The organism is Mesorhizobium sp. LNHC221B00 (assembly GCF_000502935.1).
GTDB classification, from domain to species: Bacteria; Pseudomonadota; Alphaproteobacteria; order Rhizobiales; family Rhizobiaceae; genus Mesorhizobium; species Mesorhizobium opportunistum.
In genome coordinates, this window is record NZ_AYWR01000002.1 from 1 (window position 1) to 112,451 (window position 112,451).

A 112,451-nucleotide genomic window follows, 5' to 3' on the forward strand; every position below is an offset into this window, starting at 1 on the left:
GGCGGGTGACGTCGATCTGGTCGTCGACATAGGCGTCGAGATCGACGTCGGTGACGGGGTCGACTGCAGCGGTCGTCATGACTCGCCTCCCACGATCCTGAGATGATTTTTGCCGCGCGCCGGGGCTGCGTCTTCCATCCGACGGAGTGCTGCCCGGGCCCTGCCAATACGTGACATCAGCGTTCCCAGCGGCACGCCGATCGCGTCGGCCGCCTGTTGATAGGAAAGGCCCTCGATGGCGACCAGATGCAGCGCCGAACGCTGCTCTTCCGGCAGGCTGAAAAAGGCGTCGCGCACTTGCGCCAGGCGCACCGAATGCTCCTGCGGCGCCGGCGTGCTGCCGTCGGCCAAATATCCGGCCTGTTCGATGCGTGCAGCTTCCGAGCGGCGCGAGCGCATGCGGTCGATGAACGTGTTGTGGACGATCGACAGCAGCCAGGCGCGCAAATTGCCGCCGGAGCGAAACGTGCCGCGCCGCTCATAGGCGCGCACCAGAGCGTCATGCACCAGGTCCTCGGCGTCCGCGCCGTCGCGCGTCAGCGAACGGGCGTAGCGTCGCAGCGAGCCGAGCTGTCCTATGATGTCAAAGCGTGGCATCGACCGTTTCATGCCCTGTTTACGGAGCATGTGGGGATTTTAATCCGGTCCCTGCCAATTTTTCGTTGGGTCCGCCTGGGGGTATCGTTCTCGGCGGCCCTCGCCTCACCGGCAAAACCGGGCAACCGTCCTGTTTGTCCGATGCCGATCTCCCGGCGCAACCAGTGGCATCGCCAAATGTTACTTCTGCCTTTGTTTTTAACCGAAACCGCTGGTGAAGCGGGCTCGATTTCAGTATCAATCCGCCGCGCCAACGGAACCATAGCGATGTTCGAAGACCTGCAGCCAGCTCCCACCGACAAGATCCTTGCCCTGATCGGCCTCTATCGCGCCGATCCGCGCCCCAACAAGGTCGACCTCGGCGTTGGCGTCTACAAGGACCGCGACGGCAAGACGCCGGTGATGCGCGCCGTGCGCGAGGCCGAGAAGCGGCTGCTGCAAGGCCAGGACACCAAGACCTATCTCGGCCTTGCCGGGGATACCGGCTTCAACATGGTGATGGCCAAGCTCGCCTTCGGCCCCGGCGCGGACATGACGCGCATCCGGGCGGCACAGGCGCCGGGCGGCTCAGGCGCGCTGCGGCTGGTGGCGGAATTGCTCAAGCGGACGCGTTCGGATGCAACGGTCTGGCTGTCGGACCCGACCTGGCCAAACCATATGCCGGTGATGCGCGCCGCCGGCCTGCAGATCCGTGAATATCCCTATTTCGATGCCGCGTCGGGCGCTGTGCGCTTCGACGATATGCTGGCGGCGCTGCGGACGGCCAATAGCGGCGACGTGGTGCTGCTGCATGGCTGCTGCCACAACCCGACCGGCGCCAATCTGGACGCGGCCCAATGGGAGGCCGTCACCGGCCTGGTCGTCGAGCGCGGCCTGCTGCCGTTCGTCGACATCGCCTATCAGGGCTTTGGAGATGGCCTCGAGGCCGACGCGCTGGGCTTGCGGCTGCTGGCCGCGAAGGTTCCGGAAATGGTCGTCGCGTCGAGTTGCTCGAAGAACTTTGCCGTTTACCGCGACCGCGTCGGCGCGGCGATGGTGCTGGCCAAGGATGGCGCCCAGGCCGATGTGGCGATGAGCCAGATGCTGTCGGCAGCGCGCGCCATGTATTCGATGCCGCCGGACCATGGAGCCGCGGCGGTGCGCATCGTGCTGGAAGACGCCGATTTGCGCGCCGACTGGGAAGCCGAGCTCGAAGAGATACGCCTACGCATGCTGAGGCTGCGTGTCCAGTTCGCCGAGGCGCTGCGCCGGCAGTCCAATTCCGACCGCTTCGACTTCGTCGCCAGCCATCGCGGCATGTTCTCGCGGCTTGGCCTCACGGAGGCGCAGGTCGAGCGGCTGCGTGCCGAGCATGGCATCTACATGGTCGGCGACAGCCGCATAAATGTCGCCGGGCTGCCAGAGGACGGCATGGACGACCTCGCCAAGGCGATCGTCTCGGTCCTCGACTGATGCGGCTCAGCTGTGGAAAAGGCGCCCTCGCCGGCTGACGGCGTTGGCCGGGTGCCCGGCGGCAGGGTAGCATCCAATAGAGCGGTTCTGCGTTTTCGCGAAAACACAGAACCGTTCCAGCTCTCCGTTTTGACGCAATTCCGGACGGAAAACCGTTTCACACTCCTGGAATAGCTCTAGATGACGCCATCGAAAGACATTTCACGCCTTATCGAGATCATGGCGGCGCTGCGTGCGCCGAAGACCGGCTGTCCGTGGGACATCGAGCAGGATTTCGTGACCATCGCCCCCTATACGATCGAGGAAGCCTATGAGGTGGCGGATGCCATCGCGCGCGGCGACCTCGACGATCTGCGCGACGAGCTCGGCGATCTCCTGCTGCAGGTCGTCTACCACGCACAGATGGCCGAGGAGGCCGGCGCGTTCGCCTTTCCGGACGTCGTCCAGGCAATCACCACCAAGATGATCCGCCGCCATCCGCATGTCTTCGGCGACGAGAAGGCGCGTGGCGCCGGCATGGCCAAGGGCATGTGGGAGAAGATCAAGGCGCAGGAGAAGGCCGAGAAACGAGACGCCCGCCTGGCGCGCGGCCTCGACCCGGAAGACAATGGCAGGGGGTTCCTGGACAGCGTTCCGGTCGCCCTGCCCGCGCTGACGCGGGCGCTGAAACTTCAGGAAAAAGCCGCCCGTGTCGGCTTCGACTGGAGTGAAGCGGCACCCATCCTCGACAAGATCGAGGAAGAGATCGGTGAGCTGCGCGAAGCGCTGGCCAAGGGCGACACCGCGTCGATCAAGGACGAGTTCGGCGACATGCTGTTTGCCGTCGTCAATCTCGGCCGTCACCTCAAGCTCGATTCGGAAGCCGCGCTCAGCGGCACCAACGAAAAATTCCGGTCGCGCTTCCACTATGTCGAGCAGGCCCTGGAGAAGTCCGGCAACACGCTGGAGAAGGCGACCCTGCCCGAGATGGAAGCACTCTGGCAGGAAGCAAAAAGCGCGACATGAGCCTATAGCGGCAATTCCAGACGGAAAACCGTTCTACACTTTTCCTGGAATTACTGGGGGCTAGCCGTTGTTTTTGCGGCGCAATCGGCTTTCGATCTCTTCGCGGGCGCTGTGCGTGGCCTTGAGCGAGATGGTGGCGCTGCCGTCTTCATTGTCGGTTCGCGAAACGATATCGCCATTGCGGTAGAGCCAGTCGACAAGACCGAACTGCGCCGGCTCGATCGTCACCGTCAGATCCTCCAGCTCGCCTGCCATCCGTGTCTCGATGATCGCCTTCAGCGCATCGATACCCTCGCCGGTCACTGCCGATACGGCGATCGGTGGGCCCTTGCTGCCGGCGGCGCTATCGGCAAGCAGCCGGTTTCTGTTGCCTTCGTCGAGCCGGTCGATCTTGTTCCAGACCTCGATGACACGCTTGGCGTCACCGGCGTCGACACCGAGGTCGGCCAGGATGCGCTCGACGTCGTCGGCCTGTGCCGCCGTGTCGGGGTCGGAAATATCGCGCAGATGGATGACGAGATCGGCCTCGACCACCTCTTCCAGCGTGGCGCGGAAAGCCGCGATCAGATGCGTCGGCAGATCCGAAATAAAGCCGACCGTGTCTGAGAGGATGATTGGCGTGCCATGCGGCAGGCGCACGCGGCGAAGCGTCGGGTCGAGCGTGGCGAACAGCATGTCCTGCGCCAGCACGTCCGCTCCGGTCAGCCTGTTGAAGAGCGTCGACTTGCCGGCATTGGTGTAGCCGACGATCGCCACCACCGGGAACGGCACCTTCTTGCGCTTGGCGCGGTGCAGGTCGCGCGTGCGGCGCACGGTCTCCAGCTCGTGCTTCAGCTTGATGATCTTTTCCTGCAACTGCCGCCGGTCGGACTCGATCTGGGTTTCGCCGGGACCGCCGAGAAAGCCGGCGCCGCCGCGCTGGCGCTCAAGGTGGGTCCAGCTGCGAACGAGGCGCCCCTTCTGGTAGTTGAGATGGGCAAGCTCGACCTGCAGCGTGCCTTCCTTGGTGCGGGCACGCTCGCCGAAGATTTCGAGGATCAGCCCGGTGCGATCCAGCACCTTGGCGTTCAGCTCTTTCTCGAGGTTGCGCTGCTGTACCGGCGTCAGCGGGTGATCGACGATGACCAGCTCCGCGTGGCGCTCCCTGACGATTTCGGCGAACTCCTCGACCTTGCCGCTGCCGAGCAAGGTCGCCGGCCGCGGGTCGTTGACGGTCACGATCGCCGTATGGACCGGATCGAGGTTGATAGCGCGGGCGAGGCCGACCGCCTCGTCATGGCGCGCATCGGCCGAACGCGTCAGCCGCGGACGATTGGTCTCGTCGTCGCCGCGAGGCTGGCGGGTAAGCACCGGCACAATGACGACGGCCCGGGTCGGACCGTCGGCTTCCGTCCCGGGATGATGGGTTGGTTTTCCGCGAACCGTAGCGTCCGCGTCCTTCTCACGTGCCAATCAGGCGCCCTGGCTTTCCTCGCCATCGAACATTTGAACCGGCTGGCTCGGCATGATCGTGGAAATGGCGTGTTTGTAGACGAGCTGGGAGTGACCGTCACGGCGCAGCAGCACACAAAAATTGTCGAACGAAGTGACCACGCCGGTCAGCTTCACGCCGTTGATGAGGAAGATGGTGAGCGGGTTCTTGCTCTTGCGAACTGAATTCAGGAACAGGTCCTGAAGGTTTTGCGATCGTTCCGCCATTGTTCTTGTCTTTCGCCGATCCCCTTCGGTTTGCAGCCAATGCGCCAAATTAGCCGGCACATGTCAAGCACGCAAACACCGTCTTGCCGTCAGTAACGACAAGCAGAACGAGATATATTGATGTTCATTCCACCTGAGCGGTTATCAGGCTGGACTTTTTTCCGCAATGTCAAAAAAGGCTTGCCGCAACGAAAGTGTTATTGAGCCGGGGTGGCCGTTGGCGATCGGATCGCCGTCAATGGTCACGACAGGCATGGCAATCGTCGTCGCGGAGCTGATGAACGCCTCGCGTGCCGCCTTGGCCTCGGCGATGGAAAAACCGCGCTCCTCGATCTTCAAACCAAGCTTTGCCGCCACTTCGAACATGGTGGTGCGGGTGATGCCGCGCAGGATGCCATGGTCGGCCGGCCTGGTGACCAGGACGCCGTCCCTGGTGACGATCCAGGCGTTCGACGAGCCGCCTTCCTTGACGTTGCCGTCGGCATCCACGAACCAGGCTTCCTGCGCACCGGCCTCCTTGGCCTTCTGCTTGGCCAGCACGTTGGGCAACAGCCCGACGCTCTTGATGTCGACGCGGTCCCAGCGATTCTCCGGCACGGTGATGACGGCGATACCGCTCTCGGCCCGCTTGGCGCCGGCCGCCGGGTCCGCCTTCCTGGCGGTCACCACCAAAGCCGGTTTGGTGTCCGCCGAAGGAAAGACAAAATCTCGGCTGGCGACGCCGCGCGTCACCTGGACATAGACCAGGCCGTTGACGACATGATTGCGGTTGACCACCTCGCGCAGGATCAGCGGCAGCACGTTGCGTGTGACCGGCCAGGCGATCGACAGCTCGGCCAGCGAGCGGTTGAGCCGGGCAAGGTGGCGCGGCATGTCGACGATGAAGCCGCGCGCCACCTCGCAGACCTCGTAGACACCGTCGGCGAATTGATAGCCACGGTCCTCGATATGCACGGAAGCGTCCGCATGGGGGACGTAGCGCCCGTTGACATAGGCAATGCGCGGCATTGGCAACCCCTGGGATAACTCTCGGGCTTCTGAAAACCGTTTGGCAATTCTACTCCGGCGGCCATCTGACGGCGCCAGAGCGAATTTCGAAACGGTTTCTTATGCGATTCCGGCGTCGCCGTAACCGGCAAATGCTTGGCCCAGGCGCGGCTGAATGGACGTCGTTCGTCAGACGCCCAGCGATTTCAGCTTGCGGTGCAGAGCGGAGCGCTCCATGCCAATGAATTCGGCGGTCTTCGAGATGTTGCCGCCAAATCGGTTGATCTGCGCGATCAGATAGTCCTTCTCGAACTGTTCGCGCGCCTCGCGCAGCGGCAGCGCCATGATGTGCTGGTCGGACTGATTCGGCGTGCGCGGCATGACATCGCCGATCTCGGCGGGCAAAAGGTCAGCGGTGATCGGCGCATCGACATCGTCGCCGCGCGCCAGGATCATCAAACGCTCGACATTGTTGCGCAGCTGCCGAACGTTGCCCGGCCAGTTGTGCGCCTGGAGCACGGCCAGCGCGTCGTCGCCGATGCGGCGCGGCTTGATGCCTGCCTGGCGGGCGATCTGCTTCATGAAATTGTCGACCAGATAGGGAATATCCTCGCGCCGCTCGGCCAGCCCCGGCACCGTGACCGGAACCACCGCCAGGCGATGATAGAGATCCTCGCGGAAGCGGCCGTCGGCGATCATCGCCTCGAGGTTCTGCGAGGTCGAGGAAATGATGCGCACATCGACCTTGACCCGCTTGGTGCCCCCTACTCGCTCGAACTGCTGCTCGACCAGCACGCGCAAGATCTTGTTCTGCGTCTCGCGCGGCATGTCGGCCACTTCGTCGATATAGAGGATGCCGCGATGGGCCTCCTCGAGCGCGCCGACCTTGCGTTCGACACCGTTGGATTCGGTGCCGAACAGCTCGATCTCCATGCGCTCGGGCGTTATGTTGGCGGCGCTCAGCGTCACGAACGGTGCGCCCTTGCGTGCCGACAGCGTGTGGATGGCGCGCGCGGCCAGTTCCTTGCCCGAGCCCGAGGGGCCAATGATCATGACGCGGCTGTTGGTCGGCGCGACGCGCTCGATGGTCTGGCGCAGCTGGCTCATCGCCGACGACATGCCGATCAGGTCGAAGGTTTCGCCGCTGCGCAGCTTGAGGTCGGAAACCTCGCGCCGCAATTTCGAGGTCTCGAGCGCACGCTCGGCAATGAGGATCAGCCTGTCGGCCTTGAACGGCTTCTCGATGAAGTCATAGGCGCCGCGGCGGATGGCGGAGACCGCCGTTTCGATGTTGCCGTGGCCGGAGATCATCACCACCGGCAGGGTGGGATGCATAGTCTTTATCTCGTCGAGCAGCGCCAGCCCGTCCAGTCGCGAGCCCTGCAGCCAGATGTCGAGGAAAATCAGCCTCGGCGCGCGATCAGCTATGGCAGCCAGCGCACTGTCGGCATCGAATGCCGTACGGGTTTCGTGACCTTCGTCGCTCAGGATGCCTGCGACGAGCTCGCGGATGTCTTCCTCGTCATCGACGATGAGAATATCAGACGCCATTACCGACCTTTTCAGTTTCTCTTTCGTGTTCCGTCCTGGCTTCACCACGCGATGGTGCAGCCGCGGCAGGCGGCAGGATGATGCTGATCATCGCGCCGCGCCCACCATGGAAGTCCGCAGGCGCATCATGGAGCTCCAGCTTGCCGCCATGGTCCTCCACGATCTTCTTGACGATAGCGAGACCAAGCCCGGTGCCCTTCTCGCGTGTGGTCATATAGGGCTCGAGCAGCCGTTGGCGATTCTCGCGCGGCAGGCCTTTGCCATTGTCGATGACGTCGATTCTGATCGCGCCATTCTGACGCCCGGCTTGAATCCGGATTATGCCGTGCGAACCGTCCGTTTGTTCCGATCCGTCGATCGCCTCGGCGGCATTCTTGATCACATTGCCGAAAGCCTGCGCCATCAGCCGGCTGTCGAAAGTGCCCTTGAGCGGCTCATTGCCGAAGATCCGCTCGAAGGTGATGTCGGCGCGGCTGACTTCGACCAGGAACGAGGCCTCGCGCAGCGATTCGCGCAAATCGATGGCCTTCATCTCGGGTTTGGGCATGCGCGCGAAAGCCGAGAATTCGTCGACCATGCGGCCGATGTCCTCGACCTGCCGGATGATGGTGTCGGTGCACTGGTCGAAAACCTCGCGGTCCTCGGTGATGACCTTGCCATAGCGGCGCTTGATGCGCTCGGCGGAAAGCTGGATGGGCGTCAGCGGGTTCTTGATCTCGTGGGCGATGCGCCGCGCCACGTCGGCCCAGGCGGAAGAACGCTGCGCCTGCACCAGGTCGGTGATGTCGTCGACCGTCACCACGTAGGATTTCTCCTCCGAGCCGTCGTCGCCAGCCTCGACGGTGATCTGCACGTTGAAGGTGCGCTCGGTGCCGGCGCGGAAGAATGTCACCTGCTCGCGATAGACCGGCTTGCCCGACTGGCGGCCGATCTCGAAGACACGGCCGACATGCGGCAGAATGGCGGAAAGGTTTTGTCCCAGTGCGGCGCTGGCGGAGATCGCCAGCATCGATTCGGCCGAACGGTTGACGATGGTGACGATGCCGAAGGGATCGACGCCGATGACCCCGGCGGTGACGCCGGCCAGCACCGCTTCCGAAAAGCGCCTCCGCTCGTCGATCAGGTCCTTTGCCGACAGGATCTCGTTGCGCTGCGATTTCAATTCCAGCAGCATCTTGTTGAAGGTGTCGCCAAGCGAGGCGACGTCGCCATCCGAGGGCCTGACGGCAACCGCGACGTCGAGATTGCCGGTCGCCACCTCGTCGGCGGCACCGATGAGCTGGCGGATGGGGCGCACCAGACGGTCGGCGACGGCAATGCCGGTCCAGATCGCGGACAGGATGATGATCAGCGTCAGCGACAGATAAGGCAGCGCGAAAGCCACCTGCGAGGTGCGCCTGTTGTCTTCGAGATTGCGATACTCGTCCGTATTGGACCTGACGATCTGCCTCGCCTTGATCACCTCGGGGTCCACCAAGCGGATGGTGTAGAGGTACATGCCCTCGATCTCACGCAGCTTGACGATGGCGCCCATGATGTTGCGGGTGCGCGGCTCGATCAGCACCGGCCTGCCGTCGGTGGCGCCGCTGACGGAGCCTTCCGGCGGTTCCGGCATGGCGAAATCGGCATCGGTCTTGGCGCTCATGACGAACGAGCCGTCGGACCTGATCAGCGCCGCATGGGCCAGCGAGCGGCCCACGGCCTCCTTGCTCATGAGGTCGAGGAAGCCCGTGCGATCAAGGCCGTAGAGCGTACGCGACGCATCGAGGTCATAGGCCATCGACAGTGTCGTGCCCTGCAGATTGCGGGCATTCTCCTGAACATAGGCATCGGCGATCGACAGCGATGAATTGACGATCGTCTTGGTGCGGATCTCGAACCAGCGATCAAGGCCGATATCGAGCGTGATCGAGGCGATGATCGCCACCATGATGGCCGGAATGGCGGCGACAAGCGCGAACATGGCGACGATGCGCACATGCAGCCGCGAGGCCGCCTTGCCATGCCGACGCGCCATGACGATGCGATGCACCTCGCGTGCAACCAACGTGATGAGGAAGAGCACGAAGACCGCGTTGAGCGCGATCAGCGCCCAGGTCGTCCTGGCATCGGGTGCGATCGGCGTCGCCCCGACCAGGATGGTGAAGGAGATAGCCGCCATGATCAGCGCGCCGACGACCGCCACCACGCCAGGCAGCGCCAGCAAGCGACGTCCGTCGCGCGTGCCACGTTCGCTGAAAAGCGGCTTGTTGAGGTTCGGTGCCTGCGGAGTCATGTCGCCGTATGGAGCCAATGATTGCGTCCGATCTATGCAACGCATTGTGGCGATTATGCAACAAGTGTGACAACGACGGGAATCTTTCGCCGTTCCGTCCCCTGAAAAGACCGCGTCAGATCAGCGCTCAGCCCGGGCGCGATGATTTGTAGACATTGACGCCCAGTTCGCGAATCTTCTTGCGCAGCGTGTTGCGGTTGAGCCCCAGCAGTTCCGCTGCCTTGATCTGATTGCCGCGCGTTGCCGTCATCGAGGCCAGGACCAGCGGATATTCGACTTCGGACAGAATGCGCTGATAAAGGCCAGCGGGCGGCAATTCACCGGCAAACGAGGCGAAATAGCGCTGCAGGAAGTGCTCCACGGCCTGGCCGATCGACAGGTCGTCGGGAATGAGGTTGCCGCCATCAGGCACCACGGGGCGCTCGCCGGTCTTGAGCTCCGCCTCGATGATCTCGGCCGAAATCTCGTCTTGCGAATAGAGCGCGGCGAGCCTGCGGACGAGATTCTCCAGTTCGCGCACATTGCCCGGCCAGGGATAGCGCTTCATCAGCTCGATGCCGCCGGACGAGATTCGCTTGGTCTGCAGCCCTTCCATCTCGCCGAGCTTGAAGAAATGGCGCACGAGATCGGGCACATCCTCCGAGCGCTCGCGCAAGGCCGGCAGCCTGAGCGGCACGACGTTGAGGCGGTAGAACAGATCCTCGCGGAAAAGTCCCTGATTGATCAGCGTACGCAGATCCTTGTTGGTGGCGGCGACGATGCGCACATCGGTCTTGATCGGCGTGCGGCCGCCAACGGTCGTGTACTCGCCCTGCTGGAGGACACGGAGCAGGCGCGTCTGCGCCTCCATCGGCATGTCGCCGATCTCGTCGAGGAACAGCGTGCCGCCCTCGGCCTGCTCGAAGCGGCCGGTGGAGCGGTTCTGGGCACCAGTGAAAGCACCCTTCTCGTGCCCGAACAGTTCCGATTCGATCAGGTCGCGCGGGATCGCCGCCATGTTGATGGCAACGAACGGGCCGCCGCGACGACGGCCATATTCATGCAGCGCGCGCGCCACAAGTTCCTTGCCGGTGCCCGATTCGCCGGAGATCATCACCGTCAGGTCGGTCTGCATCATGCGCGCCAGCATGCGGTAGATGTCCTGCATGGCCGCCGAACGGCCAACCAGCGGCATCGCGTCGGGCTGTTCTTCGGGCCGCGCGTCGATCTTCGGCCGCCGCGGCTCCGACAGCGCGCGGTTGACGATGTTGAGGAGCTCGGTCAGGTCGAAGGGCTTCGGCAGATACTCGTAAGCGCCGGTTTCGGATGCGCGGATCGCCGTCATGAAGGTATTCTGGGCGCTCATGACGATGACGGGCAGTTCCGGCCGCGCCTTCTTGATGCGCGGCAGCATGTCGAAGGCGTTCTCGTCCGGCATGACCACGTCGGTGATCACCAGATCGCCCTCGCCCGCCGCCACCCAGCGCCACAAGGTCGAGGCGTTGGAGGTGACGCGCACCTCGTGGCCGACGCGGGAGAGCGCCTGGTTGAGCACGGTGCGGATCGCCGCATCGTCGTCGGCGACGAGAATATTGCCGCGAACGGTCATTTGCGGTCTCCTTCGCCGTCTTCATCGGCACCGAACTGGGTTTCCTTCCAGGCGGGCATCAAAATGCGAAACGTGGTGGCACGCGGCGTCGATTCGCATTCGATGATGCCGCCATGTTCGCCGACGATCTTGGCGACCAGTGCAAGCCCCAGCCCCGAGCCGTTCGGCTTGGTGGTGATGAAGGGGTCGAACAGGATCGGCAGGATATCTTCCGAGACGCCGGAGCCATTGTCGCGCACGCAAAACTCCAGCGGCAGCGACACGCGGTCCTGCGTGCCCGGAACCGAAACGCGAATGCCGGGCCGGAACGCCGTCGAAAGCACGATCTCGCCCTGCGGGTCGCTGCCGATCGCCTCGGCGGCATTCTTGACCAGGTTGAGGAACACCTGAATCAGTTGGTCGCGGTTGGCGAAGACCGGAGGCAATGATGGATCATAATCCTCCAATATCTTGATTCTTTTCGCAAAACCGTTCTTGGCGATAGCCTTCACGTGGTCGAGCACGACATGGATGTTGACGGGGTAACGATCGATCGGCCGCTCGTCGGAAAACACCTCCATGCGATCGACCAGGGAGACGATGCGGTCCGTCTCGTCGGTGATCAGCCGGGTCAGCGCACGATCCTCGTCGGATGCGGACAGTTCGAGCAGCTGGGCCGCGCCCCTTATGCCCGAGAGCGGGTTCTTGATCTCATGGGCAAGCATCGCCGCCAGGCCGGTCACCGAGCGCGCAGCGCCGCGATGCGTCATCTGCCGGTCGATCTTGTCGGCCATCGACCGTTCCTGGAACATCACAACCACCGAGCCAGGAAACTCGGGCACTGGCGCGACATAGAGATCGACGACCTTCTCGATGCCGAGGCGTGGCGACGACACGTCGACCCTGTACTCGTTGACCGGAGCCCGGCGCTCGCGCACCTGGTCGACCAAGGTCAGCAGCGGGCTGCCGAACGGGATGAGCTTGGACAGGGTGTTGCGTGCCAGCATGGTGGCGCTGGACCGAAAGAAGTCCTCGGCATCGGCATTGGCGAAGGTAATGAACCCTTCCTCGCTGATCATGATCACCGGACGGCGGATGGTGTTGAGCACGATCTGCGCGGCATCGGTCATTTCAATGCCCTGGCCAGCGGTGGCGTTCATGCGGCGCTCCGCAGGTTCAAGGGTTGCGGATCGCGCGAAAACACATCCCGCAGCAAGGCAATGACGCGTGGCGGTTCAAACGCGGTCAATATTGCCTTCCGGCTGTCGTCGGCGACGGCATGGCGATCGAGATACCAGCCCAGGTGCTTGCGCGCCTGCCGCAAGCCGCTCTCGACGCCATAAAGTGCCAGCATGTCTTCGTAGTGGGCGACGACATAGTCGGCCAGCGCCGTGGGATCCTGCGGCACATTGGCGGCCGTTTCGCCCCTGGCCGCGGCTGCGATGCCGCCGGCGATCCAGGGCGCGCCGTAATGTGCGCGGCCGACCATCACTGCATCGGCGCCGGACTGCTCGAGGATCGCGGCGGCCTCGGCCGGGGAACAGACATCGCCATTGGCGACCACCGGGATCGATACGGCTTCCTTGACGCGGGCAATCGCGCGCCAGTCGGCCTTGCCCTGATAGAACTGGCAGCGCGTGCGGCCATGCACGGTGACCATGCTGACGCCGGCCTGCTCGGCACGGCGTGCGAGCGTCGGCGCGTTAAGTGCGCCCTCGTCCCAGCCCAATCGCATCTTGACCGTGACCGGCACCTTGACCGCGCCGACCACGGCTTCGATCAGCGAGAGCGCATGGTCGAGGTCCAGCATCAATGCCGAGCCGGCATAACCGCCGGTGACCTTCTTGGCCGGGCAGCCCATGTTGATGTCGATGATATCGGCGCCCTCGCCCGCGGCTATACGCGCGCCTTCGGCCATATGGATCGCCTCGCGGCCGGCAAGCTGAACCATATGGACGGGCAGGCCGGAATGACGTATGCGCAGGTCGAAGCCGGCCCGGCCCTTGGCGAGTTCGCCGCTGGCCACCATTTCGGACACGACAAGGCCCGCGCCATGCGCATGGGCGCGCTGCCGGAACGGCTGGTCCGTAATGCCGGACATCGGCGCGAGGAACACGCGATTGCGGATACTCACGCCGCCGACGTCGAGCGGCGCGGCCAATTGGGTCACATTAACCATGCACAAAAACCAAGCATGTCCATTCGTTGCACATTCTCTAGCCAGAACCGCCGCAATGTGCAACGCGGAATGACGCCACATTAAGGCGCAATTGGGAAAATGCCTGCCGCCGGATTTGTGCCGCGACGAGAGCGCCGCGCATTCCTCCGGGACCCGCAAAGGACGCTTTGGATGTACATATTTGGCGCACGATCTTTTCCGAAAACCGATTACACTTTTCGGGATCGTGCGCTAAGCCAATCGGCATGACCGAGGGAAGTGAAAACTCGAGCGCGCAAAGCGGGGTTGCCGTGGTGATCGTCGCCGCCGGCCGCGGCGCTCGTGCCGGGCAGGCCAATGGGCCCAAGCAGTACCAGAGCATCGGCGGCCGCGCCGTCATTGCCCATACGCTGGAGATGTTCCTCGCCCATCCACGCACCGGCCAGATCGTCGTCGCCATCCATGCCGACGATCATGAGCTGTTCCGTCAAGCGGCGGGCCCCCACGCCCAGCGCGTCACCGCCGTCATCGGCGGCGCGACCAGGCAGGAGTCCGTCCGGCTCGGCTTGCTTGCGTTGAAAGGCCACGAACCGGCCCAGGTTCTGATTCACGATGCCGTGCGTCCGTTCCTCGACGCGGAATTGATCGACCGCACCATCGCCGCCATCGGCGAACATGAAGGGGCGTTGCCCGCTCTGCCCGTCGCCGACACGCTGAAACGCGAATCGGCCTCCGGCGTGGTCGCAGAGACGGTTTCCCGCAGCGGGCTGCACGCGGCGCAAACGCCGCAAGGTTTTCCCTACGGGCCGATCCTTGCCGCGCATGACAGGGCCCATCAGCTGGGCAGGCTGGATTTCACCGACGACGCGGCCATCGCCGAATGGGCGCATATTCCGGTCAAGATCGTTCCGGGCTCGCCGGACAATGTCAAACTCACCTGGGCACGGGACATCGCCATGGCGCACCAGCGGCTTTCCAGCGAACGGATACACTTTCCGGACATCCGCACCGGCAACGGCTACGACGTCCATGCGTTCGAGCCGGGCGACCATGTCACCCTGTGCGGCGTCGCCATTCCGCATGAGAAGAAACTGTCGGGCCATTCCGATGCCGATGTCGGTCTGCATGCCCTGACGGACGCGCTGCTGGCGACCTGCGGCGCCGGCGACATCGGCACGCATTTTCCGCCGTCCGATCCGCAGTGGAAGGGGGCTGCGTCCCGGATATTCGTCGAACATGCGGCAAGACTGGTGCGCGAGCGCGGCGGCCGCATCGCCAATGCCGATATCACGCTGATCTGCGAGGCGCCGCGCGTCGGCCCGCACCGCGAGGCGATGACATCGGCCCTTTCACGGATGCTGGGCATTTCCGCCGACCGCATCTCGATCAAGGCGACAACCAACGAGAAGCTCGGCTTTGTCGGCCGCGAGGAAGGCATTGCGGCGATCGCCACCGCCAGCGTCGTGTTTCCCGGCGAGGTCCCGGAATGAGCAACGCCGAGCTCGCAAACTCTCTGCTGCTGGCCTGCCAGCAACGTGGCATCATGCTGGCGACGGCGGAAAGCTGCACCGGCGGCCTGATCATCGCGGCGCTCACCGACATTGCCGGCTCCTCCGCTGTGGTCGACCGCGGCTTCATCACCTATTCCAACGAAGCCAAGATGGAGATGCTCGGCGTTTCCGCCGAAACGCTCGACGCGCATGGAGCTGTGTCGCGCGAAACGGTGCTGGAGATGGCGGCCGGCGCGCTGGCGCATTCACGCGCAAGCCTTTCTCTTGCCGTTACCGGCATTGCCGGTCCTGGCGGAGGTTCGGCCGACAAGCCGGTCGGTCTCGTCTGGTTCGGGCTAGCCCTGGCCGGCCACCCGGTTGTCACCGAGCGCCAGCTGTTTGGCCACAAGGGCCGCGAATTTATCCGCCACGAGACGGTGAGACACGCCCTGAGGCTGGGCCTGCAAGCGCTCAGTCAGAATTAGGCCTGCCGCGCGACACCGTAGATGACGTCGGCGCGCTTTTCGAAAGCCTCGGCGAACATGCGAAAGGCGCGGTCGAACATGGTGCCCATCAGCGCGCCCAGGATGCGGCTCTTGAACTCATAGTCGATGAAGAAGCGCACGGCGCAGCCGGCGCCATCGGGTTCGAAACGCCAGACATTGCTCAGATATTTGAACGGACCATCGATGTATTTCACGTCGATGGCGTTCTCGTCGGGCTTCAAAAGCACCTGCGTCGTGAAGGTTTCGCGGATCGCCTTGTAGCCGATGCTCATGTCGGCAAGGAGGACGGTGCGTCCGTCACGCTCCTTGCGCGAGCGCACCGTCAGCGCTTCGCACAGCGGCAGGAACTGCGGATAGGCCTCGACATCGGCGACCAGCGCGAACATCTGCTGCGGCGTGTGGGCGACGCGGCGGGTGGCTTCGAATTTCGGCATAAGACCGGCTAGAGCGACTTCTGGAGCTGCGCTTCCCGCGCTGCGCGCAGCCGGGCGAAATCGTCGCCGGCATGGTGCGACGAGCGCGTCAGCGGGCTTGATGCCACCAGCAGGAAACCCTTGGTCCGGCCGATCGTCTCGAAGGATTTGAACTCTTCCGGGGTGACGAAGCGGATCACCGGATGGTGCTTCTTGGACGGCTGCAGGTACTGGCCGATGGTCATGAAGTCGACATTGGCCGAACGCAGATCGTCCATCAGCTGCAGGATTTCATTCCGCTCCTCACCCAGACCCACCATGATGCCTGACTTGGTGAAGATCGACGCGTCGAGTTCCTTGACCCGCTGCAGCAGCCTGATCGAATGGAAATAGCGGGCGCCCGGCCGAACCTTCAGATAGTTCGACGGCACGGTTTCCAGATTGTGATTGAAGACGTCGGGCTTGGCCGCCACGACGATCTCCAGGGCGCCGTCCTTGCGCAGGAAATCGGGTGTCAGGATTTCGATCGTGGTCGAAGGCGTTGCCGCGCGGATGGCGCGAATGACTTCGGCGAAATGCTGTGCGCCGCCATCGGCAAGATCGTCGCGATCGACCGAGGTGATGACGACGTGGCTGAGGCCCATCTGCTTGACGGCATGGGCGACGCGAGCCGGCTCATCGGGGTCGAGCGCGGTCGGAATTCCGGTGGCGACGTTGCAGAACGCGCAGGCGCGCGTGCAGATTTCGCCCATGATCATGAAGGTGGCGTGCTTCTTTTCCCAACACTCGCCGATGTTGGGACAGCCGGCCTCTTCGCAGACCGTCACCAGCTTGTGGGATTTCACGATCTCGCGTGTCTCGGCGTAACCCTTGGAGACCGGCGCCTTGACGCGGATCCAGTCGGGTTTGCGCAGCACTTCCTGGTCAGGCTTGTGCGCCTTCTCGGGATGCCGCAGCCGCGGCGCGTTGGCGATCGTGTCGAGGACAGTGACCATCTGAATCCTGGCTTTTCTTGCGACCGCCCGTCGGCGATCGTCACCTTTACGTCATCTAGGACTTTTCGGCACAAAGAAAAAGGCTGCAGCGGCGCATGCCGCTACGACCGTCTTCGCATAGCCGGAACCATATCGACTAGCGGCGCACCAGGCGACCGACCCAGATCAGCAGGCAGGCGCCGATGAAGCCGGTGATCAGATAGGCGATCCAGCCGACGCCGAATGGGCCGAAATTGAGCGCCTGCAGGATGGCGTTCAGCACCACCGCGCCAACGATGCCCATGATAATGTTCATGAAAATGCCGGTGTTGCTCTTCATGAACATTTCGGCGAGCCAGCCTGCCAGGCCGCCGATGATAATGGCTGCGATCCAGCCCACGCCGTTCAAGTGCATATGCCTTCTCCTCGCGTGCGTAAAAATGCATCCGGAAACGAATTGCCTTGCCGCCGAGTTCCCGCAGCCTTCGGGGCTGAGTCTCGTGCGGCGAATCTATCATGCGTTCAGCGCGCGGCCATAGGCGTCGAGCACGCTTTCCTTCATCATCTCCGACAGCGTCGGATGCGGGAAGATGGTGTGCATCAACTCTTCCTCGGTGGTTTCGAGGTTCATCGCCACGACGAAACCCTGGATCAACTCGGTCACTTCGGCGCCGACCATGTGGGCGCCGAGCAACTGGCCGGTCTTCTTGTCGAAGATGGTCTTGATGAAGCCCTGGTCCTCGCCGAGCGCGATGGCCTTGCCGTTGGCGGCGAACTGGAAGCGGCCGACGCGGATATCCTTGCCTTCGGCCTTGGCTTTCGCTTCCGTCAGGCCGACGGAGGCAACCTGCGGATTGCAGTAGGTGCAGCCCGGAATCTTGAGCTTGTCGGTGGCGTGCGCGCCGGGGAAATTGGCGATCTTCTCGATGCACACCACGCCTTCATGCTCGGCCTTGTGGGCAAGCATCGGCGGGCCGGCGACATCGCCGATGGCATAGATGCCCGGTACATTGGTCTTGCCATAGCCATCGATGACGACGCAGCCGCGTTCGGTCTTCACGCCAAGGGCCTCCAGGCCAAGGTTCTCGATGTTGCCTTGCACGCCGACGGCCGAGATCATGCGGTCGGCGGTGATCTTCTCGACCTTGCCGTCCTTCATCTCGACATGCGCGGTGACCGAGTTGGCACCCTTCTCGACCTTGGTCACCTTGGCTTCGAGAATGATCTTCATGCCCTGCTTCTCGAACTGTTTCTGGGCGAATTTCGAGATTTCGGCGTCCTCGACCGGCATCACCGCGGGCAGAAGCTCGACCACGGTCACCTCGGCGCCCATGGTGCGGTAGAAGGACGCGAATTCGATGCCGATGGCGCCCGAGCCCATCACCAGCAGCGACTCCGGCATCTCCTTCGGCACCATGGCCTCGAAATAGGTCCAGATCAGCTTGCCGTCCGGCTCGATGCCAGGCAGCGCGCGCGGCCGGGCGCCGGTCGCCAGGATGATGTGCTTGGCGGTGTAAGTGCCCTCGCCCTTGATGCCTTTCGGCACCGGCGGCTGCGGTTCCATTGGCTTCTTGCCCGTCTTGGAGACGACGATCTCGCCCGGTTTCGAAAGCTTGGCCTCGCCCCAGATAACGTCGACCTTGTTCTTCTTCATCAGGAAGCCGACACCGCCATTGAGGCGCAGCGAAACCTTGCGGGAGCGATCGACGACAGCCGATGTGTCGACGCTGACCTTGCCGTCGAGCTTCAGCCCATAGTCCTTCAAATGATCGGAATAGTGCATGATCTCGGCCGAGCGCAGCAGCGCCTTGGTCGGGATGCAGCCCCAGTTGAGGCAGATGCCGCCGAGATGCTCGCGCTCGACGATCGCCGTCTTGAAGCCAAGCTGGGCGGAACGCACTGCCGTGACATAGCCACCGGGACCGGAGCCGATGATGATGACGTCGTAGTTCTCAGCCACGATTTTTCTCCTTATTCACAGTTCCAGCATGACGCGCACGACCGGCGCCAGGGCCTTGCCGATGTTCCGCGTGTTTTCGGCGTCGAGGTGGACGCCGTCGAGAGGGGTGGTTTGTGCGACCGTGCCGGCGTCGAAGAAGCCGCAGCCGGCATCGTCGGCGAGCCCGGCATATTGCGGCGCCAACAGCTTCGAGGCGTCGTCGCCGCCGGCAAACATTTCCTTGAAGTCGGCATTTTCGGTGCGGCTGACGAGAGGCGGCGAAACAATCAGGATCTGCGGCGCGGGCCAGTCGAATGGATAGTCGTGGCCGCGTATGATGTCGATCAGCCGCTGGATGCCTTGCTTGGCGGCAACCGGATTGCCGTGGATCCATGGCTTCATGTCGTTGGCGCCGAGCATGATGACGATCAGGTCGATCGGCGCGTGCGTCGTCAGCACCGTCGGCAGCAGCCGCGCGCCGTTACGATCGGCGCCGGCCAGGTGATCGTCGAAGGCCGTGGTGCGGCCATTGAGACCATCGGCGATGACCTGGACGCCACTGCCCAGCCCAGCCTGCAGCACGCTTGGCCAGCGGTCCTGCAGCGCATGACGGCCGCCTTCGGCCTTGTAGCCCCAGGTCAGCGAGTCGCCGTAGCAAAGCACCGTCTTCATCCGCTCAGCCCGCCTATGTCTGTCTTGCCGCGTTTCACCCGCCGGCGAATCCGGAAATGATCAGGACGAAAAGGCTGGTGAAGAATTTCCGCACCGCCCTTTTCCTTCCTAGACCAGCATGCCCATCGGATTTTCGATCAGCCGCTTGAAGGCGACGAGCAGTTCGGCGCCGAGCGCGCCATCGACGGCGCGATGATCGGTCGACAGCGTCACCGACATGNGAAGGCGACGAGCAGTTCGGCGCCGAGCGCGCCATCGACGGCGCGATGATCGGTCGACAGCGTCACCGACATGACGGTGGCGATTTTGATCTCACCATTCTTGACCACCGCCCGCTCCTCGCCGGCACCAACCGCCAGGATCGTCGCATGCGGCGGGTTGATGACGGCGGCAAAATCCTTGATGCCGAACATGCCGAGGTTGGAAACGGCGGTCGTGCCGCCCTGATACTCTTCCGGCTTCAGTTTGCGGCTGCGGGCGCGGCTCGCCAGGTCCTTCATCTCGTTGGAGATGGTGGACAGCGTCTTTTCGTCTGCTTTGCGAATAATCGGCGTGATCAGGCCGCCGGGGATCGACACGGCAACGCCGACATCGGCATGCTTGTGCTTGACCATGGCGCTTTCGGTCCATGAGGCATTGGCATCCGGCACCGCCTTCAGCGCCAGCGCCATCGCCTTGATGACCATGTCGTTGACCGACAGCTTGTAGGCGGGAGCCTCGCCTTTCTCGGTCTTCTTCACCGGAGCCGCCGCATTGATCTGCGTGCGCAATGCCAAGAGTGCATCGAGTTCACAGTCGAGCGTCAAATAGAAATGCGGGATGGTGGTCTTGGCCTCGACCAGGCGCCGCGCAATGGTCTTGCGCATATTGTCGTGCGGGACGAGTTCGTAGGAGCCTTGCTCGAACAGCTTCAGCACCTGTTCGTCCGACATCGCCTTCACCGCCGGAGCGGCTGCAGCAGGCGCGCCAGCCGGAGCCTTGGCCGCCGGTGCCGCCTTGGCACCGCCGCCGGCAATCGCGGCATCGACATCTGCTTTCACCACGCGGCCATGCGGGCCGGTGCCGGTCACAACAGACACATCGAGGCCGGCCTCCTTGGCAATGCGCCGTGCGAGCGGCGAGGCGAAGGTCCGGCCTTCGGGCGACTGGCTGATCTCCCCCCCTGTGGGGGAGATGGCCGGCAGGCCAGAGGGGGGCGCCTCGCGCAGAGAGGACGGCGGGACAGCGCCCCCCTCTGTCGGCTTCGCCGACATCTCCCCCACGGGTGGGGAGATTGGCGCCTTGTCTTCCTTGGCTTCCGCCTTGGGCGCAGCACCACCGCTTTTCGCCGCCGCCCCCGCATCCTCGCCCTCGGCGGCGAGCACGGCGATCAGCGCGTTGACCTTGACGCCTTCGGCGCCGGCTGGAACGACGAGCTTTGCAACCGTACCCTCATCGACGGCTTCGACTTCCATCGTCGCCTTGTCGGTCTCGATCTCGGCGATGACATCGCCGGGCGAAACCTTGTCGCCTTCCTTCACGAGCCACTTTGACAGATTGCCCTCTTCCATCGTGGGCGAAAGCGCCGGCATGGTGATGTTGATTGGCATTTTGTCCTCCCGCCCGGTTCAGCGATACGCGACGGCTTTGACCGCCTCGATGACGTCGCCGACATTCGGCAAGGCCAGTTTCTCGAGGTTGGCCGCATAGGGCATCGGCACATCCTTACCGGCAATGGTGATGACCGGGGCGTCGAGGAAATCGAAGGCGCGCTGCGAGACCTGGTTGGCGATATGGTCGCCGACCGAGTTCTGCGGATAGCCTTCTTCGACGACCACCAGCCGGTTGGTCTTCTTGACCGAGGCGATGATGGTGTCGAGGTCGAGCGGACGGATGGTCCTGAGGTCGATGATCTCGGCGTCGATGCCCATGCCGCGCAGTTCCGCTTCCGCCTTGACCGCATAGGTCATGCCGATGCCGAACGAGACGATGGTGACGTCCTTGCCCGTCTTGTGGATACGCGCCTTGCCGATCGGCAGCACGAAGTCATCCAGCTTCGGCACGTCGAAGGACTGGCCGTAGAGAATTTCGTTCTCCAGGAAGATGATCGGGTTCGGATCGCGGATCGCAGCCTTCAGCAAGCCCTTGGCGTCGGCGGCCGTATAGGGCATCACCACTTTCAGGCCGGGAATGTGGCTGTACCAGGCGGCGTAGCACTGCGAATGCTGGGCGGCGACGCGGGCCGCGGCACCATTCGGACCACGGAACACGATCGGCGCTCCCATCTGGCCGCCGGACATATAGAGCGTCTTGGCGGCCGAGTTGATGATCTGGTCGATCGCCTGCATGGCGAAGTTGAAGGTCATGAACTCGACGATCGGCTTCAGGCCGGCCATGGCCGCGCCAACACCGACGCCGGCAAAGCCGTGCTCGGTGATCGGCGTGTCGACGACGCGGCGTGGCCCGAATTCCTGCAGCAGCCCTTGGGTGATCTTGTAGGCGCCCTGGTATTCGGCGACCTCCTCGCCCATGACGAAGACATCGCCGTCGCGGCGCATTTCCTCGGCCATGGCGTCGCGCAAGGCTTCGCGCACCGTGGTCGACACCATTTCGGTTCCGGCCGGAATGTCGGGATCGGCGGCGATTTCCGTTTTCGGAGCGGCCGCGACAGGTGCTTGTTTACCCTTGTGGGGAGGGTCGGCCGGCTCGCCGGCCGGGGTGGNCCCTCCCGCGCCTGCGGCGCGACCTCCCCCATCAGAGGGGGAGCTAATGGAGCTGGCGCTTTCGCCGTCCTGCAGCAAAACCGCGATCGGTGTGTTGACCTTGACGCCTTCGGTGCCGGCGGCGATCAGGAGCTTTCCAATCGTGCCTTCATCGACGGCTTCGACTTCCATCGTCGCCTTGTCGGTTTCGATCTCGGCGATGACGTCGCCGGCGACGACCTTGTCGCCCTCGTTCTTCAACCATTTGGAAAGATTGCCCTCTTCCATGGTCGGCGAGAGAGCGGGCATGAGAATTTCGATCGGCATGTTCCTCGCCCTCCCTTACAGTACGATATCGGTCCAGAGCTCGGACGGATCCGGCTCTGCATCGTTCTGGGCAAACTCGGCGGCGTCGGCGACGATGTCGCGCACCTCCTTGTCGATGGCCTTCAATTCGTCCTCGGTCGCCCACTTCTTCTGCGTCAACCGCGCCTTGACCTGTTCGATCGGGTCATGGTCGGAGCGCATCTTCTGGACTTCTTCCTTGGAGCGGTATTTCGCCGGGTCGGACATCGAGTGACCGCGATAGCGATAGGTCTGCATTTCGAGAATGATCGGCCCGTTGCCGGCACGGCACCATTCGGTCGCCTGGTCGCCGGCGGACTTGACCGCACGCACATCCATGCCGTCGACCTGGATGCCCGGGATCTTGAATGAAGCGCCGCGATGCGAAAAATTGGTTTCCGCCGACGAGCGCGATACCGAGGTGCCCATGGCGTAACGGTTGTTCTCGATGATGTAGATCACCGGCAGCTTCCACAGCGAGGCCATGTTGAAGCTTTCATAGACCTGGCCCTGATTGGCCGCGCCATCACCGAAATAAGTCAGCGAGACATTGTTGTTTTCGCGATAGCGGTTGGCGAAGGCAAGGCCTGTGCCCAGAGACACCTGCGCGCCGACAATGCCGTGGCCGCCGTAAAAATGCTTCTCCTTGGAGAACATGTGCATGGAGCCGCCCTTACCCCTGGACAGGCCGCCGCGGCGTCCGGTCAGCTCGGCCATGACACCACGCGGCGAAAGCTCCATCGCCAGCATGTGGCCGTGATCGCGATAGGCGGTGATCATCTGGTCGCCGTCGATCAGGGCCATCTTCATGCCGGTGACGACGGCTTCCTGGCCGATATAGAGATGGCAGAAGCCGCCGATGAAGCCCATGCCGTAGAGCTGGCCGGCCTTTTCCTCGAAGCGGCGGATGAGCAGCATGTGCCGATAGGCGGCAAGCTCTTCGTCCTTGGTGAATTCAGCAGGCTTGGGTGCTGAAAGCCCCGATTTGCCGTCGGATTTCGATTTGGCAGGCGCTTTTCTGGCTGCGGTGGCCATGCATCACTCCCTGTTGGCGTCTCTTTGCGGACATTGGAGCTAGAGGAAATCTGCTCCCGGGGAGATCAGCCTCCCCATCGATTTATGGGAGGCTAACACGCGTTACAGCGTTGCGCCATGACGAATTTGCATAGCTGGCATGCGCCTAAGCGATTAAAATCATTGAAAATATTGCTGATTAACTGAAATTCGGTTACTTCGACGAGGCCGGCAACATGATGGTGATTTCATCAGGCTGGGACAGGTTGAGCGCTTTGCGCGCCTGCTCGTCGAGCATGTCCTTCTCCAGCGTGCCGTCGTGCATGAGCCGAACGCGCCGTTCAAGCTCCATGCGGCGCGCCTTGACGGCGTCGAGCTGCGCCTGCAGCGCGACCGTCTGGGCCTCGAGCTGATATTTCGAGTTGATGCCGAATTCACCGTGATAGGCGTGGAAGCCGAAATAGGCCAGGAATACCACGCAAAGCGAAGGGATGATCAGCCGGCCGGTGTTTCTCTGCTTGTGCTGACGCGTCCACATCGCCCGTTCCCTCGCGGCCGCGAACTCAGGCGGCTCACTGTCTTTTTCGCCCGATTGTGCTTAACGGACGGTTACGGACAGCCGCTTTAGCCCTTTGTTTTATGCATGTCGTTCTCCCAAAACCGAGTTCACTTTCGGGCAACATGCATTAGGCCGTGCCCAAATGAAAAGGGCGGGAATAATCCCGCCCTTTCCCAGATATCGCGGATCCGCGCGTTCCGGATCAGCCCTTAACGACCGACTTGCCGGCGTAGCGCGCCTGCTTGCCGAGCTCTTCCTCGATGCGGATCAGCTGGTTGTACTTGGCCATGCGGTCCGAACGTGACAGCGACCCCGTCTTGATCTGTCCGCAGTTGGTGGCGACAGCGAGATCGGCGATCGTCGAATCCTCGGTTTCGCCGGAGCGGTGCGACATGACGGCGGTATAGCCGGCCTTGTGCGCGGTCTCGACGGCGTCGAGCGTTTCCGTCAGCGAGCCGATCTGGTTGACCTTGACCAGGATCGAATTGGCAACGCCCATGCGGATGCCGTCGCGCAGCCGCGCCGTGTTGGTGACGAACAGGTCGTCGCCGACCAGTTGCGTCTGCTTGCCGATCAGATCCGTCAGGTACTTCCAGCCTTCCCAGTCGTCCTCGGCAAGGCCGTCCTCGATCGAAATGATCGGATAGTCGGCGGCGAGCTTGGCGAGATACTTGGCCTGTGCCTTGGGATCGCGCGTCTTCTTCTCGCCCTCATAGACGTAATTGCCGTCCTTGAAGAACTCGGTCGCGGCGCAGTCGAGGCCGAGCGCGATCTCCTCGCCCGGCTTGAAGCCGGCTTTCTCGATCGATTCCATGATGAAATCGAGTGCAACCGGCGCGCTCTTCAGGTTCGGGGCAAAGCCGCCCTCGTCGCCGACATTGGTGTTGTGGCCGGCGTCCTTCAGCTTCTTCCTGAGCGTGTGGAAGATTTCCGAGCCCCAGCGCACGCCTTCGCGCAGCGTCGGCGCGCCGATCGGCAGGATCATGAATTCCTGGAAATCGATCGGATTGTCGGCATGCGCGCCGCCGTTGATGATGTTCATCATCGGCACCGGCAGGATGTGCGCCTTGGTCCCGCCGACATAACGGTAGAGCGGCAGGCCGGAGGCATCGGCCGCCGCCTTCGCAACCGCCAGCGACACGCCGAGGATGGCGTTGGCGCCGAGTCGGCTCTTGTTGGGCGTGCCGTCGAGTTCGATCATGGTCTGGTCGATGTGGATCTGGTTTTCGGCTTCCATGCCGCCGATCGCTTCGAACAGCTCGCCATTGACCGCTTCCACGGCCTTGAGCACGCCCTTGCCGAGATAACGGGCGCCGCCGTCGCGCAGTTCGACGGCCTCATGGGCGCCGGTCGATGCGCCTGAGGGCACCGCGGCGCGGCCCATCGAACCGTCTTCGAGCACGACGTCGACCTCGACGGTTGGATTTCCACGGCTGTCCAGGATTTCACGCCCGACAATATCGACGATGGCGGTCATTGCGATGTCCCCGATTGATATGAAGAAAGGTCGCGCCCGTCTTAGCCAAAGCGCCGCAAAAGGCAATCGGGCCATGGCCAAATAGTGCGGCCCGCCCGATTCACGAAGCGCAAATTTCTGTCATCATAAGTCATGCTGCCAGACGCGCGTTTCGAGATATGGTTTCGAAGCGCGGGGCGAAACAGGAGGAGTTTCGCCATGTCCGAGTTGAGCGGTATCGTGAGTTTGTTCCTGATCGCGGCGGCGTTCCTGACGTCGTGCGACAACCAGCAGTCACCGCCAAAGGCAGTCGCGCCTTTGCCGGCCTTGAGCATCAACCAATAGGCCCGAAGGCCCGGTATGCCCATCGGGCATTGCGTTGAATCGAAAAAGGGCCCCGCCGAAGCGAGGCCCTTTTTGCTGCGTCAGTGCCAGTATGGCTTGACGTTGTAATACTCGTAGGATGCGTCGCGCGCGCGCTCGCCATCCTCGCCGGTCAATTCATCGATCGAATAGGCGGGCGCTGCTTTCAGCTGTTCCTTGGAAAAGGGCACGACATAGCCGCCCTTGTCCTGATCATAATCGAGACTTGCCCAAGGAATGGCATGATACTTCTCGCCCATGCCGAGAAAGCCGCCAAAACCGATGACTGCGAACATGATGCCGTTCGAGGTCTTGTCGAGCATGACGTCCTCGATGCTGCCGATGCTGTCGCCCGCGGTATTGTAAACTGTTGTGCCGATGACTCGCGAAGCGGCAATGGCTTGGGTGTGGCCTGTTTGAGTTGTCATGATGTGCTCCTCATTGTCGTCAAACTCTGCTTCGACAATGACGGAGGCGGGCGAAAGTTCCCCGGTTTTTACGGTGTCGGCCGATCACTCCGCGAGAATGAAGGTCACCTTCATGTTGACGCGATAGGCAGCAATCTTGCCACCGACGAAGCAATCTTGCCACCGACGAGAAGCGCCGCCTCAGCGACCCTTGGCGATGCGGTCGAACGCCATCAAACGCTCCAGGAGTGCCGGCATGTCCTTCAGCGGCACCATGTTGGGGCCGTCGGAAGAGGTCGAATTGTCCGGATCCTGGTGGGTCTCGATGAAGACGCCGGCAACGCCGACAGCAACCGCCGCGCGGGCCAAGGTCTCGACGAAACGCCGCTCGCCACCAGAAGACCCGCCCTGCCCGCCCGGCTGCTGCACCGAATGCGTGGCATCGAAGATCACCGGCGCGCCGATCTCGGCCATGATGGGCAGAGCGCGCATGTCGGACACCAGCGTGTTGTAGCCGAAGGAGGCGCCGCGCTCGGTGGTCAAGACATTGGGGTTGCCGGAACCGGTGATCTTGGCGACCACGTTCTTCATGTCCCAGGGCGCGAGGAACTGCCCCTTCTTGACGTTGATCACCTTGCCGGTCCTGGCGGCGGCGACCAGCATATCGGTCTGGCGCGACAGGAAGGCCGGAATCTGCAACACATCGACATGCGGCGCGACGATGGCACACTGCTCCTCGGTGTGGACATCGGTCAGCACAGGAAGCGAGAATTCCTTGCGCAGTTCGTCGAAGACAGGGAGTGCTGCCTCCATGCCGGCGCCGCGCGTCGCCGACAGCGAGGTGCGGTTGGCCTTGTCGTAACTGGTCTTGTAGACGAGGCCTATGCCGAGCTTGCCGGTCAATTCCTTGAGCGCACCGGCCATGTCGAAAGCATGCTGACGCGATTCAAACTGGCACGGTCCGGCGATCAGCGCCAAGGCCGCGTTGTTGTCGAAAACGACGTTGCCGACGGTTACCGCCGAATTGGGCGCCATCGAATTGGGGGGCTTGTTCATGGGATCTCCCGGAAGATGAAAGCCGCGCCCTGCCCTGATGCCGGCTGCACGACAATGTCATTGCCCGCTATATCGTGCGGGATGGCGTTGGCTGCAAGCAGCCTTGAAACGGCATCGGCGTCGCGGACCGCAAAGACGACCGCGGCGAACCGAAGTTCGGTGGGCATGCCGGTCGGACTGCCGAAGCGGGCCGTGAAAGACGCGGGATCGAGGATGCTCAAAACTGCATTCGGCAGCCGGAACGCACCCTCCTGCCCAATGGCGGCGGGATCGCCCACCGCCACGGAGACCAGGCGACGCTGCTCGTCAGGTCGGTCGCTGACCGCCACCACTTCGACAATGCCGGTGGCGCCATTGGGGTGGGCCTGCAAGGTTGCGCGATCCACTTTCGGTGCGTTGATCCGCTGGCAGGCAAAAAGAAAAGCGTCCGTTGCACGGCTGTTCGAAGCAAAGGCGAGCTTGAATGACGCGGTATCGCTTTTGCCCGCCGTGTCGGTGAAAGCGCGCGAAAAGCTCAGCGTGTCGCCCGCCGAGAGGCCGGTTTCCACATAGCGCGCGTGGTCGGCATCGGCATTGTCGGTGCCCAGAACCACCGCGGAAAACCCCTCGTCGCCGCGGCTGTCGCGATAGATGCGGTCGCGAGTGACGAAGGCATTGCCCTCGGCGGCCGCGTCAAATGCTATTTGTTCGCTGCCGATCGCGAGCGGCTCCAGATAGGTGCCGTCGGCGAGGAAAACGCAGCAATTCTCCGTTCCAAAGGGATGGATACCGGTGGGAGCGACGACGAAGCCCAGCGCTGTCAGCCGGGCGCGCGCCATGTCGAGGCTCTGCGTCGGCAGCACCAGATGATCGAGCGGATGAATTCCGGCGGCTGTGGAACGGGTCATGCAGGCGCGATGTGCATCATTCCGTATAACCGTTCAAGACGTGATTGCGCGCCCTGGCGCCAGAGCATGGCAAAAAAACTACCAGAAATGCTCGCCCGCTTTTCTCTTCTGCAGCGAAAGTATTTCACGTAAAGATATCCCCCGCATGGGGGATGCTGCGAATTCCGTCTTGGACGATTGTCGTGACGTCGCGATTCGACGTCGAATGGCGCCCATTGCCCTGCGTGCATGGCTGGAACGACGGATGGCGGGCAACGGCATGCTCAGGATCTTGCGGATCACGCCGCATTTCTATCGACCAGGCAACTGGCCGATCGCGTTCGATCCTGTCGGCGGATTGCAGAACCAGACATGGACGATCGCGCAAGCCATGGACAAGGCCGGCGCGACCCAGACGGTTCTGACCAGCTACATTCCAGGCAGCCCAAGGCATGTTCGGCTATCCGCGACCATGCGGGTGACATGCACAGGCTTCCGGCTGCCCGAGTTCCTGGCCGGACCGATGCTCTGCTTCAGCTGGTTTCTGGGCGCGATCCCTGAGCTTCTTCGGGCCCGACGCCACTATGATGTGGTCCACATCCATTTCAACCACTCGGTCTGGTGCAGGATCATCGCCGTCATTGTCGGCAGGCTGAAGATACCGCTCGTCGTTTCGATGAACACGCCGCTCTGGTCCGGGCTCCAGAGTGCGCTTCGGCTCAAGGGCAAATCTTACGACGTCACCCGGTGGCTCGAGCGCCTGGCTTTGAGGTCGGCCGATCGGGTCGTCGTGCTCACCGATACCTATGGCAGGAGCGCAGCCTCGGAGCTGGGGCTCGACGCCTCGCGCATCGAGGTGATCCCCGATGCGGTCGATGTCGAAGCGTTCCGCCGTCCAGTCGCACCTGGGTTGCTTCGGGGCTTTCGCCGTGAGCACGGCATCCCGGACGAACGGCCAATCGTCAGCTTTATCGGCCGCATCAGCGGTGAAAAGGGTTGGCAGGATCTGCCCGCGCTCGTCGAGCGCCTGTCAGGGAAAAATGTGTTCCTGCTGATCTGCGGAGACGGTCCCGACCGCCGCAAGCTTGAAGCGGCGCTCGCCGCGATCTCCAGGCCAGGCTGGTGGGCAATCACCGGATTCGTCTCGCCAGCCGAGGTCAAGAAGGCACTCAAGATCTCCGACGTCATGATCCTGCCCTCCCGGCGCGAAGTGTTCGGCAGCGTCCTGCTCGAAGCGATGGCGGCGGAAGTACCGGTGGTCGCCTATGGCGTCGGCGGCGTGACCGACGTCGCCGGTCGTCCAGAGGCATTGGCGCTGGTACCGGAAGGACGGCGCGAAGCGCTCGCCGACCTGACGCTTCGGTTGCTTGCCGATAGCGAGGAAAGGAACACCCTGATCGCGCGAGGGCGCCGGCGCGTGCGGGATTTCTCGCTGGATTCGGCGGTGGCGCTCAACCTTGCCCTTTATGCTTCGGTCCTCGCAGGCTCGGTGAACGGATCACGGCAGCCGGCCGGCGTTCTCACCTTGCAGGAGGACGGCGGCACGCCGGATGGCCCTTGATCAACTTCGTCACCACGCGCAGCCACGGCTATACCGTTCGCCATCTGATCCGCCAGTTGGGCAACGCACGCCACTGGAGCTACGAGCGCCTCTTTCGGCAGAAGGAGCTGCGCTCCGGCACCTGGGTCTTCACGGATCACGAGCGGCTTTCGCACTTCGAGATCGCATTGGCCGCCGGGGTCGCCAATCGGCTCGAGCGCGGCGGAGCACGCGTTCTCAATCATCCCGCCCGTGTGCTTGGCCGTCATGATCTGCTGAAAGCCCTGCACGCGGCCGGCATCAACTGCTTCTCGGCCTGGCGTTGCGAAAGCCAGCCGCGTCCGAACGCCTTTCCGGTCTTCATCCGCAACGAATTCGACCACCTTTCCGCGGACTTCGAGCTGATTGCGGACCAGCCGGCGCTCGAGGCGGCGCTGAGCCGGATGAAAGCAAACGGCATACCGTTGGCTGGCAAGCTGGTGATCGAGTATGCCGGCCAGGAGGTCAGCCCCGGCGTCTGGCAGCGCTTTGCCACCTATCGCGTCGGCGATCGGCTGATCGCCCATCACAATGTCGTCGATTTCCGCTGGGCGGCCAAGGACGTGCAGGACAAGCAGCGTCTGCTTGCCCATCCCATGTTGGCGACATTCGTCGAAAACGAGCGCCGGTTCGTCGTCGGCAACCTGTATGAAGACGTGCTTCGCAGGGCATTCGACCTCGCCGGCATCGATTACGGGCGCGCCGACTTCTCGCTGGTCGACGGGCGTCCGCAAATCTTCGAGATCAACACCAATCCGGCGCACGGCTCCCACGGCGCGATCTATCGGGAAACGCACCCCGGGCGCGTGGAAACCCAGAAGCTTTCGGAAGACAGGCTGTACGCCGCCTTGCGGGACGTGGACCTGCCGGCCGGCGGCCGCATCGGCCTCGACGACCCCGCCCTTCTCCCGCAGCAGGCGTTCAGGAGACTTTTCACGGGGCTGAAGCGTGCTTGACCGCGCCGCGCCAGGACATCCGATCTCGGATCGGCCGATCGTGATCGAGGCGGCCGACAGCTTCGATTTCGGCTCGGTGGAATACCGTCGGCTGTTCTGCGGCGCATCGGCATCGGCCTTCCAGCATCCTGACTGGCTCACGGCTTTCTATCGCAACATCGCTCCGGCGCATGGCGCCGAGCCGCTGGTGATCACCGGCCGCGACAGCGACGGCGAACTCCAACTGGTGGTTCCGTTGGTGCGGCGCGGCGATCGGGCGATCGAATATGCCTTCCTGGGCGTCACCGATTATGCCTGTCCGATCGTGGCCAGGGGCGTGACAGTCGGCGTACAAACCAGGCGGCATTTTCGCGATGTCCTTGGGCACCATGCGGATTTGAGAATTGGACCTGTTCATCACAGCCATCTGCATGAATGGCGCCAGTTGCTGGGATCCGAGCCGTCCGCGCTCGATTTCGGCGCGCATGCCGTGCGCTACGGCTTTCCCTATGCTGAATGGCGCAGGGCCAACCTTGGCTGTCGCGGCGCCGGAAGCCTCGACCGCAAGGCGCGCAGGCTTGCCGAAGCTGGCGGGCTGAAGCTGGAGCTGGTCGGCCCCGACAGTGTGCGTCAGGCCCTGGTTGCAGCGCGCGACTTCCGCGCCGGGCGCTTCCCGGATGATCCGATGCAAACGCCGCACGGCCTCGAATTCTACATCGATGTCGCTGCGAACGGCGCACGCTCCGGCCTTGCACGAACCTATCGCCTCGCTTCGAAGGATGGTCCGGTCGCTATTGTCTTCGGCTTGGTCGACGGCGACTGCTTTCGCTACATCCTGCTGGCCTGCGACTATCGCGCCCATGCGCGCCATTCTCCGGGCCGCGTGGCGCTTGACCAGGTCATGGCGGCCTGGGCCGCCGAGGGCGGCAAAGCCTTCGATTTCACCATCGGCGACGAACCTTTCAAGGCGGACTTCGGCTGCACCCGCACGACCATGCACGAGTTCCGGCCATGACAGTCCTACCGACCAATCTTGCGATGGAAGCGGGCCTTGTCGCCACGCCTCGTCTTGCCGTGGTCGTGCCTGCCCGCAATCGCCGTGAAAGCCTGCCGCGCACGCTGGCATCCGTACTTTGCACCGCGCGAACCGATATCGAACTGGTGGTGATAGATGACGGATCGACGGACAGCACCGAAAGCTATCTGGCCTCGCTCGACGATGTGCGCCTGAAATGGCGCCGCATACCGGTAGCGGCCGGTGCCAACCAAGCTCGCAACCAGGGCGCGGCATTGTCCAGCGCACCGCTCATCGCTTTTCTCGATTCGGATGACGCCTTCCGCCCCGGGCGTGTGGACAGGCTGATCACATTCTTCGACGAGAACCCGGACGTCGCCTGTACCATCGACGGCTTCAGCGACATTTCGGACCGCGGCGAGCGAATACACCGATTGCCCCGCCTTACCCCCGATAGCGAGACACTGCGGCAGCTTCTGCTCTGCCATTGCATTCCGCTGACCAACTCGACCGTCACGGTTCGCCGCGCGGCCTTTGACGCCGTGGGGGGCTACGATCCGGACCTGCGCCGCCATCAGGACCGGGAGTTGCTGCTGCGGCTGGCGAGACAGCATCGCATCGCCTTCGGCACGGCCACCGACGTCCTCAAATACCGGTCGGCGAACTCGATCTCGCGCACCCATGCCGGTTATATCAAGGGGCTGGATGATTTCGTCGGCCGCTGTCCCGATTACCGATCAAGCGGCTACGGGTCGATCCTCAGCTATCTGACGGTGCGCGGCGCGCTGAAAGCAGCCATGCAAGGCCATTTCAGCATCGTACTGGCGGAACTGCAGGCCTGGCGGAAAGCCGACAATCTGCCCGGCGGCCTTCATGTGCTACCCGGCTATTTCAGGGGGCGTCGAAAAAGGCACCAGCTGGAACAGGCCCTGGATCAGCTCCCGGCCACGACGTCGGCGGAATAGCGCAATTCGCGCAAGGGTCTGACCTTGCTGGTGGTCTGCGCGTAGAGCGGGTGCGCCTTGTAGGCGGCCAGCGCCGCGTCGTCGGCGAACTCCGCATAGACGACGACATCGATCTCGTCGGACAGCGGGTCGACCTTGGTGTTGAGGGTTACCTCGAAGAGACCGGAATGGGGAATGTTGCCCAGCGCCAGTAGCCCGGCACGCACCGCCTCCACATCCTCTTTGCGCCGCGCGCTGAAGAAAACGATATGCCGGATCAATCCCGCCTCCTCGATCTGAATGCGGGGTCTTTTGTGACGGCGGTCTCTTCGCGTCAACCGTTCACGGCGCCACGCGTCCATGCGACGCGCCTCGGCCGCCGCACACCGCGCACAAGCGCGGGCTACTGCCTCTGGAAGGTATCAGGCTTTGCCGGTGACATAGCGGACGGCATGATTGAGCTCCCTGACCGAGAGGTCGAGGTAATGGCCCTGATTATACAGGCCGTCCCAGATCAGGAAGAATGCGATGGCGGCAATGACGATTACATAACGCATGGCTAAAGCTATCGCACAAGCACGGTGTGGACCATAGGCGTTTTGATATGTTCGACATTCACCAGACGAGTGCGCACGTGGCACAGCCCAGCTCGCGGCTTGCCTCTTGAAGTTCCCAGCGATGACGTGGAAGATTGTCGCAGGGATTCACTGGGAAGCGCCGAAGCTCTGGTCGAGCGCGCACGCTTTTGTTCGGATCTGTACGTAGCCGATCCCGGATCAGGCGACGGCGTCCGAACCCGGCGATGAACCGCAAGAAACGGAACCGGCAATTGTCAGCCGGCATCGCGGAAGTCCAGGGGCGGGACATGGGTCACAAGGAACAGTCTGGCACGATGCCTGCCGAAGCGGTCAGGCTCGACGAGTTCAATTTCGCCGAGATCGTCAAGGGCCTGCCGGCCAAGGCGCGCCTGGTGCTGTCGGCGGCGATGAACCTGCCGCGCGGTTCGCTGAAGGTCAGGATGCCGGATGGGCGCTCCGTCCTGGTCGGCGGCAAAGGACCAGGTCCCGATGCCGAACTGGTGCTCAAGAACTGGCGCCTGCCGGGCCGCGCCTTTTCCGGCGGCACGATCGGCGTTGCCGAATCCTATATGGACGGCGACTGGGAAAGCCCTGATGTGACCAGTTTCCTCGAACTGTTCGTGGTCAACTCGGCCCTTGGCGAGAAGGTCGCCGGCGGCGCGAGCTGGCTGATCAATACGGTCCAGCGCATCCGCCACTGGTTCAACGAGAACACACGCACCGGTTCAAAACGCAATATCTCGGCGCATTACGACCTCGGCAACGCCTTCTACAAGGAGTGGCTCGACCCGAGCATGACCTATTCCTCGGGGCTCTATGCCAACGGCGCCAATGATTTGGAGAGCGCGCAGGCCGCCAAATATCGGGCGCTGGCCAAGGATATCGGTATCGGCCGCAAGGATCACGTGCTGGAGATCGGCTGCGGCTGGGGCGGCTTTGCCGAATTCGCCGCGCGCGAGATCGGTTGCCGGGTTACCGGGCTGACTATCAGCCGTGAGCAGCACGACTTCGCCAAGGCGCGCATCGCCAAGGCTGGACTTGCCGACAAGGTCGACATCAAATTGCAGGATTACCGCGACGAAACAGGCACTTACGACCGCATCGCGTCCATCGAGATGTTCGAGGCGGTCGGCGAGAAATATTGGCCGGTGTTCTTCGGCAAGATGAAGGCCTGCCTGAAGCCCGGCGGTACCGCGGGCCTGCAGATCATCACCATCAACGAATCCGCCTATGACACCTATCGTGCCAGGCCGGATTTCATACAGCGCTATGTGTTCCCGGGCGGCATGCTGCCGACGCCGTCGATCCTGAAAGCGCTCGGCAAGGATCATGGCCTTGCGCATCTGCGCGAGCGCGTGTTTCCCGATGACTATGCGCGCACGCTCGCCGAATGGCGGCAGCGCTTCTGGGTATCGTGGGAGAAGATCGTGCCGCTCGGCTTCGACGATCGCTTCAAGAAACTGTGGGAGTTCTACCTGCATTATTGCGAAGCCGGCTTTCGTGCCAGCTACATCGACGTGCGCCAGGTGGTCTACAAGGCTTAGAGCATTTCACCGTTTCACGGAAACGGAGACCTATCTCTTTGTTTTTACGGAATTCCCAAGGAAAAGCGCCATGCGCTTTTTCCGGCGAAGCGCTTTGAAACTTCCGTCGCCGGGCTCCAAAAGTCGCCGCGCCCATCCGAGGCCTGCAAAAACTGCTGCGATAGGTCACTTGCGACCACACTAAGCTCTCGATCCACCGTGCTCGATCTGCTGCAGCAGCGGTCATCGCCTTGACGGCTTGGGGCGCACAACAATCTATTGGAGCAGGTGAGCTTGGACCAAGGACGCGAAACCTCAGGAGACGAGAAAAAACACAGGAGATAACGATGACGATTCTTGCTGTTGGCGCTGCCGGCCGATTTGCCGGCAATGTCATCCCGGCTCTCGCCCAGCGTAACGCCCGTGTGCGCGGCCTTGTGCGAAAGCCGGAAGAAATTGCTCAAGTACGAGAGCATGGTGCCGCGGAAACGGTTGTCGGCGACCTTCGGAACCGGGCGAGCTTGGACGCAGCTCTGAAAGATATCGAAGCTGTGTTTTACATCGCGCCTGCGTTCATGGCCGATGAAGCCGAAGTCGGCAAAGGCTTGGTCAACGCCGCGATCCGCGCAGGTGTCCGTCGGCTTGTATTCTCGTCTGTCATCCACCCCGTACTTTCCGGGCTGGGCAACCACATAGCGAAAGCCCCGGTCGAGGAAGCGATTCTGACTTCGAAGCTGGAATACACCTTCCTTCACCCATCCCGCTTTTATCAGAATTATGAGGCATTCTGGCCGAAGGTCATCGAAACCGGCGTGCTGGCCGAGCCCTGGTCGGCCGAGACCCGATTCTCTCTTGTAGACTATCGTGATATCGCGGAGGTCGCCGCTATTGCCCTAACCGAGGATCGTCTGCTTTACGGCACATTCGAGCTGTGCGCGCCCGGGTGGCACAATCGTCACGATGTGGTCACTCTGTTGGGTGAGGTGCTAGGGCGGGAGATCAGGGAGCGCCGCGATCCAGGTGTGCTCGGCGAAGTTGGTCCAGGTCAAAGGACCATGTTCGAGCATTACGACCACTACAACCTGCTCGGTAATCCGCTGACTCTACGCGCGATACTCGGGCATGAACCGCGTTCGCTAAAGGTCTTTTTCGAAGAACTCGCTGCGGGTACTCGATAGCCGCCTGACGCGAGGCCCCGGACAGGCTATGGCGGCGACAAGCCGATTGCCGCGATCAAGGCGGCGCTGCCGGACATGCATACACTGAGCCGCGCGTCGCTCACGCAGTGCATCGCACGATACGCCGCATTGGGCTGGAGCGGTTATGTCCCGGATGCTTGCCGCCAGGGGACATTGCTCATCCCGATCAATATCGCGAAATGGATGTGGGGTTGGCCCAACCGGTTTCTCGACCGCATGCAGGCTGTCGATACACAGATCCACCTGCTCGGCCCTTATTCGGGCGGCGGCTTTTCGGAAGGACTGGACGACCCACAGCTCATCGACCAGTTGCCGGACGGCTATTCCGGCGGCATTTCGACGGATGCGCTGGATCTCGTCATGCCCGTGATCAAGGCGCGCTTCGGGACGCGGCCGTGAGATGGCTCCACGCCGCACATGGCGGCGTGGCCTGGAACGCCTCAAATGGCCGTATCAGAGCAGGATGCGATATCTGGCAAATCCGGCTTCGCCCTCGCCAGCCGGTTCGATCTTCAGCGATTTCACATCGGCGATGAAATCCTTGGCCTTGACGCCGGTCTCGAAGACGACGCTGGTTCCGGGCAGCGGCGCGAAAGACCAGTTGCCGTCGGCCGACGGGTTGATCGTGCCCTCGCTCACGATATAGCGGACGATGACGTCGCGATTGGTGTCCGGCGCCTCGTAGATGATCTTCGAGGCATTGATGTCGGGAAAATTGCCGCCGCCGCCGGCGCGGTAATTATTGGTGGCGACGACGAATTTCTGATTGGGATCAATTAGTTTTCCATCGAACATCAAGTCGGCGATGCGATTGGCGCCGGCATTCGCGACGCCGCCCTTGGCGTCGTATTTCGGCGGCTGCGACAGGTCGATCTTGTAGGTGACGTCGTCGATGACATCGAAATTGTAGGACGGGAAGTCGGTGTTGATGAGCGCCTGGTCGGCCTTGCCCGGCTCGATCCGGTTGAAGATGCCGGCCGACATTTCCAGCCATTCCTTGACCTCGGCGCCAGTGATTTCGACAGCCCGCACGGTGTTGGGATAGAGATAGAGGTCGGCGACGTTCTTGATGGCGATATCGCCGGCCGGCACGTCGGTATAGTAGTCGGCGCCGTTGCGCCCGCCGGCCTTGAAGGGTGCGGCGGCCGACAGCAGCGGCACATCCTTCCACTGCGTGCTCTTGAGAATGTCCCTGAGGTACCAGGTCTGCGCCTGGCTGACGACCTGCACCGACGGATCGTCGGCGACCAGCGCGAAATAGGAATAGAGCGGCGCGGACGTCTTGCCGACGGGACGGCGCACATAGGCCAGGGTCGCCTGATGGTCCTGTTCGAGTGCGGCGATGACGCGCTTGTCGTCGGAAACAGTCGGCTTGTTCTTGTTGTCGACGCGCTCGAAGATCGGCCGCGCTTCGGATGTCGCCGAAACAACCTTCCATTTCGATCCGTCGCGCTCCAGCATCAGGTCGATCAACCCCATATGCGAGCCCCAGAAACCGCCCATGACGGCGGGTTTGCCCTGCAGCGTGCCTTTTTGCGTGTCGACGCCTTCGAGCGACTGGAAATCCTTCTTGCCGGGGAACACCAGGTGCTGGTGGCCGGTGAACACCGCGTCGATGCCGTCGACGCCGGCGACGAAGAACGAGGCGTTCTCCATCATGTCGCCGTGCTGCACATCGATGCCGGAATGCGAGAGCGCGATGACGATGTCGGCGCCTTCCTCCTTCATCTGCGGCACCCAGGCCCTGGCCGTCTCGACGATGTCGCGCGTCTTGACGTTGCCTTCGAGATTCTTGAGATCCCAGACCATGATCTGCGGCGGCACGAAACCGATGATGCCGATCCTGATCGGCTGCTCGGCGCCCGAACCGTCCTTGATCTTCCTGTCGAGGATCACATAGGGCTTGAGGTAGAGCTTGTCGTCGCGTGGGTTCGCGGCAAGTTGGGTGCCCCGGATCAGGTTTGCACAGACGAAGGGAAAATTGGCCCTGGCCAGCACCTTGTCCAGGAACGACAGGCCATAGTTGAACTCGTGGTTGCCGAGCGTCGAGCACTCATAGCCGAGCAGGTTCATGCCCTTCATGATCGGATGCAGATCGCCATCCTTCAGGCCCTTCTCATAGGCGATGTAGTCGCCCATCGGGTTGCCCTGCAGCAGGTCGCCATTGTCGATCAGCATCGAGTTGACGGCTTCCTTGCGCACCGCGTCGATCAGCGATGCTGTGCGCGACAGGCCCATCGTGTCGTTGGCTTTGTCGGCGTAGTAATCATAAGGCAGCACGTTCACATGGATGTCGGTGGTTTCCATGATCCGAAGATGCGCCTGGTTGGCTTGAGCGCGGGCGGAGAAGGGATGGAGCATGATCAGCGCCCCCGTGGCGGCGGCGCCCGCGAGGAGACCACGACGAGAGACGGGATGGAGCAGCTGCGACATGTTTTCTCCTAGTTCGACCTAACAAGCCCTGCCCCGAAGCGAACTTCGCGCTGAAATCGGCTCAAGTCCATTCAAGAAGTCGCGCGCATTGGAGCGCCAGCCAATCAGCAACAGATGACGCGCGGATGAAGGGAGCAGTGAAGAAAATCAGGTCTTGTCGTCGTCGCCCTGGGTGATCAGCCGGGCGCTGCGCTGGCCTGTGGCGTAGATCCATAGCCAGCTCAGGGAAACCGCAAGCCGGTTGCGGAAACCGATCAAAAAATAGATGTGCGCAATTCCCCACACCCACCAGGCAAGCCAGCCCGTGAGCTTGACCCAGCCGAAATCGATCGCGGCGGCGCGTTTGCCGATCGTCGCCAGATCGCCGGCATGCTTGTAGTGGAAAGGACGCGCTGCCGTGTCACCACCGAGCCTGGCCTTGACGGTGGCCGCAACATGTCGGCCCTCCTGCTTGGCGGAAGGCGCCACGCCGGGTACCGGCCGTCCATCGGGCCGCAGCACAAGCGCGGCGTCGCCGATGACGAAAATCTCGGGGCCGTCGGGCACGCTGAGGTCAGGCTCGACGAGCACCCTGCCCGCGCGGTCCGCCTTCGCTCCCAGCCATTCGGCGGCTGGCGAAGCGGCAACGCCGGCTGCCCACAGGATCGTTCGGGCCGCCAGCTGCTTGTCGCCAAACACAACACCTTCGGCGTCGCAGCGCGTCACGGCCCGGCCAAGCTCGACGGTCACGCCAAGCCGTTCGAGCGCCTTGCTGGCGTAATCGGAGAGTTTTGGCGCGAAATTGGCCAGGATGCGGTCACCGGCCTCGATCAGCACCACGCGCGTTTGCCGCGTGTCGATGTTGCGGAACTCGCCCCGCAGCGTGTCGTGCGCCAGTTCGACGATGGTACCGGCCAGCTCCACGCCGGTCGGCCCACCGCCAACGATCGCGATGGTCAGCAGCGCCTGGCGTTTGGCGGGATCGGTCTCCCGCTCGGCCTGTTCGAAGGCCAGGAGAATGCGCCGCCGAATGGTGGTGGCGTCCTCCAGCGTCTTCAGGCCTGGAGCGAACGGCTCCCATTCATCGTGACCGAAATAGGCGTGGCGGGCGCCGGTGGCGAGCACCAGCGTATCGTAGGCGACGGCGCTGCCGTCATCGAGCAGCACGCGCTTGCCGGCGCGGTCGACACCAGTGACATTGGCGAGCAGCGTCGTCACGTCCTTGCGCTTGCGCAGGAGATGGCGGATCGGCCAGGCAACCTCGGAGGTCGCCAGTGCCGTCGTCGCCACCTGGTAGAGCAGCGGCTGGAACAGATGATGGTTGCGCTTGTCGATCATGGTGATGCGCACCGGGGCGCCGGCGAGCGCACGGGTGAATTCGAGGCCGCCGAAACCCGCGCCGACAACGACGACATGATGGCTGGCTTGGCTCATTTCGTTCACCCTGACAGCTAGATTACTAGCCCAGATGTAGGTATTTTTGTGCAATGCAGCAACAGAAGGACAGTGCCCGGGACTCGTCGTTCCATGTCGTGAATGCACATGTTGTATCGTGTCGCGAGGTATAGCGTCATCGAACACGCCTATGAGGTAAAGCATGGCCAACGATCATGACGACCCGGGTCCGGCGCAGTATTCCTCGCCGCCTTGCTTCATGCGCGAACTCGACCCGGAGTTCCGCGTGCCGCTATCCGACTGGACCGATGTGAGGCGCTGGCGCAAGGCCGAGCGCGAACGGCTGATCACCGCCCGGCTCGCGGTTTCGGCCGACGCGCGAACGGCCATGTCGCAACGCATTGCGGATGGGCTCGACGCGATCATCGGCGACATCACCGGGCGCATGGTCAGCCTCTACTGGCCGTTTCGCGGCGAACCGGACTTGCGGCCATGGGTGGCGTCCGTCAATGAGCGTGGCGGCCGCACCGCGCTGCCTATCGTCATCGAGAAAGGACAGCCGCTGATCTTCCGCGCCTACAAACCGGGCGACCGGCTGGAAAAGGGCGTCTGGAACATCCCGATTCCGGCCGAGGGCGATCCGGTGCTGCCCGACATCGTCATCTCACCGATCGTCGGCATCGATCCGGCAAACTATCGCCTAGGCTATGGCGGCGGCTTCTTCGACCGCACGCTGGCCGCCATGCCGTTCAAACCGCTGGTGATCGGCGTCGGCTACGAACTGCAGCGCATCGCCACCATCTATCCGCAGCCGCACGACATCCCGATGGATCGGATCGTGACGGAGGTGTAAAAACCTGTTTGGGAAATGAGACCGGTTGACGACGGTGACACGATGATCGGACGAACTGTAGCGGCTGCCNGTAAAAACCTGTTTGGGAAATGAGACCGGTTGACGACGGTGACACGATGATCGGACGAACTGTAGCGGCTGCCGTTGCAATAGCGTTTTCCGTTTCGCCCTTGCATGCGCAACCACGGCATCGTTTGCCGAGCGGTTATAAATGGGGCCGCTGCCTGCTTGCTGTTAACGGTCAGACACGCATATCCGGAAGATGCTCCTATCAAATCGAGAGGGGCGGCGGTTTTAATATCCAGGGGCCCAGGCAAGTTTTTGCAGGTATCGACTATCCCGATACGAACAGCGGGACCGGTGAAATGTCCAAGGATTACTGGGCCGTCGTATACAAGGACGGTGATCTTTGGGAAGGCTATGGGAACTCGGACATTCGCGCAACGCACGGTGAACCCGGAGATTGGGGAGACCTTCGCCGCGAAGGCGCATGCTATGTCGGCAAGGACGTCCGGGTATGCCTTTGGCGCTAGGCCATTTCCGGCTTCATGCCCATGGCCGTACGATCGACGATCTCACGCAAGGCGAATGACGAGTTGATCTTGGTCACATGCGGCATGGCCGACAGCCATTCCTTGTGGATGCGCTCATAGTCGACGAGGTCCTTCGCCGCGATGCGCAGGATGTAGTCATATTCGCCCGACATCAGGTGGCAGGACAGCACGTTGGGGCAACGCTTGATCGCCGCCTCGAAATCCGACAGCGTCTTCTCGAACTGCCCTGACAGCGATATATGCACGATCGCCGTCATCTGATGGCCGAGCGCTGCATTGGAAAGCCGGGCGTGATAGCCGCGAATGGTTCCGGACTTCTCCAGATTATCAAGCCGGCGCGAACAGGCGGATTGCGACAGGCCAACCTTTTCGGCAAGCGCCGCGTTGGGTATCCGGCCATCCTTCTGCAAACTCTCGAGAATGGCGATATCAATCCTGTCGAGCGGCATTTTTCGTGAATCCTTCGAATATCCGGCTGTTTTGCGCAACGATTATCGAAACATGCCGGTTCACGCAAGCGCATTCGCAAACACCTGCAGGCCGATTCATGGTTCACTCTGTCCATACAGGGAGTGAGCCCCTAAGGGGCCGGATCAGGAGAAGAAAAATGCGCGTCGGCTGCCCCAAGGAAATCAAGAACCACGAATACCGCGTCGGCCTCACGCCCGGAGCGGTTCGCGAATATGTCGCCCATGGCCATGAAGTGCTGGTCGAGACCGGCGCCGGTGCCGGCATCGGCGCCGACGACAACGCCTACCGCGCCGCCGGCGCCACCATCGCCAAGAACGCCGCCGACGTGTTCGCCAAGTCGGACATGATCGTCAAGGTCAAGGAGCCGCAGCCAAATGAGTGGGTGCAGCTGCGCGACGGCCAGATCCTGTACACCTATCTTCACCTGGCTCCAGACCCGGAGCAGACCAAGGGCCTGCTCGCTTCGGGCGTGACGGCGATCGCCTACGAAACCGTGACCGACGACCGTGGCGGCCTGCCGCTGCTGGCGCCGATGTCGGAAGTCGCCGGCCGCCTGTCGATCCAGGCCGGCGCGACGGCGCTGCAGAAGGCCAATGGCGGCCGCGGCGTGCTGCTCGGCGGCGTGCCCGGCGTGCTGCCCGGCAAGGTCACCGTGCTCGGCGGCGGCGTCGTCGGCCTGCATGCCGCTCGCATGGCGGTTGGCCTTGGCGCCGATGTCACCATCATCGACCGCTCGATCCCTCGCCTGCGCCAGCTCGACGATCTTTTTACCGGCCGCGTCCATACCCGCTACTCGACGGTCGAGGCGCTCGAGGAGGAATGCTTCTCGGCCGACATCGTCGTCGGCGCCGTGCTGATCCCCGGTGCCGCCGCGCCGAAGCTCGTCACCCGCGAGATGCTGTCGGGCATGAAGAAGGGCTCGGTGCTGGTCGACGTCGCCATCGACCAGGGCGGCTGCTTCGAGACCTCGCATGCGACGACCCACGCCGAGCCCACATATGAAGTCGACGGCGTCATCCACTATTGCGTCGCCAACATGCCGGGCGCGGTGCCGGTCACCTCGGCCCATGCGCTCAACAACGCGACGCTCCACTACGGCCTGCAGCTTGCAGACAAGGGCCTGAAGGCTGTCATCGACGACCATCACCTGCGCAACGGCCTCAATGTCCACAAGGGCAAGATCACCAACCGCGCGGTCGCGGAGGCACTCGGCTACGAGCTGGTCGAGCCGAAAGCCGTTCTGGCCGCCTGATACACCCAGAAAAAGTCAACTTGCTATTGTTGCCCGCCGGTTCCCTCCGGCGGGCTTTTTATTGGTCGATCCAGACCGCTAAACTTGATTACTGGGCAGATCGGGGTCAGTTGCAAGTGTGAGTTTGCCTACAACTGTTGCATATTTGTCATTCCTCATGCGAGCGACTCCCTGCTAGGAAGATTGCGGGCTTATTGATTAGGGGTTTGGGCAATGACTGTTCGCGTTTCTGCGAAATCTATTTTTCTTGGTGCTGTTTCCGTATTGGCTTTGATGTCGGCCGCGCATGCGGCTGATGTGGTTCAGCCGGTCGAAGCGTCCGGTTTCAACTGGAGTGGGCTGTATGTTGGCTTCGGTGTTGGCGCCGGCGCCAACGTTCACAAACTTGGCAGCGACTTTATTCCGATCTCGCTGAATGGCATCGGCGGCGAAGGCGTTTACGGCGAACTTACCGCTGGCTATGACTACATAGTTTCGCCCCGCTTCCTGCTTGGTGGACTGCTGGACGTCCACGTGGGCGATATCAAAACCAAGATCGATGCCGCCGGTTTCGACGCCTCGATCCAGGAGACATACGGTTTCGATGCTGGCCTGCGCGTAGGCTATCTGTTTACCCCGAATACACTGGGCTACGTGCTCGGTGGCTATTCCTGGCAGAAGTACAAGCTCGATTCGAATGCCGGCTTTGGGTTCGACTGGGACCAGAGCGGCTACTTTGTCGGCGGCGGCATTGAAACGGCCATCAACAGCAACTGGACGATCAAGACCGAGTACCGCTATACGCGCTTCGGCACCAAGGGGGATCTCCTTTCAGAAGCGGGCCTTATCGGCGCGCCGGATGGCCTTCTCAACCTCGATACGTCGCGGCATACGTTCCAGATTGCAGCCAACTACCGTTTTGGCGCCCAAAATGGCGGTGGTGCTGCCTTTGAAACCCCTGCGTATAATTGGACCGGTTTCTATATCGGTGGCGGGTTGGGCGCGGGTGCATCCGTGCACCAGATCGAAATCCCACCCCTGGGCGGCGCCAAGTTCAATGGCCTCGGCGGTGAAGGTGCGTTTGGCGAATTGAACGTTGGTTACGACCAGGACTTCGGCAGCTGGGTCGCAGGCGTCATGGTCGATGCTCGCTACTCCGGCATGACGTCGAAGCTGGATCTCGGCGTCGGATCGATCAATGTCGATACCGACTACGGCTTCGATGTGCTTGGCCGTGTCGGCATGAAGATGAACGAATCGACGCTCGCCTACGCATTGGCTGGCTACAGCTGGCAGCATTTCGACCTGAATGCTTCCGACCCGGTCGGCGACATTGCTGACTGGGGTTCGAGCGGTTTCTCGGTGGGTGCCGGTCTGGAAACGGCTGTATCGAGCAACATGACAATCGGTTTGGAATACCGCTATTCGCAATTCGCCGAGAAGGACCTGTCGTTCTTGTTGGGATCAGGAGCACCCGATGGGTTGGTGACGACGACTCCTTCCTTCCATACCGTGCGTCTCGGCGCGAAGTACAAGTTCAACTAAGAAGCCCCTCCAGGCAAACAGTCGAAGCCCGTCGGCCTGGCCGGCGGGCTTTTTTTTGTGCGGTAGACTAGGAAAAGCGCGGGCAACAAAAAAGCGGAGCCAAAGCCCCGCTTCCTCGATATCGAGATTGCCGCCGGTTCATCCGCGGTCGGCCAATCGATCGACAATCGCTTTATAGCTTAACTGTACGACGGGAGTACGACAGGATTTCCTGCCGGAACCTCTCAGGCCCGCTCGATGCGGCACTGATAGCAATTGTTGCGTGCCGAGCGGACATGCACGTAGGCAATGTCGTCGCGCTCGAACAAGGTCTCGGCCCGTGCGGCGATCGCGTCGGTCGCGATAACGCCGCCGCTGCCGTAGACGATGCGGTCGTCCCTGCCATAGCCACGCACGATATAGTCCGGGCTCCCGAGAATCTCGGGAAGCGTTCCCGCCTCGCCGGCGCGCTCGCATTCGTCGGCATGCAGGAAGATCGGCCCCGTTTCGGCATAGGGTTGAAGGTTCGGGAATGGCCGATAGGCCAGGACGAGATAGGTATCGCCGGCTGCGATGTTCTTCAGGCAATGCCGGCAAGGCATGCCGTCGCCGTCGGAAATCCGCCGCTCGGGCGTGTGGCCGTAGGCATCGGGTCCGCCGCGCTGCAGGGATCTGACGTCTTCGGTCGGCAGAGCTTGGAACTGGATGGCCATGGTGAAATCTCCGGTGTTCTCGACCGGAAATTAGCGGCTCGGGCCAGTGGTTCCCACCCGTTTCATGCAAAGATCGAAGGACCGATCCAATGCGAGCGATCAGTCCCCGCAAGCTGCGAAAGTTAGCCGGCATCGCCGAGCCAATTGGTAACGCAGCCAGCCAAAGAGCAAACCGGACCCAATCACCGGATGAAATCGTCAAAGCGGCGCAGCGTCACCCTGCGGTTTTGCCAGTTTTCACTCTGCGTCGGCACCAGCAAGAACTCCTCGCCGTAACCGACAGTCTCCGCATGACCGGGTACGCCGAATTCGCGCAGCAGCGTGCGTTTCAGCGAGGCAGCGCGCTGTTCGGACAGAACCTGGTTCGACTGAAAGGAGCCGACGGCGTCGGTATGCCCCTCGATCAGCACGCGGGCACCGCGGTCGCGGCGTAGGATGCGCTTCAGCGCATCGGCGAGGGTCTCGATCTTGTCATATTGCGAACTGGAAATGGCCGCCGAGCCGAAGGCGAAATTGATCGACTGGATATCGATCGAGCGCGCCATGCGGCGCAGATCCGGCCGGCGCTTGAATTCGCGGATGGTGACGCGCTCGTTCGGCCGCAGCTTCATGCGGGGTGCCGCCTCCAGCTTCCGTTCGATTGTCGCGGCCGAAGGTGTTGTCGCTTGCCCGGCGGCAAGGCTCGGCATGGCAATCGCTGCGATCAGCGCGGCGGCGAGTGTACGGCGGGTCAGCAAATGTTTCTCCTTCGGCCTCGGCCGCATTGGCGATGCGGGCACAATGCCAAAGGCAGGCTGAATCGGCGATGAACGAAAGGTTCAGGTTCCGGCTCGTGTCATGGCCGCATGACGCTTGCCGAGCGCTCGGCGAAAGGCAGCGGGTGCACGGTTTCCTTTTTCTGCGCGACCGGCGTGAAACCAAGCTTCTGGTAGAGCGGCAGGGCCGCCGGATGATCGAGCGTGCAGGTCTGCACGACTATCCGCTTTGGCCCGTAAGACCACGCAGCAGAGATCGCGGCACCCAGGAACCAGCGGCCGATGCCTAGTCCGGTCGCATGTTCCATCATGCCGAAATAGGCGAGCTCGACTTCCTCGGGCAAATGCAGCTTGAGATCGAAGAAGCCTGCCGGCGCACCGTCGAGATAGAGCACCCTGATGTCGCGATCCTCGCGGTGGATTCCGGCCGAGAGTTCGTCGTCGTTCAGCCTGAGAACGTTCACCCAATGCCATTTGCGCCCCACCCGGTCCATCAGGTAGCGGTAAAAATGCAAGGGGATATCCTTGGTCTTCAGCAGCGCGACCTGGCGGTTGTAGGGCACCGACGGCGAGGCGGCGGGAGGCGCGTGCATTTCGAGGAAAGTCACCGTGACTTCGATGTCCTGCAGCACGCCGTTTTCCATCGCGTTCATTCCTTGCCAGCCTTCGCGGGGCCGGTCACGACAGGCGTGTCGGAGAGCCCACCCCACTCGGTCCATGAGCCGTCATAAAGCCTGTTGTCGGTGTGGCCAAGCGTCTCCAGCGCCAGGGTGACCACCGCGGCGGTGACACCGGAGCCGCAAGATGTGACGACGGGCTTCGACAGGTCAATGCCGGCCTGCTCGATCACCTGGCGCAAACGATCCTTCGACAACAGCACGCCCTTTTCCGACAGGGCGGAGTACGGCACGTTGCGCGCGCCCGGCATGTGGCCGGAGCGGATACCCACACGGGGCTCGGGTTCGGCGCCGGTAAAGCGGCCGGGTCCACGGGCATCGGCAACCTGGCTGGCGCCGGTCTCGACGATCCGGCGCATGTCGGCGAGGCTGGCGACGCGATCGGCGTCGAAATCGGCATGGAACACGCTTGGCGCGATCTTCGTCGGCTCGGCCGTTACCGGCCGGCCCGCGGCCTTCCAGCCGTCGAAGCCGCCATCCAGAATATAGGTCTGGAAGACGCCCATGATGCGGAACATCCACCAAGCCCGGGGTGCCGAGAAGAAACCTGGACCGTCGTAGACGACGATGGTGTCATCGGCCGAAACCCCCATCGAACCGACATATTGCGCAAAATGCTGCGGCGACGGCAATGTATGCGGCAAGGCGGCGTCGGGATCCGAAACCGCATCCTGGTCCAGGAAACGAGCGCCGGGAATGTGGGCCGCGTCATATTCGGCACGCGCGTCGCGTTTTTGCGCCGGTAGATACCAGGACGCGTCTATGACCGTCAGGCCCGGCTGGCCCAGACGCCCCTGCAGCCAATCCGCATCAACGGTGAAAGGACTGTCTTCGGCCATTTTTTCTCCTGCCGCACCCTTTTTTGGCGGTGCTTGTCTGTTCAGTTCGCCGGCATCGGGCCGAAGCGGATGCGGAAGCGCCGGTTTTCACGGCCCTTCTTCTCAATCTTGCCGATGTGGATTTCGCCGACTTCGCCGGTGCTCTTCACATGCGTGCCGCCGCAGGGCTGGCTGTCCACGGAGGCGTTTTCGCCGATGCAGACCAGGCGGATCTTGCCGGTGCCCACCGGGGGCCTGACGTTCTTGGATTTCACCAGGCCCGGATTGGCGGCCAGTTCCTCGTCGCTGATCAGCCTGGTGAAGATCGGATGATCGGCGCGCACCAGGTCCATCAAGCCAGCGGTCACCTCTTCCCCGGTGAAGCTGGCGTCCGGAATGTCGAAATCGACACGGCTGTCGTCCTCGGAAACGGAAGCGCCCGTGATCGGGAACGGGCAGACGACGGTCAGCAGATGGCAGGCCGCGTGCATGCGCATCAGGAGATGCCGCCGCTCCCAGTCGATGGCGAGTTTCACCTTCTCGCCGACCGCCAAGGCCGCCTGTGCAGGGGCCGGCACATGAATGATCTCGTCCTTGGTCTCGCCGGTGATGGTGGCGGCAATTTCGATGCGGCTGCCGTCGGCGCGCTCCAATGCACCGGAGTCTCCCAGCTGGCCGCCCGAGGTGGCATAGAAAATGGTGCGGTCGAAAATGATGCCGCCACGATCGTTGACGGCAACCACCGTGGCATCCGCCGTCTTCAGGTAGGCGTCGTCGCGAAACAGCGCTTCCGTCCTGTACGCCATCATGCGACCTTTTCGAAAGGCACCGAAATCTTGCTCTGAAGCTCCATCCAGCCCGGTATTGGCAGGTTTTTCTCGCGCAAAAATTCCGGGTTGAACAGTTTCGACTGGTAGCGCGTGCCGAAGTCGCAAAGAATGGTCACTATGGTGTGCCCGGGTCCCAGCTCCCTAGCCAGCCGCATCGCGCCGGCAATGTTGATGCCGGTCGAGCCGCCGACGCACAGGCCTTCCTCCTGGATCAGGTCGAAGACGATCGGCAGCGCCTCCTTGTCCTTGATCTGGAACGAGAAGTCCGGCGTGAACCCGTCGAGATTGGCGGTGATGCGCCCCTGCCCGATGCCTTCGGTGATCGAACTGCCCTCGGATTTCAGCTCGCCGCTGGTATAGAAACTGTAGAGCGCAGCCCCCAGCGGATCGGCGAGCGCGATCTTCACGTCCTTGTTTTTGGCCTTCAGCCCGGACGCGACACCCGCCAGCGTTCCGCCAGAACCCACCGCAGAGACGAAACCGTCGACCTTGCCGCCGGTCTGTGCCCAGATCTCCTGCGCTGTGGTGCGGATATGGCCGTCGCGATTGGCTACATTGTCGAACTGGTTGGCCCAGATAGCGCCATTCGGCTCGGTCCTGGCCATCTGCTCGGCCAGCCGTCCCGACAGTTTCACGTAGTTGTTTGGGTTCTTGTAAGGCACGGCCGGGACCTCGATCAGCTCGGCGCCGAGCAGCCTGATCGTATCCTTCTTTTCCTGGCTCTGGGTGTCGGGAATGACGATGACGGTGCGGTATCCCAGCGCCTTGGCGACCAGCGTCAGGCCGATGCCCGTATTGCCGGCCGTCCCTTCGACGATGACACCGCCCGGCTTCAGCAAGCCACGCTGTTCGGCATCGCGGATGATGAACAGGCCGGCACGATCCTTGACCGATTGCCCCGGATTCATGAATTCGGCCTTGCCCAGGATCTCGCATCCGGTTTCCTCGGAGGCTTTGTTGAGGCGGATCAGAGGCGTGTTGCCGATCGCGTCGATCACAGAACGGGGCATTCAGGATTCCTTGTGTGCGTGCGCCGAAACCCTAGAAACCCCAAGCCTCGGTTTCAAGGCAAGAATTCGCCTGGTCCAGTCGCATTTCCAGCACTGTTGTGCATGGATGCCCTCAAGTCCGGATCGGTATCGCACAGTTCAATTGCATCCGACGTCGAAAAGCACTCTTTCCATTCGATTTCTTCGCCGCTAGAGCAAGACGGCAACAACTCGACAGGGCGCAGCATGACACTCTATCGGGCCGATCCGAAACACGGCGTCGCCTGGGTCACCGGCGGCAGCAGCGGCATAGGCCGTTCGCTGGCCAGGGATCTGGCGTCCCAGGGCTACGCCGTGGCGGTGACGGCGCTCGACGACGATCCGATCGACACGCTCATCGTCGAGACCGCGCAGATGCCCGGCAGCGTCACGGCCTTTCCTTGCGATGTCACCGATGAGCCGCGCATGGCAAGAACGGTTGCCGCGATCGAGCAGGAACTCGGCCCCATCGTGCTCGCCATCTTCAATGCCGGAAACTACATCTCCACGCCCGGAGAGGCGCTCGTCGTCCGCGACTTTCGCCGTTCCTTCGAGGTCAACTATTTCGGCATCATCAATGGGCTGGTGCCGGTGCTCGACTACATGCGGATCAGGGCGCGCGGCCATGTCGTGCTGGTCGGCTCCGTCACCGCCTATTTCGGCTGGCCGACCACGGCCGCCTATGGCGGCACCAAGGCGGCGATCAACATCCTGGCCGAATCGCTGAAATATGATTTCGACAAGATGAACATTCGCGTCCAGGTCATCAATCCGGGCTTCGTCGACACGCCGCTGACCGAGAAGAACATGCTGCCGATGCCGGGCCTGATGCCCGTCAACCGCGCCACGCGCCGCATGATGCGGGGCATCAAATCCGGTGGCTTCGAAGTCACCTTTCCGTACCGGACGAGCTGGCCGCTGAAATTTCTCGCGCTGCTGCCGAGGCCGATAACCCGGTGGGTGATCAGCCTGACGACCAGCTGGAAGGCACGGCCGCTGCATTACGAGCGCAAGCCGCCGCCCAAGGAATAGATGCCCACAGGATTGATGATTTGGCTGCCTGAACGGTCGTTGCCTGTTCACGGCCACCGCCATAGGGTCATTGTTGTTGCGTGGAGTCTGCTATGGGGCGACGGATCGTGCTTGCCGTGCTGGGCCTGATCACCGTCCTTGCATTGATCTTCCTCCTTGGCCCACGCGTTCCCATCGACACCACGATCCGCTTCGATCTTTCCGTCATCGGTGACGATCCGCAAGCCTATGTCGCCAGGACAGAAGCAGCCATACCGGGCATACGCGATGGGCTGGAGAAAGAGATCGTCTGGGCCAACCCGATGGTGCATGCCAGGACGCCGCTGTCGATCGTCTACATCCACGGCTTCTCCGCATCGAAGGGCGAGGTTCGCCCCCTGCCCGACGATGTGGCCGATCAGCTCGACGCCAACCTGTTCTACACCCGCCTCACCGGTCACGGGCAGGACGGCGCGGCGATGACGCAAGGGAGCGTCAACGCCTGGATCAACGACTATGAGGAGGCGCTCGCCATCGGCCGGGCGATCGGCGACAAGGTGGTCGTCATCGCCACATCGACGGGCGGCTCGCTGGCGGTGTGGGCGGCAACGCAGCCGGGAGCATCGGACGGGGTCGCGGCCATTGCATTCATCTCGCCCAATTTTGGCGTGAAAGCATCCGGCGCCGAGATGCTTACCCTGCCATGGGGCAAACAGATCGCCGAACTCGTCGCGGGCAAGGAACGCAGCTTCGCCCCGCGCAACACCCTGCACCAGAGATTCTGGACCACCAAATATCCGATCGCCGCAACGCTGCCGATGCAGGCGCTGACGGAACTTGCCTTTGGCGCACCGGTCGAGAAAGCGACCATCCCGGCGCTGTTCATCTTTTCGGACTCGGACAAGGTGGTGCGGCCCGACCGCACCCGCGAAATTGCCGGGCGATGGGGCGCGCCGCACGAATTGGTGCCGGTCGACGACACCGGCGATTCGGACAACCATGTCATCGCCGGCGATGCGCTGTCGCCGTCGACCACGGCCTACCTCGCGCAAAGGATCGCCGTCTGGCTCGAAGCGGTGGTCAAGTAAGCTGATTGTCCAGACACAAAAGGCGACCGCGGGATCACCGCGGTTGCCTTTTTGTCGCAGATTGGTCAGCCGACCATGCAAAGGTTCGGCTGACGCGAGGCGGTCTGCTTAGGCAGCCCGCGCCGCCGGACGCTTGCCGCCGAAGCGGCGCTTGTTGTTGCCCTTGAAGGGCTTGGCGCCTTCCGGCTTGCGTTCACCGGCGAAGGCCGGCTTGTCGCCGAAGCGCTTCTTGCCGAAGCCATTGCCCTTGTTCTCGCCGCCTGGGCGCCTGCCATCGCGACGGCCATTGCGGTCGTTGCGGTCATTGGCGGGCTCGAAGCGCTCGTTCTTTTCAGCCGGATTGCGCTGCGGATCGGGGCTGCCGAGATGGTCGGCAACGATAGGCAGCTTGGTGCGGATGATGCGCTCGACCTGGCGCAGCTTGCTGTTTTCAGACGGATCGCAAAGCGTGATGGCAATGCCGTCCATGCCGTTGCGGCCGGTGCGGCCGATGCGGTGGACGTAGCTTTCAGCCTCGTCCGGCAGGTCGAAATTCACGACATGGCTGATGCCGGGAACATCGATGCCGCGCGCCGCGATGTCGGTCGCAACGAGGATGCGCACCGATCCATCGCGAAAATCGTTCAGTGCCTTCTGACGGGCGTTCTGCGACTTGTTGCCATGGATGACGGCGGCCTTGAAGCCGTCGCGCTCGAGATCCTTGGTCACCCGGTCGGCGCCATGCTTGGTCCGCGAAAAGATGATGACGGACTTCATCGCCGCGTCGGCGAGCATCGTCGACAGCACCTGGCGCTTCTGCTTGGTGCGGGCAAAGACGACGCCCTGCACGATCTCGGCGGCCGCGGTGCTTTGCGGCGAGACTTCGATACGCACAGGGTTCTTCAGCAGGCCCTTGGCCAGTTCGGCGATCTCGTCCGGCATGGTGGCCGAAAACAGCGCCGTCTGGCGGTCAGGCGCGGTCGCCTTGGCGATGCGCTTGACGTCGTTGATGAAGCCCATGTCGAGCATGCGGTCGCCCTCGTCGAGCACCAGCCATTTGGTGTCGGAGAGGATGAGGTCGCCCTCGCGCACCAGGTCGGTCAACCGGCCGGGTGTGGCGATCAGGATGTCGACGCCGGGCGCAACCTTCTTCACCTGGCTGAAACGCGAGACGCCGCCCAGCACGAGTGCCGTCGAGACATGCGCGCCCTTGGCGAGGATCTTGATGGTGTCCTCGATCTGAACCGCGAGTTCGCGGGTTGGCGCAAGGATCAGCGCCCGGGTCGTCTTGGCGCGCCGCTTGGTGCCGAGCGCGATGATCTTGGACAGGATCGGCAGCGCAAAGGCAGCGGTCTTGCCGGAGCCGGTCTGGGCGATGCCGAATATATCGCGGCCTTCCAGCTGCGGCGGGATCGCCTGCATCTGGATCGGCTTCGGTTCGGTGAAGCCGGCATTGTGGGTGGCCTTGAGCAGCGCACCCGTAATTCCCAGCGCTGCGAAACCAGAGAGTTCCGCAGTGTCGGGCCCAGTGTCCTTACCGGACAATGTGTTTTCGTTGGTCAAAATAATCTTCTTTCACGCGGCCTCTGGCCGCAAACGTCAATGGCGGCAGGGCGCAACCTGCCGCCGAAAAATTCGATGTGAAACGACAAGGCGGGCGGACGGTAACGTCCACTCGGCTGCGCTGTCGTGCCCGCAGGCGTCATGCCACGGGGCTTTTTCGCCGCTTTGTGATGTACCGGAAAGAGGGCCGATATACCGGAAAGAGGGAAAACAGACGCAACCAGTCTCATTTGTCGAGAAGGCCGGAATCTCCCGGCCCAAGCGCCTATGGGCTGCATATGGCTGAGTTCGCCCCGGAATGCAAGGGGCGTGATGTTGCGGTGCAGCAAAAACTGACCAAAAGCCGATGCTTGCGCTCCCCTGCGGGCATCATTACCACAATGCAGCTTCCATTTTGGGGACCGAGCGATGAAGGACGTGCTGAAGGAACTCGAGCGGCGGCGTGACACCGCCCGCATGGGCGGTGGCCAGGCGCGTATCGATGCGCAGCACAAGAAGGGCAAGCTCACCGCGCGCGAACGCATCGAGGTCTTTCTCGACGAAGGCTCGTTCGAGGAGTTCGACATGTATGTCGAGCACCGCTCGACCGATTTCGGCATGGAGAAGACGAAGATCGCCGGCGACGGCGTCGTCACCGGCTGGGGTACGGTCAACGGCCGTCCGGTCTACCTCTTCGCCAAGGATTTCACCGTGTTCGGCGGCTCGCTGTCGGAAGCCCATGCTGAGAAGGTCATCAAGGTGCAGGAGATGGCGCTGCGCAACCGCGCGCCGATCATCGGCCTTTACGATGCTGGCGGGGCGCGCATCCAGGAAGGCGTGGCGGCCCTTGGCGGCTATGCCGAGATCTTCCAGCGCAACGTGCTGGCGTCCGGCGTCATTCCGCAGATTTCCGTCATCATGGGTCCGTGCGCCGGCGGCGACGTCTACTCGCCTGCCATGACCGACTTCATCTTCATGGTGCGCGACACCTCCTACATGTTCGTCACGGGGCCGGACGTGGTGAAGACCGTCACCAACGAGACGGTGACCGCCGAGAGCCTCGGCGGCGCCTCGGTCCACACGACGAAATCCTCGATCGCCGACGGCGCCTATGACAACGACGTCGAGGCGCTCCTGCAGATGCGCCGGCTGGTCGACCTCTTGCCGGCTTCCAACACATCGGAACTCCCCGAGATCGAATGCTACCAGTCGGTCACCGACCACGATTTGTCACTCGACCGACTGATTCCCGATAACGCCAACAAGCCCTACGACATCAAGGAACTGATCCTGAAGGTCGCCGACGAGGGCGACTTCTTCGAAATCCAGCAGAGCTTCGCCAAGAACATCGTCACCGGCTTCGGCCGCGTCGAGGGCCGCACGGTCGGCTTCGTCGCCAACCAGCCGATGGTGCTTGCCGGCGTTCTGGATTCCGATGCCAGCCGCAAGGCGGCGCGCTTCGTGCGCTTCTGCGACTGTTTTTCGATCCCGATCGTCACCTTCGTCGACGTTCCGGGTTTCCTACCGGGTACGGCGCAGGAGTATGGCGGGCTGATCAAGCATGGTGCGAAACTCCTGTTCGCCTACGCCGAAGCGACCGTACCGAAAATCACCGTCATCACCCGCAAAGCCTATGGCGGCGCCTATGACGTCATGGCCTCGAAACATCTGCGCGGCGACATGAATTATGCCTGGCCGACGGCGCAGATCGCGGTCATGGGTGCCAGGGGCGCGGTCGAGATCATCTACCGCAAGGACATCGGCGACGCGGAAAAGATTGCTGCCCATACAAAGGCTTACGAGGATCGCTTCCTGTCACCTTTCGTCGCCGCCGAGCGCGGCTATGTCGACGAGGTGATCATGCCGCACTCGACCCGCCGCCGCATTGCGCGGGCGCTGCGGATGCTGCGCAACAAGGACATGCAAAACCCTTGGAAGAAGCACGATAACATACCGTTATGACTCCCATGTCGCGAATGATCATCGCCGCCGGGCGACGGTTTGGCAGGTTCGCCGTCCTGTTTTACATTGTCCCTGCCGCCATCATCTTTTGCGCCTGGATGTCCCTGCTCGACAGCCATCCGATCTGGCTCATCACGAGTGGATTTGTTGCTATGCCAATCGCGACCACTGCTTTGGCATTCCTGTTCGGCACGTTGTTTGCCGGCTTCCGGCGCAGTAAGACTAAAGGCGTCAGCGAAGCAGAGGCGCCTGGCCTGTGGGCGCTTTGGCGAACCGTTGCCGGACCGCGTCGTGCGGCGCGCACCGTCATCTCGTTGGAGAACAACCTTAACGCTTCAGTTAGGGAAGAGCGCACGCTTCTCGGCCTGCTCGGTAACCGGCTGTTTCTGACCGTCGGGATCCCTCTGCTTGCCGTGACCGATGAAACGACGCTTACCGCGATCCTCGCCCATGAGGATGCGCATGTCCGCAACAAGGACACCAATGGTGGTCTTAATCTCGCAGAATTCGAGAACGGTTTTGGATTCGTCTTCGAGTATGCTCCTCCGGGCACCACGATTACAGGCAGCCTACTCCACGCCGCGATCGGCTGGCTATCGGGATCGTTCGAACGGGAAGAAATCCGGCTTTCGCGCGAAGCCGAGATCAAGGCGGATCGGCATGCAGCGTCCTCCGGAGATGCCGAGCAGGCCGCTCGAGCGCTTTTGCTGGTCGCCGCGGCAGACGTGCATTTCAAAGAAGCGGTCTACGATCCTTTGCAGCATGAGTTGAGGGGAGCACTGCGTCCCCCGCGACCGCCACTCGATCGCCTCTTGGAGGCGGCTGGGCAGTTGCGGGAACCCGCTTGCCTGAATGCCTGTGCTCGCAAGGCATGGAAAAGTCCGGATGATGAAAAGTCCACCCACCCTTCATGGGCGCAAAGACTGGCGGCGCTTGGCTACTCGGAGCCACCTGACCTGGACCCAATAGCGGTAACCGCCCTCTCGACGCAGGTAACTTCAAGCGCAGCCGACCAGCATATTGCGGAATTCGACGCTACATGGACTGCTAAGATGGCGGACTATCTCCAGCGGTGAACCAGCGGCACCCGAAAATTCAACCGCCGCAAACCGTCAAGGACCTGTGGCGCGCACGCCTTGCGGCGAATAGCGCGATGGCCGCAACGGCGAGCGCGGAACGGTTCATCTGATGGGCGCCTTCTGGCGTGCCTTGACCAGTTCGCGCAGCACCGGCACCATCGCCAGCGGCAAGTCCTCGGCGATCAGGCCCGGGCCGAACCGGCTGCCGGCCTCGGCATGAATCCACACCGCCGCGCAGGCCGCCTCGAACGCCGGCATGCCCTGTGCCAGCAGACCGGCTGATATGCCCGACAGCACGTCGCCAGACCCCGCGGTGGCAAGCCAGGCGGCGCCGTTGGCATTGATCGCCGCCCTGCCATCGGGCGCTGCGATCACCGTGTCGGCGCCCTTGTAGATGATGACCGCATTGGCATTGGCGGCTGCCGCGCGCGCCTTGTCGAGCTTGGACGATGCCTTGTCGCCGGCGATGTCCGGAAACAGCCTGGCGAACTCCCCGTCATGCGGCGTCATCACCAAGGCCGGAGCATTTTGCCGGCGTGCGGCTTCGAATAAGACATCCGGCGCTTCGCGAAAGGAGGTGATCGCATCCGCGTCAAAGACAAGACCATCGACCTGTGCGGAAGCATCCTGCAATTGGCCGGAGGCAAGGAGCGCGAGCCCGAAGGTCCTCGTTTTCTGACCGACGCCAAAGCCGGGCCCGAGGACAAAGGCCGACGGCCGGCGTTCGCCGACAAATTCTTCGATGTCCGCGACGTCATCGGCCTTGCGCAGCATGATCGAGGTCAGATGGGCCGCGTTAACCTGCATGGCGTTGCCCGGCGACAGCACGGTCACCGCCCCCGCACCGCTCCTCGCAGCGGCCAATGCCGACAGCCGCGCCGCGCCGGTGGCGCTTGGGCCGCCGGAGAAGACGCCGACATGGCCGCGCTTGTATTTATGGGCATCGACGGCCGGCACCGGAAAACCACACAGCCAAAGCGCCGGTGTGTTCTCGAACGTCCGGGGCCGGAGCCGTGCGATGATATCGTCGCCAATGCCGATATCCGCAAGCACGACCTCGCCACATCGCTCCCGGCCAGGCAGGAGCAGATGGCCGGGCTTCCTGCGCGCGAAGGTCACGGTGATCTCGGCGGCAAATGCCTTGCCGAGCACCTTGCCGCTGTCGCCGGACACGCCCGATGGCAGGTCGACGGCGATAACGGGCAAACGCATGTCGGTGGCGATATCGACCGCCCTGGCTTCATCGCCGGACAGCGGCTTGGACAGCCCTGCCCCGTACAGCGCGTCGACCACGATCGAGCCGGGCTCGGCTTTGAAGCTGGACAACGGCTGGGGTGCGATCGGACACTCCGCGGCTGCGAGTGCCGCGTCGCTTCTCGGCCTCGGTGCGCCGGATGCCCAGATCGTCGTGGCGACGCCGCTGCCGGTCAGGATGCGAGCGACGACATAGCCATCGCCGCCATTGTTGCCTGGACCGCACAGCACGTGGACGTGCACCGCTGCCGGATGGCGCTTGAAAACCTCGGCCGCGACGGCCTCGCCGGCACGACGCATCAGGCCGATGCCGTCGGCTGGGCCGGCGGCGATCGTCAGCCGGTCCGCTTCGGCCATTTCGGCGGGAGTAAGAAGTTCATCGCTCATGGATTGCCGATCCGCATTCGATCAAGCATTGTCCACTTTTCGATCCGAAGCAAACAAGGAGGAGGTGGCGCGAGGGCAGCGATACTGTTCGGATGAGAGGCATCACAGGCAAAAATTGCCCATGTGATGGGCGGCATGCCTAATTATTGTGCTGTGACGACGGATGGCACTGTGTAGGTTCGGGAAGCCGGTGCCGCATCCGGTGCAGCGAATGACGCGAATTTGCATCCCGGCGCGGTGCGGCTTCGAAATCGCATGAGACCGCTTCGAATCCCTCGGATTGGCACAGTTCGTGCTTGATGGAGGCGCAAGCGGGGGCTCACAACCCGTTTTTTTGGCAGTGGAGGCCACTTTTTACATGAAAAAGATCGAAGCGATCATCAAGCCATTCAAGCTGGACGAAGTGAAGGAAGCGCTTCAGGAGGCCGGACTGCAAGGCATCACCGTGACCGAGGCCAAGGGCTTCGGGCGCCAGAAAGGCCACACCGAACTCTACCGCGGCGCCGAATATGTCGTCGACTTCCTGCCCAAGGTGAAGATCGAGGTCGTGCTCGGCGACGACGCCGTCGAAGGCGCGATCGAGGCTATCCGCAAGGCGGCCCAGACAGGCCGTATCGGCGACGGCAAGATCTTCGTCTCCAACATCGAGGAAGTCGTGCGCATCCGCACCGGCGAAACCGGCATGGACGCCGTCTGACGCGACCACCTTCCCCAAAACGTCACCATCAAAAAACGTCATCATCAAAAAACGTCATCAAACAGGGATACATGACATGACGACAGCCAAAGACATCATGAAGCAGATCAAGGACAACGACGTGAAATTCGTTGACCTGCGCTTCACCGACCCGAAGGGCAAGCTGCAACACGTGACGATGGATGTCATCGAGGTCGAGGAAGACATGTTCGCCGATGGCGTGATGTTCGACGGCTCCTCGATTGCCGGCTGGAAAGCCATCAACGAGTCCGACATGGTGCTGATGCCCGATGCGGACACGGTCCACATGGATCCGTTCTTCGCGCAGTCGACCATGGTCATCCTGTGCGACATCCTCGATCCGGTCTCGGGCGAATCCTACAACCGCGACCCGCGCGGCACGGCCAAGAAGGCCGAGGCCTACATGAAGTCGGAAGGCATCGGCGACACCATCTATGTCGGCCCGGAAGCCGAGTTCTTCGTGTTCGACGACGTCAAGTACAAGGCCGACCCCTACAACACAGGCTTCAAGCTCGATTCCACCGAACTGCCGTCGAACGACGACACCGACTACGAGACCGGCAACCTTGGCCACCGCCCGCGCATCAAGGGCGGCTATTTCCCGGTGCCGCCGATCGACAGCGCGCAGGACATGCGCTCCGAAATGCTGACCGTGCTCGCCGAAATGGGCGTGCGCGTCGAGAAGCACCACCACGAGGTCGCGGCTGCCCAGCACGAACTCGGCATCAAGTTCGACACGCTGGTCCGCAACGCCGACAAGATGCTGATCTACAAATATGTCGTGCACCAGGTCGCCAACGCCTACGGCAAGACGGCCACTTTCATGCCGAAGCCGATCTTCGGCGACAATGGCTCGGGCATGCACGTCCACCAGTCTATCTGGAAGGGCGGCAAGCCGACCTTCGCCGGCAACGAGTACGCCGGTCTTTCGGAAAGCTGCCTGTTCTACATCGGCGGCATCATCAAGCACGCCAAGGCGATCAATGCCTTCACCAACCCGCTGACCAATTCCTACAAGCGTCTGGTGCCCGGCTACGAAGCGCCGGTGTTGCTCGCCTATTCGGCGCGCAACCGGTCGGCGTCCTGCCGCATCCCGTTCGGCTCGTCGCCGAAGTCCAAGCGCGTCGAGGTCCGCTTCCCCGATCCGGGCGCGAACCCCTACCTCGCTTTCGCCGCCATGCTGATGGCCGGTCTCGACGGCATCAAGAACAAGATCCATCCCGGCCAGCCGATGGACAAGGATCTCTACGACCTGCCACCGAAGGAACTGAAGAAGATCCCGACCGTCTGCGGATCGCTGCGTGAAGCCCTGCAGAGCCTCGACAAGGATCGCGGCTTCTTGAAGGCCGGCGGCGTCTTCGACGACGACCAGATCGACAGCTACATCGAGCTGAAAATGGCCGAGGTGATGCGCTTCGAAATGACCCCGCATCCGGTCGAATACGACATGTACTACTCGGTCTAAATCTCGTTCGCATAATCCTGCAAAGCCCTTGAAGGATTTCCGCCTTCAAGGGCTTTTTGCTGCCACCAGATGTCCGCGGATGGTTTGCGTGACCAGCCATGCGACAGCGGCCAACGCTTTTGGTTTACGGGATCGTTTGTTAGCTGGATTTGCCGAGGGCAGGCAACGTCGGTCACGGTCGGAACACTGGGCCATCGCGGCCCATTTGCGGTGAGCGGCAGATGGTTTTCCGCGCGGAAAAATCGCCAGAGCGAGCGGCACACTGCCTCAGGCTGCAATGCCCGCTCGTCCGGCGCCCCCGCCAATGCCGTCGTTCAAGAAACCCCGCCCCGTTCGAACAGCATCGCTTTGGCGTAACCCAAGGTTCGAATACGCATGCCGCGGCGTGATCTGTCAACGCCGCCAGCCCGAGGCATAAATCGCCGTTTTCGTTGTATGAACAGTGGCTTATATAGGGGATCATTGGTCTACGGACGAGCTGAAACTGGCTGTTTTCCGGGCTTTTTCAACGAACTCGGAAACGCTGGACATTTCGTGACGGCAAAAGGCGCCTGCCAAAAGCCTCTCCGTGACAGGAAATTGCCCGGTCCTTTTCAACCTGACTTTTTTTGGGGGAATTCACCCCGCCGGGCCAGCACGGCAAAAAGAACCCCGGCGAAATGAACTGCCCTCAAAAGTTGGACACAACCTTCGGGGGTCAGTTCAGAAGGCCGGAGTTCTCGCAAGGACAGAACGTCGGAGGGCGACGCCTATCCGGCAAGTCGTCACTTATCCGGCAAGTTCGTCTGGGCCGTGCAGGTTCCAGTCCGTTCGCCTGGCGAGCACCAGGACGTAATAGATCGCCGCCACGGCCATGATCAGCAGCTCGCGATCGGGCTCTGGCGCCCGAAGGCGGCCGTGCTCAACGCGCTCGTCGCCAACAATGACATGATCGGCCGCGACGGCAATTGCAGCCCCGCTTTGCCGCATGCGAAGGTTGTAGCCGCGCTGAAGGCACGTGGAGCTGTCGCCGGCTGACCAATGCGGACGTGCCTCGCCCCACAAGCATAACGAAAAAGGCCCTCGCGTTTTCCGCAAGGGCCTTTTTCGTGGTCGTTCTGGTGCGGCGCAGATCTTGCGTCCGCGCCGCGAAAACAATCAGGCGGCGGCCGAAACCGATGCGTCGGTGGCAACCTGCGAGATCGTCTTCAGGATCTGCGAAGCGATCTGGTAGGGGTCGCCCTGCGAATTCGGACGGCGGTCTTCCAGGTAGCCCTTGTAGTCATTCTTGACAAAGGAGTGCGGCACGCGGATCGACGCACCGCGGTCGGCGATGCCGTAGCTGAACTTGTTCCACGGCGCGGTTTCGTGCTTGCCGGTCAGGCGCTTGTCGTTGTCCGGGCCGTAGACGGCGATGTGGTCCATCAGGTTCTTGTCGAACTGCGCCATCAGCGATTCGAAATACGCCTTGCCGCCGACTTCACGCATGTAGGCGGTCGAGAAGTTGGCATGCATGCCCGAGCCGTTCCAGTCGGTGTCGCCAAGCGGCTTGCAGTGGAATTCGATGTCGATGCGGTATTTTTCGGTCAGGCGCAGAAGCAGATAGCGGGCGATCCACATCTGGTCGGCGGCCTTCTTGGAGCCCTTGCCGAAGATCTGGAATTCCCACTGGCCCTTGGCCACTTCGGCGTTGATGCCTTCATGGTTGATGCCGGCCGCGAGGCAAAGGTCGAGATGATCCTCGACGATCTGGCGTGCGACATCGCCGACGTTCTTGTAGCCGACGCCGGTGTAGTACGGGCCCTGCGGGGCGGGATAACCGGTCTCCGGGAAGCCGAGCGGACGACCGTCCTTGTAGAAGAAATACTCCTGCTCGAAGCCGAACCAGGCACCCTCGTCGTCGAGAATGGTGGCGCGCTTGTTGGAGGCGTGCGGTGTCACACCGTCAGGCATCATGACTTCGCACATGACCAGCACGCCGTTGGTGCGGGTCGGGTCCGGATAAACCGCGACCGGCTTCAGCACGCAATCGGAGCTGTGGCCTTCGGCCTGCATGGTCGAGGAACCATCGAAACCCCACAGCGGCAGCTGGTCGAGCGTCGGGAATTCGGCGAATTCCTTGACCTGCGTCTTGCCGCGAAGGTTGGGGACCGGGGTGTAACCATCGAGCCAAATGTACTCGAGCTTGTATTTCGTCATTCTAGCCTCTCGTTGCTTGATCACCGAACACTGAACGGCGTCGACACGCGTCTGCCGTCAGCAGCCGGCCCTGCCGGATCACTAAAATGCAATTCGTGTGCCATTCGGGCGCCGGCGGGTGCGGCAAAATGGCGGCGATACACGGTTGAATTTGTTGGGCCGCCTCATCGATGGATCAAGATCGATCAACAATGCAAAATGCACAAATAATATGCAAAAGATGATCTTTTCGTAGGCATATTGCCTAAATGAATCGCACAACCTATCTTGCAATAAAGCTGAATCGAAAAGCTCCCGCGAAAGAAAGGAGGCCGCTTATGGAAGTCACCATCTCCCGTCCGTCGGCAAAGATCCTGATGTTCCCTCTGGCAGCCCGCAAATCTGCCTCAAATTTAGGCGCAAAGGCCAAGTTCGCGGCAGAGCTTGCCTCGCTGCGCAACACGCACGCCGATTTTGACGGCTGGTATCACGAAGCGGCCGTCGAGGAAGAAAACCAGCGGAAGAGCTGAGCCGCATCTTCAGGTGTCGAACACGAAAAAGCCCGGCGTGATTGCTCACGCCGGGCTTTTTGTTGGTGGACGATCCGTCGGCTACTCCTTGGCGTGCAGATCGGTGCCAAGCGTGTCCTTGACGAAGATCATGCCGATGACCAGCGTGATCGCCGCGATCACCACCGGGTACCAAAGGCCGTAGTAGATGTCGCCCTTGTAGGCACTGAGGGCGAACACGGTTGCCGGCAGCAGGCCACCGAACCAGCCATTGCCGATGTGGTAGGGCAGCGACATGCCGGTATAGCGGATACGGGTCGGGAACATCTCGACCAGGATCGCCGCGATGGGGCCGTAGACCATGGTCACGAACAGCACCAGGATGAACAGGATGCCGATTGTCATCGGCCAGTTGACGGCTGCCGGATCCGCGAACATGGCGAAGGGACCGCCACCCGGTATATTATAGACAGTGACTTCGGGCGCGCCTGCTGCCTCATCGGTGGTCAGGATCTTGTCCTTGACCGCCTGCTCGGTCGGCACCGCTGTCTTTTCGCCGCCACGGATGGCGGCGGCATCGAGCTTCAGTTCAGGGTTGGCGGCGATGAAGGCGTCGAGTTTCTGGTCGGCAACCTTGATTGCCGCGCGCTTCAGCGGATAACCGCTGTCCTGCAGGGACATGTTGACGGCCTTGACGAAGGCGGCGTCCTTGGCCTTGGCCTGGTCGCCGGCGGCGACGGCGTCGTAGGACTCCACCGTCTCGTTGCCGATCTTGACCGACGCGGCTGTTCCGGCCGCGGCCGTCGAGACGACGTCGTAGGGAACCGAGTTCTTGGTCAGGAATGAAGTCGCGATGTCGCAGGACGTCGTGAACTTGGCGGTGCCGACCGGATTGAACTGGAACCTGCAGTCGCCGGGCGCTGCCGTCACCGTTGCCCGCGTGCTCTGCTGTGCCTTGGCGAGCGCCGGATTGGCGGCCCAGGTCAACGCCTTGAACAGCGGGAAGGTGCAGACAATGGCCAGCGCAAGGCCAGCCATGATGATCGGCTTGCGGCCGATCTTGTCGGACAGCCAGCCGAACACGACGAAGAAGATCGAGCCGATGGCCAGCGCAATCGCGATCATGATGTTGACCGACTGCGCATCGACCTTCAGCACGTTCTGCAGGAAGAACAGTGCGTAGAACTGGCCGTTGTACCAGACGACGGCCTGGCCGGCGGTGAGGCCAAGCAGCGCCAGCAGCGCGATCTTTGCGTTCTTCCACTGACCGAAAGCCTCGGAGAGTGGCGCCTTGGAGCCTTTGCCCTCGTCCTTCATCTTCTGGAAGGTTGGCGACTCAGAAAGCGACAGCCGGATCCAGATCGAGACGGCGAGCAGCAGGAAGGAAACGATGAACGGAATGCGCCAGCCCCAGGCGGCGTAGCTTTCCTTGCTCAACGAACCCTGAACGATCAGGATGACGATCAGCGACAGGAACAGGCCGAGCGTCGCCGTCGTCTGGATCCATGACGTATAGAAGCCCCGGCGGTCGTCGGGCGCGTGCTCGGCGACATAGGTCGCCGCGCCACCATATTCGCCGCCGAGCGCCAGGCCCTGCAGCATGCGAAGCATGATCAGGATCACCGGAGCGGCGATGCCCAAGGTTGCATACCCCGGCAGCAGGCCGACCAGGAAGGTCGACAGGCCCATGATCGTCATGGTGACAAGGAACGTATATTTGCGGCCGACGAGGTCGCCGATACGACCGAACAAAAGGGCGCCGAACGGACGCACCAGGAAGCCGGCGGCAAAGGCCAGCAGCGCGAAGATGTTGCGTGTCGCCTCAGGGATCGTCGGAGCGAAAAAGGTCGAGCCGATGAAGGCCGCCAACGAGCCGTAGAGATAGAAATCGTACCATTCGAAGACGGTGCCGAGCGAGGAAGCGAAGATGACCTTCTTCTCTTCCCGCGTCATGCCGCGGCTCGTTCCGCCGGCGGTCGATGCCAATGCCATTGCGTTTTCCTCCCGTGAGACCCTTGTCCTCGACGCTGCGTTTTAATCATCGGCGTTCTCCTCCGAACGCGGACTCAACGACAGCCATCACGGAAAAAATGACAGAAAGCGCCCCCCGGCGGCAGAGCGACGATGGGATTATGACTTTGGTATTAGGTGCGGTGCGGCAAAGCCGTGCAAAACTCAGACCTTGAGCGCTTCCAGGAGCTGGACGGCGGCCATCATGTCGCGCTTGCGGGCGGAGCGGCGGGCCACCGCCTCCGCGTCCTGGCCCCACTGCTCGATCTGCCAGTCCTCATCGACATGGCCGGCGGTCCAGGCGGCCTCGACGTCGAGCTCGCCGAAATCGACAGCCAGCGCCAGCAGCGCCGAACCGGTCAGCGAGGTCATGACGTGGATGGCGGCGAGCCGCAGCGGCTCGGCGCGCTGAGCAAGATGCGCGCCCAGCGCGGCGATCGTCTCACGCGGCTGCTCGACATGGATGATGCCTTCGGCAAGGTTGAAGCGGGCACCAAGGCTGCGGCGTGCCCAATCGATCACCGGGTCCCAGTGCTCGTTCTGCCGCTCGACCAGCCCTTGCGGCGCATCGGCGCGGTAACAAAGCAAGTCGGACGAGGCAAAGCGCAATATGTCTTCCAGCACCGCTTGCGGATCGCTGGCGACGCCATCGATGGCGGTGTTGACCAGGCGCATCACCGGCATTGTCACTGGATTGATGGTCTCGCCCTGTGCGGCGAACTCGTCGGCAACCAGTGCGGCGGCTGCTTCGGTCGGCAGCGACAACAGCGCCTTGCCCGGTGTGCGCACCGGTCTGCCGTCGAGATGGACGGCAAACCCGTCTTCCACCGGCGCAACCGAGACGGTCTTGTAGAAGCGCTTCGGCAGCGGTGTCTTCATCTGGATTTGGGCGCGGCGCACCGGGTCCGGATCGGAAAGGTATTTGCCCGCTTCGAGGTCGTTGAGGATATCGCGCATGAAGGTCTCTCTCACACCGGTGTCAGCTTGCGCGCCGGCCGGTTGACGATGATCAGGCCGGCGGCAATCAGACCAAGTGCCAGGAAGATGCGGATGGTCAGCGGTTCGTACAAGATGATTGCGCCGCACAAAACACCGAACACCGGTGACAGGAAGGTGAAACTGGACAGACCCGACGCCGGATAGCGGCGCAGCAGCCAGAACCATAGGACATAGGTGAAGGCGACGATGTAGATCGCCTGGAACAGCAGCGCCAAGGTCGGCAGCAACGCGGGATCGCGAACCGGCGGGCCCGCCAAAGGCAGAACCAGGAGGCCAACGATGGCCGCGCCGGCGAGTTGGTAAAGCAGCAGCTTTTCGGCACTCGCCTCGACCAGTTTCGAGCGCTTGATGAGGATATTGGTCAGGGCCCAGAAAAACCCGGAGCCAAGACTGAGCAGGTCGCCGAACAGCATGTCCCCGCCGCCGCCGAGCTTGTCGGAAAAAACCGCGCCAAGACCGGCGAAGGCCAAGAGCAGGCCGAGGAACTTGCGCAAGGTGATCTGTTCGCCAAGCAGGAAGTGGCCGCCGATCAGCATCCAGAACGGCATGGTATTGACCAGCAGGGTGTTGCGGGCAACGGTCGTATGTTCCAGGCCAACGTAAAGGCAAAGGAATTCCACGCCGAAAAGCACGCCCACCGCGATGCCGGCAAGCAAGGTGCCATCGCGCGTGAACAGCGCAATGCCGCGCCAGCGGCACCAGAGGAAGACGCAGAAGCCGCCGATGACCGAGCGTGCTATCGACAGGAAGACGGGGTCGTAACCGGCATAGGAGATCTTGGCGGCGACGTAATTCAGTCCCCAGGAGAATGTCAGGCCGACCATGATCGAGGCGGCGGCCAGGTCGACCGTGTCGCGCCGATCGAGCGTGTCGGTGACCACGATCAATCCTCCGCGCTGGCGTCGTCGAAGCCGATCAGGTTCCAGCTCTGGCGCATATGCGGCGGCATCGGCGCGGTGACGTCGATGAAGCCCTTGTCCGGGTGCGGGATGACGATGCGCCGCGCGTGCAGGTGCAGGCGGTTTTGAATGCCGCCGGGAAAATCCCAATTGGTGTCGGCCTCGAAATATTTCGGATCGCCGATGATGGGGCAGCCGATATAGGCGGCATGGACACGCAACTGGTGGGTGCGGCCGGTATAGGGCTCCATTTCCAGCCAGGTCATCGTCTGCGCCGCCTGCTCGATGATGCGGTAGTAGGACACGGCATGGTCGGCGCCTTTTTCGCCATGCGCGGCGATGCGCACCCGGTCGCCGTCGGGTGTCGGCTCCTTGATCAGCCAGGTCGAGATCTTGTCCTCGCGCTTGGGAGGCACGCCCTTGACCAGCGCCCAGTAGGTCTTCTTGGTCTCGCGGGCGCGGAATGCCTCCGAGAGCTTCATCGCGGCCAGCCTCGTGCGGGCAACGACCAGCACGCCCGACGTGTCGCGGTCGAGCCGGTGGACCAGCCGCGGCTTCTCGCCCTTCTGGTTGCGCCAGGCTTCCAGCATGTCGTCGACATTGCGGGTAACGCCCGAACCGCCTTGCACCGCCAGACCCGCCGGCTTGTTGAAGACGAAAACCTTCGGATCCTCATGGATCAGCATTTTGGCCAGGACGTCGGCATCGCCCTGGTTGCGGATCGAGTGGCCGGTGAGCGGGCTCTCGCCCTTCTTGTCCACCTCGAGCGGCGGAACACGCACCACCTGGCCAGGCTCGACACGGCTGTCCGCCTTGACCCGACCGCCATCGACGCGGATTTGGCCGGAGCGCAGCAGCTTCTGCAGATGGCCAAAGCCGAGGCCCGGGAAATGGGTCTTGAACCAGCGATCGAGCCGCATGCCCGCCTCGCCGGCCTCCACCGTGATCTGTTCAACGCCTGCCATATTTTCTTCGCTTATCCATTTCCCGGCAGGGCCCGGCCCTGCTCTCGGCGCGGCAATAGCATTAAGGCAGGCTTCTTGCGAGCCAAAGTCCCAGAAACAGGGCGATAACGGCGCCAATCACGCTGGCAAGCGCATATCCAAACGCCGGCAAAGTGGCTCCCCGCTCCCACAATGTCGCGAAATCCAGCGAGAAAGCGGAAAAGGTGGTGAAGCCGCCAAGGATGCCGGTGGCGACAAACAGCCTGACTTCGGTCGATCCGCCGCGGCGCGCCAGGATGGCGATGAACAGACCCATGGCAAAGGAACCGACGATGTTGATCGCCATCGTCCCCCAGGGATAGTTGGGGCCGACGAGGCGCAGCGCGCCCATATTGGCGAGATGACGGATGCCGGCGCCGATGCCGCCGCCGACGACCACGAGAAGCAGATTGAACATGGTCGTTTACTGCCCATGCAAGGGCGGTGGCGTCAATCCCTTCAAGGCCCGACAGTCGACCCCGCCTTCATCACTCGGGCGCCGTCCAGTTCGGATATTTCTTCTGGAACTCGCTGTAGAGGGCATCGACTTCGGCTTTGCCGACCGGGCGCACCTGCTCATAGAGGTAACCGGTAAGGCCGTCGGATAATTGGTAGGTTTCAACGCGTTTGTAGGCAGCGCCGATGCCTTTTCCCTCGAGAATATACTGGTTGGGGAGCGTGACACAAATCTGCGCACCCGGCTGCAGATGGATGACAGGCCGGTCAGCCACGACGACATATCTGGATTTCAAAGCCTCCGGCCGGAATTGATCGCGACTATCCACCTGACAAATCCATCCGACGTGCGGGGTGAGCTTGGGATCCAAACCAAACAACAGCGAGTCGCTCAAAGCCGCGCCCGAGGCAAACACCGAAAAACGATCCTCAGCTTTCATTTTGCCAAGCAGGTCGGCAATCAGGCGTCTGTATTCGGGAAGATTGTCGAGGTGTAGCGGGAGCGTCGCTTCCTCGGCGAAAACGAAGCCAACCGGCGACAACAGTTGACGACCAATTGGAAAAAACGTGCCGAAAAAAGCAAATCCGGCCGCACAAGCGATGGCGGCGGCCGACCATCGTGGTTTCAGTGCCGGCATCCAAACGATCGCAACGATTGCTTGGGCGTATGCCGGGAACAGCCAAAGAAACATCGGCAATGAATGGTGCCGCTCCGGATCCTGCGTGCGGATAAAGATCAAGAAAGCGAACACCGAGGCAAAGGCGCACAACAGCGAAAACCCATTGCGGCGCACGACCGAGAGATAGAGGCCAACGAAGATCAGCAGCCAGTTCACATAGCTGAGCCGGGATCCCATCTCGCCGAGCTGGATGAGGAAGGTCGTCCTGTATCCGCTGTAGAGATCGCCATAGCTGGTGCCCAGAATCCTGGCGATCAGCGGTAGCTGGAAATTCAATGCGGCCGCGGCAATAACGAAAATCGCACACAGGCCGCCCAATGCCGCTTTGCCGAAGGACGGATAGCTCCGATCCCTTGCAATCTGCAGCAAACAAAAGAAGGCGGCGGAAACGGCGATGCCAATGACGGCGTAGGCGTACCAGCGACGCAGCATGAACGCCAGCCACAGGCACACGCCCACGCAAATCCCGCTGATCACCGGCTCGCGGGTAAGAAACTTTGACTTCCAAAGAAAATAGGTCGCCACGGTAATGGCAAGACAACCGGCAATGTCCGGCATTCCACGAAGCGTCGGCGCCCAGAACGGAGTGTAGAGGGAGGCCGCAAACCAAACCGCGAGCCAGGCTCGGGGTGAAGACGTCTCGGAAGTCGCCTCCAGATAGCTCATTCGGGCTATGAGGAGAACCGTCGGCACCAGATAGACCGCGACTATTCCGGCGACAAACGCATATCGCGAACCTCCGAAAAGTACATAAATCGGCATCAACGGCGCCAAAATCGCCGAACCATAGTCATCTGTCGCGATAGAGGCGGCCAACTGGCTTAGCCATTGAAAAGGACTCTCGATGAGGAGCGCCCCTTGATGCCGGAATATATTGAAGTAGGCGACGAAGTCCCAATAATAGACGGGCTCTTCAAGGCCTATATATATGGCGCTCAGAACAAGGCCCGGTATCAGGGTGCAAATGTAAGCCCCCGTCCAGAATCCGAAGATTTTGTTCTTTGTCACTGGAGGCCGCCTGGGAGGAAAAGACAGAGCCGTGGAACCCGAACCGCACCAACTCGCAACGCAGGAGCCGTTCCGGCGAATGCGAATCTAGCGAGACGATTCATATAATGAATTGTCGAGAGCCCAAATGGCGGTGAACAGGCGCGGAGACGCCTTGCTCGCCTCAAGCCCAGCGACGGCATTGTCGAGCGGAGTCCCGGTGCCGGAGGCTCAAGGGGGGTAGCGGAGATTCAAGACTTGGATGCCAAGCCTGTGCACGAGCACTGTCAAAGTTGACCACACCTCGCAAGCCACCAGGACGCTGCCGGCGGAGCCCGACAGCGTCGATAGCTTCAGCTCAGGTGGTTTCGACGTTCTTCGGCTTGGTCGAGCCGATCATTTTCCAGTTCTTGTAGAACATCGAATTGATGCGCTCGACGCTGACCGAGACGATGGCGAGCATGCCTGCTATCAGGCGGGGGACCGGGGATGGCCTGATGATGTCCATGAACACGCAGTAGCGGCGGCCGTCATACTCGTTGACCGAGCGGTGCAGCAGCGTGTCGTCGAAAATGAACAGCGGATTGTCGTACCAGTAGTTCTTGACGTTGCCGCATTCGACGAAGATCTCCGACTTCACCGGGATCAGATTGTAGAGAATGCGCAGGCTGAGCCGCAGCGGGCCGAAGTGCCACGAGGTCGATTCGCGCTTGCTGAAGACGGAAACGGCGATCGTCTTGATGTATTTGAAATCCTTGTTGAACTCGGCGACGTTGTCGATCCGGTGCTTGCCGTACCATTGGTAGACATACATGCCGCGCCGGCCGGCGCCGAAATTGGCATCGATGTCGGCGATGATCTCGTCCTTGCGCGCCTTGAAGATGTCCAGGACCTCATTGACCTCGCGCTGATAATCGGCAGGAAACTGCTCCAGCTTCCACACGCCGGGATTCCTGTAGCAGAGCAGATCGACCAGCAGGTTGAACGGCGACAGCAGCCAGGTGAACAGGCCGTTGCCGAGGAAGTAGCCCGAGAACAGCGACAGATCCTTCCTGTCGTTGCGCAGCACGTCGATCAGGCCGCAGACGATGAAGATCGTCGTCAGGATGGGGATGAAATAGAAGCCAAGGGCGAGAAGCGGGACGGCAATGGCGAATTTGCGAAGGGATTTGCGAAGGGTTTTTGTCATTTTTCCACGCGCGGAGCGCGATCCTGTTGCGAATGAACTGCCAAAGTCACGGCAACGACCACCGCCCGGCCGTGCGCCTTGATAAGGTCTTTTGGGTCACCACACAACGGTCACGCATCGTGCCTGGCGGCTGCCTCGTGGAGGTCGCCGGACTTCGGTCAATGCACCGCCGGCAAACCAAGCTCGTCCCATTTTTCCCTGGCCACGGGATCGCCGACCAGGAACTCAAAGCCGATGACGCTTTCGCCGTCTCGTGCGAGCTGGCATTTGAACGTCAAACTGTACCAGTTTTTGCGGCTGCGGAAAGCCGCACCATTGGCGGCAATCGTGGTCCCAGTGATTTTTTCCTCCGCCGTCGCGTAAGGCACGACGCGTTCCGGATGAAAGTCCGCCCGCCACCGTCGAATCTGGTCCATGGCCTCCAGATTGCACAATTGCACCATGCGCTCGTCGGAGGCGAAGGTGGCGAGATCGGCGCGCGCCTGCCGGCTGCGTGGATCGGCGAGCGTCTTGGCCGACAGCATCTCGGTCGGCCGGATCATGGCCGGCGCGGAGGATGGTCGAGATTGAGGAGCGCTCGGCGGTGGACTTGGCGCCGGGGCTCGTGCCTCCGGGGCTGGAGGCGGTGTTGGCGCCGGTGGCGGCCTGGTCGAGGCCTCGAATTGCCGGGGCGTCAGGATGTCGACCGACACGCGCTCTTCCTCCAGCCGTTTCGGCGGCTTCGGCAATGGCATTAGGGCCAGCGTGGCGGCGAGCAGCGTGTGCAGGACAACAGAGGCGGACACACCCCAGGGCGAAGCCTCGTTTCGAAGCGTGACGACCACCGGGCCGCGCAAGCCGGCTATTCCCGCTCTTTGCGCAGCTTTGCCCAATAATCGAGCCGCTTCCTGATATCGCGCTCGAAACCACGTTCAGGCGGATCGTAGAAGGTCTGGCGGCCCATCTTCTCGGGAAAATAATCCTGGCCCGAAAACGCGTCCGGCTCGTCATGATCGTAGCGATAGCCCGCGCCGTAGTCCTCTTCCTTCATCAGCTTGGTCGGCGCGTTCAGAATATGCTTTGGCGGCAGCAGCGAGCCGTGCTCCTTGGCAGCGCGCGTGGCTGCCTTGAAGGCGGTGTAGACGGCGTTGGATTTGGGCGCGGTGGCGAGATAGACGGTGGCCTCGGCAAAGGCGAGTTCGCCCTCGGGCGAACCGAGATAGTCGTAGGCGTCCTTGGCGGCGTTGGCGACGACCAGTGCCTGCGGATCGGCAAGGCCGATGTCCTCCATCGCCATGCGCACCAGCCGGCGGCCGAGATAGAGCGGATCCTCGCCGGCATCGAACATGCGCGCGAGATAGTAGAGCGCGGCGTCGGGATCCGAGCCGCGCACCGATTTGTGCAGCGCCGAGATCAGATTGTAATGGCCATCCTGGCCCTTGTCGTAGATCGGTGCACGGCGCTGGACGATGCGCTGCAGCCCTTCGGGATCGAACACCTCGCCGGGCTTGGCGGCACGCCAGACTTCCTCGGCGAGCGTCAGGGAGGCGCGTCCGTCACCATCGCTCATGCGGATGAGCATTGTCCGCGCCTCATCGTCGAGCGGCAGCGCCCTGCCCTCCGTCTCCTCCGCCCGCGTCATCAGCTTGGCGATGCTGTCCTCGCCGAGCGAATGAAAGACCATGACACGCGCGCGCGACAACAGCGCCGCGTTGAGTTCGAAGGACGGATTTTCGGTCGTGGCGCCGACCAGGACGACTGTCCCATCCTCCATGACGGGGAGAAAGGAATCCTGCTGGGCCCGGTTGAAACGATGGATCTCGTCGACAAACAACAATGTCTGGCGGCCATTGGCGCGGCGCAGCTTGGCGGCCTCGAAGACCTTCTTCAGGTCGGCGACCCCGGAAAACACCGCCGATATCTGTTCGAAGGCAAGGCTGGTCTCGCCGGCAAGCAACCTTGCCACCGTGGTCTTGCCGGTGCCGGGCGGGCCCCAGAAGATCATCGAGCCGAGCGAACCCGAGCCGATCAGCCGGGTCAGCGCGCCATCTGGCCCGGTCAGATGTTCCTGGCCAACGACCTCACCAAGATTCTTCGGCCGCAGCCTGTCGGCCAACGGCCGTCCAGGCGGCGTCTTTTCCGGTTCGTCAACGCTGAACAGATCGGCCATGCACTTCTTTTGGTTTGGAGCGCGATCTCTTCAGATCGAGCTCAGTAACGCAACACCTGGCGCAGTATCTGCCCGCCGCGCTCGACGGTAAAGCGCCACCAGCGCGTATCCTGCTGGGCAGCCTGCGCCAGCGTCGCGGCAGTGTCGATCGCGGTGCCGTTGACCTCGCGCACGATGTCGCCCGGCATGAAACCGAAATCGGCGGCCGGCGAGTCGCGGTTGATGTCGATCACCGTCACGCCCTTGAGGTCGGTGCGCAGGCCGAGCTTCTGGGCAAGCCGTGGCGACAGCTCCGCGACCTTGGCGCCCGAGAACGGGCTGCGGCCATGCAGCGTCACCTCCGAGGCTTTCGCACCCTCCGGCGCGCGCTCCAGCGCGATGTCCATCGCCGCCTGCTGGCCCTTGGTCAGGATCGCGAAATTGGCCTTGGTGCCGATCGACAGCGTCGCCATGCGATAATCCAGCGCCTCGATGCTCTCGACCGGCTTGCCGTTGATCTGCAGCACAACGTCGCCCGGCTTCAGCCCCGCCTTGCCCGCCGGTCCCGTCGCATCGACGGACGAGACCAGGGCGCCGGTCGGCTTTTCCATGGCAAGCGATTCGGCGATCTGCGGCGTCACCGCCTCGAACTCGGCGCCGATATAGGGGCGCTCGAAGAAATCGAGGCCGGCCTTGGCGGCATCGGCGAAAGCCCGCACCATATTGGCCGGGATGGCAAAGCCGATGCCGATCGAGCCGCCGCTGCGGCTATAGATTGCGGTGTTGATGCCGACCAGCTGGCCGCCCATGTTGATCAGCGCGCCGCCGGAATTGCCGGGATTGATGGCGGCGTCGGTCTGGATGAAGTAGCCCGAGTCCGAGACGCCGATATGGCTGCGGGCAAGTGCGGAGACGATACCGCTTGTGGTGGTCTGGCCGACGCCGAAGGGATTGCCGATGGCCAGCACCAGATCGCCAACTTCGAGCGCGTCGGAATCGCCGATGGCGATCACCGGGAATGGCTTGTCGGATTCGATCTTGAGCACGGCAAGGTCGAGCGTCTCGTCCTTCAGCATCACCTTGCTGGTGAATTCGCGCCCGTCGGCGGTCGCCACCTTGACCTCGTCGGCATCCTTGATGACGTGGAAATTGGTGACGATGACACCGCTCGGATCGACAAGCACGCCCGAGCCCAGCGAGGACTGCGCGCGCGGCCGGGCACGGCCGAAAAACTCCTCGAAGAACGGATCGCCTTCAAAAGGCGACGTGACCTTGGCCGTCTGCGATGCATAGACATTGACCACGGCGGGCGCCGTCTGCTTGACCAGCGGCGCGAACGACAGCTGCACCTCTTCGCGGCCGAACGGCACGCGCTTGTCGGGTCCCGAGGTAGCGTTTTCGCCCTCGACACCATGCAACAGATCGGTCAGCACGTCCGACAGGCCCGGATCGGCTGGCTTTGCGGCGTCTTCGGCCAACGCCTGCCGAACTGCCGGTGCGGCTGCGAACACTATGAAGGCGCAGAGCAGGACAAGGGACAGTCTTTTGGCGCGCATTCGCGAATCCTCCAAGGCAAGTTCGGGCGCATTGTCCCGACGATTGTGCAAAATGAAAGGCTAAGCCGCTGAAATCCGATTATTTTCGCGCAAGCAGATCTTTATGGGCGTGCTTTGAACCGCGCAGAACATGAAAAAGGGGCCCGCAGGCCCCTTCAATTCATTCTGGAATGACGTGACCTTATGCGGCCGCGGCGTCCGCTTCGGTGCCTTCGGCTTCGAGGCGGGCGCGGTCGCCTGCGCCCTTGGCCGAGGTGTCGCGATCGACGAACTCGATAACGGCCATCGCGGCATTGTCGCCGTGACGGAAGCCCGCCTTCATGATCCGCAAATAGCCGCCGTTACGGTTGGCGTAGCGCGGGGCGATGGTGTCGAACAGGCGCTTGACGACGCCTTCATTGCCGATCTGCGCGATCACCTGGCGGCGGGCGTGCAGGTCGCCGCGCTTGCCGAGCGTCACCAGCTTCTCGACGATCGGACGCAGGTCCTTCGCCTTCGGCAAGGTGGTGACGATCTGCTCGTGCTCGAGCAGCGACACGGCGAGGTTGGCGAACATCGACTTGCGATGGCTAATGCTTCGGGCGAAGCGACGGCCTTTGAAACCGTGGCGCATGGCTCATTTCCTTCTTCAGTTGTTCAAGAGGACACGGCCTCTGATGGTTTTCCGCATGACCGTCGGATCGAGCGGCCAAGGCCGCCAATCCTTGGAATTCATGCTCAATATTGATCTTCGTAACGCTTGGCGAGGTCTTCGATGTTTTCCGGCGGCCAGTCCGGCACTTCCATGCCGAGGTGCAGGCCCATCGCCGCCAGTACTTCCTTGATCTCGTTCAGCGACTTGCGGCCGAAGTTCGGGGTGCGCAGCATCTCGGCTTCGGTCTTCTGGATGAGATCGCCGATGTAGACGATGTTGTCGTTCTTCAGGCAGTTGGCCGAACGCACGGAAAGCTCGAGTTCGTCGACCTTCTTGAGCAGCGCCGGGTTGAAGGCGAGCTCGGTGACGGCTTCCGCCGCGACTTCCTTCTGCGGCTCGTCGAAGTTGACGAACAGGCCGAGCTGGTCCTGCAGGATGCGAGCGGCGAACGCCACCGCATCCTCGCCCGAGATCGAACCGTCCGTCTCTATGGTCATGGTCAGCTTGTCATAGTCGAGAACCTGGCCTTCGCGGGTGTTCTCGACCTTGTAGGAAACCTTCTTCACCGGCGAATAGAGGCTGTCGACCGGGATCAGGCCGATCGGCGCGTCCTCGGCGCGGTTGCGCTCGGCCGGCACGTAACCCTTGCCGGTGTCGACGGTGAATTCCATGCGGATTTCAGCGCCTTCGTCCAGCGTGCAGATGACGTGGTCGGGGTTCAGGATCTCGACGTCGCCAACCGTCTGGATGTCGCCGGCCAGAACCGCGCCCGGTCCCTGCTTGCGCACGACCATGCGCTTGGGTCCATCGCCTTCCATGCGGATGGCGATTTCCTTGATGTTCAGAACGATGTCGGTCACGTCCTCGCGCACGCCGGCGATGGACGAGAATTCATGCAGGACACCGTCGATCTGCACGGCGGTGACGGCCGCACCGCGCAGCGAAGACAGAAGCACGCGGCGCAGCGCGTTGCCGAGCGTGAGGCCAAAGCCGCGCTCGAGCGGCTCGGCGACCAGCGTGGTCAGCGTCTTCTTCTTCGACGAGAACTCGATCTTGTTCGGCTTGATCAGTTCCTGCCAATTTTTCTGGATCATGATGCTTTCCTTCCGTTGACCCGCCACCATCCAATCGTGGCGGGCGACCTGGAATACCGTGGAGGAACGCCTTTCGGCGTTCGCACGGCGTTCAATAATGTTAGACGCGGCGCTTCTTGCGCGGACGGCAGCCATTGTGCGGAATCGGCGTCACATCACGGATCGAGGTGATGGTGAAGCCGGCCGCCTGCAGGGCGCGCAGCGCCGATTCGCGGCCCGAGCCAGGTCCGCAGACCTCGACTTCGAGCATGCGCATGCCGTGTTCCTGGGCCTTCTTGGCAACGTCCTCGGCCGCCATCTGGGCGGCGAACGGGGTCGACTTGCGCGACCCCTTGAAGCCCTGGGCACCGGCCGACGACCAGGCGATCGAATTGCCCTGCGCGTCTGTGATGGTGATCATCGTGTTGTTGAAGGTCGAATTGACGTGGGCAACGCCCGACGAGATATTCTTGCGTTCGCGACGGCGAACACGAGCGGCTTCCTTGGCCATGATAGTCCTTTCAGTTGATCTCTACACCGCCGTAATGCCAGCGGCTCCACCTTCGTAAGGGAGTAGGGGAATAGGGCAGTAAGGGAGTAGGGAAAAGTGCGACCCGATCTGCGGGCATTCCCTACTGCCTTACTCCCCTACTCCCTTATTCCCCTAAAAAATTACTTCTTCTTGCCGGCGATCGACTTGGCCGGGCCCTTGCGGGTGCGTGCATTGGTGTGGGTGCGCTGGCCGCGAACCGGCAGCGAGCGGCGGTGACGCAGGCCGCGGTAGCAGCCGAGGTCCATGAGCCGCTTGATGTTCATCGACACTTCGCGGCGCAGGTCGCCTTCGACCTGGTAGTCGCGGTCGATGGTCTCACGGATCTGCAGCACTTCCGCGTCGGTGAGCTGGTTGACGCGGCGCTCCGCCGGGATGCCGACCTTGTCGACGATCTCCTGGGCGAACTTCTTGCCAATGCCGTGAATGTACTGAAGCGCGATGACGACGCGCTTGTTGGTCGGAATGTTGACGCCGGCTATACGAGCCATGTTCTTCTCTTCTCCATGTGGGCCGGCCAACCCTCAAAAAGGCAGGTCCGGCGCTGTCAAAGTTGCCCCGCGTCCGGTGGAGGCCGGCCCATGCGGGAGTTTCCAGTTCAAAGCGACTGCCTTGCCCTTGCGGACAAGCAAAGCCCATGCCTGATAGGAAGACGGGCCGCCATACCGCAGCGAACCGCTCCCGTCAAGCGCAATCGTTAATTTACCGACTCCGCCCCTTGAGCGGTCGCCGCGAGCACGGTTTCGATTTCGGCGGTCACCGCGTCGATGCTGGCCATGCCGTCGACAGTTTTGAGCCTGCCCTTGGCGTAGTAGTAGCCGGTCAGCGGTGCGGTCTTCTTGTAGTACTCGCGCAGGCGCTCTTCGAACACCGAGGGATTGTCGTCCTTGCGCACCGGCTGGCCGGCTGCCTTGGCATCCTCGGCGCGCTTGACGATGCGGCCGACCAAGGCCCTGTCGTCGACGACCAGTTCGATGACCGTATCGAGGCCGATGCCACGCTCGGCAAGCATCTGCTCGACCGCATCGGCCTGCACCAGCGTGCGCGGGTAGCCGTCGAGGATGAAGCCCTTGGCGCAGTCGGCCTGGTCGATCCGCTCGGCAACAATGGCGTTGACGATGGCATCGGACACCAGTTCACCGGCATCCATCACCGCCTTGGCACGCTTGCCGACTTCGGTGCCGGCTTGAACGGCGGCACGCAGCATGTCGCCCGTCGACAACTGGGGTATGCCGTGTTTCTCTACCAGTCTTTGTGCTTGTGTCCCCTTGCCCGCTCCTGGCGGCCCAAGCAAAATCAACCTCATCTGGCTTTCTTCCCCCCGCGCAGCTTCGACTTCTTGATCAGGCCTTCATACTGGTGCGCGATCAGGTGGCCCTGAATCTGCGCAACCGTATCGAGCGTGACACTGACCACGATCAGAAGCGATGTGCCACCAAGGTAGAATGGTACGCCAGTCGCCGAGATCAGGAACTCCGGCAGCAGGCACACCAGCACCAGATAGATGGCGCCGACGACGGTGATGCGGGTGAGAACGTAATCGATGTAATCGGCGGTGCGCTCGCCCGGACGATAGCCCGGGATGAAGCCCGAATGCTTCTTGAGCTGGTCGGCGGTGTCCTTCGGGTTGAAGACAATCGCTGTGTAGAAGAAGGCGAAGAACACGATCATCGCCGCGTAGAACGCCATGTAGAGCGGCTGGCCGTGGCCGAGCGAGGCCAAGATGGTGCTGGCCCAGGCCGGCATGTTGGTCGTCTGGGAGAAGCCGGCGATGGTGGCCGGCAGCAACAGCAGCGACGAGGCGAAGATCGGCGGGATGACGCCCGACGTGTTCAGCTTGAGCGGCAGGTGCGAGGTGTCGCCCTGGAACATGCGATTGCCGACCTGGCGCTTCGGATACTGGATCAGCAGGCGCCGCTGGGCGCGCTCGAAGAACACGATCAGCGCGATGACGACGATGGCCAGCACGATGATCGCCAGGATCAGGCCGGTCGATAGGGCGCCGGTGCGGCCGAGTTCCAGCGTGCCGGAGATGGCGTGCGGCAGGCCGGCGACGATGCCCGAGAAGATGATCAGCGAAATGCCGTTGCCGATGCCGCGCGCGGTGATCTGCTCACCGAGCCACATCAGGAACATGGTGCCGCCGACCAGGGTGACGACGGTCGAAATGCGGAAGAACATGCCGGGATCGCTGACGATGCCGTTGCCGTTTTCCAGCCCGACCGAAATGCCATAGGCCTGAACCAGCGCGAGCAGCACGGTGCCGTAGCGCGTGTACTGATTGATGACCTTGCGACCCTGCTCGCCTTCCTTCTTCAGCGCTTCCAGCGAAGGGATGACCGAGGTCATCAGCTGCATGATGATGGAGGCGGAGATGTAGGGCATGATGCCGAGCGCGAAGATCGCCATGCGCTGCACGGCGCCGCCGGCGAACATGTTGAACATGCCAAGCACGCCCTTGCTCTGCGAGGAGAAGGCCTGGGCGAAGGCGTCGGGATTGATGCCGGGAAGCGGAATGTAGGTGCCGAGGCGGTAGACGAGCAGCGCGCCGATGGTGAACCAGATGCGTTTCTTCAGGTCCTCCGCCTTGGCGAAGGCCGAGAAATTCAGATTCGAGGCTAATTGTTCAGCAGCCGAAGCCATGCCTGATTCTCCGCTTGGTAACGCTTGATGGCCCGTGAGGTCAGGCGGTGCGTTTCACCGAAGCTCACGAGATAAGCTCCGGGCTCTAAACATGCAAGCGGCCGCGTTGACGCGGCCGCTTAATTGAGCAGATCAAAGCGCGATCGTGGGCAAAAACGGGATCCCATTCTTACCGGTCGCGCTTCAAATTGCCGTTACTCCGCGGCTGCCTTTTCCGGCAGCTTGACCGAGCCGCCGGCCTTTTCGATCTTCTCGATCGCGGCCTTGGAGGCACCGGCGACGTCGAAGGCGAGCTTCGCCTTGATCTCGCCGTCCGAAAGGATGCGCACGCCGTCCTTGACGCGACGAATGACGCCGGCGGCAACCAGCGATTCAGCCGTCACGGTTGCCTTGGCATCGAGCTTCTTGGCATCGATGGCCACCTGGATGCGGGCCAGCGAGACGACGGTGAAGCTCTTGGCGAAGATGTTGTTGAAGCCACGCTTCGGCAGGCGCCGGTAAAGCGGCATCTGGCCACCCTCGAAGCCGTTGACGGCGACGCCGGAGCGCGCCTTCTGGCCCTTGACGCCGCGACCGGCGGTCTTGCCCGAGCCGGAACCGATGCCACGGCCGAGACGCTTCTTGGAGTGCGTCGCGCCGTCCTTGTCACGCAGATCGTTGAGTTTCATCTGGGTTCTCCTGCGCTTTGGCTCAGCCCTCGTCCACGACGCGGACGAGATGCTGAACGGCAGCGATCATGCCGCGCACGGAAGGCGTATCTTCCAGAGTGCGCTGCTTGTGCATCTTGTTGAGGCCGAGGCCGACCAGCGTCGCGCGCTGTTCCTTCGGGCGGCGGATCGGCGAACCGATCTGCTCAACGGTGATGGTCTTGGTTGCTTTCTTGGCCATGGTCAAAATCCCTGGTCAGATCGACTATTCTTCAGCCGCAACGGCGGTGCCGCGGCGGGCCTGAAGGGTCGAATACTTGATGCCGCGCGCGGCAGCCACATCCTTGGGATGCATCTGGCTCTTCAGCGCGTCGAAGGTGGCACGAACCATGTTGTAGGGGTTCGACGAACCCATCGACTTGGCGACCACGTCATGCATGCCGAGCGTCTCGAAGACAGCGCGCATCGGGCCGCCGGCGATGATGCCGGTACCCTGCTTGGCAGCGCGCAGCAGAACGCGTCCGGCGCCCCAGCGTCCCTCGACGTCGTGGTGCAGCGTGCGGCCCGAGCGCAGCGGCACGAAGATCATGTCGCGCTTGGCCGATTCGGTTGCCTTGCGGATGGCTTCCGGCACTTCGCGTGCCTTGCCGTGACCGAAGCCGACGCGGCCCTTCTGGTCGCCGACGACGACGAGCGCGGCGAAGCCGAAGCGGCGGCCACCCTTGACGACCTTGGCGACGCGGTTGATGTGGACCAGCTTGTCCACCATGCCGTCATCGCGTTCTTCACGATCGCGGCCGCGGCCGCCATCCCTACGTTCCTGTGCCATATCCTGTTCCTTGTTTTTTTCCGGAAGCACGGTTGCTGATAAGATCCGGTGCCTCGCCCCGAATAAATCGGGAAACCGTCACCGGGAGCGAAAAGCTATTTTTTCCTTCGCATAATCCCTATCCGAAAAGTCTGCAACTTTTCGGGATCATGCTTAGAAGCTCAGGCCACCTTCGCGGGCGGCTTCGGCCAGCGCCTTGACGCGGCCATGATAGATGTACGGGCCACGGTCGAAGACGACTTCCTTGACGCCGGCCTTGGTGGCGCGCTCAGCGATCAGCTTGCCGATCGCGGCGGCGGCGGCGGTGTCGGCGCCGGTCTTGAGCGAACCCTTGAGGTCCTTCTCGAGCGTCGAGGCGGCAGCGATGGTGTGGCCCTTGGCGTCGTCGATCACCTGGACATAGATGTTCTTCGAGGTGCGGTGAACCGACAGACGCGGACGCTCGCCGGCGACCTTCCTGATCTGGCGGCGAACGCGCTGCGCACGGCGCTGCGTGGATTCCTTGGTACCCATGATGGTCTTCCTTGCCTTCAAAAAACGGGGGCCGCCATGTGCGGTAGGCGAAAGCGCCTCCCGCGACCGCTCCCCGCGGCGTTGCACTTCTTCAGCTTGGCCCTTTCCGAAAAGTCTTCAACCTTTCGGGACCAAGCCCACTACTTCTTCTTGCCTTCCTTGCGGACGATCTTCTCGCCAGCGTAGCGGACGCCCTTGCCCTTGTAGGGCTCGGGGCCGCGGTATTCGCGGATCTCGGCGGCCACCTGGCCGACCTGCTGCTTGTCGATGCCGGCCACGGTGATTTCCGTCGGCTTCGGCACCGTGATGGTGATGCCAGCCGGCGTCTCGTAGACGACGTCATGGCTGAAGCCAAGTGCCAGCTGCAGGTTCTTGCCCTGAAGTGCGGCACGATAGCCGACGCCGGTGATCTCGAGCTTCTTCTCGAAGCCGTCCTTCACACCCTGCAGGATGTTGACGATCTGCGTGCGCGACATGCCCCACTTGGAGCGGGCCGTCTTGGTCTGGTCGCGCGGCTGGACAGCGATCTCGCTGCCTTCCATCTTGACCAGGACTTCGTCGTTCACCACGAACTTCAGCTCGCCCTTGGGGCCCTTCGCCGTCACGGTCTGGCCGTTGACGGTCGCGGTCACGCCCTGCGGCAGCGAAACGGGTTTCTTTCCAATACGAGACATTTTGTTGTCCTCGTCACTTCTCTTGTTTCAGGTCTCTGTCTTCGGAAACGATCCGAAGACCGGATTCCACTTTGCGGTCAGCTGCCAGATCAGAAGATCTGGCAGAGGATCTCACCGCCGACGTTCTGTTCGCGTGCTTCGTGGTCGGCCATCACGCCCTTCGGTGTCGAAAGGATGGCGATGCCGAGGCCGTTGGCGACGTGCGGGATCGACTTGGCCGAAACGTAAACGCGGCGGCCCGGCTTCGAGACGCGGGCGATTTCACGCACGACCGGCGCGCCGTCGAAATACTTCAGCTCGATTTCGATTTCGGACTTGCCGTTGTCGAAGTCGGTCTGGCTGTAATCGCGGATATAGCCTTCAGCCTTCAGCACGTCGAGGACGCGGGTGCGCAGACGCGAAGCCGGCGTCGAGACACTCGACTTCTTGCGGCCATAGGCGTTGCGGATGCGGGTCAGCATATCGCCGAGAGGATCGCTCAATGACATGTTATGTCCTCCTTACCAGCTCGACTTGACCAGGCCCGGGATCTGGCCGTTATTGCCGAGATCACGAAGCGCGATGCGCGATACTTTGAGCTTGCGATAGTAGGCACGCGGGCGGCCGGTGACTTCGCAGCGGTTGCGGATGCGGATCTTGGCCGAGTTTCGCGGCATGGCGGCAAGCTTGAGCTGAGCACGAAAGCGCTCTTCCATCGGCTTGGACTGATCCATGATGATCGCCTTGAGGGCAGCGCGCTTGGGACCGTACTGGTCGGCAAGCTTGCGGCGCCTGTTGTTCTTCTCGACTGAGCTGGTCTTTGCCATTTCAGATTTTTCCTTTTCTCGCTGCCGTTACTGGCGGAAGGGGAAGTTGAAGGCCTTGAGCAATGCCCTGGCTTCGTCGTCCGTCTTCGCAGTCGTACAAACGATGACGTCCATGCCCCAGATCTGATCAACCTTGTCGTAGTTGATCTCCGGAAACACGATGTGTTCCTTGATGCCCATGGCGTAGTTGCCACGGCCATCGAAGCTCTTCGGATTCAGTCCGCGAAAGTCGCGGACGCGCGGCAGCGCGATGTTCACGAGGCGGTCGAGGAACTCGTACATGCGTTCCTTGCGCAGCGTGACCTTGGCGCCGATCGGCATGTTCTCGCGGACCTTGAAGCCGGCGATCGAATTGCGGGCGCGGGTGACGACGGCCTTCTGGCCGGCGATCATCGCCAGGTCTTCGGCGGCAACCGAAGGCTTCTTCGAATCGGCGGTCGCTTCACCGACGCCCATGTTCAGCACGATCTTGTCGAGGCGCGGAACCTGCATGTCGTTGTCGTAGCCGAACTGCTCCTGCAGCGCCTTGCGGATGGTCTCGTTGTAGACCTGCTTGAGGCGCGGCGTGTTGGTGGCAGTCGCCTGCTTGCTTTGTGCCTTAGCCATTGATGACTTCTCCCGAGCGCTTGGCGACGCGCACCTTCTTGCCGTCCTTCTGGAAGATGAAACCGACGCGGGTCGGCTTGCCATCCTTGGGGTCGGCCAGCGCGATGTTCGACAGCTGGATCGGCGCTTCCTTGGTGATGATCCCGCCCTCTTGGGACTGGGACTGCTTCTGGTGACGACGGATCATGTTGACGCCGCGCACCAGCGCGGTGTCATCCTTCGGCTGAACCGAGAGGACTTCGCCCGAACGGCCCTTGTCCTTGCCGGCCAGAACGACGACCTTGTCGCCTTTTCTAATCTTTTGCATTGGTCCGGCTCCTTACAGCACTTCAGGCGCGAGCGAGATGATCTTCATATGGTTCTTGGCGCGGAGTTCGCGCGGAACCGGTCCGAAGATACGCGTGCCGATCGGCTCTTTCTTGTTGTCGACGAGAACGGCCGCGTTCTTGTCGAAACGGATCACGCTGCCGTCCGGGCGGCGGATGTCCTTGGCCGTGCGAACCACGACCGCCTTCATCACATCGCCCTTCTTAACGCGGCCGCGCGGAATGGCTTCCTTGATCGACACCACGATGATGTCGCCCACGGAAGCGTATTTCCGCTTCGAGCCGCCCAGCACCTTGATGCACATGACACGACGCGCGCCGGAATTATCCGCCACGTCGAGGTTTGTTTGCATCTGAATCATGACTGGCCGCCTTCTTCTTTTCTAACGGGACGGGCCTCAAAGCCCCTCCCCGGTCTGTCCAAAATTCGTTGTTTACGCCCAGAGGTCAGGCTTGGTCCGAAGACACGACGATCCAGCGCTTGTCCTTGGAAATCGGCTTCGATTCCTGGATGAACACCTGATCGCCAACCTTGTGGGCGTTGTTCTCGTCGTGCGCCTTGTACTTCTTGGTCATGCGCACGGTCTTCTTCATCACGGGATGCGTGAAGCGCCGTTCGACTTTGACGACAACCGTCTTCTCGTTCTTGTCGCTGACGACGGTGCCCTGCAGAATGCGCTTTGGCATGGTTTTCGTCCTTAAGCCTTCTTGGCCGCGGACTTTTCCGCAGCGATGGTCTTGATACGCGCAATATCCTTACGGACCTGCCTCACGCGCGCGGTCTTCTCGAGCTGGCCGGTGGCCTTCTGGAAGCGCAGGTTGAACTGCTCCTTCTTCAGGCTGGCCAGGTCGTCGGTCAGCTGGTCCTGGGTCTTGGTCCGGATGTCTTCGGCTTTCATGATCAGCCCGTCCTTATTCTGCGATGCGCTGTACGAAGCGCGTCCTGACCGAGAGCTTGGCCGCGCCGAGACGCAGCGCCTCACGGGCGGTTTCTTCATTGACGCCGTCGATCTCGAACATGATGCGGCCCGGCTTGACGCGCGCCGCCCAGTAGTCGACCGCGCCCTTGCCCTTGCCCATGCGGACTTCGGTCGGCTTCGAGGTGACCGGCACGTCCGGGAAAATACGGATCCAGACGCGGCCAGCGCGCTTCATTTCACGAGTGATCGCGCGGCGGGCCGCCTCGATCTCACGCGCGGTGACGCGGTTCGGCTCAAGCGCCTTCAGCCCGAAACCACCGAAATCCAGGTTGGTGCCGCCCTTTGCGGTACCATGGATACGGCCCTTGAACTGCTTGCGGAACTTTGTGCGCTTTGGCTGCAGCATCGTTCTAACTCCAAATTCCTAAATGTCTCAGGCGTTTTCGCGACGACGACCGCGTTCGCGATCACCACCACCGCCATGCGCAGCATCACCCTCGGTCGCGCGACGCTCCGAAGCCATCGGATCGTGCTCGAGGATCTCGCCCTTGAATACCCAGACCTTGACGCCGCAGATACCGTACGCGGTGTTCGCCTCGGCCGTGCCGTAGTCGACATCGGCGCGCAGCGTATGCAGCGGCACGCGGCCTTCGCGGTACCATTCCATGCGCGCGATCTCGGCGCCGCCGAGACGGCCGGCGCAGTTGATGCGGATGCCCTCGGCACCGAGGCGCATCGCCGACTGCACGGCGCGCTTCATGGCGCGGCGGAACGCAATACGACGCTCGAGCTGCTGGGCGATCGACTGGGCGACCAGGGTCGCGTCGATTTCCGGCTTGCGCACTTCGACGATGTTGAGGTGCGTCTCGGACTTCGTCATCTCCATCAGCTTCTTGCGAAGCTTCTCGATGTCGGCGCCCTTCTTGCCGATGATCAGGCCCGGGCGCGCGGCATGGATGGTGACGCGGCACTTCTTGTGCGGGCGCTCGATCACCACCTTGGAGATCGCCGCCTGCTTGAGTTCCTTCTCAAGATACTTGCGGATCTTGATGTCCTCATGCAGCAGCTTGCCGTACTCGCCGGTGTTCGCGAACCAGCGCGAATCCCAGGTGCGGTTGATGCCGAGGCGAAGACCGATCGGATTGACTTTCTGGCCCATTATGCGGCCTCCCCTTTTTCTTCGACTTCACGAACGACGATCGTGAGGTGCGAGAACGGCTTCTCGATACGGCTGGCGCGACCACGGCCACGAGCGTGGAACCGCTTCATGACAATCGACTTGCCGACATAGGCTTCCGCCACGATCAGCGCATCGACGTCCAGGTCGTGGTTGTTTTCCGCGTTGGCAATCGCCGATTCCAGCGTCTTCTTGACCGTGCCGGAAATCCGCTTGGCCGAGAATTCGAGATCGGAAAGCGCTGTCGCGACCTTCTTGCCGCGGATCAGCGCGGCAACCAGGTTCAGCTTCTGCGGGCTGATACGGATCGTGCGCAATACGGCGCGCGCTTCGTTGTCAGCAAGCCTGCGCGGAGCTTTGGCCTTGCCCATGATTATTTCCTCTTCGCCTTCTTATCCGCGCCGTGACCGTAATAGGTCCGGGTCGGAGCGAATTCACCGAACTTATGACCGACCATGTCCTCGTTCACCGAAACGGGAACATGCTTCTGGCCGTTGTAGACACCGAAGGTGAAGCCGACGAACTGCGGCAGGATGGTGGAGCGACGGCTCCACATCTTGATCACCTCATTGCGACCACCTTCACGAACCTTGTCCACCTTCTTCAGAAGGTAGCCGTCGATGAAGGGGCCTTTCCAAATAGAACGAGTCACTTGGCGTTACCTCTTCTTAGCTCTTGCGCTGATGGCGCGAGCGCAGGATGAACTTGTCGGTCGCCTTGTTGGACCGCGTCTTCTTGCCCTTGGTCGGCTTGCCCCACGGGCTGACCGGATGACGGCCACCGGAGGTGCGGCCTTCACCACCGCCATGCGGGTGGTCGACCGGGTTCATGGTCACGCCGCGATTGTGCGGACGCTTGCCGCGCCAAACCGTGCGGCCGGCCTTGCCGTCATTGATGTTGCCGTGGTCCGGGTTGGACACGGCGCCGACGGTGGCCATGCAGGAGCCGTGAACGACACGCTGCTCGCCCGAATTGAGGCGCAGGATCGCCATGCCCTGGTCGCGGCCGACCAGCTGGGCGTAACCGCCAGCCGAACGGGCGACCTGGGCGCCCTTGCCCGGCTTCAGCTCGATGTTGTGAACGATGGTACCGACCGGCATCGAGGCCAGCGGCATCGCATTGCCCGGCTTCACGTCAACCGCTTCGCCGGCCACGATCTTGTCGCCGGCGGCAAGGCGCTGCGGCGCGATGATGTAGGACAGCTCGCCATCGTCGTACTTGATCAGCGCGATGAAGGCGGTGCGGTTCGGATCGTATTCAATGCGCTCGACCGTGCCGACGACGTCGAACTTGCGGCGCTTGAAGTCGATGATGCGGTACGAACGCTTGTGACCACCGCCGATGAAGCGGGCGGTGATGCGGCCGTGATTGTTGCGGCCGCCCGACTTGGTCAGGCCCTCGGTCAGGCCCTTGACGGGCTTGCCCTTGTAGAGGCCCGAGCGGTCGACGATGACCAACTGGCGGGTGCTCGGCGTTACCGGGTTGAATTTTTTCAGTGCCATTGTTGTTGTCCTCGCGGCCTTGCTCAGAGACCCGTCGCGACGTCGATCGACTGGCCATCGGCCAGCGTCACGATCGCCTTCTTGACGTCGCTCTGGCGGCCGATCGTGCCGCGGAAGCGCTTGATCTTGCCCTTACGGACAAGCGTGTTCACGGCCATCACCTTGACGCCGAACAGCGCTTCGACGGCGGCCTTGATTTCCGGCTTCGACGCCTTCTTGGCGACGTTGAAGACGACCTGGTTCTGCTCGGAAGCCATGGTCGACTTTTCGGTGATCGCCGGGCTGACGATCACGTCGTAGTGACGAAGGTCGGTCATTTAAAGCGCTCCTCGAGAGCCTCGACGGCGGCCTTCGAAAGGACCAGCGTGCCGCGGCGCAGAATGTCGTAGACGTTGATGCCCTGGATGGGCAGCACGTCGATGTTGGGAATGTTGGTCGCGGCCAGCTTGAAGTTCTGGTCAAGCTCTGCGCCACCAATCACCAGGGCGTTGCTCAGGCCCAGCGTCGCGAAATTCGCGATCAGCGCCTTCGTCTTGGCCTCGGTCAGCTTCAGCTCGTCGATGATGATGATCGACGCGCTCTTGGCCTTGGCCGAGAGAGCATGCTTGAGGCCGAGTGCGCGGACCTTCTTCGGCAGGTCGTGCTCGTGGCTGCGGACGACCGGGCCATGGGCCTTGCCACCGCCGCGGAACTGCGGAGCGCGTGCCGAATGGTGACGGGCGCGGCCCGTACCCTTCTGCTTGTACATCTTGGCGCCGGTGCGCGCGATTTCGGCGCGGCCCTTGGCCTTGTGCGTGCCCTGCTGCTTCTTGGCCAACTGCCAGCGCACGACGCGCTGCAGGATGTCCTCGCGGGGATCAAGGCCGAAAATCTCCTCGGAGAGTTTCACCTTGCCGGCGTCCTTGCCGCCCAGCGTTGTGATCTTGAGATCCATTATTCCGCTCCCTCTGTGGCCGGAGCCTCGTTCTTAGCAACGGCACGGATCGCGGCGGGCTTCGGCGCATTGGCCGGCAGCGCCACCTTGGCCGCATCGCGGACCAGGATCCATGCGCCCTTCGATCCGGGAACCGCACCGCGGATCAGGATCAGGCCGCGATCGGCGTCGGTCGAGACGATCTCGACATTCTGCGTGGTGACGCGGGTGTCGCCCATGTGGCCAGCCATATGCTTGCCCTTGAACACCTTGCCCGGGTCCTGACGCTGGCCGGTCGAACCGTGCGTACGGTGCGAAACCGAGTTACCGTGCGTCGCGCGGCCACCACCCATGTGGTGGCGCTTGATGACGCCCTGGAAACCCTTGCCGATCGTCGTGCCCGTCACATCGACCTTCTGGCCGGCGACGAAGTGCTCGACGGTGATCTCAGCGCCAACATCGATCATGTTGTCGGCGGAGACGCGGAACTCGGCGACCTTAGCCTTCGGCTCGACGGAAGCGGTCGCGAAATGGCCGCGCAGCGCCTTCGACGTGTTCTTCACCTTGGCGAGGCCAACGCCGAGCTGAACGGCGGTGTAGCCATTCTTCTCCTGCGTGCGCTGCGCCACGACTTGGCAGTTCTCCATCTGGAGAACGGTGACGGGAACATGTTCCCCGGCATCGTTGTAGATGCGGGTCATTCCCACCTTCTTTGCAATCACACCTGAACGCATCGGTTCAATTCCTTTAGAGTTCCGGGCCAGGGGCACCGCCCCTTACCGCGCTCTCATTCCCTTAGAGCTTGATCTCGACGTCGACGCCGGCGGCCAGATCGAGCTTCATCAAAGCATCGACGGTCTGCGGGGTCGGATCGACGATGTCGAGCAGACGCTTGTGCGTGCGCATCTCGAACTGCTCGCGGCTCTTCTTGTCGACGTGAGGCGACCGGTTGACCGTGAACTTTTCGATCCGCGTCGGCAGCGGAATGGGGCCGCGGACGTTTGCACCGGTACGCTTGGCCGTCGACACGATTTCCTTCGTCGAGGCGTCGAGCACGCGGTGATCAAACGCCTTCAGGCGGATGCGGATATTCTGTCCGTTCATGCGTCACTTCCTTGTTCTGGCGCGGCGCGGGCAACTCCCGCGCCCGCGACAGATCGGTTTAAGTCCAAATTACTCTTTGATGGTGACGACGATGCCGGCACCGACGGTGCGGCCGCCTTCACGAATGGCGAAGCGCAGCTTCTCTTCCATGGCGATCGGCACGATCAGCTCGACATCGACCGTGATGTTGTCGCCGGGNATGGCGAAGCGCAGCTTCTCTTCCATGGCGATCGGCACGATCAGCTCGACATCGACCGTGATGTTGTCGCCGGGCATCACCATCTCGGTGCCTTCCGGCAGCGACACGATGCCGGTCACGTCCGTGGTGCGGAAGTAGAACTGCGGACGGTAGTTGGTGAAGAACGGCGTGTGACGGCCACCTTCGTCCTTGGTCAGGATGTAGGCTTCGGCCACGAACTTCTTGTGCGGCTTCACCGTGCCCGGCTTGGCCAGAACCTGGCCACGCTCGACACCTTCACGGTCAACGCCGCGCAAGAGCGCGCCGATGTTGTCGCCGGCCTGGCCCTGGTCGAGCAGCTTGCGGAACATTTCCACGCCCGTGCAGGTCGTCTTGGTCGTCGGACGGATGCCGATGATCTCCAACTCCTCGCCGACCTTGACCACGCCGCGCTCGACGCGGCCGGTCACGACCGTGCCACGGCCCGAGATCGAGAACACGTCCTCGATCGGCATCAGGAACGGCTTGTCGAGCGGACGAACCGGGGTCGGGATATAGGCGTCGACCTGAGCCATCAGCTCGCGGATCGCGTCCTCGCCGATGGTCTTGTTCGAATCTTCAAGGGCGGCCAGCGCCGAACCCTTGACGATCGGAATGTCGTCGCCGGGGAACTCGTTCTTCGACAGAAGCTCGCGAACCTCGAGCTCGACCAGTTCGAGCAGCTCGGCGTCGTCGACCTGGTCGACCTTGTTCAGGAACACCACGATCGACGGCACGCCGACCTGGCGGGCCAAGAGGATGTGCTCGCGGGTCTGCGGCATCGGGCCGTCGGCGGCCGACACCACCAGGATCGCGCCGNTTGCCATGATCGACGTGGCCGATCGTGCCGATGTTCACATGAGGCTTAGTGCGCTCGAATTTACCTTTTGCCATGTGATGTCTCCATTTCCTGCTCGCCCGTGCGGGCTTTGAATTGCGTTACCGCGGCAGCTCTTTCGAGTTACGCGTATTTCTTCTGGACTTCCTGGGCGACCGCGGTCGGGACCGGCTCGTAGTGATCGAACTGCATCGTGTAGGCCGCGCGGCCCTGGCTCATCGAGCGCAGGTTGTCGACGTACTTGAACATGTTGGCGAGCGGCACCATCGCGTTGATGACGACAGCCACGCCGCGCGCTTCCTGGCCCTGGATCTGGCCACGACGGCCGTTCAGATCGCCAATGACGCTGCCGACATAATCTTCCGGCGTCACGACCTCGACCTTCATGATCGGCTCGAGCAGCTGCACGCCGAGCTTGGGTGCCGCTTCACGGAAACACGCACGGGACGCGATTTCGAAGGCCAGGACCGAGGAGTCAACGTCGTGGTAGGCGCCGTCGATGAGCGTCGCCCTGACGCCAATCATCGGGAAGCCCGCGAACGGACCGGCGCCCATGACGCTCTGGATGCCCTTTTCGACGCCCGGGATGTATTCCTTCGGCACCGCGCCGCCGACGATCTTGGACTCGAACACGAAGTCCTCGCCTTCCGCATTCGGCTCGAACACAACCTTGACGCGGGCGAACTGACCGGTACCGCCGGTCTGCTTCTTGTGCGTGTAGTCCTGCTCAAACCTGCGGGTGATCGTCTCGCGATAGGCAACCTGCGGAGCGCCGACATTGGCTTCCACCTTGAACTCGCGACGCATGCGGTCGACGATGATGTCGAGGTGCAGCTCGCCCATGCCGGAGATGATGGTCTGGCCGCTTTCCTCGTCGGTCTTGACGCGGAAGGACGGATCCTCGGCAGCCAGGCGGTGAAGGGCGAGGCCCATCTTTTCCTGGTCGTTCTTGGTCTTCGGCTCGATGGCGATCTGGATGACCGGATCGGGGAATTCCATGCGCTCGAGGATGACCGGATGCAGCGGATCGCACAGCGTGTCGCCGGTGGTCGTGTCCTTGAGGCCAGCCAGAGCGACGATGTCGCCGGCGAAAGCTTCCTCGACGTCGGCGCGCGAGTTCGCATGCATCTGCAGCATGCGGCCGATGCGCTCCTTCTTGCCCTTGACGGTGTTGTCGACCGAGATGCCCTTGGTCAGCTTGCCCGAATAGATGCGGGCGAAGGTCAGCGAACCGACGAACGGGTCGTTCATGATCTTGAAGGCGAGCATCGAAAGCGGCTCGTTATCGTCCGCATGACGCTCGATCTCGGCATCGGTCTTGGCGTCCACGCCCTTGATGGCGGGCACGTCGGCCGGCGACGGCAGGTATTCGACAACGGCGTCGAGCAGCGGCTGCACGCCCTTGTTCTTGAAGGCCGAACCGCAGAACATCGGGTAGAACTTGACCGCGATCGTGCCCTTGCGGATCAGCGAACGGATCTCGTCATTCGACGGCATCTTGCCTTCGAGGTAGTTTTCGAGGGCCGTCTCGTCCATTTCGACGGCGGCTTCGATCATCTTCTCGCGGTATTCCTCGGCACGAGCCTTGAGGTCTTCCGGGATCTCGACGACGTCCCAGGCAGCGCCCAGCGTCTCGTCGCGCCAAACAAGCGCATTCATTTCCACGAGGTCGACGACGCCCTTGAAATCGATTTCGGCGCCGATCGGCAGCTGCATGACGACAGCCTGCGCACCGAGGCGCGAGCCGATCATCTCGACCGAGCGGTAGAAGTCGGCGCCGATCTTGTCCATCTTGTTGCAGAAGATCATGCGCGGAACTTTGTACTTGTCGGCCTGGCGCCAGACAGTTTCCGTCTGCGGCTCGACACCGGCGTTGGCGTCGAGCAGCGCGATGGCGCCGTCGAGCACGCGCAGCGAACGCTCGACTTCAATGGTGAAGTCGACGTGTCCGGGGGTGTCGATGATGTTGAAGCGGTGCATCTTGCCGTCGCGACCCTTCCAGAAGGTCGTGGTCGCGGCGGACGTGATGGTGATGCCGCGCTCCTGCTCCTGCTCCATCCAATCCATGGTGGCAGCGCCGTCGTGGACTTCGCCGATCTTGTGCGACTTGCCCGTGTAATAGAGAACGCGCTCGGTGGTCGTCGTCTTGCCGGCGTCAATATGCGCCATGATACCGAAATTGCGGTAGTCTTCGATTTTGTATTCGCGGGCCATCGTAGCTGCCTCTCAGTCTCGTTCGCGCTTTACCAGCGGTAGTGCGCGAAAGCGCGGTTGGCTTCAGCCATCTTGTGGGTGTCTTCACGCTTCTTGACGGCCGTGCCGCGGTTGTTGGCCGCGTCCATCAGCTCGCCGGAGAGGCGGTCGACCATCGTGGTCTCGTTGCGGTTGCGCGCGGCAGCAATCAGCCAACGGATGGCCAACGCCTGACGACGCTCGGGGCGCACATCGACCGGAACCTGGTAGGTCGCACCACCAACGCGGCGCGAACGCACTTCCACATGCGGCGCGACATTGTCGAGCGCCTGATGGAAGACGGTGACCGGCTCCTGCTTGGTCTTCGACTGAACCTGGTCGAGGGCGCCGTAGACGATGGTCTCGGCAACCGACTTCTTGCCGTCATACATGACGGCGTTCATGAACTTGGTGACGATCAGATCGCCGAACTTCGGATCCGGGTTGATCTCACGCTTTTCTGCACTGTGACGACGCGACATGGCTTTTGTCTCTCAATCTCGTAGCCCGACGCATTGAAGCGCCAGAGCCGGAAAATCTTACTTCGGACGCCTTACTTCGGACGCTTGGCGCCGTACTTCGAACGGCGCTGCTTGCGGTTCTTCACGCCCTGCGTGTCGAGCACGCCGCGGATGATGTGGTAGCGGACGCCCGGAAGATCCTTGACGCGGCCGCCGCGGATCATGACCACGGAGTGTTCCTGAAGGTTGTGACCTTCGCCGGGAATGTAACCGATCACTTCAAAACCATTGGTCAGGCGGATCTTGGCCACCTTGCGCAACGCCGAGTTCGGCTTCTTCGGCGTCGTCGTGTAGACGCGCGTGCAGACGCCCCGCTTCTGCGGGTTCTGCTGCATGGCCGGGACCTTGTTGCGCTTCACCGGCGCAATGCGCGGCTTGCGGATCAGCTGGTTGACGGTAGGCATTAAACCCTCTTGTCTCTCAATTCCGTGTCTCGCCCGGTCAGGGCCGCTCAAAGCGTCATTTCCATACGCAAATTCGGGCCACAAACCGCGCCTCGCGGTCTTGCCCGAACAAATGGCAGAGGAAGCGGAAGCCGCTTCGTGCACGCCGGAAATGTCTTTTCGCTCGTAAAACGAACCCTGTTTGAGGCAAACTCCAAAGCGTGTCGCTTCGGAAAGGAGAGCCTCACATCGGTTCTGACTGGCCGGCTTCTACTCGTAAGCCCGCGAACCGTCAACCCCGGCGTGGCAAATATTGCATTGAAGCCGAGGCTTGGCAGCCATGCGAAAACCGCATGTAATTTTCTTTCGCCATTTTGCAATGGCAAGGAAGAAAGTGCCAAGCCTTTGGCAAAGTGAATGGCTTTTGGCTGTCGCATGGCTCCGCTTCGTGCGAAAAGGCCGCCCTGAACAGTCAAAGTCCCCTCGCCCGCTCTTTGCCAGGAGGAATCAGCCGTGAACGACAATGAAGAACGTCCGGTCACCATCATCACCGGCCGGGTGTGGAAACGCAAAGGCGGCAAGGTGGAGGGCGTGCATGTCATGCTGGTCGCACCCGACGACGATTCGGCTGTGCGCAAAGCGCTCGAATCGCTCGCGGCTGAGGGTTACGCCGAGGCCGAACTCGACCAGATCGGTGACATGGACGGCGTGCCCGACGACGAGCCGCATCTGTCAGCCTATCAAGGCGCGCTCGAAGGCGAAGTGTCGATCGTGACCTTCGAGGAGCCGATCTGAGAATCAGGCACCCCTCGCCTTTCGAATCGCCGCCAGCCCCCTTCCGGCGAAAGAAAAAGTTGGGCGCTGCAGTCCGGCAAAGCTGGGACTCACCGTCCACCGCTGGCTTGTTCGGGGCAAGTGTTCTGATAAGAAGCGCTGATCATCACCCAACAGACGGAGCGACCGTGTCCCAGCCCATCAAGATTGGCATCGTCGGCGTCGGCAAGATCGTCCGCGACCAGCACCTGCCGGCCCTGGCGAAAGACCAGGATTACCGACTGACCACCGCCGCCAGCCGGCATGGCAAGGTCGACGGCATCCCGAATTTTCCTACCATCGAGGCGATGCTCGACGCGGTGCCGGAACTGGACGCCGTCTCGCTCTGCATGCCGCCGCAATTCCGCTACGATGCCGCGCGCACCGCGCTCGAGGCGAAGAAGCATGTCTTCCTGGAAAAGCCTCCGGGCGCCACGGTCAGCGAGGTCGAGGACCTGAAAGCGCTGGCGACGAGACAGGGCGTTACCCTCTTCGCCAGCTGGCATTCGCGCTATGCGCCGGCGGTGGAGGCCGCGCGGAGCTTTCTCGCCTCAACCCGTATCCGCTCGGCGGCGATCGTCTGGAAGGAAGACGTGCGCCGCTGGCACCCGAACCAGGACTGGATCTGGCAGCCAGGCGGCTTCGGCGTCTTCGATCCCGGCATCAACGCGCTGTCGATCGCGACCCACATCCTGCCGGCGATGTTCATCACCTCGGCGGTGCTCGACTTCCCCGAAAATCGCGCCGCCCCGGTCGCGGCGCAAGTCGCCTTCCGCACCTCGAACGGATTGCCGGTAACGATGGAGCTCGACTGGCTGCAGACCGGTCCGCAAAGCTGGGACATCCTAGCCGATACGGATACCGGCAAGATGGTGCTTTCCGGTGGCGGCTCGAAGCTCGCCATCGACGGCAAGGTGGTCCACGAAGAGCCGGAAGCCGAATACCCGATGCTCTACAAGCGCTTCGCCGAGATCGTGCGCGCCGGCATCTCCGACGTCGATCTCGCGCCGCTGCAGCATGTCGCCGACGCCTTCATGCTGGGCAAGCGCAATGTGGTCGAGGCATTTTTCGACTGAGCTGATCGTTTTGCTTTTTGTTCACTCGACGATCGCGATCGCAAAACCGTCATAGCCCTTCGCTCCAACGGTCTGAATGGCCGTTCCTTCCAGCCGCTTGTCGCCGCCGATGAAGGAGAATGCAGCACGTGCGCCTTCGACATTGGGATCACGACCGTCCTCGTCGAGCACCGCGCCGTCACGGATGACGTTGTCGCAGACGATGACGGTTCCTGAGCGCGACAGCCGCATCGCCCATGACAAATAATTCGGATTGTTCGGCTTGTCGGCGTCGATGAAGATGAGGTCGAACGGGCCGGCGTTCTCGGCGCTCAGCGCGGCGAGCGATTGAAGCGCCGGCCCGACCCGCAGGTCGACCCGCTCCGACACCCCTGCCCGCTCAAAATTCGAGCGCGCGACCTTGGCGTGATGCGGGTCGAGTTCAAGCGTCACGATCTTACCGTCGGCAGGCAGTGCGCGCGCCATCCAGATCGTCGAATAGCCGCCCAGCGTGCCGATCTCGAGGATCTTCCTTGCCCCTTTCATGCGCGCCAGAATTGAAAGCAGCTTGCCTTGCGCCGGCGACACGTCGATCGCCGGCAGGCCCTGGTCATGATTGGCCGCCAGAACGGCATCGAGGGTGGGATCTGCCTCGAACAGGGCATCGACGATGTAGTCGTCGACAGCAGCCCAGGTTCTCTTGCTCATCGTTTTAATCTCCGATCCATTGAAAGCCAAAACGCGAAAGGATGCCGCTAGGCACCCCGGGCGAAAAGCTGCCATGAATATGAATACCCAACATCAAACCCCGAACAAACAAAAAGGCCGCCGGGTTGCCCCGACGGCCTTGTTGCCTGAGATTTCCAAGAGCGGTTCATCGTTTCATGGAAACGTTGAACCGCTCTATCCTTATTTTGGCGCAATTCCGGACGGAAAACCGTTTTACACTTTTCCCGGAATTGCTGCCGCCGCGCTTACTGCGCGGCGGTTGTCATGTCGGCCAGCATCGGCTCGGCGACTTCCACACCGGAGGCCTTGCGGCGCTCGTCGATGATCAGTTCGTCGCGCGAGGTGGCGATGCGCCGGATCTGGCTCATCGTGCCACCCGTACCGGCCGGGATCAGCCGGCCGACGATGACGTTTTCCTTCAAGCCCTGCAGCATGTCGGTCTTGCCGGCAACCGCGGCTTCCGTCAGCACCCTGGTCGTCTCCTGGAAGGAGGCGGCCGAGATGAAGGACGGCGTCTGCAGCGAGGCCTTGGTGATACCGAGCAGCACCGGCTGACCTTCGGCCGGCTTCTTGCCGTCCTCGATCAGGCGCTCGTTGACCTCTTCCAGCTCGATCACGTCGACGTGGTCGCCCGGAATGTAGGTCGAGTCGCCCTGCGTGGTGATCTCGACCTTCTGCAGCATCTGGCGAACGATCACCTCGATGTGCTTGTCGTTGATCGACACGCCCTGCAGGCGGTAGACTTCCTGGATTTCGTTGACGAGGTAGGAAGCAAGTGCTTCCACGCCCTTGATCGCCAGGATGTCGTGCGGCGCCGGATTGCCGTCGAGGATGTAGTCGCCCTTCTCGATGACGTCGCCGTCCTGGAGATGGAACGGCTTGCCCTTCGGGATCAGGTATTCGACCGGCTCGAGCGTCGAGTCATGCGGCTCGATGATGATGCGGCGCTTGTTCTTGTAGTCGCGGCCGAAGCGAATCGTGCCATCGATCTCGGCGATGATGGCGTGATCCTTCGGACGACGAGCCTCGAACAGTTCGGCAACACGCGGCAGACCGCCGGTGATGTCCTTGGTCTTGGCGCTTTCCATCGGGATACGCGCCAGGACGTCGCCGGGGCGAACCTGCGCACCTGGCTCGACCGAGAGAATGGCCTCGACCGAGAGCAGGAAGCGGGCGTCGCCACCCTTCGACAGCTTGCCGACCTTGCCCTTGGCGTCCAGGATCGCAATCGCCGGCTTGAGGTCGTTGCCGCGTGGCGTCGAACGCCAGTCGATGACCTCACGCTTGGTGATGCCGGTCGACTCGTCGGCCGTTTCCTGGACGGAAATGCCGTCGACCAGATCCTCGTACGACACCTTGCCCTCGATTTCGGTGAGGACCGGGCGAGTATAGGGATCCCACTCGGCGATACGCTGGCCGCGCTTCACCTTGTCGCCATCGTCCACGAAGATACGCGAACCGTAGGTGACGCGGTGCGTGGCGCGCTCCTTGCCGGCTTCGTCGAGGATCAGCACCGCCATGTTGCGGCCCATGACCATCTGCTGGCCGTCGGAGTTGCGCACCACGTTGCGGTTGCGGATCTCGACCTTGCCCTCGTAGGAGGCTTCAAGGAACGAGCTGTCCACCACCTGCGCGGTACCGCCCATGTGGAAGGTGCGCATGGTGAGCTGGGTGCCCGGCTCACCGATCGACTGCGCCGCGATGACGCCGACGGCTTCACCCTGGTTGACCGGGGTGCCCCGGGCCAGATCGCGTCCGTAGCAGACCGCGCACACGCCAACCCTGACCTCGCAGGTCAGTGCCGAGCGGATGCGGACCGACTGGACGCCGGCCTTTTCGATCTGCTCCACGTCACGCTCGTCCATCAGCGTTCCGGCCTTGACCAGCAGGTCGCCGGTCACCGGATGGTTGATATCGTCGAGCGAGGTGCGGCCCAGCACGCGCTGGCCGACCGAAGCGACAACCTGACCGGCATCGACGATCGGCTGCATGGTGAGGCCCTTGTCGGTGCCGCAATCCACGGAGTTGACGATGCAGTCCTGCGCCACGTCGACGAGACGACGGGTGAGATAACCCGAGTTCGCCGTCTTCAAGGCGGTGTCGGCCAGACCCTTGCGGGCGCCGTGGGTCGAGTTGAAGTACTCGAGCACGGTCAGGCCTTCCTTGAAGTTCGAGATGATCGGCGTCTCGATGATTTCACCCGACGGCTTGGCCATCAGGCCGCGCATGCCGGCGAGCTGGCGCATCTGCGTGGGCGAGCCACGCGCACCGGAGTGCGACATCATGTAGATCGAGTTCATCGGCTTCTGACGGCCATTGTCCTCGAACTCCACGGCCTTAATGCGGGCCATCATTTCGTCGGCGACCTTTTCCGAGCACTTGGCCCAGGCGTCGACGACCTTGTTGTACTTCTCGCCCTGGGTGATCAGGCCGTCATTGTACTGCTGCTCGTATTCCTTGGCCAAAGCCTCGGTGTCCGACACCAGCTTGATCTTGGAGTCCGGGATCAGCATGTCGTCCTTGCCGAACGAAATGCCGGCACGGCAGGCGTGAGCGAAACCGAGCGCCATGATGCGATCGCAGAAAATGACCGTCTCCTTCTGACCGCAATGGCGGTAGACGGTGTCGATCATCTTGGAGATGTTCTTCTTGGTCATCTCCTGGTTTGCGGTCTCATAGGGCACATTGACGTTCTTGGGCAGAAGCTCGCCGATGATCATGCGGCCAGGCGTGGTGTCGTGGATCTTCGACACGACCTTGCCTTCGGCGTCGACCGTGCGGAAGCGGCCCTTGATCTTGGCGTGCAGCGTCACCGCCTTGGTCTCGAGCGCGTGCTGGAGTTCGCCCATATCGGCAAACACCATGCCCTCGCCCGGCTCGTTCTGGTTGACGATCGAGAGATAGTAGAGACCCAGAACCATGTCCTGCGACGGCACGATGATCGGCGCGCCGGAAGCCGGGTGCAGGATGTTGTTGGTCGACATCATCAGCACGCGGGCTTCAAGCTGCGCTTCCAGGGACAGCGGCACGTGGACCGCCATCTGGTCGCCGTCGAAGTCGGCGTTGAAGGCCGTGCAGACCAGCGGATGCAGCTGGATCGCCTTGCCTTCGATCAGGATCGGCTCGAACGCCTGGATGCCGAGGCGGTGCAGCGTCGGCGCGCGGTTCAGCAGCACCGGATGCTCGCGGATGACCTCGTCCAGGATATCCCAGACCTCCGGACGCTCCTTCTCGACCAGCTTCTTCGCCTGCTTGACGGTCGAGGAGTAACCCTTGGCGTCGAGACGGGCGTAGATGAAGGGCTTGAACAGTTCGAGCGCCATCTTCTTCGGCAGGCCGCACTGGTGCAGCTTGAGCTCCGGACCGGTCACGATGACCGAACGGCCGGAATAGTCGACGCGCTTGCCGAGCAGGTTCTGGCGGAACCGGCCCTGCTTACCCTTGAGCATGTCGGACAGCGACTTCAGCGGACGCTTGTTGGCGCCGGTGATGACGCGGCCGCGACGGCCGTTGTCGAACAGCGCATCGACGGCTTCCTGCAGCATGCGCTTTTCATTGCGCACGATGATGCCGGGAGCGCGCAGTTCGATCAGCCGCTTCAGACGGTTGTTGCGGTTGATGACGCGACGATAGAGGTCGTTCAGGTCGGACGTGGCGAAACGGCCACCGTCCAGCGGGACGAGCGGACGCAGGTCCGGCGGGATCACCGGAACCACCTTCATGATCATCCATTCCGGACGGTTGCCGGACTCCATGAAGTTCTCGACGACCTTGAGCCGCTTCAGATACTTCTTCTGCTTCAGCTCGGACGTGGTCGAAGCCAGTTCCGAACGCAGGTCGCCTGCGATCTTCTCCAGGTCCATGCCGGCCAGGAGGTCGTGAATGGCCTCGGCGCCGATCATGGCGGTGAAACTATCCTCGCCATACTCGTCGACGGCGATCATGTACTCTTCCTCGCTGAGCAACTGATGCTCCTTCAGCGCGGTGAGGCCAGGCTCGGTGACGATGTAGTTCTCGAAGTACAGGACGCGCTCGATATCCTTCAGGGTCATGTCGAGCAGCGTGCCGATGCGCGAGGGCAGCGACTTCAGGAACCAGATATGGGCGACGGGAGCGGCGAGCTCGATATGGCCCATGCGCTCGCGGCGAACGCGCGACAGCGTTACTTCGACGCCGCACTTTTCGCAGATGACGCCCTTGTACTTCATGCGCTTGTACTTGCCGCACAGGCACTCGTAGTCCTTGATCGGGCCAAAAATGCGCGCGCAGAACAGACCGTCACGCTCCGGCTTGAAGGTGCGGTAGTTGATGGTCTCCGGCTTCTTGATCTCGCCGAACGACCAGGACAGAATCTTCTCAGGGCTGGCAAGCGAGATCCGGATGGAATCGAACACCTGCGCAGGCGCCTGCGGATTGAAGAGATTCATGACCTCTTGGTTCATGCCGTTCTCCTTTTCGGGGTCCTCGAAAACCCCTTGCATCTAACGCGGGCAGAATGCCCGCTGAGTGGTCGGCCCACCGGCCGAAGAAATTTGATCGGCGCGTCGCGGCTTTCGCGACGCGCCATTGCCTTACTCCGCCGCGTCGGGCAGCCGGATCGGGTTGTCGTCGAGCTTGGTGTTCTCCAGCTCGACATTGAGGCCGAGAGACCGCATTTCCTTGACGAGCACGTTGAAGCTCTCCGGGATGCCGGCCTCGAAGGTGTCGTCGCCGCGGACGATCGCCTCGTAGACCTTGGTACGGCCGGCAACGTCGTCCGACTTCACCGTCAACATTTCCTGCAGCGTGTAGGCGGCGCCATAGGCTTCCAGCGCCCAGACCTCCATCTCGCCGAAGCGCTGGCCACCGAACTGCGCCTTGCCGCCCAGCGGTTGCTGGGTGACGAGCGAGTACGGACCGATCGAACGCGCGTGGATCTTGTCGTCCACCAGGTGGTGAAGCTTGAGCATGTAGATATAGCCCATCGTCACCTTGCGATCGAACGGCTCGCCGGTGCGTCCGTCATAGAGCTGCGACTGACCGCTGGTATGCAGGCCCGCCTGCTCCAGCATGATGTTGATGTCAGCCTCGTGTGCGCCGTCGAACACCGGGGTCGCGATCGAGACGCCGCGGCGCATCTGCTCGCTGAGGCGAACAATGCTCTCGTCGTCATACTCGCGGACCGGCTCGTTGCGGTCGTTGGCCGGCATGAAGCTCTCGAGCGTCTTGCGCAGCGGCTTGATATCACCGGCCGCCTTGTACGTGTCGATCAGCTCGCCGATCTTCCTGCCCATGCCCGCGCAAGCCCAGCCTAGATGCGTTTCCAGGATCTGGCCGACATTCATGCGGCTCGGCACACCCAGCGGGTTGAGCACGATATCGGCATGCGTGCCGTCCTCGAGGAAAGGCATGTCCTCGACCGGAACGATGCGCGACACGACACCCTTGTTGCCGTGACGGCCAGCCATCTTGTCGCCCGGCTGCATCTTGCGCTTCACGGCCACGAAGACCTTGACCATCTTCATGACGCCCGGAGGCATTTCGTCGCCGCGCTGCACCTTCTCGACCTTGTCCATGAAGCGCTGCTCGAGCGCCTTCTTGGAGTCGTCGTACTGGCCACGCAGGGCTTCCAGTTCGCTCTGGAGCTTTTCGTTCTCCACGGCAAACTGCCACCACTGCGAACGCGGATACTCGTCGAGCGTGTCCTTGGACAACGTCGAGCCCTTCTTGAAGCCCTTCGGTCCAGCGATCGCTTCCTTGCCGACGAGGACGTCGGAAAGACGCGCGTAGACGTTGCGGTCCAGGATGGCCTGCTCGTCGTCACGGTCCTTGGCGAGGCGTTCGATCTCCTCGCGCTCGATCGCCATAGCGCGCTCGTCCTTCTCCACACCGTGGCGATTGAACACGCGCACCTCGACGACGGTGCCGAAGGTGCCCGGAGGCATGCGCATCGAGGTGTCGCGCACGTCGGAGGCCTTTTCACCGAAGATGGCGCGCAGAAGCTTCTCTTCCGGCGTCATCGGGCTTTCGCCCTTCGGCGTGATCTTGCCGACCAGGATATCGCCAGGCTGCACTTCCGCGCCGATGTAGACGATGCCGGCTTCGTCGAGGTTCTTCAGCGCTTCTTCCGAAACGTTCGGAATGTCGCGCGTGATTTCCTCCGGACCGAGCTTGGTATCGCGCGCCATGACCTCGAACTCCTCGATATGGATCGAGGTGAAGACGTCGTCGGCGACGATGCGCTCGGAGAGCAGGATCGAGTCCTCGTAGTTGTAGCCGTTCCACGGCATGAACGCGACCAGCACGTTGCGGCCGAGCGCCAGATCGCCGAGTTCGGTCGACGGACCGTCGGCGATGATGTCGCCCTTGTTGACCCGATCACCCATGCGCACCAGCGGACGCTGGTTGATACAGGTGTTCTGGTTCGAACGCTGGAACTTCATCAGCCGGTAGATGTCGACGCCGGACTTGCCCGGATCGAGATCCTCGGTGGCGCGAATGACGATACGCGTCGCGTCCACCTGATCGACGATGCCGCCGCGGCGGGCGCCGATAGCGGCGCCCGAGTCACGGGCGACGATCGGCTCCATGCCGGTGCCGACGAACGGCGCCTCGGCGCGCACCAGCGGCACGGCCTGACGCTGCATGTTCGAGCCCATAAGGGCGCGGTTGGCGTCGTCGTTTTCCAGGAACGGGATCAGGGCCGCGGCCACCGACACCATCTGCTTGGGCGACACGTCCATCAGGTCGACGTTTTCACGCGGCGCCATCATCACTTCGCCGGCGCTGCGGCAAATGACGAACTCGTCGACGAAGCCGCCATTCTTGTCGAGCTCGGCGTTGGCCTGCGCGACATGGTGCTTGGCTTCTTCCATTGCCGAGAGATAGACGACGTCATTGGTCAGCTTGCCGTCGACGATCTTGCGGTACGGGCTCTCGATGAAGCCGTACTTGTTGACACGTGCGAAAGTGGCCAGCGAGTTGATCAGACCGATATTCGGGCCTTCCGGCGTCTCGATCGGGCAGATGCGGCCGTAATGCGTCGGGTGCACGTCGCGTACCTCGAAGCCTGCACGCTCGCGGGTCAGACCGCCCGGTCCAAGCGCCGACAGGCGACGCTTGTGGGTGATCTCCGACAGCGGGTTGGTCTGGTCCATGAACTGCGACAGCTGCGAGGAACCGAAGAACTCGCGCACGGCGGCGGCCGCCGGCTTGGCGTTGATCAGGTCCTGCGGCATCACCGTGTCGATCTCGATCGAGGACATACGCTCCTTGATCGCGCGCTCCATGCGCAGCAGGCCGACGCGGTACTGGTTCTCCATCAGCTCGCCGACCGAGCGCACGCGGCGGTTGCCGAGATTGTCGATGTCGTCGATCTCGCCCTTGCCGTCGCGCAGTTCGACCAGCGTCCTGACCACGGCCAGGATGTCGTCCTTGCGCAGGACGCGCACGGTGTCCTCGGCCTTGAGCTCGAGGCGCATGTTCATCTTGACGCGGCCGACGGCCGACAGATCGTACCGCTCGCTGTCGAAGAACAGCGAGTTGAACATGGCTTCGGCGGTCTCGAGCGTCGGCGGCTCGCCGGGGCGCATGACACGGTAGATGTCGAACAGCGCGTCCTGGCGGCTCTCGTTCTTGTCGACATTGAGCGTGTTGCGGATATAGGCGCCGACATTGACGTGGTCGATGTCGAGAACCTTGATCTCGTTCTCGCCCGTGCCGAGAAGCACTTTGAGAGTCTTTTCATCGATCTCGTCACCGGCTTCGAGGAAGATCTCGCCGGTAGCGTAGTTGACGATGTCCTCGGCCAGGTAGTTGCCGAGCAGATCCTCGTCGGTCGCCTTGATCGCCTTGAGACCCTTTTCGCCAAGCGCTCTGGCCTGACGGGCAGTGATCTTCTTGCCGGCTTCGACAACGACCTCGCCCGTATCGGCGTCGACCAGGTCGCCGACGGCCTTGAGGCCGCGGAAACGCTCGACGTTGAACGGGATGCGCCAGTGGTCGCCGGCGCGCTTGTAGGTAATCTTGTTGTAGAAGGTCGACAGGATCTCTTCGCCGTCCATGCCGAGCGCCATCAGAAGCGACGTCACCGGAATCTTGCGGCGGCGATCGATACGGGCGTGCACGACGTCCTTGGAATCGAACTCGATGTCGAGCCACGAGCCGCGATAGGGAATGACGCGCGCGGCAAACAGAAGCTTGCCCGACGAGTGCGACTTGCCCTTGTCATGGTCGAAGAAGACGCCCGGCGAACGGTGCATCTGCGAGACGATGACGCGCTCGGTGCCGTTGACGATGAAGGTGCCGTTCAAGGTCATGAGCGGCATGTCGCCCATGTAGACGTCCTGCTCCTTGATGTCCTTGATCGACTTGGCGCCGGTATCCTCGTCGATATCGAACACGATGAGGCGCAGCGTCACCTTCAGCGGCGCGGCATAGGTCAGGTCGCGCTGACGGCATTCGTCAACGTCGAATTTCGGTCCTTCGAACTCGTACTTCACGAACTCCAGCATCGAGGAGCCGGAAAAATCGGAGATCGGGAAGACCGACTTGAAAACGGCCTGCAGTCCCTCGTCCGGACGTCCGCCCTTGGGCTCGTCCACCATCAGGAACTGGTCATAGGATGCCTTTTGAACCTCGATCAGGTTCGGCATCTCCGCAACTTCCGGGATCTTTCCGAAGAACTTGCGTACGCGTCTGCGGCCATTGAAAGTCTGGGTCTGGGCCATCGTCGCTCCTTAGCTCTAAACTCGGGACGAGCCTCGCCGCGGCTCGCCTTGCATACCGAGCCGCCTGGGCGGCGGCCCTCTGTCTGTTCTCCGGCAGCCACAACCAATTGCTTGGCGGCCGCCGGCTGAAACGGGAGAAAACCCGTTTCCTGAAGGCCTGTTCGGGCCCTCAGGAAAGAGGTTCTCGTACATCTCGCGTTACGCGTCCTCCCCTCCGGGTGAGGGGAGTGGCGGACGGCGCGAGGCCGCCCGCCGCTTTTTACGCTTACTTCAGGTCGACCTTGGCGCCGGCTGCTTCCAGCTGGGCCTTGAACTTGTCAGCGTCGGCCTTGGAAACGCCTTCCTTGACCGGCTTCGGAGCCGCTTCGACCAGATCCTTGGCTTCCTTGAGGCCAAGACCGGTGATGGCGCGGACTTCCTTGATGACGTTGATCTTCTGAGCGCCAGCGTCGGTGAGGACGACGTCGAATTCCGTCTTTTCCTCGACCGGAGCAGCGGCAGCAGCAGCGCCGCCAGCAGCGGCAACCGCCACCGGAGCAGCAGCCGAAACGCCCCACTTTTCTTCCAGAAGCTTCGACAGCTCGGCCGCCTCGAGGACGGTCAGCTTCGAAAGGTCGTCTACGATCTTTGCGAGATCAGCCATTGTTGTATTCCTTCATAAGGTTCGAACGTGTGTTTGTGATAGCGAGGAACGGCCTCATGCCGCCTCGTCCTTCCGGGCGTAAGCGCCGATGACGCGCGCGACCGAGGCCGCTGGCGCATTGACGATCTGGGCGATCCGGGTTGCCGGCGTGGCGATCATGCCAACCAGCCTGGCGCGCAGCTCATCGAGCGACGGAAGTGTGGCGAGTGCCTTCACACCGTCGGCGTTGAGCGAGGTGGTGCCCATTGCGCCGCCGAGAATGACGAGCTTGTCATTTCCCTTGGCGAAATCGGACGCGACCTTCGGCGCCGCAATCGGATCCTCCGAATAAGCAATCAGCGTCTGTCCCTTGAACAGCTCGATGATCGATGCGGAGTCCGTGCCCTGAAGAGCGATTTTGGCGAGACGGTTCTTCGCGACTTTAACGGTGCCACCGGCGGCGCGCATTTTCGACCGAAGGTCGTTCATTTGCGCGACGGTGATACCGGCATAGTGGGCCACGACCACTGAACCTGCGCTTGCAAACGCATCGTTCAGGCCCGTGACGAGTTCGCGTTTTTCCGCTCTGTCCACTGCCTATCTCCAGTTGACCCCTGCCCCTAAAATAGGACAGGCGTCGGGTTGCCTTTGCCGGCCGGGCCATCCAGTAACGGATCTCCCGAACGACGCTCGAGGATCCTGCCCCCTTTCGCCACACCGGCGGCCAAGCCGACGATGCGCAGACAAAAGGCAAACACGGTTCGAACCTTTCATTGGAGCACTTGCTCCGTTGTCAGGTCTTCACCCGTCTCATGCAGGCCCACATGAATTAAGGCTTTTGGGCCGCCTGCAATCTCGGACAGGATGTCCGGAAGCCTTTCGGCTTCCGGCACCGGGCCGCCGACAAGTCGGAGGCCCGGAATTCACTTGCGGATCAGTCTCTTGGGAGACGATCCAAATGGTCGTATCAGGACGCTGCGAGCGTCGAGACGTCGAGCTTGAGGCCCGGGCCCATCGTCGAGGTGACCGACACCTTCTTGACGTAGTTGCCCTTGGCGCCAGCCGGCTTTGCCTTGGTCACCGCGTCGGCGAAGGCGCGGATGTTCTCTTCCAGCGCCTTGACGTCGAACGAGACCTTGCCGACACCGGCATGAACGATGCCGGCCTTCTCGACGCGGAACTCGACCGCGCCGCCCTTCGATGCCTTGACGGCGGCGGCGACGTCGGTGGTGACGGTGCCGACCTTCGGGTTCGGCATCATGCCGCGCGGGCCGAGCACCTTGCCGAGACGGCCGACGAGCGGCATCATGTCCGGCGTAGCGATGCAGCGATCGAAATCGATCGTGCCCTTCTGGACGATGTCGACCAGATCCTCGGCTCCGACGATGTCGGCGCCGGCGACCTTGGCTTCCTCGGCCTTGTCGCCACGGGCAAACACCGCGACGCGAACCGAGCGGCCGGTGCCGTTCGGCAGGTTGACCACGCCACGGACCATCTGGTCGGCATGACGCGGGTCGACGCCGAGGTTCATGGCGACTTCGATGGTCTCGTCGAACTTGACCGTGGAACGGTCCTTGAGCAGCTTCAGCGCATCACCCAGGGCGTAAGCCTTGTTGGGATCGATGCCTTCGCGGGTCTTCGATACACGCTTTGCAATCTTTGCCATGATCTCAGCCCACCACTTCCAGACCCATCGAGCGGGCGGAGCCCTCGACCATGCGCATGGCCGCTTCGACGTCGTTTGCGTTCAGATCCTTCATCTTGGCAGTCGCGATTTCGCGAACCTTGTCGCGCGAAACGGTGCCAGCCTTGACCTTGCCCGGCTCCTTCGAGCCCGACTTCAGGTTCGCTGCCTTCTTCAGGAAATAGCTCACCGGCGGCGTCTTCATGACGAAGGTGAATGACTTATCCTGATAATAGGTGATGACGACCGGAACCGGCGATCCCTTTTCCATTTCCTGGGTCTGCGCGTTGAACGCCTTGCAGAACTCCATGATGTTGATGCCGCGCTGACCAAGCGCCGGGCCGATCGGGGGCGACGGCGTAGCCGAACCCGCGGAGACCTGGAGCTTGAGCTGGCCTGCAATTTTCTTAGCCATCTCTTTTCCTGCCTTTGTCTATGCCGGCACCCACTATCTGGGAAACCCGGCGGTTGCAGTCTGGTGGTGCGGTCCGCGCAGCCGGCTAAAGCCGCATTCGCCTCCCACCGTTCTCAAGGCCGCGCGCTTGTGCGCCGCCTCCCCCGATCGCCGACCGGCGTCGCCGGTCCAACATCGGGGATTTCGGATCAGCCCTTTTCGACCTGTCCGAATTCCAGATCGACAGGCACGGCGCGCCCGAAGATCGAAACTTCCACCTTGAGCCGAGCCCGCTCCTCGTCCACTTCCTGGACGAAACCGTTGAACGACGCGAACGGACCATCCGAAACGCGGATCGCCTCGCCGATCTCGAAGGTGACCGACGGCTTCGGCCGTTCGACGCCTTCCTGGACCTGGTTCAGGATGCGCTGCGCCTCGGCCTCGGTGATCGGCACCGGCTTGGAGTCGCCGAGAAAGCCGGTGACCTTCGGCGTGTTCTTGACCAGCGAGAACACCGCATCGGTCAAATTGGCCTTCAGGAGCACATAGCCCGGGAAGAACTTGCGCTCGGCATCGACCTTGCGGCCACGGCGAACTTCGACGACCTTCTCGGTCGGCACCACGATCTGCTCGATATCGGCGGACAGGCCCTTCTGCTTGGCCTTGTTCTCGATGTCCTCGGCGACCTTCTTTTCAAAGTTCGAATAAGCGTGGACGATGTACCAGCGCGCAGTCATTTTTAGACTTCTCCGTAATCGCCGGACTTAACGTCCAATGCCCAGAATCTGTTCGACCGCAAAGCCCATGAGCTGATCGGCGGTGAAGAAAAAGACCATCGCAATCACAGCGAAGGCCAGAACCATCACCGTCGATATCATGGTCTCGCGACGCGACGGCCAAGTCACCTTGGCTGTCTCCGAGCGGACCTGCTGGAGAAAGACGAAAGGATTTGTGGTTTTCGAAGCCATATGCCGCCTGTCTTCAAGACCCGTTGGCCGGGCCCCCTGGATGATCCCGCTGACCGGGACGTGCCGCCTGAGCCCAGAGTCGCGCCGAATCAGCGCAACCATTTCGCCCATGCAAATCAGACGCGTAAAGCCGGCTTCCCAGCTCCACGCGTCGCGTGTCTGTCCTGTCTACATAAAACCGATTCTTGATCCACGCAAGTGGCAAGTGTCCGCTTTATGACCAAACACCGCCTCGGAACCATCCAGTCGTTCCGTCCCGGCTATAGCTGCCTTATGCCCCAATCAGCCTAATATGGCAAGCGGGTCGCCGATTTTCAAAGGCCGACCCGCAAAATATCGATGCGCGCAGGGCATTCGTGTAACGGAAACTGGCCCTTTTCAGCCGGACTGTTTGGCGTTCGCCCAGTGACTGATGGGGGACCTGGAACATGGCCGACGGCGGGAATGGAGGCGCGGCCGCGGTTGGCAAGGCGCCACCTTATGCTCACATGCGCACAAGCAGGATAAGCGAGAATTTCGCGGATGCAATTCAATGCGGAAGGGACAGCACCGATATGGCCCGATAAGATGTGTGTTGTTCACATAAGCTGGCTTCGACGGATGGGCGAGGTCATTGGCGATGGCTCCGCCGAACTTGCTCGACGACGGCTCGCTCAAGATCACATTGCCTATCCCAACGGCGGCGAAGCCATTCTGAAAGCCAAATGAGTATTTCATCAGCAGCCCTGCTAGGCCTCTCGAGGTGTCCCAATGCTATATTTCGCCTACGGATCGAACATGGACCCGCTGCAGATCGCAAAGCGCTGCCCTGGCCACCAGGTCGTGGGCATCGGCATGTTGCCGAGCCATCGGCTCTGTTTTCCGCGGCTGTCAAAGAATCGCGGGTGCGGGGTATCGTCCATAGAGCCGGTTCACGACGGGGTGGTATGGGGCGTTGTCTACCGGTTGACGCCCGATGACGTGGTCCGCCTCGATCGGGAGGAGGGATACGAAGCCAGCCGACCCGCGGGCGAGAACCGCTATAACCGGATGACGATAATGGTGACCATGGGTGGCGAGCCCACCGAAATGCAGACCTATGTCGCTGAGCGGCAGGAAAATCCCCCTCCCCCAAATGCCGAGTATTTAGCGCTGATGCGCGATGGCGGCCGGCACCATGGGTTGCCCGCCCCCTATCTCGCCATGCTCGACGCGCTGGGTGAGTATGTCGGGATCGTATCCGGTTGATCTGCCAACCGTAAAAAGGCGCTCATGATATCGCCCAAATTGTCGTCACGGCGGCAATCAAGCGGCTGCCCGGCGCTCTTGACGCGCAGCTTCCCACACTTCGCGGGCGGCGTCGGCATTCAAGGCCGCAATCCCCAAACCCACCAGCAAATCTGGCCACGCCGATCGCCATACGAAAGCCGTCATCAGCCCGGCAGCAATAATGGCAATGTTGGCGAATGCGTCATTGCGTGCCGACAGGAATGCCGCCCGCGTCAGGCTGCCGCCGTGGCGCCGGTAGGCGGCGAGCATGTAGGCACAGGAGAGATTGACCGCGAGTGCACCCAGACCTGTCAGCGACAGGGCGAAGGCTTGAGGCGGCACCGGCGCGTTGAATTTTTCCCACGCCGTCCAGAGGGTCGCCACGCCCGGCACAAGCAGGATAAGCGCCAGCGCCATGCCGACCCGCGAGCGGGCGCGCATCGACCAGCCCAGCGCGAGCAGAATGAGAAGGTTGACCGAGGCATCTTCCAGAAAGTCGATGCTGTCGGCGAACAACGACACCGATCCGATGGCGAGCGCCACGGCGAACTCGATGCCAAAATAGCTCAGGTTCAGAAGTGCGACGAGCAGGACAATACGGCGGAGCGCGCTATGGGCTTCCATATCCAAACCTTCTCACGATTTAGCATGTCCGGCCACCAGCGGTTCGCGATTTTCCAAGGCCAGCAGCAAATATCGTTCGGATGGCCATTTTGGAAAATGGCACGGGCAGCAGGGCTCGAACCTACGACCTGCGGTTTTGGAGACCGCCGCTCTACCAACTGAGCTATGCCCGTATCGTGTGCGCCTCGGCGCAGCAGCAGGGGCTTCCTAAAAGCTTCCGCGCTGTCTGTAAAGAGCGGTTTGCAGGCAAACGCGCGTTCATCCCCTTTGCCAGAAATCGGGATAGCTGACGACCAGCCCGTCATCGTCGATCTCGAGTTCCCGCTTGAAGTCGCTGGCGCGCGATTCATAGAGATACCGCTTGCCCTCTTCGAGACATGAGTAGCGCTGCGGGTTGCTCACCACCGTGAGCGCGGGGAAATCGACGAAAGCGGTGGTGATCTCGGCACTTTGCCCGGTGGAAAGCCGCAAGCGCCGGATCGGCAGCGTGTTGGTGAACGGCGTCACAGTGAGGTCCGGGTCGAAGACACCGTCGAGCTCCGGCACGGGCATGCCGTCCCGGGCCCAGTGGCCATCGCCGTCGGAGGCAAGAACCAGCGTCCGTTCGCTACCGATCATGTCGACCGTGACGCTCCTGGCGCGCCAGTTCGCGTCGCAGCTTATGCGATAGCGGACGGCGAAAGGCGTTTGGCCGGAGCAAATGACGACGGAATCGGCCAACACCTCGCCGGCCCGCTCGCGCAGCACAAGATGTTCGAGGCCGGGGCCTTCCCACTCGCGCCAGCGCACGATCTTGAATTCCTCGGCAGTCATTGCTCCAGCAGCTCTCGGCAGGCTTTGCCGGTCATGATTTGGCATCAGGCGGCGTGTAGGGTCCGCCAGGCACACCCCAGCCCCAGGCCGGCATCGGTTCGGTTTCCGGGTCGCAGGTCTCGCCGAGATTGGAATTCATCTTGGCCAGCCGCAATCCCCACTCGACGTAGCCCATGAAGGCCGAACGGAATTCGGGATCGTCGGGCAGGCCGACGGCATCGGCGGCGTCTGCCAGGAGGTTGATCCAGCGGCGGCGCTGTTCCTCCGTCAGATGCTTGCCCAGGTGATGCATGACCATTTCGCGGTGCCCGCCATGCTGTTCGCTATAGGTTTTCGGCCCGCCGAAAACCTCGCCGATGAAAGCGGCGACATGGGCGGGATGGTCCGGCGACATGGTCTTGAACACCGGCCCGACGATCGGATCCTGCGCCACCTTGCCATAGAAGGTCTGCGTCAGCCGGTTCAGCGCCTCGCTGCCGCCGGCCCATTCGTAGAGTGTCGGGACGTCCTTGCGCATCAGAGTTCACCTGTCCTGGCTGCCCGAGAACGATAGCGGAAAGCCCTCGCTCTGCTCAACCTGCCCCGATGGCCAGCCAGCCTGCGCGACTACAGTTTCGCCGGCGTCTCGGCTTCGGCGTTGGCTGACGGCATAACCCTGCAATTGTCCGGTTTCGCTGCCGCTCTGCATATGGTGGCACCTGTCAGTTCGTCGGCGGACTGACGCCCGGTCGCCAGCCCGAGCCTCAGCGCCGTGTCTCGATCGAGCTGCGTTTGGCCCGATGAACGCTGCATGGCCTCGAACAGGCCAGGTCCGATCGCCATCTCCTCAAGATACGCCTTGACCTTCTCCTCCTGTCCGAGCGCCTGCACGCTGAGGCGCGCATCCGGCCCAATCAGGCGCCTGATGCCGCCGGCGACCACGATCGGACAGACCGAGGCGCATTCACCTTCCGTATCGATGGTCAGCCCGGTGTGGGCGCCATCCCTGGCCAGGCAGTCCAGGGAGGGACCGCAGTCGACGAAATCCGTGCGGGCGACGACGACATCGAGCTTATGCTCCCGGATCGTCCTGCCGACGGCGAGAGCGCCGTCGACATCGCCGCCTCGCGAGCTGATCACGATCGGCAGCCGCCGCCCACCGGCGGCATCGAGCGCCTGGCGCAGCCTTTCCGGCGTCTGTGCGGTGATCGACCCTTCGGCGGAGATCCATTCCGGGCAGTCGGGATTGCACAGCGGATTGCTGCCGCGCACAAGCACGAAGCGCATATCCGCTTCCTTCGGCGGCATGTCTTCAGCCGGCTGAGTCAGGGCAGGCCTGGCCCCGGTGGTCGGGGCGCCGGCCGTGTCCTTGCCTGCCGGTACCTGCCGGCAGTTCGCCTGCGGCTGCTCCGGCCTGCAGGCGGTCCCCCCGGTCATGACATCGACGCTGTCCAGGCTGGTGACGAGTTTCATGCGCAGCATGGCATCGAGGGCAATCTGCCGGATGTCGCTGGCCTGCGTCTGCTTCATCGTCTCGAGCACGTCCTGGTCGACGCCCATTTCCTTCAGATAGGCGGCAAGGCGTTTCTCGACCCCCTTGCTC

Annotated in this window: 114 protein-coding genes, 1 tRNA gene and 2 pseudogenes (1 of these 117 running past the window's edge); 25 read left to right on the forward strand and 92 right to left on the reverse strand. The window is 62.3% G+C overall.

What is annotated here, in order from left to right:
- Window positions 1-75: 75 nt before the first annotated feature.
- Entirely contained in the window at window positions 76-597 is a 522-nt protein-coding gene (locus X741_RS163825) for a sigma-70 family RNA polymerase sigma factor (RefSeq protein ID WP_245272632.1), read from the reverse strand.
- A gap of 267 nt (window positions 598-864) precedes the next feature.
- On the opposite strand from X741_RS163825, the gene X741_RS163820 reads away from it, so the two are divergent.
- Window positions 865-2,049 carry an amino acid aminotransferase gene (locus X741_RS163820; protein ID WP_023776097.1) on the forward strand — a complete coding sequence of 395 codons (1,185 nt, stop codon included), beginning with the start codon at window positions 865-867 and terminating at the stop codon, window positions 2,047-2,049.
- A gap of 180 nt (window positions 2,050-2,229) precedes the next feature.
- Entirely contained in the window at window positions 2,230-3,054 is an 825-nt protein-coding gene (mazG, locus tag X741_RS163815; RefSeq protein WP_023776098.1) for a nucleoside triphosphate pyrophosphohydrolase, read from the forward strand.
- A gap of 60 nt (window positions 3,055-3,114) precedes the next feature.
- Here the strand turns inward: mazG and hflX are convergent, their stop codons facing one another.
- From hflX to dusB, 8 genes are all read right to left on the reverse strand, one after another.
- On the reverse strand, window positions 3,115-4,506 hold the full coding sequence (gene hflX, locus X741_RS163810; protein WP_023776099.1) for a GTPase HflX: 1,392 nt from the start codon (window positions 4,504-4,506) through the stop codon (window positions 3,115-3,117).
- Window positions 4,507-4,752, reverse strand: a complete 246-nt coding sequence (gene hfq / locus X741_RS163805) for an RNA chaperone Hfq (RefSeq protein WP_006202172.1) — start codon at window positions 4,750-4,752, stop codon at window positions 4,507-4,509.
- A 144-nt stretch (window positions 4,753-4,896) separates the two neighbouring features.
- Window positions 4,897-5,760, reverse strand: a complete 864-nt coding sequence (locus tag X741_RS163800; RefSeq protein WP_023776100.1) for a D-amino-acid transaminase — start codon at window positions 5,758-5,760, stop codon at window positions 4,897-4,899.
- A gap of 168 nt (window positions 5,761-5,928) precedes the next feature.
- A complete protein-coding gene (locus X741_RS163795; RefSeq protein WP_023768848.1) occupies window positions 5,929-7,290 on the reverse strand; it encodes a sigma-54 dependent transcriptional regulator in 1,362 nt (453 codons plus the stop codon).
- Entirely contained in the window at window positions 7,280-9,565 is a 2,286-nt protein-coding gene (locus tag X741_RS163790; RefSeq protein WP_023776101.1) for a PAS domain-containing sensor histidine kinase, read from the reverse strand. Before X741_RS163790 ends, X741_RS163795 begins: the two co-directional genes overlap by 11 nt.
- A gap of 127 nt (window positions 9,566-9,692) precedes the next feature.
- Window positions 9,693-11,153, reverse strand: a complete 1,461-nt coding sequence (gene ntrC, locus X741_RS163785) for a nitrogen regulation protein NR(I) (protein ID WP_013895630.1) — start codon at window positions 11,151-11,153, stop codon at window positions 9,693-9,695.
- Complete coding sequence (locus tag X741_RS163780) at window positions 11,150-12,292, reverse strand: nitrogen regulation protein NR(II) (RefSeq protein WP_013895631.1); 1,143 nt, start codon at window positions 12,290-12,292, stop codon at window positions 11,150-11,152. Before X741_RS163780 ends, ntrC begins: the two co-directional genes overlap by 4 nt.
- Window positions 12,289-13,311 (reverse strand): tRNA dihydrouridine synthase DusB, encoded by a 1,023-nt coding sequence (gene dusB, locus X741_RS163775; RefSeq protein ID WP_023776102.1) that lies wholly within the window; start codon window positions 13,309-13,311, stop codon window positions 12,289-12,291. Before dusB ends, X741_RS163780 begins: the two co-directional genes overlap by 4 nt.
- Window positions 13,312-13,556: 245 nt before the next feature.
- On the opposite strand from dusB, the gene X741_RS163770 reads away from it, so the two are divergent.
- Together X741_RS163770 and X741_RS163765 are read left to right on the forward strand one after the other, a co-directional pair.
- On the forward strand, window positions 13,557-14,780 hold the full coding sequence (locus tag X741_RS163770; protein WP_023776103.1) for a bifunctional 2-C-methyl-D-erythritol 4-phosphate cytidylyltransferase/2-C-methyl-D-erythritol 2,4-cyclodiphosphate synthase: 1,224 nt from the start codon (window positions 13,557-13,559) through the stop codon (window positions 14,778-14,780).
- Window positions 14,777-15,265, forward strand: a complete 489-nt coding sequence (locus tag X741_RS163765; RefSeq protein WP_023776104.1) for a CinA family protein — start codon at window positions 14,777-14,779, stop codon at window positions 15,263-15,265. Before X741_RS163770 ends, X741_RS163765 begins: the two co-directional genes overlap by 4 nt.
- Here X741_RS163765 and X741_RS163760 read toward each other — a convergent pair.
- The 10 genes and pseudogenes from X741_RS163760 to eno form a co-directional block, all read right to left on the reverse strand.
- The gene (locus X741_RS163760) at window positions 15,262-15,720 is read right to left on the reverse strand and encodes a type II toxin-antitoxin system RatA family toxin (RefSeq protein ID WP_013895635.1); all 459 of its coding nucleotides are present in this window, start codon (window positions 15,718-15,720) and stop codon (window positions 15,262-15,264) included. The genes X741_RS163765 and X741_RS163760 overlap by 4 nt on opposite strands.
- A gap of 8 nt (window positions 15,721-15,728) precedes the next feature.
- Window positions 15,729-16,694, reverse strand: coding sequence for a lipoyl synthase (gene lipA / locus X741_RS163755; RefSeq protein WP_023776105.1), 966 nt, complete (start codon window positions 16,692-16,694; stop codon window positions 15,729-15,731).
- A 136-nt stretch (window positions 16,695-16,830) separates the two neighbouring features.
- Complete coding sequence (locus tag X741_RS163750) at window positions 16,831-17,088, reverse strand: GlsB/YeaQ/YmgE family stress response membrane protein (protein WP_013895637.1); 258 nt, start codon at window positions 17,086-17,088, stop codon at window positions 16,831-16,833.
- Window positions 17,089-17,187: 99 nt separating this feature from the next.
- Complete coding sequence (lpdA, locus tag X741_RS163745; protein ID WP_023776106.1) at window positions 17,188-18,633, reverse strand: dihydrolipoyl dehydrogenase; 1,446 nt, start codon at window positions 18,631-18,633, stop codon at window positions 17,188-17,190.
- A 15-nt stretch (window positions 18,634-18,648) separates the two neighbouring features.
- Window positions 18,649-19,284: an SGNH/GDSL hydrolase family protein gene (locus X741_RS163740; protein ID WP_023776107.1), complete on the reverse strand. Its 636-nt coding sequence runs from the start codon at window positions 19,282-19,284 to the stop codon at window positions 18,649-18,651.
- Between the two features lie 108 nt (window positions 19,285-19,392).
- Window positions 19,393-20,873: pseudogene (locus X741_RS01000000166160) on the reverse strand (pyruvate dehydrogenase complex dihydrolipoamide acetyltransferase).
- 18 nt (window positions 20,874-20,891) lie between these two features.
- Entirely contained in the window at window positions 20,892-22,292 is a 1,401-nt protein-coding gene (locus tag X741_RS163735; RefSeq protein ID WP_023776108.1) for a pyruvate dehydrogenase complex E1 component subunit beta, read from the reverse strand.
- A 15-nt stretch (window positions 22,293-22,307) separates the two neighbouring features.
- Window positions 22,308-23,345: a pyruvate dehydrogenase (acetyl-transferring) E1 component subunit alpha gene (gene pdhA / locus X741_RS163730; protein WP_023776109.1), complete on the reverse strand. Its 1,038-nt coding sequence runs from the start codon at window positions 23,343-23,345 to the stop codon at window positions 22,308-22,310.
- Between the two features lie 193 nt (window positions 23,346-23,538).
- Window positions 23,539-23,862: a septum formation initiator family protein gene (locus X741_RS163725; protein WP_023768858.1), complete on the reverse strand. Its 324-nt coding sequence runs from the start codon at window positions 23,860-23,862 to the stop codon at window positions 23,539-23,541.
- 223 nt (window positions 23,863-24,085) lie between these two features.
- Window positions 24,086-25,360, reverse strand: a complete 1,275-nt coding sequence (eno, locus tag X741_RS163720; protein WP_023776110.1) for a phosphopyruvate hydratase — start codon at window positions 25,358-25,360, stop codon at window positions 24,086-24,088.
- 198 nt (window positions 25,361-25,558) lie between these two features.
- Between eno and X741_RS1000000171385 the strand changes: the two genes are divergently transcribed.
- Window positions 25,559-25,684 (forward strand): hypothetical protein, encoded by a 126-nt coding sequence (locus tag X741_RS1000000171385; protein ID WP_084018256.1) that lies wholly within the window; start codon window positions 25,559-25,561, stop codon window positions 25,682-25,684.
- Window positions 25,685-25,764: 80 nt separating this feature from the next.
- On the opposite strand, the gene X741_RS163710 is transcribed toward X741_RS1000000171385, so the two are convergent.
- The 3 genes from X741_RS163710 to X741_RS163700 form a co-directional block, all read right to left on the reverse strand.
- Window positions 25,765-26,130 (reverse strand): PRC-barrel domain-containing protein, encoded by a 366-nt coding sequence (locus X741_RS163710; RefSeq protein ID WP_023768861.1) that lies wholly within the window; start codon window positions 26,128-26,130, stop codon window positions 25,765-25,767.
- 180 nt (window positions 26,131-26,310) lie between these two features.
- Window positions 26,311-27,165 (reverse strand): 3-deoxy-8-phosphooctulonate synthase, encoded by an 855-nt coding sequence (kdsA, locus tag X741_RS163705; protein ID WP_031249678.1) that lies wholly within the window; start codon window positions 27,163-27,165, stop codon window positions 26,311-26,313.
- Window positions 27,162-28,052, reverse strand: a complete 891-nt coding sequence (locus tag X741_RS163700; protein ID WP_023776113.1) for a VOC family protein — start codon at window positions 28,050-28,052, stop codon at window positions 27,162-27,164. Before X741_RS163700 ends, kdsA begins: the two co-directional genes overlap by 4 nt.
- Between X741_RS163700 and X741_RS163695 the strand changes: the two genes are divergently transcribed.
- From X741_RS163695 to X741_RS0133830, 4 genes are read left to right on the forward strand one after another with little or no spacing between them, the layout of a single operon-like run.
- Window positions 28,039-29,592, forward strand: coding sequence for a glycosyltransferase family 4 protein (locus X741_RS163695; RefSeq protein ID WP_156937827.1), 1,554 nt, complete (start codon window positions 28,039-28,041; stop codon window positions 29,590-29,592). The two genes, X741_RS163700 and X741_RS163695, sit on opposite strands and share 14 nt — an antisense overlap.
- Window positions 29,589-30,566 carry a hypothetical protein gene (locus X741_RS163690; protein ID WP_023776115.1) on the forward strand — a complete coding sequence of 326 codons (978 nt, stop codon included), beginning with the start codon at window positions 29,589-29,591 and terminating at the stop codon, window positions 30,564-30,566. Before X741_RS163695 ends, X741_RS163690 begins: the two co-directional genes overlap by 4 nt.
- Window positions 30,559-31,560, forward strand: coding sequence for a GNAT family N-acetyltransferase (locus tag X741_RS163685; protein WP_023776116.1), 1,002 nt, complete (start codon window positions 30,559-30,561; stop codon window positions 31,558-31,560). The genes X741_RS163690 and X741_RS163685 overlap by 8 nt, the downstream gene beginning before the upstream one ends.
- On the forward strand, window positions 31,557-32,525 hold the full coding sequence (locus X741_RS0133830; RefSeq protein ID WP_084018262.1) for a glycosyltransferase family A protein: 969 nt from the start codon (window positions 31,557-31,559) through the stop codon (window positions 32,523-32,525). Before X741_RS163685 ends, X741_RS0133830 begins: the two co-directional genes overlap by 4 nt.
- Here X741_RS0133830 and X741_RS163680 read toward each other — a convergent pair.
- Both X741_RS163680 and X741_RS1000000171390 read right to left on the reverse strand, forming a co-directional pair.
- Window positions 32,495-32,785, reverse strand: a complete 291-nt coding sequence (locus X741_RS163680) for a Dabb family protein (protein WP_023776118.1) — start codon at window positions 32,783-32,785, stop codon at window positions 32,495-32,497. The two genes, X741_RS0133830 and X741_RS163680, sit on opposite strands and share 31 nt — an antisense overlap.
- A gap of 141 nt (window positions 32,786-32,926) precedes the next feature.
- Window positions 32,927-33,061 carry a hypothetical protein gene (locus X741_RS1000000171390; protein ID WP_023768869.1) on the reverse strand — a complete coding sequence of 45 codons (135 nt, stop codon included), beginning with the start codon at window positions 33,059-33,061 and terminating at the stop codon, window positions 32,927-32,929.
- Window positions 33,062-33,369: 308 nt separating this feature from the next.
- On the opposite strand from X741_RS1000000171390, the gene X741_RS163675 reads away from it, so the two are divergent.
- The 3 genes from X741_RS163675 to X741_RS0133835 all read left to right on the forward strand — a co-directional run bounded on the left by X741_RS163675 (window position 33,370) and on the right by X741_RS0133835 (window position 36,203).
- Window positions 33,370-34,626: a cyclopropane-fatty-acyl-phospholipid synthase family protein gene (locus X741_RS163675; protein ID WP_031249682.1), complete on the forward strand. Its 1,257-nt coding sequence runs from the start codon at window positions 33,370-33,372 to the stop codon at window positions 34,624-34,626.
- A gap of 326 nt (window positions 34,627-34,952) precedes the next feature.
- Entirely contained in the window at window positions 34,953-35,783 is an 831-nt protein-coding gene (locus tag X741_RS163670; protein ID WP_023776120.1) for an NmrA family NAD(P)-binding protein, read from the forward strand.
- 75 nt (window positions 35,784-35,858) lie between these two features.
- Window positions 35,859-36,203: a hypothetical protein gene (locus tag X741_RS0133835; protein ID WP_245272633.1), complete on the forward strand. Its 345-nt coding sequence runs from the start codon at window positions 35,859-35,861 to the stop codon at window positions 36,201-36,203.
- A gap of 54 nt (window positions 36,204-36,257) precedes the next feature.
- Here the strand turns inward: X741_RS0133835 and X741_RS163665 are convergent, their stop codons facing one another.
- Complete coding sequence (locus X741_RS163665) at window positions 36,258-38,237, reverse strand: bifunctional 2',3'-cyclic-nucleotide 2'-phosphodiesterase/3'-nucleotidase (protein ID WP_023776122.1); 1,980 nt, start codon at window positions 38,235-38,237, stop codon at window positions 36,258-36,260.
- A 147-nt stretch (window positions 38,238-38,384) separates the two neighbouring features.
- Entirely contained in the window at window positions 38,385-39,650 is a 1,266-nt protein-coding gene (locus X741_RS163660) for an NAD(P)/FAD-dependent oxidoreductase (RefSeq protein WP_023776123.1), read from the reverse strand.
- A 163-nt stretch (window positions 39,651-39,813) separates the two neighbouring features.
- Between X741_RS163660 and X741_RS163655 the strand changes: the two genes are divergently transcribed.
- Complete coding sequence (locus X741_RS163655; protein ID WP_023776124.1) at window positions 39,814-40,464, forward strand: 5-formyltetrahydrofolate cyclo-ligase; 651 nt, start codon at window positions 39,814-39,816, stop codon at window positions 40,462-40,464.
- Window positions 40,465-40,993: 529 nt separating this feature from the next.
- Here X741_RS163655 and X741_RS163650 read toward each other — a convergent pair.
- Window positions 40,994-41,467 carry an Lrp/AsnC family transcriptional regulator gene (locus tag X741_RS163650; RefSeq protein ID WP_013895662.1) on the reverse strand — a complete coding sequence of 158 codons (474 nt, stop codon included), beginning with the start codon at window positions 41,465-41,467 and terminating at the stop codon, window positions 40,994-40,996.
- 158 nt (window positions 41,468-41,625) lie between these two features.
- On the opposite strand from X741_RS163650, the gene ald reads away from it, so the two are divergent.
- Window positions 41,626-42,741: an alanine dehydrogenase gene (gene ald, locus X741_RS163645; RefSeq protein WP_023776125.1), complete on the forward strand. Its 1,116-nt coding sequence runs from the start codon at window positions 41,626-41,628 to the stop codon at window positions 42,739-42,741.
- A 213-nt stretch (window positions 42,742-42,954) separates the two neighbouring features.
- Window positions 42,955-44,265 (forward strand): outer membrane beta-barrel protein, encoded by a 1,311-nt coding sequence (locus tag X741_RS163640; protein ID WP_031249686.1) that lies wholly within the window; start codon window positions 42,955-42,957, stop codon window positions 44,263-44,265.
- Between the two features lie 224 nt (window positions 44,266-44,489).
- Here the strand turns inward: X741_RS163640 and X741_RS163635 are convergent, their stop codons facing one another.
- From X741_RS163635 to X741_RS163610, 6 genes are all read right to left on the reverse strand, one after another.
- Entirely contained in the window at window positions 44,490-44,957 is a 468-nt protein-coding gene (locus X741_RS163635) for a DUF1203 domain-containing protein (RefSeq protein ID WP_023776127.1), read from the reverse strand.
- 182 nt (window positions 44,958-45,139) lie between these two features.
- Window positions 45,140-45,694, reverse strand: coding sequence for an OmpA family protein (locus X741_RS163630; RefSeq protein ID WP_023776128.1), 555 nt, complete (start codon window positions 45,692-45,694; stop codon window positions 45,140-45,142).
- A gap of 98 nt (window positions 45,695-45,792) precedes the next feature.
- Window positions 45,793-46,356 (reverse strand): GNAT family N-acetyltransferase, encoded by a 564-nt coding sequence (locus X741_RS163625; RefSeq protein WP_023776129.1) that lies wholly within the window; start codon window positions 46,354-46,356, stop codon window positions 45,793-45,795.
- A gap of 5 nt (window positions 46,357-46,361) precedes the next feature.
- On the reverse strand, window positions 46,362-47,228 hold the full coding sequence (sseA, locus tag X741_RS163620; RefSeq protein ID WP_023776130.1) for a 3-mercaptopyruvate sulfurtransferase: 867 nt from the start codon (window positions 47,226-47,228) through the stop codon (window positions 46,362-46,364).
- A 41-nt stretch (window positions 47,229-47,269) separates the two neighbouring features.
- Window positions 47,270-48,013 (reverse strand): alanyl-tRNA editing protein, encoded by a 744-nt coding sequence (locus X741_RS163615; RefSeq protein ID WP_023776131.1) that lies wholly within the window; start codon window positions 48,011-48,013, stop codon window positions 47,270-47,272.
- Window positions 48,013-49,047, reverse strand: coding sequence for a cysteine synthase A (locus X741_RS163610; protein WP_023776132.1), 1,035 nt, complete (start codon window positions 49,045-49,047; stop codon window positions 48,013-48,015). The genes X741_RS163615 and X741_RS163610 overlap by 1 nt, the downstream gene beginning before the upstream one ends.
- A gap of 225 nt (window positions 49,048-49,272) precedes the next feature.
- Between X741_RS163610 and X741_RS163605 the strand changes: the two genes are divergently transcribed.
- A complete protein-coding gene (locus tag X741_RS163605; protein WP_023776133.1) occupies window positions 49,273-50,097 on the forward strand; it encodes an SDR family oxidoreductase in 825 nt (274 codons plus the stop codon).
- 92 nt (window positions 50,098-50,189) lie between these two features.
- Entirely contained in the window at window positions 50,190-51,164 is a 975-nt protein-coding gene (locus X741_RS163600) for an alpha/beta fold hydrolase (protein WP_023776134.1), read from the forward strand.
- A 108-nt stretch (window positions 51,165-51,272) separates the two neighbouring features.
- Here the strand turns inward: X741_RS163600 and X741_RS163595 are convergent, their stop codons facing one another.
- Window positions 51,273-52,706: a DEAD/DEAH box helicase gene (locus X741_RS163595; RefSeq protein WP_023768583.1), complete on the reverse strand. Its 1,434-nt coding sequence runs from the start codon at window positions 52,704-52,706 to the stop codon at window positions 51,273-51,275.
- 408 nt (window positions 52,707-53,114) lie between these two features.
- Between X741_RS163595 and X741_RS163590 the strand changes: the two genes are divergently transcribed.
- A complete protein-coding gene (locus X741_RS163590; RefSeq protein WP_023776135.1) occupies window positions 53,115-54,647 on the forward strand; it encodes an acyl-CoA carboxylase subunit beta in 1,533 nt (510 codons plus the stop codon).
- 14 nt (window positions 54,648-54,661) lie between these two features.
- The gene (locus X741_RS163585; RefSeq protein ID WP_023776136.1) at window positions 54,662-55,723 is read left to right on the forward strand and encodes a M48 family metallopeptidase; all 1,062 of its coding nucleotides are present in this window, start codon (window positions 54,662-54,664) and stop codon (window positions 55,721-55,723) included.
- Between the two features lie 105 nt (window positions 55,724-55,828).
- Here X741_RS163585 and X741_RS163580 read toward each other — a convergent pair whose 3' ends face one another.
- On the reverse strand, window positions 55,829-57,367 hold the full coding sequence (locus X741_RS163580; RefSeq protein ID WP_023776137.1) for a bifunctional ADP-dependent NAD(P)H-hydrate dehydratase/NAD(P)H-hydrate epimerase: 1,539 nt from the start codon (window positions 57,365-57,367) through the stop codon (window positions 55,829-55,831).
- 358 nt (window positions 57,368-57,725) lie between these two features.
- On the opposite strand from X741_RS163580, the gene X741_RS163575 reads away from it, so the two are divergent.
- Window positions 57,726-58,064 (forward strand): P-II family nitrogen regulator, encoded by a 339-nt coding sequence (locus X741_RS163575; protein WP_006205430.1) that lies wholly within the window; start codon window positions 57,726-57,728, stop codon window positions 58,062-58,064.
- Between the two features lie 76 nt (window positions 58,065-58,140).
- Window positions 58,141-59,550, forward strand: a complete 1,410-nt coding sequence (gene glnA, locus X741_RS163570; RefSeq protein WP_023768587.1) for a type I glutamate--ammonia ligase — start codon at window positions 58,141-58,143, stop codon at window positions 59,548-59,550.
- Between the two features lie 768 nt (window positions 59,551-60,318).
- Here glnA and X741_RS1000000169480 read toward each other — a convergent pair.
- Entirely contained in the window at window positions 60,319-60,519 is a 201-nt protein-coding gene (locus X741_RS1000000169480; RefSeq protein ID WP_156937828.1) for a hypothetical protein, read from the reverse strand.
- Window positions 60,520-60,687: 168 nt separating this feature from the next.
- The gene (locus X741_RS163560) at window positions 60,688-61,728 is read right to left on the reverse strand and encodes a glutamine synthetase beta-grasp domain-containing protein (RefSeq protein WP_023776139.1); all 1,041 of its coding nucleotides are present in this window, start codon (window positions 61,726-61,728) and stop codon (window positions 60,688-60,690) included.
- Between the two features lie 317 nt (window positions 61,729-62,045).
- Between X741_RS163560 and X741_RS163555 the strand changes: the two genes are divergently transcribed.
- Entirely contained in the window at window positions 62,046-62,237 is a 192-nt protein-coding gene (locus X741_RS163555; protein ID WP_023768589.1) for a DUF2735 domain-containing protein, read from the forward strand.
- 81 nt (window positions 62,238-62,318) lie between these two features.
- Here X741_RS163555 and X741_RS163550 read toward each other — a convergent pair whose 3' ends face one another.
- The 41 genes and pseudogenes from X741_RS163550 to rpsL all read right to left on the reverse strand — a co-directional run bounded on the left by X741_RS163550 (window position 62,319) and on the right by rpsL (window position 93,232).
- Window positions 62,319-64,208 carry an MFS transporter gene (locus tag X741_RS163550; RefSeq protein ID WP_023776140.1) on the reverse strand — a complete coding sequence of 630 codons (1,890 nt, stop codon included), beginning with the start codon at window positions 64,206-64,208 and terminating at the stop codon, window positions 62,319-62,321.
- 183 nt (window positions 64,209-64,391) lie between these two features.
- Window positions 64,392-65,183 carry an ATP12 family chaperone protein gene (locus X741_RS163545; protein WP_023776141.1) on the reverse strand — a complete coding sequence of 264 codons (792 nt, stop codon included), beginning with the start codon at window positions 65,181-65,183 and terminating at the stop codon, window positions 64,392-64,394.
- A gap of 11 nt (window positions 65,184-65,194) precedes the next feature.
- Window positions 65,195-66,112, reverse strand: a complete 918-nt coding sequence (locus tag X741_RS163540) for a DMT family transporter (protein WP_023776142.1) — start codon at window positions 66,110-66,112, stop codon at window positions 65,195-65,197.
- Window positions 66,109-67,089 carry an RluA family pseudouridine synthase gene (locus tag X741_RS163535; protein WP_013895683.1) on the reverse strand — a complete coding sequence of 327 codons (981 nt, stop codon included), beginning with the start codon at window positions 67,087-67,089 and terminating at the stop codon, window positions 66,109-66,111. The genes X741_RS163540 and X741_RS163535 overlap by 4 nt, the downstream gene beginning before the upstream one ends.
- 61 nt (window positions 67,090-67,150) lie before the next feature.
- Window positions 67,151-67,525 (reverse strand): fluoride efflux transporter CrcB, encoded by a 375-nt coding sequence (crcB, locus tag X741_RS163530; RefSeq protein ID WP_023776143.1) that lies wholly within the window; start codon window positions 67,523-67,525, stop codon window positions 67,151-67,153.
- Window positions 67,526-67,595: 70 nt separating this feature from the next.
- A complete protein-coding gene (locus tag X741_RS163525; RefSeq protein ID WP_023776144.1) occupies window positions 67,596-69,251 on the reverse strand; it encodes a hypothetical protein in 1,656 nt (551 codons plus the stop codon).
- Window positions 69,252-69,588: 337 nt separating this feature from the next.
- Complete coding sequence (locus X741_RS163520) at window positions 69,589-70,419, reverse strand: aspartyl/asparaginyl beta-hydroxylase domain-containing protein (protein WP_023776145.1); 831 nt, start codon at window positions 70,417-70,419, stop codon at window positions 69,589-69,591.
- Window positions 70,420-70,577: 158 nt separating this feature from the next.
- Window positions 70,578-71,255: a DUF930 domain-containing protein gene (locus X741_RS1000000170700; protein WP_245272634.1), complete on the reverse strand. Its 678-nt coding sequence runs from the start codon at window positions 71,253-71,255 to the stop codon at window positions 70,578-70,580.
- Window positions 71,256-71,260: 5 nt separating this feature from the next.
- On the reverse strand, window positions 71,261-72,568 hold the full coding sequence (locus tag X741_RS163510; protein ID WP_023776147.1) for a replication-associated recombination protein A: 1,308 nt from the start codon (window positions 72,566-72,568) through the stop codon (window positions 71,261-71,263).
- 41 nt (window positions 72,569-72,609) lie between these two features.
- Window positions 72,610-74,103 carry a DegQ family serine endoprotease gene (locus X741_RS163505; RefSeq protein ID WP_023776148.1) on the reverse strand — a complete coding sequence of 498 codons (1,494 nt, stop codon included), beginning with the start codon at window positions 74,101-74,103 and terminating at the stop codon, window positions 72,610-72,612.
- Window positions 74,104-74,284: 181 nt separating this feature from the next.
- Window positions 74,285-74,716 (reverse strand): 50S ribosomal protein L17, encoded by a 432-nt coding sequence (rplQ, locus tag X741_RS163500; protein ID WP_013895690.1) that lies wholly within the window; start codon window positions 74,714-74,716, stop codon window positions 74,285-74,287.
- A gap of 104 nt (window positions 74,717-74,820) precedes the next feature.
- Window positions 74,821-75,831 carry a DNA-directed RNA polymerase subunit alpha gene (locus tag X741_RS163495; protein ID WP_006205443.1) on the reverse strand — a complete coding sequence of 337 codons (1,011 nt, stop codon included), beginning with the start codon at window positions 75,829-75,831 and terminating at the stop codon, window positions 74,821-74,823.
- 100 nt (window positions 75,832-75,931) lie between these two features.
- Entirely contained in the window at window positions 75,932-76,321 is a 390-nt protein-coding gene (rpsK, locus tag X741_RS163490) for a 30S ribosomal protein S11 (protein WP_006205444.1), read from the reverse strand.
- 161 nt (window positions 76,322-76,482) lie between these two features.
- On the reverse strand, window positions 76,483-76,851 hold the full coding sequence (gene rpsM, locus X741_RS163485) for a 30S ribosomal protein S13 (protein ID WP_006205445.1): 369 nt from the start codon (window positions 76,849-76,851) through the stop codon (window positions 76,483-76,485).
- A gap of 206 nt (window positions 76,852-77,057) precedes the next feature.
- Window positions 77,058-77,666 carry an adenylate kinase gene (locus X741_RS163480; protein WP_023768598.1) on the reverse strand — a complete coding sequence of 203 codons (609 nt, stop codon included), beginning with the start codon at window positions 77,664-77,666 and terminating at the stop codon, window positions 77,058-77,060.
- The gene (gene secY, locus X741_RS163475) at window positions 77,663-79,003 is read right to left on the reverse strand and encodes a preprotein translocase subunit SecY (RefSeq protein WP_013895692.1); all 1,341 of its coding nucleotides are present in this window, start codon (window positions 79,001-79,003) and stop codon (window positions 77,663-77,665) included. The genes X741_RS163480 and secY overlap by 4 nt, the downstream gene beginning before the upstream one ends.
- 194 nt (window positions 79,004-79,197) lie before the next feature.
- Window positions 79,198-79,671: a 50S ribosomal protein L15 gene (gene rplO, locus X741_RS163470; RefSeq protein ID WP_023768599.1), complete on the reverse strand. Its 474-nt coding sequence runs from the start codon at window positions 79,669-79,671 to the stop codon at window positions 79,198-79,200.
- A 22-nt stretch (window positions 79,672-79,693) separates the two neighbouring features.
- Window positions 79,694-79,891, reverse strand: a complete 198-nt coding sequence (rpmD, locus tag X741_RS163465; RefSeq protein WP_006205449.1) for a 50S ribosomal protein L30 — start codon at window positions 79,889-79,891, stop codon at window positions 79,694-79,696.
- A 24-nt stretch (window positions 79,892-79,915) separates the two neighbouring features.
- A complete protein-coding gene (gene rpsE, locus X741_RS163460; protein WP_006333394.1) occupies window positions 79,916-80,479 on the reverse strand; it encodes a 30S ribosomal protein S5 in 564 nt (187 codons plus the stop codon).
- A 153-nt stretch (window positions 80,480-80,632) separates the two neighbouring features.
- Window positions 80,633-80,992 (reverse strand): 50S ribosomal protein L18, encoded by a 360-nt coding sequence (gene rplR, locus X741_RS163455; protein ID WP_010909284.1) that lies wholly within the window; start codon window positions 80,990-80,992, stop codon window positions 80,633-80,635.
- Window positions 80,993-81,132: 140 nt separating this feature from the next.
- Entirely contained in the window at window positions 81,133-81,666 is a 534-nt protein-coding gene (rplF, locus tag X741_RS163450) for a 50S ribosomal protein L6 (protein WP_013895694.1), read from the reverse strand.
- Between the two features lie 89 nt (window positions 81,667-81,755).
- Window positions 81,756-82,154, reverse strand: coding sequence for a 30S ribosomal protein S8 (gene rpsH / locus X741_RS163445; RefSeq protein WP_006205453.1), 399 nt, complete (start codon window positions 82,152-82,154; stop codon window positions 81,756-81,758).
- Window positions 82,155-82,166: 12 nt separating this feature from the next.
- Window positions 82,167-82,472, reverse strand: coding sequence for a 30S ribosomal protein S14 (gene rpsN / locus X741_RS163440; protein WP_013895695.1), 306 nt, complete (start codon window positions 82,470-82,472; stop codon window positions 82,167-82,169).
- 27 nt (window positions 82,473-82,499) lie between these two features.
- Window positions 82,500-83,078: a 50S ribosomal protein L5 gene (gene rplE / locus X741_RS163435; RefSeq protein WP_013895696.1), complete on the reverse strand. Its 579-nt coding sequence runs from the start codon at window positions 83,076-83,078 to the stop codon at window positions 82,500-82,502.
- On the reverse strand, window positions 83,071-83,385 hold the full coding sequence (gene rplX, locus X741_RS163430) for a 50S ribosomal protein L24 (RefSeq protein ID WP_006205456.1): 315 nt from the start codon (window positions 83,383-83,385) through the stop codon (window positions 83,071-83,073). The genes rplE and rplX overlap by 8 nt, the downstream gene beginning before the upstream one ends.
- Window positions 83,386-83,397: 12 nt before the next feature.
- Window positions 83,398-83,766 (reverse strand): 50S ribosomal protein L14, encoded by a 369-nt coding sequence (gene rplN, locus X741_RS163425; RefSeq protein ID WP_006205457.1) that lies wholly within the window; start codon window positions 83,764-83,766, stop codon window positions 83,398-83,400.
- Window positions 83,767-83,851: 85 nt separating this feature from the next.
- A complete protein-coding gene (gene rpsQ, locus X741_RS163420; RefSeq protein ID WP_010909280.1) occupies window positions 83,852-84,091 on the reverse strand; it encodes a 30S ribosomal protein S17 in 240 nt (79 codons plus the stop codon).
- Window positions 84,092-84,102: 11 nt separating this feature from the next.
- Complete coding sequence (rpmC, locus tag X741_RS163415; protein ID WP_006205459.1) at window positions 84,103-84,303, reverse strand: 50S ribosomal protein L29; 201 nt, start codon at window positions 84,301-84,303, stop codon at window positions 84,103-84,105.
- Window positions 84,304-84,316: 13 nt separating this feature from the next.
- The gene (gene rplP, locus X741_RS163410) at window positions 84,317-84,730 is read right to left on the reverse strand and encodes a 50S ribosomal protein L16 (protein WP_006205460.1); all 414 of its coding nucleotides are present in this window, start codon (window positions 84,728-84,730) and stop codon (window positions 84,317-84,319) included.
- A 27-nt stretch (window positions 84,731-84,757) separates the two neighbouring features.
- On the reverse strand, window positions 84,758-85,483 hold the full coding sequence (gene rpsC, locus X741_RS163405) for a 30S ribosomal protein S3 (protein ID WP_013895697.1): 726 nt from the start codon (window positions 85,481-85,483) through the stop codon (window positions 84,758-84,760).
- Window positions 85,483-85,872, reverse strand: coding sequence for a 50S ribosomal protein L22 (rplV, locus tag X741_RS163400; RefSeq protein ID WP_006205462.1), 390 nt, complete (start codon window positions 85,870-85,872; stop codon window positions 85,483-85,485). Before rplV ends, rpsC begins: the two co-directional genes overlap by 1 nt.
- 2 nt (window positions 85,873-85,874) lie before the next feature.
- Window positions 85,875-86,153 carry a 30S ribosomal protein S19 gene (gene rpsS, locus X741_RS163395; protein WP_006205463.1) on the reverse strand — a complete coding sequence of 93 codons (279 nt, stop codon included), beginning with the start codon at window positions 86,151-86,153 and terminating at the stop codon, window positions 85,875-85,877.
- A 16-nt stretch (window positions 86,154-86,169) separates the two neighbouring features.
- A complete protein-coding gene (rplB, locus tag X741_RS163390; RefSeq protein WP_013895698.1) occupies window positions 86,170-87,003 on the reverse strand; it encodes a 50S ribosomal protein L2 in 834 nt (277 codons plus the stop codon).
- 23 nt (window positions 87,004-87,026) lie between these two features.
- Complete coding sequence (locus X741_RS163385) at window positions 87,027-87,320, reverse strand: 50S ribosomal protein L23 (RefSeq protein WP_010909275.1); 294 nt, start codon at window positions 87,318-87,320, stop codon at window positions 87,027-87,029.
- Window positions 87,317-87,937, reverse strand: a complete 621-nt coding sequence (gene rplD / locus X741_RS163380; protein ID WP_013895699.1) for a 50S ribosomal protein L4 — start codon at window positions 87,935-87,937, stop codon at window positions 87,317-87,319. The genes X741_RS163385 and rplD overlap by 4 nt, the downstream gene beginning before the upstream one ends.
- Complete coding sequence (gene rplC / locus X741_RS163375) at window positions 87,937-88,650, reverse strand: 50S ribosomal protein L3 (protein ID WP_013895700.1); 714 nt, start codon at window positions 88,648-88,650, stop codon at window positions 87,937-87,939. The genes rplD and rplC overlap by 1 nt, the downstream gene beginning before the upstream one ends.
- Window positions 88,651-88,711: 61 nt before the next feature.
- Window positions 88,712-89,020 carry a 30S ribosomal protein S10 gene (gene rpsJ / locus X741_RS163370; protein ID WP_010909272.1) on the reverse strand — a complete coding sequence of 103 codons (309 nt, stop codon included), beginning with the start codon at window positions 89,018-89,020 and terminating at the stop codon, window positions 88,712-88,714.
- 69 nt (window positions 89,021-89,089) lie between these two features.
- A pseudogene (locus X741_RS01000000166165) lies at window positions 89,090-90,131 on the reverse strand (elongation factor Tu).
- A gap of 67 nt (window positions 90,132-90,198) precedes the next feature.
- On the reverse strand, window positions 90,199-92,289 hold the full coding sequence (fusA, locus tag X741_RS163365; protein WP_013895702.1) for an elongation factor G: 2,091 nt from the start codon (window positions 92,287-92,289) through the stop codon (window positions 90,199-90,201).
- Between the two features lie 29 nt (window positions 92,290-92,318).
- A complete protein-coding gene (rpsG, locus tag X741_RS163360; protein ID WP_008875664.1) occupies window positions 92,319-92,789 on the reverse strand; it encodes a 30S ribosomal protein S7 in 471 nt (156 codons plus the stop codon).
- A gap of 71 nt (window positions 92,790-92,860) precedes the next feature.
- Entirely contained in the window at window positions 92,861-93,232 is a 372-nt protein-coding gene (gene rpsL / locus X741_RS163355; protein ID WP_006333356.1) for a 30S ribosomal protein S12, read from the reverse strand.
- A gap of 492 nt (window positions 93,233-93,724) precedes the next feature.
- Here rpsL and X741_RS163350 point away from each other — a divergent pair, with 492 nt between their 5' ends.
- On the forward strand, window positions 93,725-94,006 hold the full coding sequence (locus X741_RS163350; protein WP_023776149.1) for a hypothetical protein: 282 nt from the start codon (window positions 93,725-93,727) through the stop codon (window positions 94,004-94,006).
- 167 nt (window positions 94,007-94,173) lie between these two features.
- On the forward strand, window positions 94,174-95,100 hold the full coding sequence (locus tag X741_RS163345) for a Gfo/Idh/MocA family oxidoreductase (RefSeq protein WP_023776150.1): 927 nt from the start codon (window positions 94,174-94,176) through the stop codon (window positions 95,098-95,100).
- Window positions 95,101-95,121: 21 nt separating this feature from the next.
- Here the strand turns inward: X741_RS163345 and X741_RS163340 are convergent, their stop codons facing one another.
- The 9 genes from X741_RS163340 to secE all read right to left on the reverse strand — a co-directional run bounded on the left by X741_RS163340 (window position 95,122) and on the right by secE (window position 108,184).
- The gene (locus X741_RS163340) at window positions 95,122-95,787 is read right to left on the reverse strand and encodes an O-methyltransferase (protein ID WP_023776151.1); all 666 of its coding nucleotides are present in this window, start codon (window positions 95,785-95,787) and stop codon (window positions 95,122-95,124) included.
- A gap of 266 nt (window positions 95,788-96,053) precedes the next feature.
- The gene (rpoC, locus tag X741_RS163335; protein WP_013895706.1) at window positions 96,054-100,250 is read right to left on the reverse strand and encodes a DNA-directed RNA polymerase subunit beta'; all 4,197 of its coding nucleotides are present in this window, start codon (window positions 100,248-100,250) and stop codon (window positions 96,054-96,056) included.
- Between the two features lie 129 nt (window positions 100,251-100,379).
- Window positions 100,380-104,516, reverse strand: a complete 4,137-nt coding sequence (rpoB, locus tag X741_RS163330; protein ID WP_013895707.1) for a DNA-directed RNA polymerase subunit beta — start codon at window positions 104,514-104,516, stop codon at window positions 100,380-100,382.
- A gap of 265 nt (window positions 104,517-104,781) precedes the next feature.
- The gene (gene rplL, locus X741_RS163325; RefSeq protein WP_006202136.1) at window positions 104,782-105,159 is read right to left on the reverse strand and encodes a 50S ribosomal protein L7/L12; all 378 of its coding nucleotides are present in this window, start codon (window positions 105,157-105,159) and stop codon (window positions 104,782-104,784) included.
- Between the two features lie 54 nt (window positions 105,160-105,213).
- On the reverse strand, window positions 105,214-105,732 hold the full coding sequence (rplJ, locus tag X741_RS163320; RefSeq protein ID WP_013895708.1) for a 50S ribosomal protein L10: 519 nt from the start codon (window positions 105,730-105,732) through the stop codon (window positions 105,214-105,216).
- Window positions 105,733-106,105: 373 nt separating this feature from the next.
- A complete protein-coding gene (gene rplA / locus X741_RS163315; RefSeq protein WP_023776152.1) occupies window positions 106,106-106,804 on the reverse strand; it encodes a 50S ribosomal protein L1 in 699 nt (232 codons plus the stop codon).
- 4 nt (window positions 106,805-106,808) lie between these two features.
- Entirely contained in the window at window positions 106,809-107,237 is a 429-nt protein-coding gene (gene rplK / locus X741_RS163310) for a 50S ribosomal protein L11 (protein ID WP_010909262.1), read from the reverse strand.
- A gap of 188 nt (window positions 107,238-107,425) precedes the next feature.
- On the reverse strand, window positions 107,426-107,953 hold the full coding sequence (nusG, locus tag X741_RS163305) for a transcription termination/antitermination protein NusG (protein ID WP_013895710.1): 528 nt from the start codon (window positions 107,951-107,953) through the stop codon (window positions 107,426-107,428).
- Between the two features lie 27 nt (window positions 107,954-107,980).
- Window positions 107,981-108,184 carry a preprotein translocase subunit SecE gene (gene secE / locus X741_RS163300; protein WP_013895711.1) on the reverse strand — a complete coding sequence of 68 codons (204 nt, stop codon included), beginning with the start codon at window positions 108,182-108,184 and terminating at the stop codon, window positions 107,981-107,983.
- A 750-nt stretch (window positions 108,185-108,934) separates the two neighbouring features.
- Between secE and X741_RS163295 the strand changes: the two genes are divergently transcribed.
- A complete protein-coding gene (locus X741_RS163295; RefSeq protein WP_023776154.1) occupies window positions 108,935-109,411 on the forward strand; it encodes a gamma-glutamylcyclotransferase family protein in 477 nt (158 codons plus the stop codon).
- Window positions 109,412-109,468: 57 nt separating this feature from the next.
- On the opposite strand, the gene X741_RS163290 is transcribed toward X741_RS163295, so the two are convergent.
- From X741_RS163290 to X741_RS163270, 5 genes are all read right to left on the reverse strand, one after another.
- Window positions 109,469-110,056, reverse strand: a complete 588-nt coding sequence (locus tag X741_RS163290) for a cation transporter (protein ID WP_031249691.1) — start codon at window positions 110,054-110,056, stop codon at window positions 109,469-109,471.
- Window positions 110,057-110,153: 97 nt separating this feature from the next.
- Window positions 110,154-110,229, reverse strand: a tRNA-Trp gene (locus X741_RS163285).
- A gap of 85 nt (window positions 110,230-110,314) precedes the next feature.
- Window positions 110,315-110,869, reverse strand: a complete 555-nt coding sequence (locus X741_RS163280; protein ID WP_023776156.1) for a putative glycolipid-binding domain-containing protein — start codon at window positions 110,867-110,869, stop codon at window positions 110,315-110,317.
- Window positions 110,870-110,900: 31 nt separating this feature from the next.
- Window positions 110,901-111,386, reverse strand: coding sequence for a group II truncated hemoglobin (locus X741_RS163275; protein WP_023776157.1), 486 nt, complete (start codon window positions 111,384-111,386; stop codon window positions 110,901-110,903).
- 89 nt (window positions 111,387-111,475) lie between these two features.
- Window positions 111,476-112,451: the 3' portion of a hypothetical protein gene (locus X741_RS163270; protein ID WP_023776158.1), read on the reverse strand. It continues 710 nt past the right edge of the window; only the last 976 of its 1,686 coding nucleotides appear in the window; the start codon falls outside the window, past its right edge; the stop codon is at window positions 111,476-111,478.

Excerpts from the sequence above, each read along its gene's own strand:
- X741_RS163385 (WP_010909275.1), bottom strand. The coding sequence starts at position 87,320 with ATGACCGACCTTCGTCACTACGACGTGATCGTCAGCCCGGCGATCACC.
- X741_RS163665 (WP_023776122.1), bottom strand. The coding sequence starts at position 38,237 with ATGTCGCAGCTGCTCCATCCCGTCTCTCGTCGTGGTCTCCTCGCGGGC.
- X741_RS163825 (WP_245272632.1), bottom strand. The coding sequence starts at position 597 with ATGCCACGCTTTGACATCATAGGACAGCTCGGCTCGCTGCGACGCTAC.
- X741_RS163605 (WP_023776133.1), top strand. The coding sequence starts at position 49,273 with ATGACACTCTATCGGGCCGATCCGAAACACGGCGTCGCCTGGGTCACC.
- rpsC (WP_013895697.1), bottom strand. The coding sequence starts at position 85,483 with ATGGGCCAGAAAGTCAATCCGATCGGTCTTCGCCTCGGCATCAACCGC.
- rplQ (WP_013895690.1), bottom strand. The coding sequence starts at position 74,716 with ATGCGCCACGGTTTCAAAGGCCGTCGCTTCGCCCGAAGCATTAGCCAT.
- X741_RS163340 (WP_023776151.1), bottom strand. The coding sequence starts at position 95,787 with ATGAGCAAGAGAACCTGGGCTGCTGTCGACGACTACATCGTCGATGCC.
- X741_RS1000000169480 (WP_156937828.1), bottom strand. The coding sequence starts at position 60,519 with ATGCGGCAAAGCGGGGCTGCAATTGCCGTCGCGGCCGATCATGTCATT.
- ald (WP_023776125.1), top strand. The coding sequence starts at position 41,626 with ATGCGCGTCGGCTGCCCCAAGGAAATCAAGAACCACGAATACCGCGTC.
- X741_RS163590 (WP_023776135.1), top strand. The coding sequence starts at position 53,115 with ATGAAGGACGTGCTGAAGGAACTCGAGCGGCGGCGTGACACCGCCCGC.
- hfq (WP_006202172.1), bottom strand. The coding sequence starts at position 4,752 with ATGGCGGAACGATCGCAAAACCTTCAGGACCTGTTCCTGAATTCAGTT.
- X741_RS163750 (WP_013895637.1), bottom strand. The coding sequence starts at position 17,088 with ATGCACTTGAACGGCGTGGGCTGGATCGCAGCCATTATCATCGGCGGC.
- lipA (WP_023776105.1), bottom strand. The coding sequence starts at position 16,694 with ATGGTCACTGTCCTCGACACGATCGCCAACGCGCCGCGGCTGCGGCAT.
- X741_RS163575 (WP_006205430.1), top strand. The coding sequence starts at position 57,726 with ATGAAAAAGATCGAAGCGATCATCAAGCCATTCAAGCTGGACGAAGTG.
- rpsK (WP_006205444.1), bottom strand. The coding sequence starts at position 76,321 with ATGGCCAAGGAAGCCGCTCGTGTTCGCCGTCGCGAACGCAAGAATATC.
- X741_RS163670 (WP_023776120.1), top strand. The coding sequence starts at position 34,953 with ATGACGATTCTTGCTGTTGGCGCTGCCGGCCGATTTGCCGGCAATGTC.
- pdhA (WP_023776109.1), bottom strand. The coding sequence starts at position 23,345 with ATGGCCACCGCAGCCAGAAAAGCGCCTGCCAAATCGAAATCCGACGGC.
- X741_RS163520 (WP_023776145.1), bottom strand. The coding sequence starts at position 70,419 with ATGACAAAAACCCTTCGCAAATCCCTTCGCAAATTCGCCATTGCCGTC.
- rplA (WP_023776152.1), bottom strand. The coding sequence starts at position 106,804 with ATGGCAAAGATTGCAAAGCGTGTATCGAAGACCCGCGAAGGCATCGAT.
- X741_RS163790 (WP_023776101.1), bottom strand. The coding sequence starts at position 9,565 with ATGACTCCGCAGGCACCGAACCTCAACAAGCCGCTTTTCAGCGAACGT.
- X741_RS163765 (WP_023776104.1), top strand. The coding sequence starts at position 14,777 with ATGAGCAACGCCGAGCTCGCAAACTCTCTGCTGCTGGCCTGCCAGCAA.
- X741_RS163710 (WP_023768861.1), bottom strand. The coding sequence starts at position 26,130 with ATGACAACTCAAACAGGCCACACCCAAGCCATTGCCGCTTCGCGAGTC.
- X741_RS163295 (WP_023776154.1), top strand. The coding sequence starts at position 108,935 with ATGCTATATTTCGCCTACGGATCGAACATGGACCCGCTGCAGATCGCA.
- X741_RS163820 (WP_023776097.1), top strand. The coding sequence starts at position 865 with ATGTTCGAAGACCTGCAGCCAGCTCCCACCGACAAGATCCTTGCCCTG.
- X741_RS163650 (WP_013895662.1), bottom strand. The coding sequence starts at position 41,467 with ATGCCGCTCGACAGGATTGATATCGCCATTCTCGAGAGTTTGCAGAAG.
- glnA (WP_023768587.1), top strand. The coding sequence starts at position 58,141 with ATGACGACAGCCAAAGACATCATGAAGCAGATCAAGGACAACGACGTG.
- rpmD (WP_006205449.1), bottom strand. The coding sequence starts at position 79,891 with ATGGCCAAGAAAGCAACCAAGACCATCACCGTTGAGCAGATCGGTTCG.
- X741_RS163640 (WP_031249686.1), top strand. The coding sequence starts at position 42,955 with ATGACTGTTCGCGTTTCTGCGAAATCTATTTTTCTTGGTGCTGTTTCC.
- X741_RS163545 (WP_023776141.1), bottom strand. The coding sequence starts at position 65,183 with ATGCGCGATATCCTCAACGACCTCGAAGCGGGCAAATACCTTTCCGAT.
- rplO (WP_023768599.1), bottom strand. The coding sequence starts at position 79,671 with ATGAAACTCAACGATCTGCGTGACAAGGACGGCGCGACGCACTCCAAG.
- rplN (WP_006205457.1), bottom strand. The coding sequence starts at position 83,766 with ATGATTCAGATGCAAACAAACCTCGACGTGGCGGATAATTCCGGCGCG.
- rpsM (WP_006205445.1), bottom strand. The coding sequence starts at position 76,851 with ATGGCTCGTATAGCCGGCGTCAACATTCCGACCAACAAGCGCGTCGTC.
- rpsL (WP_006333356.1), bottom strand. The coding sequence starts at position 93,232 with ATGCCTACCGTCAACCAGCTGATCCGCAAGCCGCGCATTGCGCCGGTG.
- X741_RS163770 (WP_023776103.1), top strand. The coding sequence starts at position 13,557 with ATGACCGAGGGAAGTGAAAACTCGAGCGCGCAAAGCGGGGTTGCCGTG.
- X741_RS163655 (WP_023776124.1), top strand. The coding sequence starts at position 39,814 with ATGGCCAACGATCATGACGACCCGGGTCCGGCGCAGTATTCCTCGCCG.
- rplK (WP_010909262.1), bottom strand. The coding sequence starts at position 107,237 with ATGGCTAAGAAAATTGCAGGCCAGCTCAAGCTCCAGGTCTCCGCGGGT.
- rpsN (WP_013895695.1), bottom strand. The coding sequence starts at position 82,472 with ATGGCAAAGACCAGCTCAGTCGAGAAGAACAACAGGCGCCGCAAGCTT.
- X741_RS163800 (WP_023776100.1), bottom strand. The coding sequence starts at position 5,760 with ATGCCGCGCATTGCCTATGTCAACGGGCGCTACGTCCCCCATGCGGAC.
- X741_RS163760 (WP_013895635.1), bottom strand. The coding sequence starts at position 15,720 with ATGCCGAAATTCGAAGCCACCCGCCGCGTCGCCCACACGCCGCAGCAG.
- rplF (WP_013895694.1), bottom strand. The coding sequence starts at position 81,666 with ATGTCTCGTATTGGAAAGAAACCCGTTTCGCTGCCGCAGGGCGTGACC.
- rplR (WP_010909284.1), bottom strand. The coding sequence starts at position 80,992 with ATGGGTACCAAGGAATCCACGCAGCGCCGTGCGCAGCGCGTTCGCCGC.
- rplL (WP_006202136.1), bottom strand. The coding sequence starts at position 105,159 with ATGGCTGATCTCGCAAAGATCGTAGACGACCTTTCGAAGCTGACCGTC.
- X741_RS163795 (WP_023768848.1), bottom strand. The coding sequence starts at position 7,290 with ATGGCGTCTGATATTCTCATCGTCGATGACGAGGAAGACATCCGCGAG.
- X741_RS163580 (WP_023776137.1), bottom strand. The coding sequence starts at position 57,367 with ATGAGCGATGAACTTCTTACTCCCGCCGAAATGGCCGAAGCGGACCGG.
- X741_RS163495 (WP_006205443.1), bottom strand. The coding sequence starts at position 75,831 with ATGATCCAGAAAAATTGGCAGGAACTGATCAAGCCGAACAAGATCGAG.
- X741_RS163505 (WP_023776148.1), bottom strand. The coding sequence starts at position 74,103 with ATGCGCGCCAAAAGACTGTCCCTTGTCCTGCTCTGCGCCTTCATAGTG.
- secY (WP_013895692.1), bottom strand. The coding sequence starts at position 79,003 with ATGGCTTCGGCTGCTGAACAATTAGCCTCGAATCTGAATTTCTCGGCC.
- X741_RS1000000171385 (WP_084018256.1), top strand. The coding sequence starts at position 25,559 with ATGTCCGAGTTGAGCGGTATCGTGAGTTTGTTCCTGATCGCGGCGGCG.
- rpoC (WP_013895706.1), bottom strand. The coding sequence starts at position 100,250 with ATGAACCAAGAGGTCATGAATCTCTTCAATCCGCAGGCGCCTGCGCAG.
- X741_RS163625 (WP_023776129.1), bottom strand. The coding sequence starts at position 46,356 with ATGGAAAACGGCGTGCTGCAGGACATCGAAGTCACGGTGACTTTCCTC.
- rpsJ (WP_010909272.1), bottom strand. The coding sequence starts at position 89,020 with ATGAACGGACAGAATATCCGCATCCGCCTGAAGGCGTTTGATCACCGC.
- ntrC (WP_013895630.1), bottom strand. The coding sequence starts at position 11,153 with ATGACCGTTCGCGGCAATATTCTCGTCGCCGACGACGATGCGGCGATC.
- X741_RS163550 (WP_023776140.1), bottom strand. The coding sequence starts at position 64,208 with ATGGCATTGGCATCGACCGCCGGCGGAACGAGCCGCGGCATGACGCGG.
- X741_RS163725 (WP_023768858.1), bottom strand. The coding sequence starts at position 23,862 with ATGTGGACGCGTCAGCACAAGCAGAGAAACACCGGCCGGCTGATCATC.
- X741_RS163510 (WP_023776147.1), bottom strand. The coding sequence starts at position 72,568 with ATGGCCGATCTGTTCAGCGTTGACGAACCGGAAAAGACGCCGCCTGGA.
- rplE (WP_013895696.1), bottom strand. The coding sequence starts at position 83,078 with ATGGCTAAGGCACAAAGCAAGCAGGCGACTGCCACCAACACGCCGCGC.
- rplV (WP_006205462.1), bottom strand. The coding sequence starts at position 85,872 with ATGGGCAAGGCCAAAGCTCCGCGCAGGCTTGCTGACAACGAAGCGCGC.
- rpsQ (WP_010909280.1), bottom strand. The coding sequence starts at position 84,091 with ATGCCAAAGCGCATTCTGCAGGGCACCGTCGTCAGCGACAAGAACGAG.
- X741_RS163740 (WP_023776107.1), bottom strand. The coding sequence starts at position 19,284 with ATGAAGACGGTGCTTTGCTACGGCGACTCGCTGACCTGGGGCTACAAG.
- X741_RS163480 (WP_023768598.1), bottom strand. The coding sequence starts at position 77,666 with ATGAGGTTGATTTTGCTTGGGCCGCCAGGAGCGGGCAAGGGGACACAA.
- X741_RS0133830 (WP_084018262.1), top strand. The coding sequence starts at position 31,557 with ATGACAGTCCTACCGACCAATCTTGCGATGGAAGCGGGCCTTGTCGCC.
- rpmC (WP_006205459.1), bottom strand. The coding sequence starts at position 84,303 with ATGAAAGCCGAAGACATCCGGACCAAGACCCAGGACCAGCTGACCGAC.
- nusG (WP_013895710.1), bottom strand. The coding sequence starts at position 107,953 with ATGACTGCGCGCTGGTACATCGTCCACGCTTATTCGAACTTTGAAAAG.
- X741_RS163610 (WP_023776132.1), bottom strand. The coding sequence starts at position 49,047 with ATGCCCCGTTCTGTGATCGACGCGATCGGCAACACGCCTCTGATCCGC.
- rplD (WP_013895699.1), bottom strand. The coding sequence starts at position 87,937 with ATGGATCTCAAGATCACAACGCTGGGCGGCAAGGACGCCGGCAAGGTG.
- X741_RS163660 (WP_023776123.1), bottom strand. The coding sequence starts at position 39,650 with ATGAGCCAAGCCAGCCATCATGTCGTCGTTGTCGGCGCGGGTTTCGGC.
- rplC (WP_013895700.1), bottom strand. The coding sequence starts at position 88,650 with ATGCGTTCAGGTGTGATTGCAAAGAAGGTGGGAATGACCCGCATCTAC.
- X741_RS163780 (WP_013895631.1), bottom strand. The coding sequence starts at position 12,292 with ATGAACGCCACCGCTGGCCAGGGCATTGAAATGACCGATGCCGCGCAG.
- X741_RS163275 (WP_023776157.1), bottom strand. The coding sequence starts at position 111,386 with ATGCGCAAGGACGTCCCGACACTCTACGAATGGGCCGGCGGCAGCGAG.
- rpsH (WP_006205453.1), bottom strand. The coding sequence starts at position 82,154 with ATGTCATTGAGCGATCCTCTCGGCGATATGCTGACCCGCATCCGCAAC.
- X741_RS163600 (WP_023776134.1), top strand. The coding sequence starts at position 50,190 with ATGGGGCGACGGATCGTGCTTGCCGTGCTGGGCCTGATCACCGTCCTT.
- dusB (WP_023776102.1), bottom strand. The coding sequence starts at position 13,311 with ATGGTTAATGTGACCCAATTGGCCGCGCCGCTCGACGTCGGCGGCGTG.
- secE (WP_013895711.1), bottom strand. The coding sequence starts at position 108,184 with ATGGCTTCGAAAACCACAAATCCTTTCGTCTTTCTCCAGCAGGTCCGC.
- eno (WP_023776110.1), bottom strand. The coding sequence starts at position 25,360 with ATGACCGCCATCGTCGATATTGTCGGGCGTGAAATCCTGGACAGCCGT.
- rplB (WP_013895698.1), bottom strand. The coding sequence starts at position 87,003 with ATGGCACTGAAAAAATTCAACCCGGTAACGCCGAGCACCCGCCAGTTG.
- mazG (WP_023776098.1), top strand. The coding sequence starts at position 2,230 with ATGACGCCATCGAAAGACATTTCACGCCTTATCGAGATCATGGCGGCG.
- rpsG (WP_008875664.1), bottom strand. The coding sequence starts at position 92,789 with ATGTCGCGTCGTCACAGTGCAGAAAAGCGTGAGATCAACCCGGATCCG.
- rpsE (WP_006333394.1), bottom strand. The coding sequence starts at position 80,479 with ATGGCACAGGAACGTAGGGATGGCGGCCGCGGCCGCGATCGTGAAGAA.
- X741_RS163675 (WP_031249682.1), top strand. The coding sequence starts at position 33,370 with ATGGGTCACAAGGAACAGTCTGGCACGATGCCTGCCGAAGCGGTCAGG.
- rplP (WP_006205460.1), bottom strand. The coding sequence starts at position 84,730 with ATGCTGCAGCCAAAGCGCACAAAGTTCCGCAAGCAGTTCAAGGGCCGT.
- X741_RS163615 (WP_023776131.1), bottom strand. The coding sequence starts at position 48,013 with ATGGCGTACAGGACGGAAGCGCTGTTTCGCGACGACGCCTACCTGAAG.
- X741_RS1000000171390 (WP_023768869.1), bottom strand. The coding sequence starts at position 33,061 with ATGCGTTATGTAATCGTCATTGCCGCCATCGCATTCTTCCTGATCTGG.
- rpoB (WP_013895707.1), bottom strand. The coding sequence starts at position 104,516 with ATGGCCCAGACCCAGACTTTCAATGGCCGCAGACGCGTACGCAAGTTC.
- X741_RS163555 (WP_023768589.1), top strand. The coding sequence starts at position 62,046 with ATGGAAGTCACCATCTCCCGTCCGTCGGCAAAGATCCTGATGTTCCCT.
- X741_RS163585 (WP_023776136.1), top strand. The coding sequence starts at position 54,662 with ATGATCATCGCCGCCGGGCGACGGTTTGGCAGGTTCGCCGTCCTGTTT.
- rplX (WP_006205456.1), bottom strand. The coding sequence starts at position 83,385 with ATGCAAAAGATTAGAAAAGGCGACAAGGTCGTCGTTCTGGCCGGCAAG.
- X741_RS163700 (WP_023776113.1), bottom strand. The coding sequence starts at position 28,052 with ATGACCCGTTCCACAGCCGCCGGAATTCATCCGCTCGATCATCTGGTG.
- X741_RS0133835 (WP_245272633.1), top strand. The coding sequence starts at position 35,859 with ATGCATACACTGAGCCGCGCGTCGCTCACGCAGTGCATCGCACGATAC.
- X741_RS163635 (WP_023776127.1), bottom strand. The coding sequence starts at position 44,957 with ATGGCCATCCAGTTCCAAGCTCTGCCGACCGAAGACGTCAGATCCCTG.
- X741_RS163535 (WP_013895683.1), bottom strand. The coding sequence starts at position 67,089 with ATGGCAGGCGTTGAACAGATCACGGTGGAGGCCGGCGAGGCGGGCATG.
- fusA (WP_013895702.1), bottom strand. The coding sequence starts at position 92,289 with ATGGCCCGCGAATACAAAATCGAAGACTACCGCAATTTCGGTATCATG.
- crcB (WP_023776143.1), bottom strand. The coding sequence starts at position 67,525 with ATGTTCAATCTGCTTCTCGTGGTCGTCGGCGGCGGCATCGGCGCCGGC.
- X741_RS163280 (WP_023776156.1), bottom strand. The coding sequence starts at position 110,869 with ATGACTGCCGAGGAATTCAAGATCGTGCGCTGGCGCGAGTGGGAAGGC.
- sseA (WP_023776130.1), bottom strand. The coding sequence starts at position 47,228 with ATGGCCGAAGACAGTCCTTTCACCGTTGATGCGGATTGGCTGCAGGGG.
- kdsA (WP_031249678.1), bottom strand. The coding sequence starts at position 27,165 with ATGAACAAGCCCCCCAATTCGATGGCGCCCAATTCGGCGGTAACCGTC.
- X741_RS163560 (WP_023776139.1), bottom strand. The coding sequence starts at position 61,728 with ATGACGAAATACAAGCTCGAGTACATTTGGCTCGATGGTTACACCCCG.
- X741_RS163290 (WP_031249691.1), bottom strand. The coding sequence starts at position 110,056 with ATGGAAGCCCATAGCGCGCTCCGCCGTATTGTCCTGCTCGTCGCACTT.